The sequence below is a fragment of the Pseudomonas sp. B111 genome (genome assembly GCF_026428275.1).
GTDB lineage: Bacteria > Pseudomonadota > Gammaproteobacteria > Pseudomonadales > Pseudomonadaceae > Pseudomonas > Pseudomonas aeruginosa.
On the sequence record NZ_CP097857.1, the window covers coordinates 2,417,582 to 2,532,613 of the forward strand.

The 115,032-nt window shown below is 58.3% G+C and carries 102 protein-coding genes and 4 pseudogenes (2 of these 106 only partly in view); 57 read left to right on the forward strand and 49 right to left on the reverse strand.

The features are described 5' to 3' along the window. From M6E97_RS11225 to M6E97_RS11270, 10 genes are all read right to left on the reverse strand, one after another. Window positions 1–573: the beginning of a glycosyltransferase family 4 protein gene (locus tag M6E97_RS11225; RefSeq protein WP_003111163.1), read on the reverse strand. Its footprint begins 636 nt before the window's first position; the window shows 573 of its 1,209 coding nt (coding positions 1–573); its start codon is at window positions 571–573; its stop codon lies beyond the left edge, outside the window. Between the two features lie 8 nt (window positions 574–581). Then, the gene (locus tag M6E97_RS11230; RefSeq protein ID WP_003089230.1) at window positions 582–1,910 is read right to left on the reverse strand and encodes a cellulase family glycosylhydrolase; all 1,329 of its coding nucleotides are present in this window, start codon (window positions 1,908–1,910) and stop codon (window positions 582–584) included. Beyond that, window positions 1,900–3,087: a glycosyltransferase family 4 protein gene (locus tag M6E97_RS11235; RefSeq protein WP_003089229.1), complete on the reverse strand. Its 1,188-nt coding sequence runs from the start codon at window positions 3,085–3,087 to the stop codon at window positions 1,900–1,902. Before M6E97_RS11235 ends, M6E97_RS11230 begins: the two co-directional genes overlap by 11 nt. Beyond that, entirely contained in the window at window positions 3,087–5,075 is a 1,989-nt protein-coding gene (locus M6E97_RS11240) for a GumC family protein (RefSeq protein WP_003089228.1), read from the reverse strand. The genes M6E97_RS11235 and M6E97_RS11240 overlap by 1 nt, the downstream gene beginning before the upstream one ends. A 14-nt stretch (window positions 5,076–5,089) precedes the next feature. Continuing rightward, window positions 5,090–5,860 (reverse strand): polysaccharide biosynthesis/export family protein, encoded by a 771-nt coding sequence (locus M6E97_RS11245; RefSeq protein ID WP_003089227.1) that lies wholly within the window; start codon window positions 5,858–5,860, stop codon window positions 5,090–5,092. A 29-nt stretch (window positions 5,861–5,889) separates the two neighbouring features. Continuing rightward, on the reverse strand, window positions 5,890–6,801 hold the full coding sequence (locus M6E97_RS11250) for a glycosyltransferase family 2 protein (protein ID WP_003089226.1): 912 nt from the start codon (window positions 6,799–6,801) through the stop codon (window positions 5,890–5,892). Beyond that, window positions 6,801–8,267, reverse strand: coding sequence for a mannose-1-phosphate guanylyltransferase/mannose-6-phosphate isomerase (locus M6E97_RS11255; protein WP_003089225.1), 1,467 nt, complete (start codon window positions 8,265–8,267; stop codon window positions 6,801–6,803). The genes M6E97_RS11250 and M6E97_RS11255 overlap by 1 nt, the downstream gene beginning before the upstream one ends. After that, entirely contained in the window at window positions 8,267–9,703 is a 1,437-nt protein-coding gene (locus M6E97_RS11260; RefSeq protein ID WP_003111160.1) for an undecaprenyl-phosphate glucose phosphotransferase, read from the reverse strand. Before M6E97_RS11260 ends, M6E97_RS11255 begins: the two co-directional genes overlap by 1 nt. Window positions 9,704–10,235: 532 nt before the next feature. Next, entirely contained in the window at window positions 10,236–10,832 is a 597-nt protein-coding gene (locus M6E97_RS11265) for a hypothetical protein (protein WP_003158944.1), read from the reverse strand. A gap of 117 nt (window positions 10,833–10,949) precedes the next feature. Further along, a complete protein-coding gene (locus M6E97_RS11270) occupies window positions 10,950–11,669 on the reverse strand; it encodes an MOSC domain-containing protein (protein WP_004343550.1) in 720 nt (239 codons plus the stop codon). A 497-nt stretch (window positions 11,670–12,166) separates the two neighbouring features. Here M6E97_RS11270 and M6E97_RS11275 point away from each other — a divergent pair, with 497 nt between their 5' ends. From M6E97_RS11275 to M6E97_RS11310, 8 genes are all read left to right on the forward strand, one after another. Next, the gene (locus tag M6E97_RS11275; protein WP_123794462.1) at window positions 12,167–12,385 is read left to right on the forward strand and encodes a hypothetical protein; all 219 of its coding nucleotides are present in this window, start codon (window positions 12,167–12,169) and stop codon (window positions 12,383–12,385) included. Window positions 12,386–12,611: 226 nt separating this feature from the next. Continuing rightward, window positions 12,612–13,823: a serine hydrolase domain-containing protein gene (locus M6E97_RS11280; protein ID WP_003131848.1), complete on the forward strand. Its 1,212-nt coding sequence runs from the start codon at window positions 12,612–12,614 to the stop codon at window positions 13,821–13,823. A gap of 8 nt (window positions 13,824–13,831) precedes the next feature. Further along, the gene (gene vqsM, locus M6E97_RS11285) at window positions 13,832–14,809 is read left to right on the forward strand and encodes an HTH-type transcriptional regulator VqsM (protein ID WP_003131850.1); all 978 of its coding nucleotides are present in this window, start codon (window positions 13,832–13,834) and stop codon (window positions 14,807–14,809) included. 34 nt (window positions 14,810–14,843) lie between these two features. Continuing rightward, complete coding sequence (locus M6E97_RS11290) at window positions 14,844–15,344, forward strand: hypothetical protein (RefSeq protein ID WP_003131852.1); 501 nt, start codon at window positions 14,844–14,846, stop codon at window positions 15,342–15,344. A 43-nt stretch (window positions 15,345–15,387) separates the two neighbouring features. Next, window positions 15,388–15,804, forward strand: coding sequence for a hypothetical protein (locus M6E97_RS11295; RefSeq protein ID WP_003111054.1), 417 nt, complete (start codon window positions 15,388–15,390; stop codon window positions 15,802–15,804). Between the two features lie 248 nt (window positions 15,805–16,052). Continuing rightward, on the forward strand, window positions 16,053–16,781 hold the full coding sequence (locus tag M6E97_RS11300; protein WP_003131854.1) for a hypothetical protein: 729 nt from the start codon (window positions 16,053–16,055) through the stop codon (window positions 16,779–16,781). A gap of 32 nt (window positions 16,782–16,813) precedes the next feature. After that, window positions 16,814–17,833, forward strand: coding sequence for a pesticin C-terminus-like muramidase (locus M6E97_RS11305; protein WP_003131856.1), 1,020 nt, complete (start codon window positions 16,814–16,816; stop codon window positions 17,831–17,833). An 11-nt stretch (window positions 17,834–17,844) separates the two neighbouring features. Continuing rightward, the gene (locus M6E97_RS11310; protein WP_003131858.1) at window positions 17,845–18,492 is read left to right on the forward strand and encodes a DUF3218 family protein; all 648 of its coding nucleotides are present in this window, start codon (window positions 17,845–17,847) and stop codon (window positions 18,490–18,492) included. Window positions 18,493–18,980: 488 nt separating this feature from the next. On the opposite strand, the pseudogene M6E97_RS11315 reads toward M6E97_RS11310, so the two are convergent. Then, window positions 18,981–20,374 (reverse strand): annotated as a pseudogene (locus tag M6E97_RS11315) (ISNCY family transposase). A 181-nt stretch (window positions 20,375–20,555) separates the two neighbouring features. On the opposite strand from M6E97_RS11315, the gene M6E97_RS11320 reads away from it, so the two are divergent. The 3 genes from M6E97_RS11320 to M6E97_RS11330 all read left to right on the forward strand — a co-directional run bounded on the left by M6E97_RS11320 (window position 20,556) and on the right by M6E97_RS11330 (window position 21,973). After that, window positions 20,556–20,792 carry a hypothetical protein gene (locus M6E97_RS11320; RefSeq protein WP_073651068.1) on the forward strand — a complete coding sequence of 79 codons (237 nt, stop codon included), beginning with the start codon at window positions 20,556–20,558 and terminating at the stop codon, window positions 20,790–20,792. 407 nt (window positions 20,793–21,199) lie between these two features. Continuing rightward, window positions 21,200–21,562, forward strand: coding sequence for a ribbon-helix-helix protein, CopG family (locus tag M6E97_RS11325; RefSeq protein ID WP_016852910.1), 363 nt, complete (start codon window positions 21,200–21,202; stop codon window positions 21,560–21,562). 66 nt (window positions 21,563–21,628) lie between these two features. Continuing rightward, window positions 21,629–21,973, forward strand: coding sequence for a hypothetical protein (locus M6E97_RS11330; RefSeq protein ID WP_011666650.1), 345 nt, complete (start codon window positions 21,629–21,631; stop codon window positions 21,971–21,973). A 368-nt stretch (window positions 21,974–22,341) separates the two neighbouring features. Here M6E97_RS11330 and M6E97_RS11335 read toward each other — a convergent pair whose 3' ends face one another. The 4 genes from M6E97_RS11335 to M6E97_RS11345 form a co-directional block, all read right to left on the reverse strand. Continuing rightward, window positions 22,342–23,322: an IS5-like element ISPst5 family transposase gene (locus M6E97_RS11335; protein WP_058164386.1), complete on the reverse strand. Its 981-nt coding sequence runs from the start codon at window positions 23,320–23,322 to the stop codon at window positions 22,342–22,344. A gap of 31 nt (window positions 23,323–23,353) precedes the next feature. After that, complete coding sequence (locus M6E97_RS31125) at window positions 23,354–23,680, reverse strand: BPSL0761 family protein (protein WP_283222622.1); 327 nt, start codon at window positions 23,678–23,680, stop codon at window positions 23,354–23,356. Window positions 23,681–23,951: 271 nt separating this feature from the next. Next, window positions 23,952–24,500 (reverse strand): hypothetical protein, encoded by a 549-nt coding sequence (locus M6E97_RS11340; protein WP_134281587.1) that lies wholly within the window; start codon window positions 24,498–24,500, stop codon window positions 23,952–23,954. Beyond that, window positions 24,497–29,623, reverse strand: coding sequence for a RecQ family ATP-dependent DNA helicase (locus M6E97_RS11345; protein ID WP_267262549.1), 5,127 nt, complete (start codon window positions 29,621–29,623; stop codon window positions 24,497–24,499). Before M6E97_RS11345 ends, M6E97_RS11340 begins: the two co-directional genes overlap by 4 nt. 760 nt (window positions 29,624–30,383) lie before the next feature. On the opposite strand from M6E97_RS11345, the gene M6E97_RS11350 reads away from it, so the two are divergent. The 8 genes from M6E97_RS11350 to M6E97_RS11385 all read left to right on the forward strand — a co-directional run bounded on the left by M6E97_RS11350 (window position 30,384) and on the right by M6E97_RS11385 (window position 40,608). Next, window positions 30,384–31,070, forward strand: coding sequence for a hypothetical protein (locus tag M6E97_RS11350; protein ID WP_134281588.1), 687 nt, complete (start codon window positions 30,384–30,386; stop codon window positions 31,068–31,070). Window positions 31,071–31,283: 213 nt separating this feature from the next. Then, window positions 31,284–31,904, forward strand: coding sequence for a tyrosine-type recombinase/integrase (locus M6E97_RS11355; RefSeq protein ID WP_003118388.1), 621 nt, complete (start codon window positions 31,284–31,286; stop codon window positions 31,902–31,904). 394 nt (window positions 31,905–32,298) lie between these two features. Next, entirely contained in the window at window positions 32,299–35,778 is a 3,480-nt protein-coding gene (locus M6E97_RS11360) for a PIN domain-containing protein (protein ID WP_134281591.1), read from the forward strand. 439 nt (window positions 35,779–36,217) lie between these two features. Then, entirely contained in the window at window positions 36,218–37,045 is an 828-nt protein-coding gene (gene phnC / locus M6E97_RS11365) for a phosphonate ABC transporter ATP-binding protein (protein ID WP_003117867.1), read from the forward strand. Continuing rightward, entirely contained in the window at window positions 37,042–37,905 is an 864-nt protein-coding gene (gene phnD, locus M6E97_RS11370; protein WP_003117866.1) for a phosphate/phosphite/phosphonate ABC transporter substrate-binding protein, read from the forward strand. The genes phnC and phnD overlap by 4 nt, the downstream gene beginning before the upstream one ends. An 8-nt stretch (window positions 37,906–37,913) precedes the next feature. Then, window positions 37,914–38,741, forward strand: coding sequence for a phosphonate ABC transporter, permease protein PhnE (gene phnE / locus M6E97_RS11375; protein WP_003298907.1), 828 nt, complete (start codon window positions 37,914–37,916; stop codon window positions 38,739–38,741). Between the two features lie 8 nt (window positions 38,742–38,749). Next, complete coding sequence (ptxD, locus tag M6E97_RS11380) at window positions 38,750–39,760, forward strand: phosphonate dehydrogenase PtxD (protein ID WP_003152798.1); 1,011 nt, start codon at window positions 38,750–38,752, stop codon at window positions 39,758–39,760. Next, window positions 39,754–40,608: a LysR family transcriptional regulator gene (locus tag M6E97_RS11385; RefSeq protein ID WP_003118389.1), complete on the forward strand. Its 855-nt coding sequence runs from the start codon at window positions 39,754–39,756 to the stop codon at window positions 40,606–40,608. Before ptxD ends, M6E97_RS11385 begins: the two co-directional genes overlap by 7 nt. A gap of 33 nt (window positions 40,609–40,641) precedes the next feature. On the opposite strand, the gene M6E97_RS11390 is transcribed toward M6E97_RS11385, so the two are convergent. Continuing rightward, window positions 40,642–41,262 carry a tyrosine-type recombinase/integrase gene (locus M6E97_RS11390; RefSeq protein ID WP_003118388.1) on the reverse strand — a complete coding sequence of 207 codons (621 nt, stop codon included), beginning with the start codon at window positions 41,260–41,262 and terminating at the stop codon, window positions 40,642–40,644. A gap of 439 nt (window positions 41,263–41,701) precedes the next feature. On the opposite strand from M6E97_RS11390, the gene M6E97_RS11395 reads away from it, so the two are divergent. Continuing rightward, complete coding sequence (locus M6E97_RS11395) at window positions 41,702–41,959, forward strand: hypothetical protein (RefSeq protein ID WP_017678258.1); 258 nt, start codon at window positions 41,702–41,704, stop codon at window positions 41,957–41,959. Window positions 41,960–42,033: 74 nt separating this feature from the next. Then, window positions 42,034–42,324 (forward strand): AMP-binding enzyme, encoded by a 291-nt coding sequence (locus M6E97_RS11405; protein ID WP_017678257.1) that lies wholly within the window; start codon window positions 42,034–42,036, stop codon window positions 42,322–42,324. 109 nt (window positions 42,325–42,433) lie between these two features. Here the strand turns inward: M6E97_RS11405 and M6E97_RS11410 are convergent, their stop codons facing one another. The 3 genes from M6E97_RS11410 to M6E97_RS11420 form a co-directional block, all read right to left on the reverse strand. After that, on the reverse strand, window positions 42,434–43,519 hold the full coding sequence (locus tag M6E97_RS11410) for a BMP family ABC transporter substrate-binding protein (RefSeq protein ID WP_079456520.1): 1,086 nt from the start codon (window positions 43,517–43,519) through the stop codon (window positions 42,434–42,436). Window positions 43,520–43,608: 89 nt separating this feature from the next. Further along, complete coding sequence (locus M6E97_RS11415; protein ID WP_017678255.1) at window positions 43,609–44,604, reverse strand: isopenicillin N synthase family dioxygenase; 996 nt, start codon at window positions 44,602–44,604, stop codon at window positions 43,609–43,611. Between the two features lie 97 nt (window positions 44,605–44,701). Further along, window positions 44,702–45,649: a LysR family transcriptional regulator gene (locus tag M6E97_RS11420; protein WP_026088706.1), complete on the reverse strand. Its 948-nt coding sequence runs from the start codon at window positions 45,647–45,649 to the stop codon at window positions 44,702–44,704. Between the two features lie 292 nt (window positions 45,650–45,941). On the opposite strand from M6E97_RS11420, the gene M6E97_RS11425 reads away from it, so the two are divergent. The 6 genes from M6E97_RS11425 to M6E97_RS11450 all read left to right on the forward strand — a co-directional run bounded on the left by M6E97_RS11425 (window position 45,942) and on the right by M6E97_RS11450 (window position 52,606). Beyond that, on the forward strand, window positions 45,942–47,009 hold the full coding sequence (locus M6E97_RS11425; protein WP_048328550.1) for an aromatic ring-hydroxylating oxygenase subunit alpha: 1,068 nt from the start codon (window positions 45,942–45,944) through the stop codon (window positions 47,007–47,009). Between the two features lie 57 nt (window positions 47,010–47,066). Next, window positions 47,067–48,149, forward strand: a complete 1,083-nt coding sequence (locus tag M6E97_RS11430; protein WP_017678252.1) for a TIM barrel protein — start codon at window positions 47,067–47,069, stop codon at window positions 48,147–48,149. 58 nt (window positions 48,150–48,207) lie between these two features. Continuing rightward, entirely contained in the window at window positions 48,208–49,053 is an 846-nt protein-coding gene (locus M6E97_RS11435) for an aromatic ring-hydroxylating oxygenase subunit alpha (RefSeq protein ID WP_049310852.1), read from the forward strand. Between the two features lie 23 nt (window positions 49,054–49,076). Continuing rightward, window positions 49,077–50,834 (forward strand): Rieske 2Fe-2S domain-containing protein, encoded by a 1,758-nt coding sequence (locus M6E97_RS11440; protein ID WP_048328549.1) that lies wholly within the window; start codon window positions 49,077–49,079, stop codon window positions 50,832–50,834. Between the two features lie 10 nt (window positions 50,835–50,844). After that, window positions 50,845–51,483 (forward strand): glutathione S-transferase family protein, encoded by a 639-nt coding sequence (locus tag M6E97_RS11445; protein WP_049310853.1) that lies wholly within the window; start codon window positions 50,845–50,847, stop codon window positions 51,481–51,483. Between the two features lie 133 nt (window positions 51,484–51,616). Further along, window positions 51,617–52,606 (forward strand): isopenicillin N synthase family dioxygenase, encoded by a 990-nt coding sequence (locus M6E97_RS11450; protein WP_048328548.1) that lies wholly within the window; start codon window positions 51,617–51,619, stop codon window positions 52,604–52,606. A 94-nt stretch (window positions 52,607–52,700) separates the two neighbouring features. Here M6E97_RS11450 and M6E97_RS11455 read toward each other — a convergent pair whose 3' ends face one another. Both M6E97_RS11455 and M6E97_RS11460 read right to left on the reverse strand, forming a co-directional pair. Further along, window positions 52,701–53,498, reverse strand: coding sequence for an outer membrane protein OmpK (locus tag M6E97_RS11455; protein ID WP_048330399.1), 798 nt, complete (start codon window positions 53,496–53,498; stop codon window positions 52,701–52,703). A gap of 318 nt (window positions 53,499–53,816) precedes the next feature. Further along, the gene (locus M6E97_RS11460) at window positions 53,817–55,163 is read right to left on the reverse strand and encodes a nucleobase:cation symporter-2 family protein (protein WP_049310856.1); all 1,347 of its coding nucleotides are present in this window, start codon (window positions 55,161–55,163) and stop codon (window positions 53,817–53,819) included. Between the two features lie 387 nt (window positions 55,164–55,550). On the opposite strand from M6E97_RS11460, the gene M6E97_RS11465 reads away from it, so the two are divergent. After that, window positions 55,551–56,213, forward strand: coding sequence for a GntR family transcriptional regulator (locus tag M6E97_RS11465; RefSeq protein ID WP_049310854.1), 663 nt, complete (start codon window positions 55,551–55,553; stop codon window positions 56,211–56,213). 44 nt (window positions 56,214–56,257) lie between these two features. On the opposite strand, the pseudogene M6E97_RS11470 reads toward M6E97_RS11465, so the two are convergent. Then, window positions 56,258–58,018: pseudogene (locus tag M6E97_RS11470) on the reverse strand (methyl-accepting chemotaxis protein); the annotation flags it as partial. Window positions 58,019–58,081: 63 nt separating this feature from the next. Next, on the reverse strand, window positions 58,082–59,167 hold the full coding sequence (locus tag M6E97_RS11475) for a DUF4113 domain-containing protein (protein WP_049310855.1): 1,086 nt from the start codon (window positions 59,165–59,167) through the stop codon (window positions 58,082–58,084). A 449-nt stretch (window positions 59,168–59,616) separates the two neighbouring features. Between M6E97_RS11475 and M6E97_RS11480 the strand changes: the two genes are divergently transcribed. The 3 genes from M6E97_RS11480 (at window position 59,617) to M6E97_RS11490 (ending at window position 61,810) form a co-directional block, all read left to right on the forward strand. Continuing rightward, window positions 59,617–59,979, forward strand: coding sequence for a cupin domain-containing protein (locus tag M6E97_RS11480; protein ID WP_071534424.1), 363 nt, complete (start codon window positions 59,617–59,619; stop codon window positions 59,977–59,979). A gap of 83 nt (window positions 59,980–60,062) precedes the next feature. Further along, window positions 60,063–60,566: a chlorite dismutase family protein gene (locus M6E97_RS11485; RefSeq protein ID WP_011914408.1), complete on the forward strand. Its 504-nt coding sequence runs from the start codon at window positions 60,063–60,065 to the stop codon at window positions 60,564–60,566. Window positions 60,567–60,829: 263 nt separating this feature from the next. Beyond that, the gene (locus M6E97_RS11490; RefSeq protein ID WP_014595514.1) at window positions 60,830–61,810 is read left to right on the forward strand and encodes an IS5-like element ISPst7 family transposase; all 981 of its coding nucleotides are present in this window, start codon (window positions 60,830–60,832) and stop codon (window positions 61,808–61,810) included. A 135-nt stretch (window positions 61,811–61,945) separates the two neighbouring features. On the opposite strand, the gene M6E97_RS11495 is transcribed toward M6E97_RS11490, so the two are convergent. From M6E97_RS11495 to M6E97_RS11510, 4 genes and pseudogenes are all read right to left on the reverse strand, one after another. Next, the gene (locus tag M6E97_RS11495; protein ID WP_049310652.1) at window positions 61,946–64,072 is read right to left on the reverse strand and encodes a tyrosine-type recombinase/integrase; all 2,127 of its coding nucleotides are present in this window, start codon (window positions 64,070–64,072) and stop codon (window positions 61,946–61,948) included. Continuing rightward, a complete protein-coding gene (locus tag M6E97_RS11500) occupies window positions 64,069–65,088 on the reverse strand; it encodes a tyrosine-type recombinase/integrase (protein WP_011914410.1) in 1,020 nt (339 codons plus the stop codon). The genes M6E97_RS11495 and M6E97_RS11500 overlap by 4 nt, the downstream gene beginning before the upstream one ends. Window positions 65,089–65,146: 58 nt before the next feature. Continuing rightward, window positions 65,147–65,377 (reverse strand): annotated as a pseudogene (locus tag M6E97_RS11505) (DNA polymerase V subunit UmuC); the annotation flags it as partial. Next, entirely contained in the window at window positions 65,365–65,790 is a 426-nt protein-coding gene (locus M6E97_RS11510; RefSeq protein ID WP_023100467.1) for a LexA family protein, read from the reverse strand. The pseudogene M6E97_RS11505 and the gene M6E97_RS11510, both read right to left, overlap by 13 nt. An 89-nt stretch (window positions 65,791–65,879) precedes the next feature. Between M6E97_RS11510 and M6E97_RS11515 the strand changes: the two genes are divergently transcribed. After that, the gene (locus M6E97_RS11515; RefSeq protein WP_023100468.1) at window positions 65,880–66,587 is read left to right on the forward strand and encodes an SOS response-associated peptidase family protein; all 708 of its coding nucleotides are present in this window, start codon (window positions 65,880–65,882) and stop codon (window positions 66,585–66,587) included. A 104-nt stretch (window positions 66,588–66,691) separates the two neighbouring features. Next, window positions 66,692–67,645 carry an endonuclease gene (locus M6E97_RS11520; protein WP_041015724.1) on the forward strand — a complete coding sequence of 318 codons (954 nt, stop codon included), beginning with the start codon at window positions 66,692–66,694 and terminating at the stop codon, window positions 67,643–67,645. Between the two features lie 12 nt (window positions 67,646–67,657). On the opposite strand, the gene M6E97_RS11525 is transcribed toward M6E97_RS11520, so the two are convergent. The 5 genes from M6E97_RS11525 to M6E97_RS11545 all read right to left on the reverse strand — a co-directional run bounded on the left by M6E97_RS11525 (window position 67,658) and on the right by M6E97_RS11545 (window position 70,956). After that, on the reverse strand, window positions 67,658–68,128 hold the full coding sequence (locus tag M6E97_RS11525) for an antitoxin Xre/MbcA/ParS toxin-binding domain-containing protein (protein ID WP_041015723.1): 471 nt from the start codon (window positions 68,126–68,128) through the stop codon (window positions 67,658–67,660). Window positions 68,129–68,145: 17 nt separating this feature from the next. After that, the gene (locus tag M6E97_RS11530) at window positions 68,146–68,637 is read right to left on the reverse strand and encodes a DUF4158 domain-containing protein (RefSeq protein WP_049310657.1); all 492 of its coding nucleotides are present in this window, start codon (window positions 68,635–68,637) and stop codon (window positions 68,146–68,148) included. Between the two features lie 481 nt (window positions 68,638–69,118). Continuing rightward, window positions 69,119–69,799: a hypothetical protein gene (locus tag M6E97_RS11535; protein WP_049310660.1), complete on the reverse strand. Its 681-nt coding sequence runs from the start codon at window positions 69,797–69,799 to the stop codon at window positions 69,119–69,121. Between the two features lie 12 nt (window positions 69,800–69,811). Then, window positions 69,812–70,540 (reverse strand): HupE/UreJ family protein, encoded by a 729-nt coding sequence (locus M6E97_RS11540; RefSeq protein WP_049310662.1) that lies wholly within the window; start codon window positions 70,538–70,540, stop codon window positions 69,812–69,814. A 47-nt stretch (window positions 70,541–70,587) separates the two neighbouring features. Then, on the reverse strand, window positions 70,588–70,956 hold the full coding sequence (locus tag M6E97_RS11545; RefSeq protein WP_171408032.1) for a hypothetical protein: 369 nt from the start codon (window positions 70,954–70,956) through the stop codon (window positions 70,588–70,590). A gap of 89 nt (window positions 70,957–71,045) precedes the next feature. Between M6E97_RS11545 and M6E97_RS11550 the strand changes: the two genes are divergently transcribed. The 5 genes from M6E97_RS11550 to M6E97_RS11570 all read left to right on the forward strand — a co-directional run bounded on the left by M6E97_RS11550 (window position 71,046) and on the right by M6E97_RS11570 (window position 73,866). Further along, window positions 71,046–71,333, forward strand: coding sequence for a metal-sensing transcriptional repressor (locus M6E97_RS11550; protein ID WP_049310664.1), 288 nt, complete (start codon window positions 71,046–71,048; stop codon window positions 71,331–71,333). Window positions 71,334–71,341: 8 nt separating this feature from the next. Then, on the forward strand, window positions 71,342–72,469 hold the full coding sequence (locus M6E97_RS11555) for a nickel/cobalt efflux protein RcnA (protein WP_049310665.1): 1,128 nt from the start codon (window positions 71,342–71,344) through the stop codon (window positions 72,467–72,469). 9 nt (window positions 72,470–72,478) lie between these two features. After that, window positions 72,479–72,919 (forward strand): YqaA family protein, encoded by a 441-nt coding sequence (locus M6E97_RS11560; RefSeq protein WP_049310666.1) that lies wholly within the window; start codon window positions 72,479–72,481, stop codon window positions 72,917–72,919. Further along, entirely contained in the window at window positions 72,916–73,623 is a 708-nt protein-coding gene (locus M6E97_RS11565) for a TraX family protein (protein ID WP_071534423.1), read from the forward strand. Before M6E97_RS11560 ends, M6E97_RS11565 begins: the two co-directional genes overlap by 4 nt. 108 nt (window positions 73,624–73,731) lie before the next feature. After that, the gene (locus M6E97_RS11570; RefSeq protein ID WP_134281593.1) at window positions 73,732–73,866 is read left to right on the forward strand and encodes a YHYH domain-containing protein; all 135 of its coding nucleotides are present in this window, start codon (window positions 73,732–73,734) and stop codon (window positions 73,864–73,866) included. Between the two features lie 22 nt (window positions 73,867–73,888). Here the strand turns inward: M6E97_RS11570 and M6E97_RS11575 are convergent, their stop codons facing one another. The 4 genes from M6E97_RS11575 to M6E97_RS11590 form a co-directional block, all read right to left on the reverse strand. Further along, complete coding sequence (locus tag M6E97_RS11575; RefSeq protein ID WP_049310668.1) at window positions 73,889–74,341, reverse strand: chromate resistance protein ChrB domain-containing protein; 453 nt, start codon at window positions 74,339–74,341, stop codon at window positions 73,889–73,891. A 64-nt stretch (window positions 74,342–74,405) separates the two neighbouring features. Further along, on the reverse strand, window positions 74,406–75,767 hold the full coding sequence (gene chrA / locus M6E97_RS11580) for a chromate efflux transporter (protein ID WP_049310670.1): 1,362 nt from the start codon (window positions 75,765–75,767) through the stop codon (window positions 74,406–74,408). Then, on the reverse strand, window positions 75,760–76,704 hold the full coding sequence (locus tag M6E97_RS11585) for a chromate resistance protein ChrB domain-containing protein (protein WP_049310672.1): 945 nt from the start codon (window positions 76,702–76,704) through the stop codon (window positions 75,760–75,762). Before M6E97_RS11585 ends, chrA begins: the two co-directional genes overlap by 8 nt. Before the next feature lie 216 nt (window positions 76,705–76,920). Beyond that, window positions 76,921–77,886 carry a site-specific integrase gene (locus M6E97_RS11590; protein WP_049310674.1) on the reverse strand — a complete coding sequence of 322 codons (966 nt, stop codon included), beginning with the start codon at window positions 77,884–77,886 and terminating at the stop codon, window positions 76,921–76,923. A 180-nt stretch (window positions 77,887–78,066) separates the two neighbouring features. Here M6E97_RS11590 and M6E97_RS11595 point away from each other — a divergent pair, with 180 nt between their 5' ends. The 5 genes and pseudogenes from M6E97_RS11595 to M6E97_RS11615 all read left to right on the forward strand — a co-directional run bounded on the left by M6E97_RS11595 (window position 78,067) and on the right by M6E97_RS11615 (window position 81,490). Continuing rightward, window positions 78,067–79,029 carry a DNA-binding protein gene (locus tag M6E97_RS11595; protein WP_049310675.1) on the forward strand — a complete coding sequence of 321 codons (963 nt, stop codon included), beginning with the start codon at window positions 78,067–78,069 and terminating at the stop codon, window positions 79,027–79,029. A 45-nt stretch (window positions 79,030–79,074) separates the two neighbouring features. Next, window positions 79,075–79,233 (forward strand): annotated as a pseudogene (locus M6E97_RS11600) (transposase); the annotation flags it as partial. A gap of 449 nt (window positions 79,234–79,682) precedes the next feature. Beyond that, entirely contained in the window at window positions 79,683–79,934 is a 252-nt protein-coding gene (locus M6E97_RS11605) for a DUF6088 family protein (protein WP_267262550.1), read from the forward strand. Between the two features lie 40 nt (window positions 79,935–79,974). Next, window positions 79,975–80,955, forward strand: a complete 981-nt coding sequence (locus M6E97_RS11610; protein WP_014595514.1) for an IS5-like element ISPst7 family transposase — start codon at window positions 79,975–79,977, stop codon at window positions 80,953–80,955. Between the two features lie 106 nt (window positions 80,956–81,061). Then, window positions 81,062–81,490, forward strand: coding sequence for a DUF6088 family protein (locus M6E97_RS11615; protein WP_267262740.1), 429 nt, complete (start codon window positions 81,062–81,064; stop codon window positions 81,488–81,490). A gap of 152 nt (window positions 81,491–81,642) precedes the next feature. Here M6E97_RS11615 and M6E97_RS11620 read toward each other — a convergent pair whose 3' ends face one another. Beyond that, window positions 81,643–81,933 carry a helix-turn-helix domain-containing protein gene (locus M6E97_RS11620; protein WP_023100471.1) on the reverse strand — a complete coding sequence of 97 codons (291 nt, stop codon included), beginning with the start codon at window positions 81,931–81,933 and terminating at the stop codon, window positions 81,643–81,645. Window positions 81,934–82,019: 86 nt separating this feature from the next. On the opposite strand from M6E97_RS11620, the gene M6E97_RS11625 reads away from it, so the two are divergent. After that, window positions 82,020–82,478: a hypothetical protein gene (locus tag M6E97_RS11625; protein ID WP_023100472.1), complete on the forward strand. Its 459-nt coding sequence runs from the start codon at window positions 82,020–82,022 to the stop codon at window positions 82,476–82,478. Between the two features lie 71 nt (window positions 82,479–82,549). After that, window positions 82,550–82,768, forward strand: a complete 219-nt coding sequence (locus tag M6E97_RS11630) for a hypothetical protein (protein ID WP_023100473.1) — start codon at window positions 82,550–82,552, stop codon at window positions 82,766–82,768. 43 nt (window positions 82,769–82,811) lie between these two features. Here the strand turns inward: M6E97_RS11630 and M6E97_RS11635 are convergent, their stop codons facing one another. Next, a complete protein-coding gene (locus M6E97_RS11635) occupies window positions 82,812–83,702 on the reverse strand; it encodes a DNA-binding protein (protein WP_023100474.1) in 891 nt (296 codons plus the stop codon). Window positions 83,703–83,780: 78 nt separating this feature from the next. Here M6E97_RS11635 and M6E97_RS11640 point away from each other — a divergent pair, with 78 nt between their 5' ends. Then, window positions 83,781–84,878, forward strand: a complete 1,098-nt coding sequence (locus tag M6E97_RS11640; protein ID WP_370691832.1) for a site-specific integrase — start codon at window positions 83,781–83,783, stop codon at window positions 84,876–84,878. Between the two features lie 252 nt (window positions 84,879–85,130). On the opposite strand, the gene M6E97_RS11645 is transcribed toward M6E97_RS11640, so the two are convergent. Genes M6E97_RS11645 through M6E97_RS11655 form a run of 3 tightly spaced genes read right to left on the reverse strand, consistent with a single transcriptional unit; the run spans window position 85,131 to window position 89,317 of the window. Then, a complete protein-coding gene (locus M6E97_RS11645; protein ID WP_023100477.1) occupies window positions 85,131–86,462 on the reverse strand; it encodes a hypothetical protein in 1,332 nt (443 codons plus the stop codon). After that, window positions 86,459–87,400 carry an ATP-binding protein gene (locus M6E97_RS11650; protein ID WP_049310677.1) on the reverse strand — a complete coding sequence of 314 codons (942 nt, stop codon included), beginning with the start codon at window positions 87,398–87,400 and terminating at the stop codon, window positions 86,459–86,461. Before M6E97_RS11650 ends, M6E97_RS11645 begins: the two co-directional genes overlap by 4 nt. Window positions 87,401–87,409: 9 nt before the next feature. Beyond that, window positions 87,410–89,317 carry a Mu transposase C-terminal domain-containing protein gene (locus tag M6E97_RS11655; protein WP_049310678.1) on the reverse strand — a complete coding sequence of 636 codons (1,908 nt, stop codon included), beginning with the start codon at window positions 89,315–89,317 and terminating at the stop codon, window positions 87,410–87,412. A 1,179-nt stretch (window positions 89,318–90,496) separates the two neighbouring features. Between M6E97_RS11655 and M6E97_RS11660 the strand changes: the two genes are divergently transcribed. From M6E97_RS11660 to M6E97_RS11670, 3 genes are all read left to right on the forward strand, one after another. After that, window positions 90,497–91,576, forward strand: coding sequence for a hypothetical protein (locus tag M6E97_RS11660; protein WP_124123651.1), 1,080 nt, complete (start codon window positions 90,497–90,499; stop codon window positions 91,574–91,576). An 807-nt stretch (window positions 91,577–92,383) separates the two neighbouring features. Then, window positions 92,384–93,546 (forward strand): IS3-like element IS222 family transposase gene (locus M6E97_RS11665; RefSeq protein ID WP_087920907.1). Its coding sequence is split into 2 segments (ribosomal slippage): window positions 92,384–92,639 and window positions 92,639–93,546, totalling 1,164 coding nucleotides; the frame shifts between segments, so codons are not numbered across the junction. A 34-nt stretch (window positions 93,547–93,580) separates the two neighbouring features. Further along, the gene (locus tag M6E97_RS11670) at window positions 93,581–94,123 is read left to right on the forward strand and encodes a hypothetical protein (protein ID WP_003122765.1); all 543 of its coding nucleotides are present in this window, start codon (window positions 93,581–93,583) and stop codon (window positions 94,121–94,123) included. A 22-nt stretch (window positions 94,124–94,145) separates the two neighbouring features. Here the strand turns inward: M6E97_RS11670 and M6E97_RS11675 are convergent, their stop codons facing one another. Beyond that, window positions 94,146–95,345 carry a PucR family transcriptional regulator gene (locus M6E97_RS11675; RefSeq protein WP_003160255.1) on the reverse strand — a complete coding sequence of 400 codons (1,200 nt, stop codon included), beginning with the start codon at window positions 95,343–95,345 and terminating at the stop codon, window positions 94,146–94,148. 293 nt (window positions 95,346–95,638) lie between these two features. Here M6E97_RS11675 and M6E97_RS11680 point away from each other — a divergent pair, with 293 nt between their 5' ends. Beyond that, entirely contained in the window at window positions 95,639–96,505 is an 867-nt protein-coding gene (locus M6E97_RS11680; protein WP_033939864.1) for a phytanoyl-CoA dioxygenase family protein, read from the forward strand. 84 nt (window positions 96,506–96,589) lie between these two features. Here the strand turns inward: M6E97_RS11680 and M6E97_RS11685 are convergent, their stop codons facing one another. From M6E97_RS11685 to M6E97_RS11715, 7 genes are all read right to left on the reverse strand, one after another. After that, window positions 96,590–97,552 carry a WD40/YVTN/BNR-like repeat-containing protein gene (locus tag M6E97_RS11685; RefSeq protein WP_019485414.1) on the reverse strand — a complete coding sequence of 321 codons (963 nt, stop codon included), beginning with the start codon at window positions 97,550–97,552 and terminating at the stop codon, window positions 96,590–96,592. Window positions 97,553–97,562: 10 nt separating this feature from the next. Then, window positions 97,563–99,965: an efflux RND transporter permease subunit gene (locus M6E97_RS11690; RefSeq protein WP_049310588.1), complete on the reverse strand. Its 2,403-nt coding sequence runs from the start codon at window positions 99,963–99,965 to the stop codon at window positions 97,563–97,565. Between the two features lie 8 nt (window positions 99,966–99,973). Further along, the gene (locus M6E97_RS11695; protein ID WP_003089183.1) at window positions 99,974–101,620 is read right to left on the reverse strand and encodes a DUF1302 domain-containing protein; all 1,647 of its coding nucleotides are present in this window, start codon (window positions 101,618–101,620) and stop codon (window positions 99,974–99,976) included. A gap of 23 nt (window positions 101,621–101,643) precedes the next feature. Continuing rightward, window positions 101,644–103,068, reverse strand: coding sequence for a DUF1329 domain-containing protein (locus M6E97_RS11700; protein WP_003089182.1), 1,425 nt, complete (start codon window positions 103,066–103,068; stop codon window positions 101,644–101,646). A gap of 554 nt (window positions 103,069–103,622) precedes the next feature. Next, window positions 103,623–104,270, reverse strand: a complete 648-nt coding sequence (locus tag M6E97_RS11705) for a hypothetical protein (protein ID WP_015648784.1) — start codon at window positions 104,268–104,270, stop codon at window positions 103,623–103,625. Between the two features lie 110 nt (window positions 104,271–104,380). Continuing rightward, window positions 104,381–105,748: an NAD(P)/FAD-dependent oxidoreductase gene (locus M6E97_RS11710; protein WP_003089178.1), complete on the reverse strand. Its 1,368-nt coding sequence runs from the start codon at window positions 105,746–105,748 to the stop codon at window positions 104,381–104,383. Between the two features lie 61 nt (window positions 105,749–105,809). Beyond that, window positions 105,810–106,697, reverse strand: coding sequence for a phytanoyl-CoA dioxygenase family protein (locus M6E97_RS11715; protein WP_023091818.1), 888 nt, complete (start codon window positions 106,695–106,697; stop codon window positions 105,810–105,812). A 448-nt stretch (window positions 106,698–107,145) separates the two neighbouring features. Between M6E97_RS11715 and M6E97_RS11720 the strand changes: the two genes are divergently transcribed. From M6E97_RS11720 to M6E97_RS11750, 7 genes are all read left to right on the forward strand, one after another. Continuing rightward, a complete protein-coding gene (locus tag M6E97_RS11720) occupies window positions 107,146–107,727 on the forward strand; it encodes a TetR/AcrR family transcriptional regulator (RefSeq protein ID WP_033939870.1) in 582 nt (193 codons plus the stop codon). A 367-nt stretch (window positions 107,728–108,094) separates the two neighbouring features. Continuing rightward, window positions 108,095–109,621: a flavin-containing monooxygenase gene (locus M6E97_RS11725; protein WP_016253449.1), complete on the forward strand. Its 1,527-nt coding sequence runs from the start codon at window positions 108,095–108,097 to the stop codon at window positions 109,619–109,621. Continuing rightward, window positions 109,618–110,493, forward strand: a complete 876-nt coding sequence (locus M6E97_RS11730; RefSeq protein ID WP_003089172.1) for an alpha/beta fold hydrolase — start codon at window positions 109,618–109,620, stop codon at window positions 110,491–110,493. The genes M6E97_RS11725 and M6E97_RS11730 overlap by 4 nt, the downstream gene beginning before the upstream one ends. Before the next feature lie 234 nt (window positions 110,494–110,727). Then, window positions 110,728–111,885 carry an iron-containing alcohol dehydrogenase gene (locus M6E97_RS11735; protein WP_023094040.1) on the forward strand — a complete coding sequence of 386 codons (1,158 nt, stop codon included), beginning with the start codon at window positions 110,728–110,730 and terminating at the stop codon, window positions 111,883–111,885. A gap of 12 nt (window positions 111,886–111,897) precedes the next feature. Then, window positions 111,898–113,229, forward strand: coding sequence for an APC family permease (locus tag M6E97_RS11740; RefSeq protein ID WP_033938845.1), 1,332 nt, complete (start codon window positions 111,898–111,900; stop codon window positions 113,227–113,229). A 78-nt stretch (window positions 113,230–113,307) separates the two neighbouring features. Further along, the gene (locus M6E97_RS11745) at window positions 113,308–114,732 is read left to right on the forward strand and encodes a gamma-aminobutyraldehyde dehydrogenase (RefSeq protein WP_009876410.1); all 1,425 of its coding nucleotides are present in this window, start codon (window positions 113,308–113,310) and stop codon (window positions 114,730–114,732) included. 45 nt (window positions 114,733–114,777) lie between these two features. Further along, window positions 114,778–115,032, forward strand: the 5' portion of a protein-coding gene (locus tag M6E97_RS11750) for an aspartate aminotransferase family protein (RefSeq protein ID WP_003089166.1). It continues 999 nt past the right edge of the window; the window shows 255 of its 1,254 coding nt (coding positions 1–255); the start codon lies at window positions 114,778–114,780; its stop codon lies off the right edge, out of view.

A 115,032-nucleotide genomic window follows, 5' to 3' on the forward strand; every position in this document is an offset into this window, starting at 1 on the left:
CTGCCGCGCATCTTTCTCGGTCACGGCGACGACCGCTGCCGCCTGGCTCATCACCCGGCGTTCCCAGCGGCGGTAACGCCACTGGTCGTAGCGCACGAAGGGCAGCGCCCAGCCCGGCAGGCGGTCGTAGGTGGCGGCACCGAGGGACGACTCGACGTTGTGCTCGGTGAGCACGAACGGCTGGCCGGCGTCGCGCAGCGGTCGCTCGTAGGGCTGGAAGCTATAGCTGTGCTCGACCTGGACCACGTCCCAGGGCTCGCGCAGCAACTCCGTGGCGGTGCGTTGCAGCTCCGCCGACAGGCCGTTGACGCTGGCCAGCAGCGGGTAGGGCGCGAACAGCGCGGCGAGCAGCGTGGAGAGGCTGCGCAGCGGTCGGCGCGGCAGCACGACCAGGCGTTCGAGGAAGGGCTCCAGGGCCTGGCGATCCTCGGCGCTCACCGGCTGCTTGCTGTGCAGCAGCACGGTGATCCGGTGGCCGCGTGCCGCGAGGCTGCGCAGCAGGTGGTACTGGCGGGTCTTGCCGCCGCTGGTGGTGGGCCAGGGCGAGTAGGGCAGGATCCAGAGAATACGCATGGGTGGCTTCACTCCCAGACCAGCATCTGCAGGCTGGACTTCACCGGGACTTCCAGGCCGTCGCTGCCGCTCAAGGGCGTGACCTTGCCGCTGAGCGGATCGTGCAGGGTGGCCTCCTTGAGCTTCGGCAGGCGCACGTTGCCGCCGCGGGCCGACCAGAACAGCCAGACGTTGCGACCGTCCTCGCGGGTCCAGCCGATGCTGAAGGAACCGTCGGGCAGGTCCTCGGTGACCGGCGGGTCGGCCGGGCGCAGCTTCGGCCCGGTGACCTTGAGAAAGCGTTGCAGGGCCAGGTAGACCGGCTTGGGGTTGGCGTCCAGGTCGAGCAGGCCGTAGTCGCGGTCGCGCACGCTGGCGCGCTGGTCGAGATCGCTGAGGGTGAAGAGGAAGATCCGGTCGTAGTCCAGCGCACTCATCAGCGCCAGGCGACGCAGCACGTAGTCGGCCTGGCCTTCGACGCCAATGATGTCCTGCAACTCCTTCGGCCCCTTGTAGGCCGACCAGCCCCACTCGGTGCTCCAGATCGCCGGCACGCCGGCGTTGCGCAGGGCGCGGTTGATCTGGTTGGCGTGGGAGACGAAGTCCAGGTTCCACGGGTAGTTGCCTTCCGGCAACTGGGTATAGGGGTGGTAGGTGGCGATGGTGCCGAGGCTCTCCACGCCCAGGTGGCCGAGGGCATCGAACATGGTACGGCCGTCGGGCATCTCGCTGAAGAAGGCCATGCCGGCGGAAACCACCGGCTTCTCCGGGTCGACCATGCGCAGGGCGATGGTGCTGGCCTGGAGCAGCTTGGCGTAGCCTTCCGGGTCGGCCTTGGGCCGCCAGAAGCCGATCAGGTTGGGCTCGTTCCATACCTGCCAGGCGGCCACGCTCGGGTAGCGCTGCGAGAGCATCGCCATGCGCCGGGCGAAGACTTCCGGGTCGCGCGGCGGATACTGGTCCTGGAAGGGCGAGTAGAACGGCGCGGTGGTGATGAAGCGGGCCGAACCGACCAGGTAGAACACCGACTTCAGCTGGCGCGCCTCGAGATCCTTGACCAACTGGTCGAGGGAGGCCAACTGGTACTGGTCCTCGGCGGTTTCCAGGCGGTCCCAGTGCAGGTCCAGGCGCACCCACTCCAGCCCCAGGTCCTGCAGGCGGTCGATCTGCTTGTTGTAGCGCTCCGGGCTGAACCAGAGGAACTGCGCGTTGACCCCGAGGAAGTCTTTCCAGACCACCGCGCGAGGCGCCTTCAGTACCTGGATCTCGGCGTCCGCGGGACGCCCCCAGAACACCAGCAGCAGTACCACGGCGAGCAGCAGCGCGCTGCCGCCCAGATAGAGTCCCTTACGTGCCATGAACGGTTCCCACCATGTCGTTGAACAGTGCCTGGAAGCGCAGCGCGGTGCGCGGCCAGGTCCGCGCATGGCCGATCGCTCCGGCGCGCTCGGCCCAGGCCTGTGCCAGGCGGGGTTCGCGAGCGAGGTTCAACAACTGTTCGGAGAGGGCTGCCACGTCTCCCTGAGGGTAGATGGCGCCGTTGCCGCTGGCGACTTCCTCGGCGAAGGCGCGAGCGTCCGAGGTGATCGCGCCGCGCCCGCAGGCTGCCGCCCAGGACAGGGCGCCGCTGGTGCCGCGCTGCTGGCCGAGCAGACCGAGTTTCTTCGACTCGCGGTACGGCAGGACCATCACGTGGTGGGCCTGGATGGTACGTGGGATGTCCGCGGCGGCCAGGTTCAGGTTCCAGTCGATGGCATCGGCCAGGCCAAGCTCGGCGATCTGTGCCTTCAACTGGTCGAGGTAGTTGCCGCCGGCGCCGAAGGCCATTTCCGCGGCGGTGCCGCCGGCCAGGGTCAGGCGCACGCGCTGGCGCATCTCCGGCGCGCTGGCGAACAGGTCGGCGAGGGCCTCGAGCAGGTCCTCGATGCCTTTGCCGCGATAGATGAATCCGAAGTACAGCAGGCGCAGGGTGTCCAGCGACGGCAGCGGCACCGTGGCGATCTCCAGGTTGCCGTGGTTGATCACCTCGACCCGCCCGGGCGGCAGGCGCATCCGCCGGGCCAGGCACTCGCCGCCCAGGCCGGTGAGGGTCACCAGGCGCGTCAGGCCCTGGGCCACGGCACGCTCTTCGCGCAGGGTCAGCGGGTCGGCGAGCACCACGGCGGCCTGGGGCAGGGGAGAGGGCAGGCGTTCCAGCAGGTTCAGCGGCCAGGGCAGGCGCTCGCGGCGCCAGACCATGCGCTCCGGATCGTGCACGGTGGCGCTCAGCGGCAGGCGCGGGAAGCGCTTGCGCAGCTCGCGCAGGGCGATGAACTCACCCAGGCGGCCGCCGCCGAGTTCGGCATGGACCAGGTCGAAGGCGTTCCAGTCGACGCTGTCCAGCCGGCTGGCGATATTCGCGCTGTCGGCCGCCACGCCGGCGAGCGGCGTGGCTACTTCGATGCCGAGACCCTGCAGGGCGTTGCGGAAATGACTGGCGTAGTCGGCGATGCCATTCTTTTCCGGCGGCAGGGGCGCGAGGAGGGCGATCCGCATCAGAACGCGCTCCGGTAGCGGGCGATGGTCTGCAGGACCTTGCTCGGCACCTCGAAGCGGCGCCGGTTGATGATGATCCCGTCGACCTTGCCGAACGCCGTGGTGAGGATGGTCAGCGCATGCTCGACCACCGGCACGGTGCTCTTCTGCGCCTCCACCACCAGGGCGATCAGGTCGGCGCGGCGCAGGGCGATGAAGGCCTCGCGACTGTCCAGCAGGGCCGGCGCGTCGAGCAATACCACTTCGCCCGGCTGGGCCGGCTCGCCGCCGACCCGCACGCGCACGCCGTTTTCCTCCAGCAGGCGGCGCAGTTGCTCGATGATGAAGGTCACGCCTTCACCGTGGCGCGCCGAGGTCAGGCCCAGGGTCAGGCCCTTTTCCTCGATGCGCGCGTAGGGCAGCAGCCCGTACAGCCGGTAGATGCTGGCGGTGAAGGCGTTGCTGCTCTCCGCAGTGCTGTTGCTCAGCTCCGGCAGGGTGGTCCACAGCGGCAGGCCGAATTTCTCCTCGACCAGGCCGCCGTCGTGGATGCGCTGGTCGAGCAGGTAGCAGAGATAGACCACCAGCAGTCCGACGGCGAGGCCGAAGGGCACGGCGAGGAACAGCATCAGCAGGGTTTTCGGGAAGATCCGCCCGGGGTTGTAGGTGGCCTCCTCGATCACCGAGATGTTGCTGATCTGGCTCTTGTCCAGTTCACGGTCGATCCGCGATTTCTCCAGGCTGTCGACGTACAGCGCGTAGTTGCGCTCGGTGGCGTTCAGCTCGCGCTGCAGGCGCGCCAGGGTCGGCTCGATGTCCAGCGCTTCGCGCCGTTGCGCCTCGAGTTCGGCGAGCTGCTTTTCCTGCTCCGCGAGCTGGGTGCGCAGGGCCGCGTTGTTGCTGGTCTCGTCCAGCAGGACCCGTTCCAGGTGAGTGGTCAGGGTGTTCGGCGCGCGGTCCTCGGAACTCTGCACGGTGGCGCCTTCGTCCTGGACTTCCTTCTCCAGGGCACGGATCGAGGCGTCCAGGGCCTTCACCGGCGGGGCGTCGTCGGTGTAGGTGCGCATCATGTCGGCGCGTTCCAGGCGCTTCTGGTTGAGCAGCCGGCGCAGGTCCTGCTGCGCCGGGTTCAGCGCGATCTGCCGCACCGTGACGATCTCCCTGGGCAGCCCCTTGAGTTGCTGGCGGGTGGATTCCAGGGCGCTGTCGGAGGAGGCGATCAGGCGGATCGAGTTGAAACGCTCGCCGCGCAGCACGTTGATCCGCTCGGACAGGTCCTGCAGGCGGTCCTCGATGCTGGATGCGCCGATCTCGTTGAGGTGCTTGAGGATCTGCGCCTTGTAGCTCTTGATCTGCGCCGCGCTGTCGGCAGTCTGCGCCTCGTAGAAGGCGTACAGGCTCTTGCGGCCGAGCGCCTGGGTGCGCTCTTCCATGTAGATCTCGATCCAGGCCTTGACCACTTCCTGGGCGACTTCCGGCTCGCTCCAGGTGAAGCTGATCTCCATCACCGTCGAGCCGGCCGCATGGGTGACCTCGAATTTCTTCTCGAGGTCCTTGGCCAGGCGCTCGACCGCGGTGGTTTCCTCGATCACGCCGAAGGTTTCCAGGGTCACGCGAATCCCGTCGAACACCGCGCCGATGGCCTTCTTCACATAGAACTTGGTGCGCTTCCACAGGCCCTCCGGCGGCGGCCGGTTGGCCAGCACCTCGAGGTAGCGCTCGGCCACCTGGCGGACGATCGGCCGGCCGGTGAGCAGGCGTTCTTCGTCGACGATAGGGTCGCGCTGGGTGCTCGGCATCACCAGTGCCTGGCGGTTGCTGATCTCGATCGGCAGGGTCGAGTCACGACCCGGCTTGACCAGCAGGCGTGCGTTGGACTCGTACTTGGCCGGCAGCAGGAAGGCGCCGAGGACGATGATCACCACCGCGCTGAGGGCCGCCAGCTTGAACTCGCGCTGGTAGATGAACAGCAGGCGCAACAGATCACGCAAGGAACGAATTTCTATCATGGCGATGTCGCTCCTCAGCGATCGTTGTTGACGGTGTAGCTGACGCCGACGCCGATGGACTTGGCGAAGGGCAGCAACTGGTTCAGGTAGACGTCGACGCCCTCGATACGGTCGCCGACCATCGACTTGGGCACGAAGACGATGTCGCCACGCTGCATGGCCAGGGGCTTGCGGCCTTCCGGCCCGATCTTCATCAACTGGCTGAAGTCGAGGAAGTAGGCGTGATAGCGGCCTTCCGAGTCCTCGCGCATGAGCGCCACGCGGCGGGCGTCGCCCACCGGCAGGATGCCGCCGGCGCCGAGGATCGCCTGCTCCATGTTGTTGGCGGCGGGGATCGGCACGGCCGACGGGTTGCGCACCGCGCCGCCGACGAACACCGTGTTGCCCGGCGCCTGGTTGATGTTCACCGTGACCCGTGGCTCGCGGTAGATCGGCGCGAGCTTGGTGGTCAGCTCGTTGGCGATTTCCTGCGGCGTACGGTGCGCGGCCTGGATGCGACCGATGAACGGATAGTAGATGCTGCCGTCGTTGAGCACGGTGTACAGCGTCAGTTCGTAAATGGTGGCGACGTTGAACGCCGAGAGGGTCGGCATCTCACCGGCATCGCGGACGATCCGCAGGGTGTCCCCGACGCGCACCCGCTCCATCGCCGGCGGTAGCCTGGCGAGTTCTTCCAGGGCACGCTTGCCGCTGTCCACGGTGTCGCTGTCCGGTGCGGGAATCCGTGCGGGGGTGTTGCATGCGGCCAGGGCGAGCATGGCGAGCATGAGGAGGGTGCGTTTCATGAGGGAGCACTTCCTGTAGGTCATGATGTTCACTTCCAGTAGCCTGGAAACATGCTGATGCGGCGCTTGAGGGCGACCGGCAGGTGGCGTTCCAACTGGCCAAGGCGGTAGCCGAGCAGCTTGAACGCGCTACGCAGCGCTATTTCAGGTACGCGATACAGGGCACCGGCGGCACGCAAGGCCTGTATCTCGGCGAGGACATAGCGCTTGCCCTCGCCACCCGCGCCGCCGAAGGCGGCACGTATCCAACGCTCGCGGCCGTAGAACACGCCGATGTCGAAATAGCGGCGGAACTCTTCCAGCAAGCGGTAATCGTGGGAATGGTAGACCTCGGCGCTGGCCGCGTAGCGCACCGCGTAGCCGGCCTGCAGCAGGCGCGCGGCGACGTAGGCGTCCTCGCTGCCGATGACGTCTTCGGGGAAGCCGCCGACGGCCGCCAGGGCGTCGCTGCGGTAGGCGGAGAACGAGTCGGAACTGAAGCAGGTCTTGATCCCCAGTTCCGAGGCGTCGGCCAGGCGCTTGCTGCGGCTTTCCGGCGGGTAGTTGAAGCGCCGCGCCTGGGCGCCGAGCAGGCCGGCGCCGGGGTGCGGCAACTGGCGGCCGTAGGCCACGCCGATGTCGGCCTCGGCATAGAGTTCGTCGAGCAGGTTGGCGAAACTGTCGGGCGAGGCGGGAATGGCGTCCTGGGTCAGGTAGATCAGCGCGTCGGCCTCGACCTGCTGGCTGGCCCAGCGCCGCGTCCCGCCGTGGTTGAAGCTGGCCGGCTCGATGACCTCGACCCGCGCGCCGAAGGCGCGGAAGCGCTCCACCGTGTCGTCGCTGGAGCGGCTGTCCACCACCAGGATGCTGTCCGGCTGCCGCCGTTGCGCGGCCAGGGCCGGCAGCAGCCGGTCCAGGTGCGCGCCGGCGTTGCGCGTGGGAATGACCAGGGCGCAGCGCATCAGGCTTTCTTCTCGTCGCTGGCGGGGGCGCGACCGTAGATGTCGTTGAAGCGGACGATGTCGTCCTCGCCGAGGTACTCGCCGCTCTGTACCTCGATCATCACCAGGTCGATGATCCCCGGGTTGCTCAGGCGGTGGCTATGCCCGGCGGGGATGAAGGTGGATTCGTTGGTGTTGAGGAGAAACTCGCGCTCGCCGTTCTCCACCAGCGCCATGCCGCTGACCACGATCCAGTGCTCGCTGCGATGGTGGTGCATCTGCAACGACAGCGAAGCCTTGGGGCGCACCACGATGCGCTTGATCTTGAAGCGGCGGCCTTCCTCGAGCACGGTGTAGGTGCCCCAGGGCCGGCTGACCGTGCGGTGCAGGCGGAAGGCGTCGTGGCCGCGACGCTTGAGTTCCTGGGCGACGAACTTGACGTCCTGGCTGCGCGCCGCGTCGGCCACCAGCAGGGCGTCGGGGGTGTCGACGATGATCAGGTCGTGCACGCCGACGGCGCCGACCAGGCGCTTCGGCGAATCGATGTAGCAGTTGCTGACGTCGTGCAGCACGCTTTCGCCGCGTACCTGGTTGCCGTTCTCGTCCGCCGCGCTGAGTTCGCGCAGCGCCTGCCAGGAGCCGATGTCGCTCCAGCCGATGGAGCAGGGCACCACGGCGACCTTGTCCGAGCGCTCCATCAGCGCGTAGTCGACGGAGATGTCCGGCGCCTCGGCGAAGGCCCCGGCGGCCAGCTCGCGCTGGCGGCACTGGCCGTTCTCCAGGCTGCTGCCGTCGGCCAGGGCGGCGCGGGCGGCGATCAGCACCTCCGGCGCGTGGCGCTCCAGTTCCTGCAACACGGTGGCGGCCTGGAAGCAGAACATGCCGGCATTCCACAGGTACTTGCCGCTGTCCAGGTAGGACTGGGCGGTGGCCTGGTCGGGTTTCTCGACGAAGCGCGCGACTCGGAAACCGTTGCCCAGCGGGGCGCCCTGTTCGATATAGCCGAAGCCGGTCTCGGCGCGTTCCGGAGTGATGCCGAAGGTCACCAGGTAGCCCTGCGCCGCGAGTTCGCGAGCCTCGGCCACCGCCGCGGCGAAGGCCTGCTCGTCGCGGATCAGGTGGTCGGCGGGAAGGATCAGCAACTGCGCCTGGTCGCCGAAGTGCTCCTGCACATGCAGCGCGGCGGCGGCGATGGCCGGCGCGGTATTGCGTCCCACCGGCTCCAGCAGCAGGTCCTGGGCCAGGCCGCTGCGGTTGACCGCGCGGTAGTCGTCCAGGGTGCGGAACAGCAGGTCGCGGTTGGTCACCGTAAGCAGGCGGGCGACGTCCGGCAGCCCGGCGATACGCAGGAAGGTCTTCTGCAACAGGCTCTGGTCATCGGCCAGGCGCATGAAGGGTTTCGGCATGCTCTCCCGGGAAACCGGCCACAGGCGGGTCCCGGAACCGCCGGAAACGATGCAGGGGATCAGCGGGGCGACGGCGTTCATCAGTAGACTTCCTTGGTCAGGAGTACGGCTGGCACCGTACGGAACAGGATGTAGAGGTCGAACCACACCGACCACTTGGCGATGTATTCGAGGTCGTATTCCACGCGTTTCTTGATCTTGTGCAGGGTGTCGGTCTCACCGCGGTAGCCGTTGATCTGCGCCCAGCCGGTGATGCCGGGCTTGACCCGGTGGCGCGAGCTGTATTCGCTGACCGCTTCCTCGAAGGGAATGCCGGCGGCCTTGGTCGCCGTGGCGTGGGGGCGCGGGCCGACCATCGACATGCTGCCGGCGAGCACGTTGAACAGCTGCGGCAGCTCGTCGATGCTGGTCTTGCGGATGAAGCGGCCGACCCGGGTGATGCGGTCGTCGTCGCGGGTGGTCTGGCGTTCGGCGTTGGCGTCGGTCCTTTCCGTGTACATCGAGCGGAACTTGAAGACCCAGATCAGCCGGTTGTTGTAGCCGTAGCGTTTCTGCCGGAACAGCACCGGCCCCTTGGAGTCGAGCCTGATCGCCAGGGCCACCAGGGCCATCAGCGGGGCGAAGAGGACCAGCGCGATGCTCGCCAGGACCAGGTCCTCGCAGCGCTTGATCAGCGGCGACCAGCCGCGCAGCGGCAGCTCGGACGCGTTGAACATGGGGATCCCGGAAACGTCGACGATGCGGTTGTGGGCATGCCGGAAGGCAGCCATGTCCGGCACCAGCAGGACGTTCACCGGCAATTGCCGCAGGCGGTGGACGATGGCGCCGATGCGCCCCTCGGCGAACCAGGGCAGGGCGACCAGCACCTGGTCGACCTGTTCCTGGCGGATCAGCTTCTCCAGGTCCTTGGTGTTGCCCAGCAGCGGCAGCGAGTTGTAGTTCTCCGGGACCCGCTCGGAGCGGTCGTCGATGAAGCCGATGATGCCGGAGCGGATGTCGTGGTTGCGTACCAGGTATTCGGCCAGGTGCATGCCGCTCTCGGTGAAGCCGAGGATCACCGTGCGTTGCAGGTACATGCCGCGTTTCATCCAGGCCCGGTACAGGCGCAGCACCAGCAGGCGCTGCACGCCGAACAGCAGCAGGCTGCCGGTGAACCAGAAGATCACCAGCTTGCTGCTGAGGTAGGGAAACAGGCCCAGGCCCTGGTACATGAACAACAGCAGGCAGAACGCCGAGGCCCAGGCGAAGAACATGATGCGGAAGCGCAGGCGGTTGCTGAAGATATCGTCGGAGTAGACGTCCAGTGCCTGGAACATGATCACCGTGAGCGCGCCGAAGAACAGCAGCAGCCCGAGCATGTTGCTGCGCAGCTCCACGGGAACCAGGCCGGGGTAGTACAGCAGGAACAGCGCCGGGGCGATGGCGGTGAGCGCGTGTACCAGCTTGGTCGCGACCAGGAAGTACTCGATGAATCCAGCCCGTGTCAGCGACAGGCTATCTACCGACTTCGAATGCATGTTGTTTGCTCTGCCGATCACGGGCAGTCCATTGAGTGGATAGGGAAGAGCAAGGCGGTGAAGCGTCAATTTAGTGACTATTTTTCATTTGCCACGCGGTTTAGTCATTTTCCCGTCGAATAGGTTCATTCGTCGATAGTGGCTTTGTGATAGCTATCTTAGCATTCCCAGGGAAATATCCGTAGTCTGGGTAAGTTTTTTTAGTCAATTTATTGACGTATTTCTGGCGCCAAACTTTTATCCAAACAGTAGACGAGGAAATCTGACGCTGCCAATCCGCGAGCGCTCTGGCCTGGGAAGCGAAACGGGGTGAAAGGTGAGGGCAGGCCGCTCGGCCAAGTGGCCAGCCGCCGGTTCGACGACCCGCCTGTTCACTGGCGCTGCGGGCTGCCTGGGCAGGATGCGCCTGCGGTTCCATGACGCAGGTTGGCCGTTCGAGCGTGCCGGTCCGACCTGGGGGGCTTGGCGGACGTTGTCCGTTGCCCTCGTCGAAGGCGGAATAGGTTCGGGCCCGCGGCGTGCGCGGACGGCTCTACCAGAACCAGCCGCCGCGCGACAGCTCCTGCTGGCAACTGCGGTACTGGGCGCCGAACAGCGAGGCGCGGGACTGGACCTTCTGCGAGACGTTCTTCAGCCATGGCTTGGCGTCGTAGCTGCGGTTGCGGTAGCCGCCCCAGCCCTCGTGGTAGTTCAGGTACTGGCCGTAGGCGTCCCACTTGGAGACGCCGTTGACCCGTTGGCTCTTCTGGATGTACCAGCCCATGAAGTCCAGGGCGTCGGCGAAGTCGTCGCGGCTGACGCCCCAGCCGCCGGCCTCGCGCTTGTAGTCGGCCCAGGTCTCGTCCTTGGCCTGGGCGTAGCCGTAGGCGGAGCTGACCCGGCCCCAGGGGATGAAACCGAGGAAGTAGTAGCGCGGCGGCAGGGCGTCGTGCTTGAAGGACGATTCCTGGTACATCATCGCCATCGGCACCTGGACCGGCGCGCCCCAGCGCTGCTGCATCTTCAGCGCCGCCTCGTGCCATTTCGGTTTTTCGCGGAAGATCTCGCAGAGGTTATCGGGATTGGCGGGGGGCTTGGTGGCGCAGCCGGCAAGAGCCAGGAGCAGGGCCGGCATCGAGAGCCGCAGCATGAAAGGGGTCCTTTGGCAGACGTCTGGGTCGCTTAACGCTGGCGCTTTATACCCGCTTTCCGGCACTCCATGCATCCCCAGGCCGATTCCCTGCCTGCGGGGGGCGTCGGCGCTTCCTCAGGTCGGCCTGGGCGTCTCGGCCTGGCTGGGGGCTCCCTCCAGGCGCGGCCCCCAGTCCTCGACCTGGCCTTTTTCCAGGCGCCGCTCCAGGGTGCGCCGCCAGGATGGCGTCAGCGGCAGCGCCAGGCACTGGCGCAGCAACTCGGCGTCGGCCCGCCTGTCGAACAGCACCTCGGACAGGCGCAACAACGACCAGTCCGGATGGCGCCGTTCGACCAGTTGCAGGATATCGCCAGCCGCCACCACGCCTTCCTCCAGCACCCGGTAGTACCAGCCGGTGCGCCCGGACTCCTGCACCCTCAGGGACATCCCGGCGACCTCGAAGCGGTCGTTGAGTTTCCAGCAGGGCATGCGCCCCTGGGACACCTCCAGCAGCGCGGTGCCGGCCCGCACGCGGTCGCCGAGGCAGACGTCGGCTTCGCTCCAGCCGCTGGTGCTGAAGTTCTCGCCGAAGGCGCCCGCCTGCATCAGTAGGGGGTGTTCGCCCAGTTCGGCGATCCAGGCGGCGTAGTGTTCGCGTGGGTAATGGTGGATCGCTTTCTCGACGCCGCCATGGACGCGCAGGTCGCCCTGTTCGTCGCCCTCCAGGCCGACGGGGGTGACCCTGAGCGCACCGTCGCGCGGAGACTTGGCGATGCCGCTGCGCGAGCCGGGGCGGGTGAAGGGCCGGGCGCGGCCGGTGAGAAGGGCATCCAGGGGTAGGGCAGGCAGGGGCATTGGAGGGTTCTCTAAGATGCGAGATGGTATCGACTAAATACAATATAGAGTCCGCCAAGCCTTCGCCCGCTGTCAAGCCGCCAGACCCTCCGGATGTGTCGATAGCCTCGGTGGGCGGGGGTTCGTCCCCAGGACCTAGCTGAGCTGGCCGTGGGATTCTGAAGCTCGTCAAGAGTTTTGCCGTAATGGTCACGCTGGCTTGCACGCTACGGTGCTTACGACATTACTTTGCGTACGGAACCTAGCGCAGAAGTAACACAAGCAAGTGTTCACTCGATATCTCCAAGCATGAAATGGATTTTCGAATCTATAAATTGTAGCGAATACTTCTAGTCGACTCATCTACGATAGTTACAATCTGGGTGACATGTCATTAGTATTCTCCATGGGGTGTTTAATGAAGTAAAAACGCAGATAAGACATGGTGCCGCTAAGGACCTGCCGAAGAGGGTGTCCGAAAATATCCGGCATTTGTCCGAAGATACTCTAGAAAAAAGATGCTTCATGCTGGTTTTATCAGCTTCCGGGCTAGTAGTACGCATGAGGCGGCGGATGGAAACAATGAAAAAGACCGAATCTATCCTGTTGCTGATCCTCCGGGATATGCGGTGATGTTGGGTTTTTTATTGCGGGCGTCTATTGATGAGTCTGCCGCTTCATCCAAGGGCGATATCGATCATACTGCAGTGTTTCGTGTTGCTAAATTGAAAACATAGTCCAAGAGAGGCGGATACCTTCGCGACTCAGATAATAGTAGTGCATGGCATGCGTGCGGAGTAGTGTTAAGCGAGTTAAAAGTAAATATCAGTAGATGGTGAAGTGCTCTTGATCTTCACCGTTAAGAGAAAAGTCCTTAAGGACTTAACCTTGCTCCGCTACCGGATAGTCACTGGCTGTTAGCAGGGTCTAGACGAGCTAGCACAAACTGAGAGATCGACAAGAATGATAAATAAGAGAAATGCTATTTTCCTCTCAATGATTCTCATCTTTTTTATCATCGCCTGCATTGGTAGTGCAGGTGTGAGAGTGTGGAATTTTTACACTTTGTTTGACTCGGGGAAAATTGCTGAAAATTTTCGAGCAATGCCGAGACTGTTTAACTCGGTCCCAATAAAGAAGAGCGGAGCGGCTCATTTTTTTGAAAAAAACCTCAGGGATATGCCTGGCTCATTTAGCTTTCAAGGTCACGAGGTTGGCTTTAAAGACTGGTTGGCGAGCAGCAATACCACCGGCCTTATAGTTCTCAGTGACGATCGCATTGCCTTTGAGGAATACTACCTGGGCAATAGTGCGAAAAGCCTTGCTATTGGCTGGTCGCTAAGCAAATCATTAATGTCCCTCTTGATTGGAATGGCAGTTGATGAAGGATCAATACACAGTCTGCTAGATCCTGTGAACCTGTACGCCCCACAGCTTTCTGCTGGCGGATATGCGGGTGTTTCTTTGAGAGATGTGCTTGAGATGTCATCAGGAATAGCTTTCAGTGAGGACTACGGGAATTCGGACTCCGATATCAACCAGCTAGGTAGGACTATAGCGCTTGGCGGATCAGTAAATGAAAAAGTGAGTTCATTGAGAAGAGAAGATGCCCCGGGGAGAGTGCACCACTACGTTAGCGTAGATACCCAGGTGCTTGGTATGGTTTTATTGGGCGCGACTGGTATGGGCCCCTCACAGTTTATGAATCAAAGACTTTGGCCCCAACTGGGTGCCGAATGTGAAGGTGCATGGTTAACAGACGATCGGGGCACAGAGCTAGCATTCGGTGGGGTGAATCTTTGCCTAAGAGACTTTGCACGCATTGGTCTATTATTTCTTCATGGCGGTCGCAGCCTGACTGGAAGTCAAATTGTAAGTGCTGAGTGGGTCAAGGCATCAACCAAACCTCGGAGTGCTCACTTGCGTCCTGGACGTTACATAGAGGATGGTGAGCCAAATCTTGGGTATGGTTACCAGTGGTGGATTCCAGAAGGCAAAGAAGGGGAGTTCTTGGCTATCGGAGTGTACGGGCAGTTTATTTATGTAAACCCACTTAGGCGTGTGGTGATTGCAAAGACCTCCGCGTATATCGACTACAACGTTGACGGCATCCGTATGGAGCATGAGGCACTTGCAGCGTTCAGGGCTATATCAAGAACAGTAGGGGTGAGGTGAATATAGACATGGTGACCGAACACATATTTGATTTTGAATGGCGCCCTCTGCAGAACTATCTTCGTGATCGAGATATCGCAATACCACCCTTTGCGGCAGATCAAGAGTCAAGAAGTGACGCACTTTACAACTGGATAGTTAGCAAGGGGTATTCAGGAAAAGAAGGACTGAATCTTGGTACTTATTACCATATATCTGATTATGGCGTGATAGGATTGGCGTTGCTATGCGCTGAGAACGTAGGTGATATTTTGAAAGTCATAAAGGCCTATGTCAAGTTGTTCAATCGTGATATAGCTAATGTTGACGTCAAGCCTAGGGAGAATTACGAAGTAGAAATCCATATTTCAGTTAACTTTAAGCCGGAGTGGAATGACGCATCCCGTCAGTTTCATGTAAATGTTATAGCCTCTGCAACCTACAAGCTCATTATGGACCTGTTAGGTAATGACTTTCCCATCTCTGCATTGACAGTACCTGTGCACGGCGCAGATAAAACAATCTATGAAGGTTTCTTTTCTTTGCCTGTGAAGCATGAAGGAAGTGACATAATATTTAGCTTTCCAGCTCATCAGTTGAATAGAACACTGGCGACTGCCAATCCGGCGGTATTTCAGTCAGCCCTGAATATGGCAGGTGAGAGTTTCAATGCTCTGTTGGAAGTAGAGATGGGAGGGCTCCGTCAGCGAATCGAGTTATTCCTTGAGTCCATACCAGATCAATACCCTAGCTTGGTGACTACCGCAAAGTATTTATGCATGAATGAGCGGACGGTAAGACGTCGCCTGGCGGACGAGGGATGCACTTATCGCCAGATTGTAGATAAGGCCCGCAAAGAACGAGCAATTGCACTGCTACTGAACTCATCTATACCAGTTGATCGTATTAGCGATATTCTGGGGTACTCGGAAACAGCGAGTTTTAGACATGCATTCAGACGTTGGACCGGGCAGTCTACTACAGAATTCAGAAACAGTTTCCACTGATCTATCTAGTTTGAGATTGGGCAAGGAGCATCTTATGAATTTCAATAATCGTAATAATCAGATTCTGTCTATGATTGCCGAGACTCAGTTCGATGCTTACGTTTTGGGCTATATTGCGAAGGCGCGGACAATCTCGATTGCTGATGATTCCCTTCGCATTGAGGCCGAAGGATCAGCAATGCTTGCTGGACTAATTAGCGACTCATGCAGGAAACGTCGAACTCAAAAGAATCCATTTCCATATTTGCTACTTCAGATCGCGCACGAAGCCTTGGATCGAACCAGGCTTAATCTCGCAAATGTTCGTAATATATCTAGCGCTGATGCATTGTATAAAGAGCTGCTTAGTCAGGCTGCGTGGGACGCCTCAGTTGCTATGGATAATATATCGGAATTTGTCGAGCCAGATCAGGGTAGCGTCGGAGTAATCGAGCGACTTGTCGAGTTTGCACATAATTCGGGTATTGCAGAAGGTCAAAACCTGGCGCTGGAAGCTCTTGCAGTTCTTGGCTTAGACGTCAAGAGCCATTTCTAGATACTAAAATAAAAGATTGCCTCTTTTTCAAGGAGGAAGAGCGTTGAGGATAGTTTGCCTATTGGTATTGCTGAGTCTGATCGGCGGCTGCTCCCATTCAGTCACTTTGCAGGAGCGAGCAGAGCAAGAGGCCATTTTTATCCAGGAATTCCGCCAGGAATTCGCCAAGAGGCTTCGTTACCCGCTGTTCGCACCGGGAGATGAGATCCCCGAGGCCGATGTTGTGGTGTTTTTCCGCTTCGCAAGCTCGTCGGGGCGCATAAGCAGTTGCCGGGTACAGTACGGCGAGGGGAATGTTAAGAGCCGCAGTACGCTCGATGAAGTCTTCGCCAGGCGCGTGATAGCCACCTGCCGCGAGCCCGATCTACCGGTTGCTCCGCCCGCTCTGCTGGATGGTGGTGGAGGTTTCGGCTTCAAGCAGAGAGTGATGTTTCGCAAGGAAGTGGAACGTCCCAGGTGAGCAGCGTTCAGCGTCTAGGGTCGTTGCCGCAACTTTTTCCAGCTCATGCTCAATGACGTCTAAACTTTAGTGATGTTGAGAATGAAGTGCTGGTAAAACAGAATGACTCTTACAAGTCTGCTTGTGTTTTTTGGGAGGACTAGCCTGCTCGACGGAACTTATAGATCAGTCGATCTGACCAGCAAAAAAACAATCCTATATGGGATCACCCAGCGCCCCACCTAGCCGCTTTCATGCAGGGCATAAACATGAAGCTCAAAAGCATTAGCATTTTTGCCATACTCGCCCTTTGCTACAATATCACTCTTTGTGTCGCTGAAGAACCAAAGAGCTACTTCCCACCCGGGGATTACTATAGGACTGGAAATAGTGGGCTGCTGACGATATCTCCGTTATTCGAAGGACTTCAAAAGTTTCGGATACGAAGCACTGGACACAATGCCCATGCTTGCGGATTGAATGGAACTATAGAGTCAGATCATGTGCAGGTCGACGTCCGTGGCATCGGCGATATGTCGTGCGATGTCGTTTTCAAACTGAATGATGACAGAATTACCATAGAGAAAGGAGTCGCAAGTAGGGACTGTCAGGGCTTCTGCGGGGCGGCAGCAGGTTTTACTGGCACGTATTGGAAGCCTTCCCCAATCTGCGAGCCCGCCTCTATAAAATTCAACGACAAGCAAGTGAAGAAAGCACTGAAGAATAACGAGACAGAGAAGGCCTACTGGATTTCTCGAAAACTGATAACAGAGTGTAGGGACATGTTTGAAGGTTTTGGTTATCTCTCTCGTGTTTTTCATACGGCACATCTCTCCTTGTCTGCCAAAAACCACCAATGCAAGAAGATACTAGAGAAGGGCAGCTTCTTCAGAGACCTGAAGCGAGAGTATTTGCCGGAAAAAATGCAAAATGAATATGACAAGTATTCTACTGAGTTCAATCGTCTAGAAAGCGAGTGCGAACAATCAATGAAATAACAAATTGGCTTCACTAAGCAGAGGAGACTAAGGTGGATAGAGAATTGGATCAGCCCCTTCAGCGCAATCTGGAGCGGCTATACAATTACCTAGAAAATCCAGAACGAGAGGAGGCACAGCGTGTTCTGCTCGCAGCGGAACCAGAGCCGATCCGAATTACTCACGGAATTCCTGACCTCTATACCGACTGGCTGTCATCCCCCAGCTACTCAGCACAAGGTGGATTGACGGGGCAACTGACGCAGGTCATAAGCCAGACTGCCGGGCGGCCCGTTCTAGTGTTCGACGACTACTTCAAGGTTCATGAGGTCACTATTCGTACGGTCGCCGAAACCGGAGGAGCCAACAGTATTTCGGTGAGCGACCTCCAGGTGCAATTGAACCAGCAGATCAATACCTTTATCCAAGACCGCATCGATGGTGACAAAGCCGATAAGGTCAGCCGCCTCCAGTCCAATATTTCCTATCTGATTGAAATGGGTATTAATATCGATTTCACCGCCCGTCATGAGCTTCCACCTGGTGGGCGAGGCAACAGAGCTACTATTCCGACCTCTGACCCCAACGGTGAATCAGGTGTAACGATTGGCTATGGCTTCGATGTCGGCCAGCACGATGAATCCGGCATTCAGGCTCTGAACATCGCTGAATCCACGCGCAAAAAAATTCGCCCCGCCCTCGGCTTGAAAGGAGCGAACACCGCGACCTTCCAGGCATTAGCTCAACTCATCCCGGTACTCACAGATGAAGACGGGCTGTCCCTCTTTACCGCCAAGATGATCAAGGTCACTGATCGGATGAAGGTGAAGTTCCAGCAGTGGAGCACCTTACCTCCGGCGGTCAAAACCATAGTGACAGACCTGTATTACCACTATGGTGAGTATTCCTCGTTCCCAAACTTTGAGACTGCTATTTCTCAGAGCGACTGGCCAGCCGCCATTAGGGAGTTGAGGAACTGGAATGGTACTCCCAACAGTACCGATCCGAGCGATGGCATAGCCAGGCGATTGAACAATCGCGCGGACTATCTCCAACGATCCCTGGGACTCTAGAGGAGGCAACCATGGCCGAGATCAATATCTACCAGAACCCTGGTCAATCCCTGGCTAATATCTATAAGGGTTTTGCCCGTCAATGCAATCCTGGCTTTGTCTTCCCCGAAGCACAGACTATAGAGGCATGGGACATTCCGCTGAAGCTACACCCGGAATTCGTCCCGGGCGGAGACATCAGCAAAGCGGACCAGCAGTATTCGACGTTGCTTGCCCAAGAACTAGCCAACGGCGTAACCATTGGTTTCAGGATGGTCAATGAAAAGGAACGTGTTTGCAACGGTGAGATACTTCCTTTGCTCACCTCCATGGCGCAGAATCTTGATAGAATAAAGGCTCGCTTCGGCAGCGGATATCTTGACCGCTTCAAGGGCAGCCTGAACGTCTATCCAACCGACGTTGGTCTATCTCCGGACGCCTCCGGAGGCATTTCGCAGGAGTCCGGGCTGCTGGTTTCCTACGGTGTGAACCTGCGGACACTGGCTCCAGGCACTTGGCAGGCAATGACGCTCCCCGAGGATATTAAGACGTTGGTAGGGCCTGGTGTTGGCCTACGTCTGGACGCGCCAAATTTCAGCGACGTATTCAATACGATCAAATCGGGCCTCCGCTATACGACCGCAGTAGCCTTGCTGCTGGCCTATTTTGCAGCGATCTAATGTTATCTGGCCCTCTCCTTCGATAAAGAGGGCTAGATAAAAATTATCACACCCGCTAAATAATATGTAGATACCATAGCCCTTGATTCCGGAACTCGGAGAAGCGTTATTCCACACTGTCAGGTGTTGGAAAAACTCAGCTGGTTGGCCCGCAGCGCTATTTGTAGCGGTTTGCAAACGAAAGTCGCTACACTTATCGAACTATTTTTCTAGAAGCCTGTCGACTCCCCACATGGGGAAATTCGTGTCACAGTTATAACTCCACGCTATACGTGTGGATGCCCAAACGATTTGCGTACCGATTAAGCGAGTCCAGTGATCCAAATACGCGCACAAGTTCACCTCGAGAACGTAGCGGGTAATATTGACCGTCGGGACTGTAGCGCACTTGGAGCTGCCAACCGTGGCCGGAAGGCGCCGGAATAGCACGTAAGTACCGCGCAGCTCCGGCAACCACTAGTATCTTCAGTGCCTCGGCGCTGATTGACTCACGCATGGCGACTTCGCCTCGATGGTGGCGTGTTATCCAGGGCGGCGGCGATATCTTCCGGCATCAGTTCTCGCTGCGCCTTCTTCGACAGCATCTTGCCTTGCGTTGACTGCCGCGGATTTCCCGGTACCGATTGCGAGCGCCGACTGTCGCGCTGCGCTTGGACGAGCTGGGCGACTTGCAGCACATGACCCAAGCGCTTGTTCTCGACGATGGCACCCTGGTCTATCTCGCAGAGTTTGTCGTAGGTGGTAAAGGGGAGGGCGGTGCCGTCCACCCTGGGCTCGATGCGGCCATCCGGGTAGTGGTAGATCTCGACATGATCACCCGCCAGGCGGCGGGACTGCGGAGTGTCCGCTAGCAGATACAGCACCTTGTCGTACTGCACGGTCAACCGCTGCGAAACTCGCCGCGCTTCTCGCCAGGCGAAGATCAGATCCAAATCTTCATCACTGTGCAGCGGGCGATGGCAGTCATGCTCAGAGCGCGGCGGCTTGGCAAAACGCGCGTTGTAGCTGGCCATAAAGTGGGCTGCAAAGGCATTGGCGTCGGGCATGTTGCTGATTCCGCGAAGCCGCAGCTCCTTGACCAGGCGATCCTGCAGAGTGAGGTTCGCACGCTCCACACGACCTTTGGCCTGGCTGCTGTTGGCGCAAATGCTCTCGATGTTCAACTCGTACATCGCTCGGCCGAACTGGGTATAGCCGTCGCCGCCCTGAGGCGCCTTATGGTTACTGCGGAACACGCTGGCTTTGTCGCTGTAGAAGGCCAGCGGCTTTCCATGCCGCTCCAGGTAGGCGCGGGTGGCGGTGAAGTAGCTGAAGGTCGATTCGGCCTCGGTGAAATGCAGGTGCATCAGCTGGCTGGTTGCATCATCAATGAAGACCAGCAGCGTGCAGGCCGGTCCACGATCCTCGAACCAGCGATGATCGCTGCCATCGATCTGGATCAGTTCGCCGCAACAGGCGGCCGGTTGCGTGGCTGATAGACCTTGGGCGGCCGTTGCTTGCGCGGTACCCACATGCCGGCATCAACCATGATCCGTCGTACCGTTTCTTTGGCCAGCTTAAGGCCGTGGCACTCGACCAGTTTTTCCTGGGCCAGAGTTGGACCAAAGTCGCTATAGTTCCGTCGAATCAAGCTAATGGCGCGATTCTCCAGACCTGGCGACAGCTGCCGGTTACTCGGCTGACCACGTCGACGAGATGTTAGGCCGGCTGGGCCGTCCTCGCGATAACGCAGAACCAGCCGGTGCACCTGACGTGTCGTCAGGCGCAGACGCTGCGCCGCAGCGGCAGGTTTCAACCGACCCTCGATGATTGCCTCGATGACCTTGAGGCGATCCAGCTCCCGCATGCTCATTGTGACCCATCCGCAAGTTGCCGCAGTCATGGCGTGCCTCCGGTGATGCAGGAGGGAAACCCTAGACGCCGATTTGGGACATTTCTATTTGGCTAGATCGAGACATTACTATTTGGCCTTAACATTCTTGCTTCGCATAATGCTCGGCCTTATGTTGAGCGCCGCCCGGACAATACGGCGGCTCCGGGCGGCGCGTAACATAGGGCCGATTATGCGCAAGCCTGACCCTCTCCCTGTACCGCAGCATCTGATCGATCAAGCGACGCTGTACGCGCCGTCTCGCGATCCTCTCGATGCCGTGTGTTATGTCCTGAATGACTATCCCAAGCTCGTTGCCGATATCCGCCATCTGCGTCGCCGCCTTGCTGATCTGGATCAGGAGGGCGCGGATATGGATGTTCGGATCGAGGCCTTGCAGTCAGCCTGCAGGGCGATCCTGGAGCTTTGATCGGCCCGGCTGTCACCAGAGTGACTTGTCGCTCTGGTGATGGCTGGGGGACAAGCGAAGCGCGTCAGCGTCGGCGCGCGCCGCCGGCCGGGAGCGGAAGGCATGAGCGATAGGCCGAAGGCGCGGCCGACGCCCCTGTAACACGTCAGATAAACCCCCCTCAAAAAGCTCATTATTGGGCGTTTGGTCTGGAGGCCGCGCGCCACTAGGCTTCCAGAAACGGCATTTTTGCCGATAATTCTGTATGTCGAATGCATGTAGTATGTGCCACATACATATGTTTACATGAGTGGAAGGCTCGAAAACCTCTTCCGAGCTTGGTGCGACGACTTGACACGACAGGCTCTTCTTTTATGTAGAACATATGTATGTCATATTGCTCTCGAAGCAACATACATAGGTTCACCATGAAGATTACCGCTGACCAAACCCGCGAGCTTCTCCAGCTTCTTGTTGAGGTAGATGGGCAATCAAAGGCTGCTGCTAAACAGGTCTTCAATGGAATCACTCCAGATGGTCGTTTAGCGCTGCTGCACGACTTACGTCGAAGGAAGTTGCTGGCGAAGCCTGCGCCGGCTCAGCAATTGGCAAAGGGCGAGGAGGAGGGTGAGAAAGTGCGCGCTGGCAAGGCCAAAAAGGTGCCTTACACGCTTCTGATGCCGCCAGATCAATTGGAAGCTCTACGAAATCTCGCGGAAAAGGACGACACGTCCGTTTCGCACCATATCCGGCAAGCGGTCAGGGCTTACCTGCGCACGCGGCTGGTGTAATCGCTGGCTAAGGGAGCGGCAACTCCCCAAGCCAGCTAACCAAAAATGATCGAAGGGAGATCATGAATGGCTACTGTAAATTCTACTGAAACCCCCGTTTTCTCTGGCTGGCATATGTTCGCGACAGGTGCCTGCCATGGGGCTGAACATGAAAAAATATCAAGTTCAGCCAGCGTTCTAAATGCGATTTCACTCATTGGGAAGACGGTTCTGGTCGAGCTGGTGTGGGAGGATGACTCGGAGACGCTATGGCGCTGTGTGCGAATTGCCGGGGTAGTTCTTGCTTTGGAGGGTGTCTATGAACATCCGCACTTCATGGTGTTTAGCCTGTTCGGAAGCGAGACTTATCCAAGTGAGATGTTCTGGTCGGACATTCGTACGTTGCGGGTGTTGAAGCATCGGGTGGACTAACCGATAAGGCTTCACTGGCTAGAAAGCAAGGAAACCCCGGTAGAGCGATCTCCGGGGTTTTTCGTGGATCCTGGCCGCCTGGAAATGCTTAAGGCTTCGCATAATGTATATTATGTTAAACGATAGGCCATGTTGAGAATGTTCATGAGAAGCCTCCGCTCCGGAGTACCTGGAAGTGAAGATCCGAATTCTAAGCACCTAAACATCCAAACCTAGGTATTTTGCCCCGGTTTAGATCTTGTCTTCCTCAGCCGGTAGTGAGTCTAAAACCCCGGCTCAGCTGGCCATGCGACTGCTAAAATTCGAGACTTTTCCTGCGAAACGGATTTATAGCCGGCGCGAGCACCTCGCGCCGGCCATTTCCCGCTTTACAGACGCACCTCTCCTGCATTCGTCAGCAAATGTCGGCGCGCCATCCACAGGTTCGACAGCGCGAACAGTGTCACCAACTGCGCGGTGTTCTTCGCCAGGCCACGGAAGCGTGTCTTCACGTAGCCGAATTGGCGCTTGATCACCCGGAACGGGTGCTCGACTTTGGCGCGCACCTGGGCCTTGGATTTCTCGATCTTGCGCTTGGCTTTGTACAGCGCACTGCGCTTACTCAGCTTCTTGTACATACTGCGGCGGGCCGCAATCTGCCAGATCACCTCCCGGCCTTCATGTTCCGGGCGTTTCTCTACGCCGGTGTAACCCGCGTCGGCGCCGACCATGTTTTCCTTTCCATGCAGCAGTTTGTCGACCTGGGTAACGTCAGCAACGTTGGCTGCCGTCCCCACCACGCTGTACACCAGGCCAGACTCGGCATCCGCGCCGATGTGGGCCTTCATGCCGAAGTAATACTGATTGCCCTTCTTGGTCTGGTGCATTTGCGGGTCACGCTTACCGTCCTTGTTCTTGGTCGAACTCGGCGCATGGATCAGCGTGGCATCGACGATGGTGCCCTGGCGCAGCGACAGGCCCCGATCGCCCAGGTAACCATTGATCACCGCCAGAATCCCGGCCGCCAACTCGTGCTTCTCCAGCAGGCGACGGAAATTGAGGATGGTGGTTTCGTCGGGAATACGCTCTAGGTTCAGCCCGGCAAACTGGCGCAAGATTGTGGTCTCGTACAGCGCCTCCTCCATCGCTGGATCGCTGTAGCCGAACCAGTTCTGCATCAAATGTACGCGCAGCATCGCCATCAGCTGATACGCCGGACGACCACCTTCACCCTTGGGGTAGTGCGGCTCGATCAGGGCAATCAAACCCTTCCACGGCACCACCTGATCCATCTCGATCAGGAACAACTCTTTGCGGGTCTGCTTGCGCTTGCCGGCGTACTCGGCGTCGGCGAAGGTCATTTGCTTCATCGGGAAACTCGGGCAACGGGATCGGCGTATTTCACCAGATTCGGGAAGTCTTTTTCAGACCATCCCTTGTGTTACTACTTGGGTCGACCTCGCGGCCACAGAAAATAGGATCACTCAGCAGCCAGCTAACTAGCACTGGATGCATGGGACCATGCTTGTCTGCTAACAGCGAGAGTTCTTCCTTTGATCGCTCTTCCACCCGACCAGCCAACCAGATGGATTCGGCTGTTGGGTAGTGCCTAAGCAGTGTTTCTGCCTGACGTCGTATGCTCTCAGGAAGGCTCTTATCCTTGGACAGAACCTGCAAAAACTCACGCGTCTGCACAACGCTACGGGTGCGTTCGTATACCGTCGTCATTGTTCTGCTCCCGTGTTTTCTACAGGATTCCCGCCTACTTCTAACATTCTCTACTGCTTGCTACAGGACGTGCCCATTTCTTAAGGCGTTGATTCGGCTCGGGAGCTTGAGCTGTCGCCTGGACATAAGGCTTACATTGCGCGACCGCCACTGTCAGCGATCCGACGCAACTACCCTCTGAAAGACTTACAGTCATGATGATGCGCATATGTGCTTGTAGCTGCGGCTCCGAGCCTGGCAACACCGGGAGCATGCTCACAGTAGCAAGCTGCTAAACAAACACAACCGGGTCCGGACTTTTGATCACGTTAAGAGGTGGCAGAGTGTTGTCGTGCTTCTGAAAATAGGCGTTTATAGCCAACGCTTCATACCAAAACAAACGCCCAGTTAGCATGTGGTCCGGCTCGGGCTGGATCGGAAAGAATGCAATCTGCATTTGAGCAGTCTCTCCTTGCGGCCAGCGCCAGGCTGCCGAATGGCCGGCATAACGGTCATCCCAAAAGATTCCTGCCGATGAGGCAAACTGAGCCATGCGTGCTTTAAAATTTTTCGTTTGCCCGACGTATTGCAAATTCGCTTCATCTGGAGCGGGAATCGTGGATATAGGTGCCCAAGCTATACAATAGATACCCGCCGCGTTCTTAATGCTGGCCAAGCTCGGGTTAATCGTCTGTGACCGTCGTCCTCTGCCGGGCCAGAAGCACTCTGCGATTTCTACCCAAGGGAACCAGCGGTTATCGTGTGGTGCGAGGTCAAATAACTCTGAAGGCATGATCTTTCCAGTGAGTACGAGGTGCGGGTCAGGGCGACCCACGTTCATTTTATTCGCCAGGCGGTAAGCAGCGGCACCACCAACTCCCACTGCTCGCACTTGTGCCAGGCCCGGTACTGCTCATCACACCGATCGGTGTGGCGTACCAGAATCGCTGCCACTTCGCAGTGCTCGACATCGAGGTCGAGCTCGAAGGACTTGGCGGTGCGGCCAACGATTCGATCGTGGGCGTCCAGGATCAGGAAGCGGTCGTCCTGCGGCTGGATTGTGAGGAGATCGCCCGGCTCGAGGCTTGCAAGTGCTCTGTGGACGGTCGAGCTTGATGGCTGGCGTCCAGCAAAATCCAGGTCGATGTCCTTGAGCGAGAGCTGCAGGTAGCGCTTCTCGAGTTCTGGGATGGGCTCGCCGACGAAGCGCTTACCTATCACCTCTTGGGTTAGGTTGCGTACGAAGGGATTGCCTCCCGGAAATTCACATAGGGTTAGGGTCTGCTCGGCGCGGGTCATGCCCACGTAATAGAGTCGGCGCTCGTCGCTCAGGGTGTCGGGCTGCGATGACCAGCCACCGTCCAAGACTACCACGTGCCGAAACTCCAGCCCCTTGGCCGAGTGCACCGTGCCCAGGTACAGCCCCTGCTTTGGTTGTTGGCGCAGCTCGCGTGCGTAGTCGTATAGCCAGTCGATCAGCGTGTGGGCGGCGAGCGGGCATTGCCCGAACTCAGCAGTAAGCTGTTCGAATGCGGTCATGAAGAAGCCGTACCAATCCGGCACCAAGGCCGTCTCGCTCAGAGGCACCCATGCTTCGGCGGCCGTGACCGGTTCGGTGATCGCGCGGAGCCCTTCGACCGCGCGCACAAAGCCCCGTTGGGCCGTAAGTGGCAATGCACTGTCCTTGTCCGCGGCCAGGCAGTACTGCACGCCGTGCGCCTCGCACCACGCCTGAACCGGGAGCAGGTACTGGTGGGTGCGCGCCAGTACGGCGCAGCCCTGCCAATCCTCGGGGTCCAGTGTGAGCAGCCGTTGCAGCTCGGCCATCGCTGCTTGGGCCTGAACGTTTGCGCGTGTGTCGTCTTCGGCGTCGACCCTCAAACGCAGCACCCACCCTGCCCGCTCCGGATCCAGGCTCTCCCAGTCGCCACCTTTGGGTCGCTCACGACGGGCCGTGTCGATCTGAATGGGGTGATCCTGTTTCAGGCGATCGGGGTTACGCCCGATGACACTGTTGGCGGCTTCGATGATGCAGGCACTGGAGCGGTAGTTATCGACCAGATAGCTGGTCGACGCCGAGTAGTCTTCGCGAAAGCGCTCGATGTAGCGGTTGTTGGTGTCGCGCCAGGCATAGATGTTCTGGTCGTCGTCGCCCACCGCCAAGATGCACAGGCGCCCTTCTTCCTCGGCCTTGCGCCCGGCCAGCGCACTGACCAGGCGGTATTGCAGGTCGTCGATGTCCTGGTATTCGTCGACTAGGATGTAGCGGTACCCGCGCATCAACTGTTCGCGCAGGTCATCCTCGCCCTCGACCTGACGCTTGCCTTCGAGCAGCTCGACGGCCTCGCTCATCACCTGGGCGAGCCGCCCCTCCTCGACCGTCTCGCCGCGTTCGAAGCGGGTTCCCGTTAGGCGCATGGCCATGCGGTGGTAGGTCATGACGTTGACCCCGAACGCATCGGGCCCAACCAGCCTCAGCAGGCGCTGCTTGATCTCGTTGGCCGCATGCCGGTTGAAGGTCAGCGCCACGATGCAGCGTGCCGGAACCCGGCGTACGCGTAGCAGATAGGCAATGCGGTGAACGATGACCCGTGTCTTGCCCGAGCCGGGGCCTGCCAGCACCAGGCGGTTGACGTCATCGTCATCGGAGACGATGACCCGCTGCGCGGCGCTCAGCTTCTCGACGATGCTGCGCCAGGACTCTTCGCTGGTGGCAAGCTTGAGCACCTCCTCGCGCCCGGCGAAGTAGCGTCGGATAAACTCCTGTTTGGCCAGGGTGAAGTAGTGCTTCACCAGGTCGCGGGCTTCGCGCATCGAGCCCAGTGCAACCTCGGCATACTCGCGCATCACGTGCACCTGAATGCGCTTCTCGCGGTAGTGCTCGTCCAGGCGCTGATAGTCGTCTTTGAGGTACCCGGTGCGCTTGTCCGGCTCGACTTCGATGGTCATGGCGCGACGCATCACCGTCATGCCGTGGTTGAGGGTCAGTACGTCTTGTTTGTGCAGATAGAGCAGCACGTGCTCAATGGCTTTGCGGCGCTGGGATTCCGGGATGCGGCTGCGCAGGTCCAGGTCCTGGTCGATCAGGTCCATGAGTTCACCAAACGTGGTGTCGACCAACAGATCCTTGCTGCGCGAGCCTGGCGGCAGCTTGCCGATCAGAAACGGCAGCACCACCGCGGCGAGGGCGCGACGGCGCTCCCCCAACCCTTGAATGCCCCGCCAGTTATACCCACCGCGGATGCGCAGCTTGAGAAAGTCCTGGCTGATCTGGCGCAGCTCGAAGCTGCTGCGCAGTTGCGTTTCGCTGTCGTGATCCTGAGCCAGGCTCCGGAGCAGACGCAGTACGTGCAGCGGTATGAGTTCCTGATTGCCCGTGGCGGTTTTGAGCGCTGCGGTCAGCAACGGCAGGTTCAGATCCTGCCAGTCGCCGCTCTCGGCCTCGGGTGCCTGCTCCTGCAAGAGATCGAACAGCGCCGACTCGAGCTCAAGCGTGGCTTGCAGGCGCTGTGTGGACGGTCCGACCACGCCGTGGCGCACGTAGAGGGTGAGCTTGGAGTCGTTGACCAGCAGGCCTAAATCTTCCATCTGCCGCAGGGTCGCGGTGACCTCTTCGGAGGTCAGGCTGGTCAGGGCCATCAGCGCGTCGGTGTTGATGCGCTCATCCGCACTCGCGTCATAGAGAAAACTCAGAATGGCCTTGAACTCTTCCAGCCTGCGGGCGGGTAACTTGGCATTGGCCAGGCGCTTGTCGGCCTCTTCTTTCGAGAGCTTCAGGCTCGCGGGGAAGATCTGGGTCTGGTTTTCCTCACGCCTTAGAAACTGCCCACGCTCGAGCCACGCCACGGCGGTGACGACCTTCGTTTCGGCGTCGCGCTCACCGGCTTCGAAGCTCGTCTCGACCTGCTCGTCCATCAGCACTTCGCCGGCGGTGATGACGACTTTGCCGCCCTTGCGCCGCTCGCTCTCCTTACGCAGTTTGCGCAGGATCTGCTGAATGTCGCGCAGGGTCAGTTTCGAGCCCTCGCACATGCCGAACTGGTTTTCGATGTCCTGGGCGTCGTACAGCAGCACGCAGCGCGCCTCGCCTTGGTCGCGCCCCGCCCGGCCGGCTTCCTGCAGGTAGTTTTCCAGCGAACCTGGAATGTCGGCATGCACGACCAGGCGAATGTCGGACTTGTCCACGCCCATGCCGAAGGCATTGGTGGCCACGATGATCTTGAGCTCGCCGCTCTTGAATGCGTCCTGAATGTCCTTTTTCTCGTGGGGCTCGAGCCCGGCATGAAAGTACTTGCAGGCCCAGCCATGGCCAATCAGGAAGTCCGCCAGTTCCTCGGCACCCTTGCGGCTGGAGACGAAGACCACTGCCCCGCCCTCGTTCCGACCCAGTTCGTCCTCGAGCAGCGCCTGGGTGTGGTGGCGCTTCTCGGCTCGGGCGCAAGGCAGTACCTCGAAGTGCAGATTGGTGCGCTCGTGGGTCCCGATGAAGCGCTCGAAGGTGATGTCGAGCTGGTCCTTGAAGTGCAGCACGATGTCTTCCAGCACATCGGGCTTGGCCGTGGCGGTGAAGCAACCGATGGCGGCCAGCTCACCGTCACCTGTGAACTGCTTGATGAAGCGCGAGACGTAGAGGTAGTCCGGGCGAAAGTCCGCGCCCCATTTGGACAGGCAGTGGGCCTCGTCGAAGATCCAGGCACCGACCTGGCGCTGGGCAATGGCCCGGCGGAAGGCCTTGTTGCGAAATTGCTCGGGCGAGACCAGCAAGATGCCCACGTCCCCCAGCTGAATCTTCTCCAGCACCTCGGCCCGCTCGGGCATGGTTAGCAGGCCATTGAGGGTGGCGGCGCATTGGACGTTGCGGGCCAGCAGGCCATCGACCTGGTCCTTCATAAGTGACTGCAGCGGCGAGATGATCACCGTGAGACTGCCGTTGCGATGAAAACGGTTCAGCGCCGGGAGCTGGTAGCACAGCGATTTGCCCCCTCCCGTCGCGAGAATGGCCAACACGTGCTTGCCCTGCATGCCCGCCAACACCACGTCGTGCTGCAGGGTGCGGCCGTCAGGTTCGGTACGAAAGTCGTCGAAGCCGAAGTAACGCTTGAGCTCGTGGCGTGGGTCGTGGGTGGTGCTGCAGTAACCGCAGTTCGCTTGCCCGCAGGGCGTGTCGCGCAGCTCGGCGATCAGGCGGCCCACTTCTGGAAACTGGTGACGTACCCAGGGGGCCAGCACCGAGTTGCCGCCCGAGACCCGTAGCCAGGCCAGGGCATAGGCCAGGGGCCAATGCAGGGACTCGTCCAGCAGGTCGGTTTCGAGCAGCTGCTCCAGGCGGGTGCTGCAGACCTTGAAGGCACGGGTCAGGGTCGGGTCGGTTTCTCTGAGAAGCTCGGGGATGAGGCTGCGTAGTTCGGTGACCGGTTTGGGGCTTTTGCCGCTGAGCGAGGCAAAGAACGAGCCCAAGTCACTTTTGAGTGTTGGAGCCAGTAGCGTCTGGTAGCACAGGAGCTCGGCCTGGTGGCTCGTGTTGAGCTCGGCGAAGGCCATGCGCTGGTCGTTGAACAGGGTGAGCGTGGAACGGCAGTCGGTCAGTGGTGAGTTGAGGCTGTCACGAATGAGTTTGTAGTCCTTGACCAGGCGGTGATACGGGCTTTGCGGAAAGGCCAGGGGCGATAGGCGCAGGGTATCGATCACCGGGAGCCCGTGCAGGGCAAGGTCTGGGGCCTGCTGTTTGAGGATCGGCAGGTCATGGTCGATGACGTTGTGGCCGAGCACGAAGCTTGCGCCCTGCCCCAGGCTGTCCAGTGCATCGAGGACGCTGGGCAGGTCCTTGTCGACCTTGCGTTCGAGTTCCTCGCCCGTGTCGGGGCGTAGGGCACCGACCATGAAGATGCGGTCAGGTTGGTCGGCATTGCCGGGGGCGACTTCCAGATCGAAGATCAGGCTTTTGGGTTGAGACGGTGAAGCCATCCGGACGGCGATCCTTGCAACAGACTACGGGGCTGCCTGCACTGTAGCGGCAAACGCCCGGTGTGAGTAGGTGCGTGAGGTCGCGGTGGGGGGCGGGGGTCTCCGACGGGTGTGAGTTAGAGCAACAGCGAAAGAGCAAAAGAGCAAGATTAGACGTCACCCGGCTGGGCCGGGTCGCGCTGGCATGCTGCGCATCGAGCCGGCCGGTGCCGTCTTGGCCCCAGGGGCGCGTTCATCGCTGACGGGGGGCGATGGCTGGTTTCGGCCGATTCTGTTGAAAAAGTCTCGTCGCGGTTTTTGCCCATGAAAAAGCGTTAGCGGTGTTGAAATCTGGTTCGCTCAGAAGACGGAACTGTCTTGGTTTTTACGTAGCAACGCCAAAGTCGAGCGATTTTTGAGCTCCCGAACAACAGCTCTTTCAGAATCCGACTTTTTCAACAGAATCGGCCAGAAGCGGCCAGTCGGCCCAGTAAATAAATCCCCTTATCTTTCCTTTTCTTTGTCCCCTTTTCTTGTATAGGGCAGATAGAAGTGGTGGGTAAGGGGTTTCAGTTGCGGTAGGCTGGCTCCGTTTCCTATCAGCTCAGCTATGCTCATTTCGCTAATCGGGAGGGCGTTATGCCAGTGGAAATCGACTCAAAAAGGCGGCCAATCGATCAGCCATGCAAGCACTGTGGCGGGCTGTTCACCGCAAAGGCATTGCGGAAGCACATCGACAAATGCCTCGGACCAGAGGGCGTCAGGGTCTGCGATCTGAGTGGTGCGGCGCGCGCAAGGCGTTTGCGGCTTTTGGTTGATGGACCGAAGAAGAAAAAGGGTCGAAGTGTCTTTACGGTTTCGGGCGGTGCTTACGGTTTGGGTAAAAGCAGAAAGCACTAGACTTCATTTAGATGCAAATCAGGCTGTTAAGAGAGTTTATGTGAGAAAGTGGTTTGTATCTCCAGCGGTGGTCGCATGGGTTGCTGTTGCAATTAGCTTCCTGCAGCTGCTGCTCAGTGCTCCTTTGCTATCAAATTTTTATATGTCGGGGAATCTATCTGTTTCGAAAATGAAATGGGATCTATCGGGGCCTTCTGCTGGACGATTCTTTCTGTCCAATATCGGTCGTGGTAATTCTCGTAATGTGGAGGTTGGATTACTGATTCATCCAAACGGCTACATACAGCTAACACCTGATCTCAAGCATGTCGTTGAATGCCAAGAAAAAGTAATTGCCATTAGAAACTGTCGGATATCTATAAAGCAAATACCGCCCGGCGAGCGAGTCATGGTGAGTATTTTTCGGGGGGCAAAAGCCGAGATTGATACCGAGAAAAGACTTGAAATGCTTATCTCGATCGGAATGACTGTACCGCGGCTTGAGTACGTGTACTCGGATGATGGCGTAACCAAAGCATCATGGGATATTCAGAATAATACTGAGTATTCCGGCCAGGTAATCCGCTAAGAAAATCCTGAAGAAGACTTCCTGATTTTGGCGAAATGCCCAGATTCCACTCGCCGAGTTTTCCGATGAAGCAGATGACCTTCGCCGACGCTGAGTACACCGGCAAGAAGCGGTAAAGGGATCTATTTATCGGGCAGACTTGCTGCTTCTGGCCGCTTAGCGACCACCGTTCAGGCTAGCCATTCTTGTCCTCCCACACGTGGAGGACTTGCTATGAACATCATCGCTACCTGCAGTCGCCAGCCCTGGAACAAAGGAAAACTGGTCGGACAGAAAACCCCACTCCGACTGAGAGATATCTGGGCCATCCGAGTAAGGCTTCAAATTGCAGAAAGAACTCGGGATCTGGCTCTCTTCGACCTGGCCATCGACAGCAAGCTTCGAGCCTGCGACTTAACCAAGCTCCGTGTGCGGGACGTTGCCCATGGTGAGCAGGTGTCATCACGAGCAATAGTGATGCAGCAGAAAACACAGCGGCCAGTGCAGTTCGAGATCACTGAGCAAACTCGGGCGGCGCTCGCGGCTTGGATACATCAAGTACAGCTCCGCGGCGAGGACTACCTGTTCCCGAGTCGACTGCATAACTCAGACCATCTATCCACTCGTCAGTACGCCCGTATCGTCAAAGGCTGGGTGAAAGCCATTGGCCTTGACCCAGCCATGTATGGCACTCACACAATGAGACGCACGAAGGCATCACTGATCTATCGCAGGACGAAGAACCTGCGGGCCGTTCAACTGCTGCTCGGCCATACGAAGCTGGAGAGCACCGTTCGATATCTGGGAATTGAGGTCGATGACGCCTTGGAAATGGCGGAACAGACCGAAGTGTGACCATGTGTAGCGACGGCCAAAGTCAGGCCGTCGCTAACCGGCCAGAAGCGGCCGGTGAGAACTGACAAAAATATCTTCAACCATCGCGCTGCCTGAAGAACCGCAGCCTGATATATTTGTGCGAGGCTACGTCAGCACTTCGCGAAGGTAAAAATGGACGCTAATTTTTCGCTACTCGAAAACTGGAAGGTACTCACGGGCATTGGGATCTTCTTCGTGGTTTGTGTCTTTTTTACTGTGAACTTTGTTCGGAACAGCGTGAAAAAGACGAAGCGCATTGAGGTTACGGCCAATGACGGATCGGCAGCCTCTGGTGGTGACATGAACGGAACGATCAACATCAACAACACCACAAACACTAAGAACTAATTCTCATTGACGAACGGACGCGCAAATGAAAGAGAAAGCGGCGCCAGACGCTGAGGTCACTCATGTGCATGCTGAGGGCGGAAGCGTAGCGGTCGGAGGGGGGTTGTATGGCACCGTCAACATTAATACCCCTGACGCAATAGAAGCTGCCCTTCTCTCCGCGCTACAAAAGCACCAAGCCCAGGGCGTTAGCGCGGCCCAGATCGATATAGCGAGGGAGTGGCAAAACGAACTCGACAAGCTGATTGATAGCTTTAAAGAAAAAGTCGAGTCTGGGCAAGCAAACACTGCATTAGGCTTACTTAAAGACCTTCTAGATCGCCAAGCGTCTAAGCTTTCATCGCTACAGGTCTTCCGTATAAAAGCAAATATTGCTGTTTGCCTATATCAGCTTGGAAGATCAAGCGAAGCGGCCGTCACGTTGCACGAGGCTTGCAGCTTTGCACCAGACGAGCCTAAAGCCAAGGCTAACAAAGTCTTAGCCTATATGTTTGACGGTAAAATTGATGAAGCCTACCAGTATTCCGTAGAGCAACTAAAGCTAGACCCGTCCAACGAATGGCTCGCGGCAAATGGACTCCAAGCCGCTCGAATGTGCTCAGATGATGAGGGTATTTACGATCTTATTGGTGAGGGGGTAAAGCAAACAGAGTCTGTCCAGGCCGCCTATCTTGACGGGCTAGCGGTCAAAAGGATAGGGAACTGGTTGGAGCTTGCGAAAGAGGCTCACTTAAAATTCCCTGACAACAAGACCATCAGCGGAATTGTTGCTGCTGCCGAGCTAGAAGCTGTTGTCGCTGAGCACAATCTTAATGGGAAGTGCAAATTCCCAGTATCAAACCCTGATAGCGTCAATAGAGCAAAAGAGCACCTTGAAAAGAACTGGGCCGAGTTTAGAGAAAGCGAGCATTCTCTAGGGGTTATGCAAGAGGCAGACGCGTGCAATCTCTTGTTGTGCTACGCGCTAGTTGCAGATACAGAGCATCTAAAGCAGTTTAGTATAGAGTTACTTGCTAACTATCCTGAGAACCCTAGATTTGCTGAGCTGGCGGTTCAGATTTCTCTGGACTTCAAACTGTCAGACCTGTTCGATAAAGCAATCAGCCTGCTTGAAAACGAGCAAGAGCGCCGCAGGTATACCTTTGTAAAAAATATTCATGATAGAAACTGGTCTGAGTTAGCAAAAATGCAAAGCTACTCGATAGATCGGTTTGATCCAGAGGTAAGATCTGCCGCAAAAGTTGCAGCTTTCATTGCTCAAGCAAAGCAGGGGCAGGCCCATGGAAAGGAGCGGCTTGAAAAGCTTATCTCAGAAGAGCAGCTTTCGGGTCGCGGAAGGTATACACTATTCGAGCTGGCGCTTGGCTCTAATGTAAGCGCAATAATGCAAATCGCATATGAGTACGGCGTTTCTCAGATAACACCCGAGAATGATTTGTCTGAGATCATATCATTCTGCCGAATTGCAAGAAGCTTCTCTGACTGGAAAATTATAGTTCGACTGCTAAAGGGCATAGCCAATCCTTTAGAGAACTCAGAAGAAACTAGGCTTCTGTGCTTAGGGTATATCAACGATTATCCTGTAAGAAAGGATGCAGTACATTTTTTTGATCGCATCATTGCTGGCGGTCTAGCAAGTATCTTTTTAACATTAATGGTCGGCCTCTTTGGCTATAAACACCATGATTTTGCGCTTGCTAAAGCACAGCTTAATTCCTACCTGAGCAAAGGCGGTCGCGATGCGACAGCGTATCTAATTCTTTCCGACATTTGCCGCTTAGAGAATGACGATAATTCGTTGCAGGAACTCTTAAATGGTTATGAGGCAGAAGAGTTAGAGGGTAGTCCTGAGCAAATAATGCACGTAGCAAAACTACTTACTTTGCATGGCGATGCACAAAAAGGCTTAGCGCTTGGGTATAAAATTTTCGTTGAAAATCCCAAGTCTGCCGAGATATGGTTAGGCTACTCGCATATATTTCTTTTTTCAGGGAAGAGAATAGACATACAAGCGATTGATGATATTTCAGCAGGAGTTTATTTTACACTTACATCCTCCGAAGGAGTTAAAATCGAAAGGCTTGTCGAAGATGACATCGATAGCCAGTTTCTACTAGCGCCGGACAATGTGGATCAATATGTAAAGAAAGTGTACGGCCTAAAGACCGGCGACTCCTTCACGCAACAAAAAATGCAAGGCGATGTAACGTGGACTGTTACGGAAATCAAGCATAAATTTCTTAGGGCCTTTCATTACGTACTTGAAAGGTATGAAACAGAGTTTCCAGATTCTGGCGGGCTTTGGGCTGTAAAGATAGAAAAAGATAATGTCCAGCCAATGCTAGATATTATCAAAAAGAACTCCGAGCATGATGAAAATGTCATTTCCGAGTTCTGCGAGAAACATATTCCAATAAGTGCGATGGCGGCAATTTGGGAGAAAAACCCAATTAAGATTGCCGATATGATTCGGACGTACAAAGGCGAGATTGCCACATGCTCGGGCACGCTAGAGGAGCGTTCGCAAGCTTACGCAATTATTAATGATCACGCTAAAAACGGAATCGTTCTAGATACTTATACCGCTTGGGTTGCATCGTCTCCCAATATCTTTATCGCTCTTAAGAAATCGTACCAAAAAATAATGGTGTCTCGCACCACAATCATTGAGTTGATGCACTTGTGCGACGAGATAAGGGCGTCATTTGGCTCTGAATTGTCTATTAGCTGGCTGAATGGACAGTTTCAGAAAACCATCTCGTCTCAATCAGAAAAAGAGCAGCTTGTAAATGAAATCAGCGAGCGCATCCGTTCACTAGAAGAAAATTTTGAAGTAGTGCAGTATGACTATCCGTCCACCCAGGACGAGATAACGGAGCAAATTCTAGAAAATTTCGGCCCAAATCTGTTGGCGCCATATTTTATTGCATTAAATGGAAACGCGATTTTCGTTTCAGATGACGGCTACTCGCGCGAGTTCGCCAAAGGCCTACTTAACTTGAACTCAGCAGTTTGGCTACAGACACTGCTTGATGTCGCTCTATCCAAATCGAACATAAACCTGGTTGAATATAGCGAGTGCCTGTTTGACTTGGCTAGATATCGTCACAGCCACATAGCTCTAACTGTGGCTGCCCTGAATACAGTCTATGAGCAAGATAACCCAGATCTGCTGAAATTCTCCATAATCTCGAGGTATATTGGCGTACATAATGCCGATATCAAAAGTCATTTTGGATTGGTTAAGAATTTCATAGGGCTAAGATGGATATTAGAAGTGTCTAATCCGGATAACTCCTTGGCCTTAGAATACCTCTTGCGGTCTCATAGCAGAGAGCATCCAGATCACAAGGCAATGAAGGCGACTAGCATCCTAATTCAGAACTTAATTCGGGTTCCCGGTGGTGTTTCGCTACTCAATGCGATTGCACAGATACCAGCATTAAGGCTGTCCACTTATATCGAAGACTGGGCTAGAGGTCACTTCCTGCCTGTTAGCGATTAGCTTTCCGCTACCTCATGAGGTCAATCTAAAGCGAAGGAGAAATTGGCATATAGCCATTTTGCTCAGGCGTTTTTGAAATGAATAGGGCCTGCCTCACTAGAGACCTCAAAGCCTTATAGTGAGTACCACTTAGCTTGGTACGGATCAGTCCGCTTTTGGCCGCTAGTGTGCGCTCTCTTGCTTGGATGGCATTACGTTCTGGCCCAACGTTACTGTAGCGAATCCGCAGCAGTATCAATCAAAGCCTCCTGTATCCCGCGTGAAGAAAGACGCTACGTTGCGCCCGTTCTTCCACGGCTTCGCTTGCCGCCCCGCTACGGCAGATTCGAAGCATTCATCGAAATGTCATCATTTAGAAGCAGTGCGTTAACAAGGAATTTCTACCCTTTGCATCGCGAACCGCAATTGTGCGGCCAGCAATATTGCGAAAGGTGATCAAATGACGCCCCATCCGATACAGGACGCCGTGCTGCGGGTCGACCGGTTGAGCGTCGTCTACCCAGGCGGCGTGACAGCCCTACGCGATACCTCGATTGCATTTCGGCGTGGTGAGTTCACCGTGCTGCTTGGTCTCTCGGGCGCAGGCAAGTCGACCTTGCTCCGTAGCCTCAATCGACTCGTCACGCCCACTCGCGGCAGTGTCACCAGCGAGCTCGGTGAGCTCGGCAGCGGCTCGGCCTTGCGTCAGCATCGTCGGCGTACCGCCATGATCTTTCAGCACCACCAGCTAATCGAACGTCAAAGCGCACTGGCTAATGTGCTTACCGGTCGGCTGGCCTTTCACAACACGCTCCGCTCGCTGTTTCCTCTGCCGCGTGCCGATCAGGAGATTGCGCTCAGTTGCCTCGCTCGGGTCGGTCTGGCAGACAAGGCGCTAAGCCGGGTGGACAAACTGTCCGGTGGCCAGCAGCAGCGGGTAGGCATCGCGCGTGCGCTAGCGCAACAGCCCGCGATCATTCTTGCCGATGAGCCGGTAGCCAGTCTCGACCCGGCCACTTCGGTCCGTGTTCTCGGACTGCTGCGCGACATCTGCAAGGAAGACGGCATCACCGCCATCGTTTCGCTGCATCAACTCGAATATGCCCGCCGCTTCGCCGATCGCGTCGTCGGGCTGGCCGATTCTCAGATCGTTTTCGATGCCGCGCCCTCGGAACTCACCGATGCGCAGCTTGAGCGCATCTATGCAGGCCGCTCTACGACTCAGCCAGCAACTGCTCCGGCTGAAACCCCTGTCATGCTCGCACCTTCACTGGAGATGTCCCGATGAAACGCTTATCCGCTCTCTTATTGACCTGTTTGCTGTCCGCTGTTTCAAGTCTGTCCGCCGTAGCGGCCGATGCCGATCCGGATGTGCTAAAGGTTGCGCTGCTGCCGGACGAAAACGCCTCGGAGTTGATCAAGCGAAACCAGCCGCTGAAGGATTATCTGGAAGAGCATCTGGACAAGAAGGTGCAGCTGATCGTAACCACCGACTATTCCTCGATGATTGAGGCGATGCGCTTTGGCCGTATCGACCTGGCGTATTTCGGTCCGCTGTCCTACGTCATGGCCAAAAGCAAAAGCGACATCGAGCCCTTCGCTGCCATGGTCATCGACGGCAAGCCGACCTATCGCTCAGTGATTATCGCCAATGTGGCGTCAGGCGTGAATGAGTATGCCGACCTTAAGGGCAAGAAGATGGCCTATGGTGACCGGGCATCGACGTCCAGCCATCTGATTCCCAAAACCGTGCTTCTTGAGACGGCCGAGCTGACGGGTGGGCAGGACTACGAACAACATTTTGTGGGCACGCATGACGCCGTTGCCGTCAACGTGGCGAACGGAAACGCCGATGCGGGTGGGCTGTCGGAGGTAATTTTCAATCAAGTAGCCGAACGTGGCCTAATCGATCCGAGCAAGGTGAAAGTACTTGGTTACAGCGGCGAATATCCCCAATACCCCTGGGCGATGCGCTCGAACCTGAGCCCCGAGCTGAAAACCAAGGTGCGGGATGTATTCGTCGGTATCGACGATCCCGAAGTGCTGCGCAACTTCAAAGCCGAGGCCTTCGCGCCAATCACCGACGCCGACTACGATGTGATTCGCAACATGGGATCGCTGCTCGGCCTCGACTTCGCCACGATGTGAGCACCGATATGTCTACTCATCATGACGTGCAGGCGCTGCCTGCAGAGCAACGCGAGCACATCCTTCGAGGCTTCGGCCTCGGTTGGTGGCGCCAGCTGGGGCAGGTGGCAATTGTACTCGGAGTGGTGCTGTTGGCCTGCTGGTACGTGGGGCTGCTCGATGCCACCACGCTGCTGAACGGGCTGCCCTCCATCGCGACCCTGGCAGGCGAGGCCATGCCGCCAGACTTTTCGGGCTATCGAAGCTGGATTCGCCCGTTGATCGACACGCTGGCGATGAGCATCGCCGGCACGGCCATCGCAGTGGTGTTCTCGCTGGTGGTGGCCTTCGTTGCAGCGCGCAATACGGCGCCGCACCCCCTTGTGTTCGGTGTTGCCCGGGTGCTGCTCAATGCCCTGCGGTCGGTGCCGGAGCTGATCATGGGCATCATCTTCGTTGCAGCCGTAGGGTTCGGCGCCTTGCCGGGCGTGCTTGCCCTGGGTCTGCATTCGATCGGCATGGTCGGCAAGTTCTTCGCCGAGGCCATCGAGCACGTCGACGAAGCGCCGGTGGAAGCCGCTCGGGCGGCGGGGGCTACGCCGATGCAAGTGCTGCTGCACGCGGTTTTGCCACAGGTGACTCCGCAGTTCGCCGACGTGGCGATCTACCGCTGGGAATACAACTTTCGCGCCTCCACCGTGATGGGCATGGTTGGCGCCGGCGGTATCGGCTTCGAACTCATGGGCTCGCTGCGCATCATGCAGTACCAGGAGGTTGCAGCAATCCTGCTGGTCATCCTGGCCATGGTCACGCTAGTAGACGCCTTCAGTGGCGTGCTGCGCAAACGTTTCAAATAGGACAAACCATGCTGCCGAAACTCGTTATAACTCACCGAGTACACGATGAGATCCTGCAACTGCTGGCGCCACATTGCGAGCTGATGACCAACCAGAGCGACAGCACGCTGACGCGCGAGGAAATTCTGCGCCGCTGCCGCGATGCTCAGGCGATGATGGCGTTCATGCCCGATCGGGTCGATGCAGAATTTCTCCAAGCCTGCCCCGAGCTGCGTGTGGTCGGCTGCGCGCTCAAGGGCTTCGACAATTTCGATGTGGACGCCTGTACTGCCCGCGGGGTCTGGTTGACCTTCGTGCCTGATCTGTTGACGGTCCCGACTGCCGAGCTGGCGATCGGACTGGCGGTGGGGCTGGGGCGGCATCTGCGCGCAGCAGATGCGTTCGTCCGCTCTGGCGAGTTCCAGGGCTGGCAACCACAGTTCTACGGCACGGGGCTGGATAACGCGACGGTCGGCATCCTTGGCATGGGCGCCATCGGACAGGCCATGGCTGAGCGCTTGCAGGGATGGGGCGCGACCCTGCAGTACCACGAGGCGAAGGCTCTGGATACACAAACCGAGCAACGGCTCGGCCTGCGCCAGGTGGCGTGCAGCGAACTCTTCGCCAGCTCGGACTTCATCCTGCTGGCGCTTCCCTTGAATGCCGATACTGAGCATCTGGTCAACGCCGAGCTGCTTGCCCTCGTACGGCCGGGCGCTCTGCTTGTAAACCCCTGTCGTGGTTCGGTAGTGGATGAAGCCGCCGTGCTCGCGGCGCTTGAGCGAGGCCAGCTCGGCGGGTATGCGGCGGATGTATTCGAAATGGAAGACTGGGCTCGCGCGGACCGGCCGCGGCTGATCGATCCTGCGCTGCTCGCGCATCCGAATACGCTCTTCACTCCGCACATAGGGTCGGCAGTGCGCGCGGTGCGCCTGGAGATTGAACGTTGTGCAGCGCAGAGCATCATCCAGGCGTTGGCAGGTGCGCGCCCAATCAACGCTGCGAACCGTCTGCCCCAGGCCGAGCCTGCCGCATGTTGAATCCGGTCTGGCTGAAGAGCCTGGTAGCGATCGTTCAAACAGGCAGTTTTCAGAGCGCGGCGAGGGCGTTGGGGCTGGCCCAGCCGACGGTGTCGCAGCACTTGCAGAAGCTTGAAGAGCAGGTCGGCGTAACGCTGGTGCAGCGCAGTCGTAGCGGCTGCCAGCCTACCACACGTGCGCTGGCCTTCATGCCGCATGCGACCGCCTTGCTCGACATGCACGCCCGGGCGCTAGAAGCCCTGCATGGAAATAGTGAGCGCGTCGGGGCCAGCTCCAACATCGGCACCTACCTTCTCCAGCCATTCGTGCGCAGCTATCTGACGACCGCAAATGAGAGGGGCGAGGTGGATCTGCGCATCGCCGCCAACCCGGATGTGGCCGACCAGCTACTGGCGGGCCAGCTCGACGCCGCGATCATGGAATGGTGGCTACCTCACCCCGACTTCGAACACCGCCTCTGGCGGGTCGAGCCGCTGGTACTTATCGTCAGCCCCGACCATCCGCTGGCTGAAGCAGGGTGCATAGAACGCGATCGTCTGGTGGACCTGCCGATGCTGGGAGGTGAACCGGGTAGCGGTACCGGACGGCTTCTGACCGAATACTTTGGCGAGCTGGGCGTGCCTCGCAGCGGTATGCAGCTAGGCAGCACCGAGGCAGTCAAACAAGCAGTCAGGGCGGGACTCGGCGTGTCGTTGGTGATGGCTTCCGCAGTACAAGACGAAGTTCGCAGTGGCGCGCTGGTAGCTCTTCCCATCCCGGGGCTTGAAAAGCGTCTCCAACTGATCTGGCGCAAACCGCCCGGAAATCTGCACCCGCCGGGATTTGTGCGGCACTTATTGGCCGGTTAGCGACGGCCTGACTTTGGCCGTCGCTAAACATGGTCACACTTCGGTCTGTTCCGCCATTTCCAAGGCGTCATCGACCTCAATTCCCAGATATCGAACGGTGCTCTCCAGCTTCGTATGGCCGAGCAGCAGTTGAACGGCCCGCAGGTTCTTCGTCCTGCGATAGATCAGTGATGCCTTCGTGCGTCTCATTGTGTGAGTGCCATACATGGCTGGGTCAAGGCCAATGGCTTTCACCCAGCCTTTGACGATACGGGCGTACTGACGAGTGGATAGATGGTCTGAGTTATGCAGTCGACTCGGGAACAGGTAGTCCTCGCCGCGGAGCTGTACTTGATGTATCCAAGCCGCGAGCGCCGCCCGAGTTTGCTCAGTGATCTCGAACTGCACTGGCCGCTGTGTTTTCTGCTGCATCACTATTGCTCGTGATGACACCTGCTCACCATGGGCAACGTCCCGCACACGGAGCTTGGTTAAGTCGCAGGCTCGAAGCTTGCTGTCGATGGCCAGGTCGAAGAGAGCCAGATCCCGAGTTCTTTCTGCAATTTGAAGCCTTACTCGGATGGCCCAGATATCTCTCAGTCGGAGTGGGGTTTTCTGTCCGACCAGTTTTCCTTTGTTCCAGGGCTGGCGGCTGCAGGTAGCGATGATGTTCATAGCAAGTCCTCCACGTGTGGGAGGACAAGAATGGCTAGCCTGAACGGTGGTCGCTAACCGGCCAATAGCGGACTGTTAGGGCCGATTCAGTCCTAGTGAATGACGGCCTATTTGATGACCTGCTCGGCTGGCTCTATGAGGGCTTTGTTACTGCCTCGCCAACGCACCGATTCGATGTTCTCTGCGTCGGCGCTCATACCGGCTCTGTCAGCCTTACCAGGAAGGTCGCAAACGCAAATCGCAAGTGGATCAGGCGACTACCAGATCAAGCAACCTGACTGCTTGCCGTCGTCGCGAGCGGAACCTTATTTTTTAGTAGCGAATCTTTGATGTAAGCATGCTACGACCGCCCACCAGCATGCGGAAACTATGTTGTTCGGTCATTGATGGCAAAGTAGTATCAATCTGCACACCAAACCGATCTAAATGGACTTGATGCATGGAAAACACCACCGATAGGGACGCGCGCGCCCGCCATCGTCATGCGAACATTTCGCCCTTCCTGGCAAGTGCCAGCACACTTCGTACAGGCGAAGACCAACTACCTGGGTATTACTGCGAGCAGCAGCAGATGTGGGTAGTCGACACCGAGCAAGGCGTTCTACCCATCATCAATGAGCAGGCGCTCTCGCAGCTGAAAACGAAGACTCGTGCAGATGGCGAAGAGGATGACGAGCACACCGGTGGAAAACACTGACGTGGTACAGAACCGGCGACATTGGCCGTCTGGACGAACAGGGCTTCCTCTACGTGGTGGATCGCTTAAAGGACATGATCATCAGCGGTGGCGAAAACATCTATCCCGCAGAACTGGAGGCGGTGATCGCGTCGCTGCCCGGCGTGGCCGAGGTTGCCGTGGTGGGCAAGGCCGACGAGCGCTGGGGCGAGGTGCCGATCGCATTTGTGGTCGCGACCCAACCAGGCGCTACCGACGAGGCCTCGATTGTCGAGGCATGCCGCCAGCGATTGGCGGGCTTCAAATGCGTGAAGTCTGTGCACATGCTTGAGGCCCTGCCCCGCAGCTCTGTGGGCAAGGTGTTGAAAAGACAGTTGCTTGCCTGAGCTTCTTAGGTGTTGTTGCACAGGAGCGGCACAGGCGGATCGAGGATGTCGATCCGTTTCAGGTATTCAGCCACCCCGCTCGCCCGGTTAGCGAGCGGGACCCGCAACGTTACTGCTTCGGAAACTCCGCAGCGATGCCCTGGACGTAGTAGTCCATACCTGCCAGATCCGCATTGCTGGCCGTGGCTCCTGGCGCAATTCTGACCTTGCCGGATTGGTCGGCAACCGGGCCATCGAAGGGGTGGAACGTGCCGCTCTTGATCGAGGCAATGATCTGCTGCGCCTCGGCCTTAAATTCAGCGGGAACGATATCGCTGATCGGCATGGTCAGGGCGTCATCGGCCAGCCCACCCCAGTAGTCAGCCGATTTCCAAGTGCCGTTCAGTACAGACTCAGTAGTGCGGATGTAGAACGGCGCCCAGTTGTATTCGATGGAGGTAATTACCGACTTGGGGCCGAAGCTGGCCATGTTGGAGGCATAGCCCACCGAGTACACCCCGCGGCGCTCGGCTGCCTGAATCGGTGCTGGGCTGGCGGTGTGCTGGAAGATCACATCGGCGCCCTGGTCGATAAGCGTGTTGGTGGCGTCGGATTCCTTGCCGGGATCGAACCAGGTGTTCAGCCACACCACTTTAACCACCGCCCCTGGGTTGTACTTGTTCAACGCGACCTGAATAGCATTGATGTCGCGGATAACCTCAGGAATCGGAAAGGACGCGACATAACCGACGGTCTTGCTCTTGGTCATTTTCGCGGCCAGGTAGCCGGCCACGTAGCGCCCTTCGTACGAGGTCGACAGGTAGGTGCCGAGGTTCGTGCTGCGCTTGTAGCCAGTGGCGTGTTCGAACGCGGTCTTGGGGAATTGCTTGGCCACGTTGGCCATCGGGTTCATGTAGCCAAACGAGGTGCCGAAGATCAGGTCGTAGCCGCTTTTTGCCATGTTGCGGATCACCCGTTCGGAGTCCGCGCCATCGGCAACGTTTTCGACGTAGGTGGTCTGGACTTTCTCGCCCAGCGCCTGCTCCAACGCCTTACGGCCCTGCTCGTGTTGATATGTCCAACCGTGGTCGCCAATCGGACCGGTGTAGACGAAGCCGACCTTGAGCGGCTCGTCGGCGTATGCGGTGATGGCTGCTGCCAGACCGATACCACTCAATAACCCTGCCAGTACTTTCCTGAATCCAGGCATGTTCATGCGCGTATTGCTCCCCATACGTTATTGGTTAGGCGGTTAGCCCGGGATAAAGGCAGGCATTGAAACAGGCTCCGTCTGCGCGGCTGTGATCACATCGAATAGGTTTTGCGGAACATGTTTTTGTAGTGGTCTTCGACGCTGATGACCGGGTACTTGGGTGACTCGCCGGGTGCCAGGCAGGCCTGGATGCAGGCGATTTCGTGGGCGATGTTGCCGGAGTAGAAATAAGGCACCGAATAGCGCTCGTTACCCGAGACATTGACCACGCGGTGCAGGGTCGATTTGTACAAATCGTTGGTCCAGCGCGCGATCAGATCGCCGAGGTTGACCACGTAGGCCTCGGGAACCGGTGTGGCCCAGATCCAGCCATTGCGCTCCTGATCCCACACCTGCAACCCGGCGTTTTCATCCTGCAACAGCAGAGTCAGGCCACCCCAGTCGGTATGCGCACCACAGCCCTTCTCGCCCGGTGCCGCAGTGGTCGGCTGCGGTGGGTAATGCAGCAGGCGCAGCGTGGTCATGGCGTCCTCGCAGAACGCGGCAAAGTGCTGCTCCGGCAGGCCCAGCGACAGAGCCACGCCCTGCATCAGCAGGCGAGCCACTGACTCCAGTTCCCGCTGGTAGGCCTCCATGGTTTGGCGAAACTCGGGGAGGTCTGCCGGCCACAGGTTCGGCCCCTGATTGAATTTGCCAGCCAGCACATCGGGATGATCCAGCGGCTTGTCCTGGCCGATGTAAAAGCCTTCTTTGACGTCCGGTGGCGCGCCGGCTTCGAGCACCTGATTACGCAACGGTTCGTAGCCCCGATTGGCCATGGAGAGTGACTTGTCGACCTTGCGCTTTTCTTCGGGCGGCAGAGCAAACAGCGTGGCCGCCTGGTCGATCACCTGCTGCTGCAAAGCTGCCGGTACACCATGACCGATGACGTAGAAAAAACCTTTGTCACGACAGGCCTGGCCGATTTGCTGACTGACCCGGGTGCGTTCGATCAGTGATGCCGAGCGCAGGCCCGAGATGTCGATAACTGGAAGCGTGGTGGCCTGCGAGGCCTCCAGAGGTGACGGTGCGAGTTGGGCGTGTGCCATGTGAGCGACTCCTACTTGAATGGGCCGGAGTGTTATCTGCTCAGGCAGAGCGCGGAAAGCATCGAATATCGCCAGGCCTGATGCCTTTTTGGCAGCGCTAGCCAAGAGCCCCGAACTGACTGGCCTCGTGCCGCTCGCGACGCAAAATCTCGTCGGTGAGAATTCTGGCGAAGGCATCCACGGCAGCCGGAATGTAGCGGCCGCTGCTCATGTACAAGCCCAGGTCGCAGAAAATACCGCCGCTGTCGGTGAGCGGAAGCATCTTCAGTTCACCGGCGGCCACCTGCGCCTCGATGCCGAACGCGGTTTGAAACGCCACGCCCCTGCCGCGCACTACCATCTGCTTGGCCAGTTCAAGCGATGCGGTTTCCAGGCGGGTCCTGCCGGAAAAATGGGCGGATTTGAGCAGTGGCGCGAGTCGTTGCCGCGTCGAGATTTCCGGCTTGCTGAGGATCAGGTCGTAGTCGGCGCAGGCGCCAAAACTGACCTGGCTTTTATCGGCCAACGGGTGATTGGGCGGCACGATCGCCGCCAGCCGGAAATGCCCCAGGGCCAATTGCTGGAGCTGCTCGTGTTTAGGCAACGCGAAAGCCAGACCCAGGTCCGCCGCCCCGGAGATGATCGCCTGCGGAATGCCTTGCGAGCCGGAAACGGTGACACCGACAGACACCCGTGGATAACGCGCGTGCATGTGTTCGAGCACGGTGGGTAACAGGTCCACAGCCAGGGTCTCGGCAACGATCAATTCGACATGCCCTGCCCGGATTCCTTCCATGGCTTCGAGTTCCGAGCGCAGCCGTTCTACGTCGTGGAGCACCACACCGATATGGCGTGCGAACAACTCGCCGGCGGGGGTGAGTTTCAGTCCGGAGCTCAGCCGGTCGAATAGCGGCGCACCGATGTCGTCCTCCAGTTTGAGGATCTGCCGATTGACCGCCGACGAAGCCACGTTCAGGCGCCGGGCCGCTTCGCGGATCGAGCCGCAGTGCTGAACCATGTCGAAGTAGCTGACCGACACCGAATGAAACCGTAACCGCCGAACCATGGTTTTACCTGACTTCCTCACTTCGAAATGTTGCCCAACGCGGATTCTTTTCGCGCCAGGAAAGTGCATCGAGCTGCCGCTGCGCACCATGCCAGAGCGAAAAACACGCCCGCCAACTGCTGAAAAAATTCGTCTAAAAACTGTCCAGGCAGTCAACTACGAGGCATTGCGAGCATTTTTCTGATCGCCTCTTCGCGTTGGCACAAGACGTGCTTTAGCGATGCCGAGACTGGTATACCAGATTGTATTTCTGAAAAGCCAGCAATGTGATCAACCGTAATGAGGATCGGCGATGTCCGCTCAATGGAAGCCCCTGATAGAACACAAAGGTTACCTCCGCCATTTCTGGCACCCGGTGTGTACCTTGAGCGAGTTCGAGAAAGCCAACGCATCCGGGCATGGCCCGATGTCGGTGAAGCTGCTGGGAGAGAACCTGGTGTTGGCCCGTCTGGACGGGCAGATGATGGCCGCCGATGACCGCTGCGTGCACCGCTCGGCGCGCCTGTCGCTGGGGAGCGTGTGCAAGCACCAGGGCAAAGACACCCTGCAGTGCCCCTACCACGGCTGGCGCTATAACGACGCCGGCGAATGCACGCTGGTGCCGGCCTGCCCCGACCGCCCTATTCCGCCGCGCGCAAAAATCGCCAAATACGACTGCGCCATTCGCTACGGCATCGTCTGGGTGCGCCTGGACAATTCGTTCGACTGCACCGAAATCCCTTACCTGGGCGATTGGGACAGCGAAGGCATGAAAGTCGTGGTGGCGGAGTCGTATGTGTGGGAAACCTCGGCCGAGCGCCGCTGGGAAAACTTCACCGACTTCTCCCATTTCGCCTTCGTTCACCCCGGCACTCTGTACGACCCCTTCTTCGCCAGTCACCCCACGGTAAACGTCGATCGCAGCCACGGTGAACTGCGCTTTCAGCTGGCGCCGCCCAAAGAGATGTACGAAACGCTGCCGGAAGAAGCGCCCATGGGCGACTTCACCTACCGCTGCTCGATGCCGTACTCGGTGAACCTGGAAATCAAACTGTGGAAGGACGATTCCAAATTCATCCTCTGGACCACCGCCAGCCCGGTGGACGACAGAACTTGCCGCAACTTCATGGTCATCGTGCGTACCGAAGACCAGCAGCCCGACCACGTGCACCTGGCTTTCCAGAAACGCGTGCTGGAAGAAGACCGCCCGGTGATCCAGTCCCAATGGCCTATCGAGCTCGATAGCGCCGAACTGTCGGTAGTCACCGACAAGATCTCCATCCAGTACCGCAAATGGCACCGCGAACTGTCGCAAGCGGCGCTGGTCGGCAAGGACGAATTCAAAGCGGCCCTCCTCAGCGAAGTGCTCGAGGAGCGTTAAGGCCTACACCCATGGGCCAAGCGCCCTTTCGAAGCTACGTTTTTGCAGGAGCAGTACATGAAAAAGATGTTCAAGTTGGGCTGTGCCGGGTTGGGTATCCAGGCGTCGTCGCGTGAGAACCCGGTGTCACTGACCGAGTTGCCGATTCTCGAGCAATTCAAACTGGTCAAGGAAGCCGAGGTCTGGGACTTCATCGATCGCATTCCCAACAACCGCCAGGAGCTGGACGAGTACATCAAGGGCAGCCAACTTTACGACCTGCCGGTGCTGTCGGGGAGCGGCCTGTACACCCTGGGCCTGGATGATCACCTGATCAAAGAGAACATCGACCTGACCGTCGAGGTCGGCGGCAAGTACCACAATTTCATGATCTGGGCTAAGCACAAGGACCGCCACTACGTGACCAACGAAGAGGTCGCCGAGTGTTACCTGGAGTCGTACGAGTACGCGGAAAAAGCCGGGGTGATCATCACCTTCGAAAACCATGTGGACATGTGGTCCGAAGACTATCGCCGGGTCTCGCAAGTAGCCGATCTGGTGGAAGCCCGCGGCGCGAAGTTCAACGTGGCCATTGACTACAGCCACTGCATTTTCAAGATTGAAAACGAAGTGGAGCACGCCGTCTCGCAGATGCGTGGCGACAACGATGCCATCGCCAAACTTGACCCGTTCAACGACGACAGTTACGCGGACGAATGGCTGAACCGCAACCTGGTGCACTGGGCCCAGATGCGCCCGGCCGCGCCTAACGGCCCGCTGAACTGGTGGGGCTTTGAAACCGGCCCTTGGGATGCCAAAGGTATCGACCGTCCAGGGCGCTCCATTCAGTACCCGTTCCGGCGTCCTGCCGAAGGCGAATGGCATACCGACATGTGGCATGCGCACAAGCTGGCGTGCACCAAGGAAGTCACCCGCAAAGTCATCGATGCCTACCTGCAAAACCCCGCTACCAACCTGTCGCTGATGACCATCGACAACATCAACCTAAACGCCTACGGCCTGGGCTGGATGTACAACATGTTTGCCGACAGCTGTGCCTACGCGCAGTTCGTCCGCGAGTTGTACGCCGAGCGCGCGGCTGTGCACGAGGCGCGCAGCGCCAAGTCGGCGGCTGAATTCGTTGCTCAGTACCGGGCGTAATACCTCCTCTGCGCTTGGCGTCGTCACGGCGCCGCCAAGCCTTGTACGGGCCACCGTTATGTTAAAAGAAAACAGCTTTGTCTACGACGACTGGCATCCGGTTGGTGCGCTGGCCGAGGCCGTCGTTGGCAAGCCATGCCATACCCGGATTCTGGGTCAGGCCATCTGCTACACCCGCACCCCCGACGGGCTGATCGCGCACCTTGCCGACAGTTCTCAGCCGCTGAAAACCTTGATCGTCTACGGCTTGCTCTGGGTGTCGTTGTCCGCGCAACCACGCCGAATTCTGGCCATTCCCGAGTTCGAAGAAACGGACCGCCGCGTCGTCAGCGCCGGCTCGATCCGCGTTGCCACCTCTGGGCTGCGGGTGGTGGAAAACTTCCTCGACATGGCTCACTTCCCGTTCGTGCACACCGATATTCTCGGCGCCGAACCGCTCACCGAAGTGGCCGCCTATGACGTCGAGATCGACGAACAGGCTGATGAGGTGCTGGCAGTCAATTGCCGCTTTCCGCAGCCCAAGGGTTCGGCGGCGGCCAGCGAACCGGTGGAGATGCAGTACGTGTACCGCATCGCCCGCCCCTTTATCGCCATCCTCTACAAGACTTGCGTCATCGACGCCAATCGCCTGGATGTGCTCGGCCTGTACGTGCAGCCCGTGGATGAGGAGAGCTGCATCGCCCACACGATCATGTGCTACCTCGACGACATCAACACCGACAAGCAGCTGCGCGACTTCCAGCAACGCATCTTTGGCCAGGACATCATGATTTTGCTCAATCAGGTGCCCAAGGGCCTGCCGCTGGATCCCCGGCACGAAACGCCCGTGCGCGCGGATGCACTGTCCAGTGCCTACCGCCGCTGGATCAAAGCACGCAACGTCACGTTCGGCACCGCTCGCTGAGCCGTATTAGCAGGTAATCAGATATGGGTTCGTTACATCAGGAATGGCATGTGATCGCCAGCTCCGAAGACCTTCCGTTTCGCCACGTGTACCAAACGCGCTTGCTCGGTCAGGAGCTGGCGGTCTGGCGTGACGACAACGGTGTTGTAAATGTGTGGGAAAACCGCTGCCCGCACCGCGGTGTACGCCTGAGCCTTGGGGTGAACATCGGCAACCAGCTGAAGTGCCAATACCATGGCTGGAAATATGAAAGCGGCTCGGGCCATTGTGCCTTTGTGCCCGCTCACCGCACGGCAAAACCCAGCGCCGCCTGTGTGCGCACCTTCCCCTGCGCCGAGGTGGACGGCCTGGTGTTCGCCCAGCTCGAAGCCCCGGTTGGCAACGCCAAACCCGGGAGACAGCGTCCGCTCGGTGCCGCGCTGTCCACCAATTTGCGCAGCCATCCAGTGGCAATGAACGCCAAGGCCGTCGTCGAGGCCATCCAGCAGGCCGCCCCCTCGTTCGCGCCGCTGCTGGGAGAACAGGCCGACCGCGTGCAAACGCTGGTAAGCGGCCTGAGCATTGACCTGAGCTGCGCCGGGCTGCTCGACAGCGTGCGGATTTTTGTCCAGCCGGAATCGGACTCCAAGGCCGTGGTGCATGCCCGCCTTTACGCCGCTGCTGCCCTGCCCCTGCAACGCAAAATCGTCTTTACCCAACTGCTCGACGAGCTGTTTGCCCGCGTACTGCAAAGCCCCACGCCAGCGCCGACCGCGCGGCTTATCGCCTCGGACGCGGTGCCTCTGAAGACTCCCAACCCACCCGCCGCCGATAAGCCGGGCGAGCCGTTCTCGTGCACCGTCATCGCGCGCCAAAACGAAACCCCGGACATCGCTTCGTTCTGGCTGAAACCGGATGACGGGCGGCTGTTGGCGCTGGAACCGGGTATGCACGTGAGCCTGACCACGCCCTCTGGCCACCTACGCCAGTACTCGATCGTCAACACGCCTGACGAGCAGGATGTACTGGTGATCGGCGTCAAACACGAGCCGCAATCACGCGGTGGCTCGCGCAGCATGCACGTGGATGTTCAGGTAGGCACCCAGGTGCAGCTGACGCTGCCACGCAATCAGTTCCAGCTGCAGCCGCCGGGCCGTCACGCCCTGCTGATCGCCGGTGGCATCGGGGTCACCCCGATTCTGGCCATGGGCCTGCATCTGCAACGCGCCAAGCGCCCGTACAGTTTTCATTACCTGGCGCGCAGTGAGGAACATGTGGCCTTTACCCAGCGGCTTGCCGCGCTCGGTAAACAAGCGACGATCTACCTGGGCCTCGATATCGAAGGCACGCAGCAGACATTGCGTGAATTGCTCCAGGACCGGGAACCGGCACGGCATGACGTCTATGTCTGCGGGCCGCAGCCGATGATTGATCTGGTCGTCGAGCTGGCACGCGAAGCTGGCTTTGCCAGCGAGCAGATTCACTTCGAGTACTTTGCGCTGGCCCCCAGCAGCAAGCCGCCGGCTGCCGAGTCGGGCAGTTACCAAGTGACCATCAAGTCCAGCGGCAAAGCCTTCACCGTCAGCCCCGGGCAGACCCTGCTGCAAGCCTGCCTCGATCACGGGGTAGCCATCGATTACTCCTGCGAGCAAGGGGTATGCGGCGCCTGCATGACCAAGGTGGTCAGCGGCGAACTGCAGCACGGCGATGTTTATCTTTCGGCCAAAGAAAAAGACAGCGGCACGTTGATCATGCCGTGTGTATCGGGTTGCCGCTCTGAAACGCTGATTCTGGATATCTAATGGGTGTCTGATGTTGAAACTTTACGATTACGAGTTATCCGGAAACTGCTTCAAGGTGCGTTTGCTGCTATCGATTCTGGGCGTGCAATACGAAACCGAAGTGGTCGAGTTCCACCCGGGGCGTGAACATAAGCGCCCTGCATTTCTGCGCATCAATCCTATGGGTCAATTACCAGTTTTGCAGAATGGCGAAAAGATCATTCGCGACTCCCAGGCCATTCTGGTTTATCTGGCATCAATATTTGATCCGAGTCGCAAATGGTATCCGCTGGATCAACCGGAGTTGTTGGGTGATATCCAGGTGTGGCTGGCATTTGCCGATAGTCTGACCGGATCACTTTCTGCCGCACGTTTACATGAGTTGTTCATGTATGACTTCGACGCCGACGCCTGTCGCGCGCGTGCTCAAACATTATTGGAGGTGATGGATAAACATCTGTGGATCAATCGCCAACAGGATTTCAAGTTTCTCTGTCCACTGGCGCACGCGACTATTGCCGATATTGCCTGCTTTCCCTATGTGGCCATGGCCGATGAAGCCGGGCTTTCGTTGCAGGATTATCCCTCGGTGCGTCTCTGGCTGGATGAAGTCAGACGTATTCCAGGCTTTACCGTAATGGCCGGCATATTCCCGGCCGGCAAACCCTGATTACTCTTATCGTCAGAACATCAAAAGACGTGGCTACTTGCCCCGCACTATAACCATAACAGCGGTTCTGACAGCACGTTGCCCTACCACTCTGCCTTGTTACACCACTTAGTAATCAACAGGAGTTTTGCAGATGGTCATATATACCCCGCCTTCAGTGGCCAAAAACATTCCGGTTATCGATCTGGCGGACAGCTTTTCCCACGATATCGAGAAGCGCAAGGCAGTAGCCTGGGAAATTCATAAGGCGGCACGGCAGACCGGTTTCTTTTATATTAAAAACCATGGCGTACCGGTAGAACTGCAGAAAGCGCAGTTTGATGTAGCCAAGGAATATTTCAAAACGCCGCTGCACGAAAAAATGTTGGTCAACTCGAAAAACTCCAGTTGCCTGCGAGGGTATGAACCGATTGCGGCGCAAATTCTCGATGAAGGTTCGCCGCCCGATCTGAAAGAAGGGTTTCTGCTGGGTCGCGAGTTGGACGACGCACATCCGCACGTTATTCGCAAAACACCCTATCACGGCCCGAACCAATGGCCAGCGGGCAACCCCCGTTTCCGCCAGCAGACCGAAGACTATATGCGCTACATGGAACTGCTCGGTCGCAAGATCGTCCGCTTGCTTGCCCTGTCGCTGCAGTTGCCCGAAGACTTTTTCGACCAGGGCCTCAAAGAGCCGATGATCATTACCCGCATGCTGCACTACCCCAGCCAGCCGGCCGATGCCCGTGAAAACCAGATTGGCGCCGGTGCCCATACCGACTGGGGCCTGATTACCTTGCTGCTGCAGGATGAAGTCGGCGGTCTCGAGGTGCGCAATGCCGACGGTGAGTGGCTGAAAGCGCCGTTTATCGAGAACACCTTTGTGGTGAACCTCGGCGATATGGTGCCGGTGCTCACCAATGGCCTCTATCACTCGACCATGCACCGCGTGTTCAACTCCAAAAAAGACACCCCGCGCTACTCGGTGCCAACTTTTTTCGACCTGGATTACTACTACGAAGCCTCGGTGGTGCCCACGCTGCGCAAGGCCGATGAGGTCTATCCGGCGCCCATCACTGTCGGCGGTCATATCGCGGCTATGTTCGACAAGACCTTCGGGGTCAAGAAAGCCACGGCATAACGCGCCGACAGCGGAAAAGGCCACTAGCGAGTGGCCTTTTTCATGCCTCGCTTTTGGCAAGGCTGAACCGGGCGGATAACCGCCCGGTGTTGTTTTAGAAATACACCTTCACAATCAGACTGGTCACATTCTGATCGGTGTCGAATGCGCGGGTGTCTTTGATCGCGTATTTGTTTGTCCAGTTGTTGTACTCGACCCCGGCGTAGAAGCGCTTGGGCTCATAACCAAAGTGCTTGCCCAGGTCATATTTGATCTGCGGGTTGAACAGCAGATTACTGTGATACGTGCCTTTATTATTGACCACCCAGTCCATATAACCATCGATCACCACGTCGGAGCGGCCGATCGGAATGGTATACGACCAGACCGGCGTGATTTGCCATTGCCCACTAGGTGCTACACCGCCGTCTGGTTTGCGGTAGTAGAAGTTAAGCTGGAAATAATCGAAACCCGGTAGATCGAGATCAAAGCCCGGGCCGAGCAAATAGTTAACCTGATCGTGCGTTCCATGCTTTTCGTTTTTATCCCATTCAAAACTCGACGCAATCAATACGTCCTTGACGGGACCGAACGACAGTTTGCTATCAAACACTTTGCCCAACGAAAGTCGCGGCGCCAATTCACTGTAAATGGAATGGTGTCCATCATTGTAAGTACCACCGCCTGGGTACCAATTGTTGTCCATAAATAAATACACATCGCCCCACGACCAGTCGCTGGCATGTTCGAAGGTAATGGTTTGTACGGTGCGTGCATCCACCTTGAACTCTTTGCCGTATTGATAAGTGAGACTTTCGCTGTGCCAATTCATATCGGCATGCGATACCGATGGCAAACACGAAAACCCCAAAAAGCTTGCTGCAAAAACAGTGGACTTATTGTTAACTTTCATCTTATCCCCCATATATAAAGCTGATCGAATAGTCAGCATTTACATATAGCAAGTAATGGGCCAATAAATGCACGAATTGCGCAGACTTTGCAGGAGTTTACAAGCTCTTGAAATGCATTTTTGCTGCTATTGGGGGCGGTTTTTGGTGTGGTGAAGTAATTTAGTGCGTGTTTTTTTGTATTATTAAATGCACTTACCAAGGTAACTATCAGCGCAAAAAAAAGCGACCTATAAGGTCGCTCTAGTGTATTACCTGCCCCCTGGTAGCTATCAAGACAGGTAGCGTTTCACTTAATTATCACCAAACAATCAGAGATATCAGTTGGAGTGTTGACCAATACCCTCGCCAGTCGCGGCGTCGTTCTGCGGTTTTCTCAAACCGATACCGTTGAAAAAGATATTCAAGGTGATCGCGACAATTGCCGTGAGCAGAATCGGGCTTTCCAGGATCGGCCCCAACGAGGAAGGCAACTTGCTGAAAAAGTGCGGCGAGACCACGGGCAACATGCCCACCGCCAGGCTTATGGCGACGATATAAAGATTGCCGACATTCTTGAAATCCACCCGGCCGAGCACCTTCATGCCACTGGCCGTAACCATGCCGAACATTACGATGCCGGCACCGCCCAGCACATAGGGCGGAATCGACGCCACGAAGTAGGCCACCTTGGGAAACAGACCCAGCACAATCAGAATCGCCCCGGCCAACGCGCACACCCAGGGGCTGCGCACGCCCGTGATGCTGACCAGACCGATATTTTGCGCATACGAGGTGTACGGGAAGGTATTGAAGATGCCACCCACCGCCGTGCCGAGGGCATCGGCACGAAAGCCACGAACCAGGGTGCGTTCATCCATGGGCTTGTCGACGATCTCGCCCAAGGCAATGAACATGCCTGTCGACTCGATAAAGGTCACCAGCATCACGATGCACATGGCCGCCATGGGCCACAAATGGAACGTCGGCATACCGAAATGGAACGGCAGGATCACACCGAACACCGTGGCGTCCTCGATGCCGTCCAGGCTGACCAAACCTGCGCCAGCCGACAGGGCAAAACCGAATATCAGGCCCAGCAACACCGAGATGTTGTTGAGGAAACCCTTGGTGAAACGAACGATCAGCAAGATGCACAGCAGTACCGCACAGGCGATTGCCAGGTACAGCGGGCGGCCGAATTCGGCGTTGCCAAAACCACCGGCGGACCATGCCGCGGCAACTGACATCAGCGACAGCCCCACCGCGACAATCTCGGTACCTGTGACCACCGGCGGAAAGAATCGCAGCAGCTTGCCCACTAGAGGTGCCATGGCCAGGCCGAACAAGCCGGCAGCGATGGTGGCCCCAAAAATAGCCGACAAACCAGCGCTGGGATCGGAGCCGATGGCGATCATTGGGCCGATGGCCGTGAAGGTCACGCCCATCATCACCGGCATGCGGATACCGACCGGCCCGATACCGATGGCCTGGATGATGGTCACGATCCCGCAGGCGAAAAGGTCGGCATTGATCAGAAAGGCGATGTCGGTCTTGGACAGACCCAGCGCCGCGCCAAGCACCAGGGGAATGGCCACTGCCCCGGCATACATCACCATCACATGCTGGCACGCCAGCAGAAGCATGCGCAGGTATTGCGCCTTGTTTGGAGCCGAGATTGTCTTCATAAAACCCTGCACTGGTGGCTGGGACGGAGCAGTCCGCGCTTCCTGCGAACGTCGGCGGGGTGCCCCCGCCTCGCGGCCTGATCCGTCATCACAAAGGTCGTTGGTCGAATCCTGAAATATGACCAGTTTTCATTACTGGAGTACCAATATTGAGCAACTGGTATACCAGAGCGATGACAAAAAGCATTCTCCATGCCAGATCGACAATTTGTCTTATTGGTCAGGTTACTCGCGGTGAATTTTCTGAAAAGGCGTGACCCACCACGGGGAATATGCCCCACATACGATCGCCAGACCGCTACCCATCCCCAAGATGGTGCTCAGTGAAGGCGGATAAAGGCCTGTGGTAGGCTTCGCGGCTGCGAACGTCTATTGATAGCTGGTGCCATGCTCACCCAGAAAATTGTCTCTGCCATATCGGATGCGATCTACCACCGGCGCTTGCCGCCAGGCACAAAGCTAAATGAGCGGGATATTGCGGAGTTGTTCGATGTAAGCCGGACGGTGGTCCGGCAGGCGCTGATCCGGCTTTCGCAGGATCGCCTGGTGGAGGTGTCACCCAAACGCTCGTCATCCGTGGCCTGCCCGACCTTCGACGATGCGTACCAGCTCTACCAGATGCTCCTGGTACTGGAGAGCGGTGTGATTGACCAATTGACCAAGTCGATCACCCAGAACGAGCTGGAGATATTGCGTGCCCACACCCTCAAGGAGCAGGCCGCGTACCAAGCCCACGACCATGATCTGGGCGACAAACTGGGCCGTGAGTTTCACTCGCTGCTGATCTCGTTCCTGAAGAACGACATTCTCAACAACATCCACAACCAGCTGCGCCGGCAGGAAGCGCTGATCAACGCGCTATACCGCTCGGGCTTCGATTACTGCCAGCTGCGTGACGAGCACACCCGCCTGGTGGATTGCTTCGAGCGCCGCGACGCGGCGTCTGCCAAGAACCTGCTGGCCTCGCACTACAACCTGGTGATCAAGGGTTACAAGTTCAACACGACGGTGCCGCCGGATATCGACCTTAAAGCGGTGCTGGGTCTGTAACCCGACGCGGGAGAAGCCTTAACTGCCTCTCCCGCCCGCGCTGCCTACAGCTTGAACCCGCCCATCTGCCGCGCCAGGTCGTCGGCCAGGCCGCTCAAGGTGCGGCACTCCTGACGACAATCATTCACCTCCCCCGCGGTAGCACGCGCCAGATCGGAAATGCCTTGTACGTTGCGGTTGATCTCCTCGGTCACCGCCGACTGTTCCTCGGTAGCGGCCGCCACCTGATGGTTCATGTCGCTGATGCGGTTCACCTGCTCGGTGATCGCCTCAAGTGAACGTCCCGTGCGCTGGCTGGAGGCAACCCCTGTCCCGGTAGCCGCCTGCCCCTTGTGCATCGAAGCCACAGCGTTTTCCGCGCCCTGCTTAAGGCCGGCGATCATGCTCTGAATCTCGTCGGTGGACAGCTGCGTACGACGCGCCAATGTGCGTACTTCATCCGCCACCACTGCAAAGCCGCGGCCCATTTCGCCGGCCCGCGCCGCTTCAATCGCTGCGTTCAGGGCGAGCAGATTAGTCTGTTCGGAGACGCCACGGATCACTGCCAGCACTTGGTCGATGGAGGCCACTTGCCGGGCCAGCTCGCCCACCGCGCCCGAAGCCGTGCCGATATCGTCAGACATGCTTTCAATATGGGAAATGGAGCCGCGCACCACCTCTCGGGCCTGCAACGCCTCCTCCCGAGCGCCATGCGACGCAGAAGCCGCACTGCCGGCGTTGCGCGCAATCTCCTGCACCGTCAGCCCCATTTCATGAACTGCAGTGGCCACCATCTCAGTCATTTCCTGTTGGCGGTCGGCACGCGTGGCGGTGTTGTCCACCACCTTCGCCACTTGGCCAACCGTGGAGCGCAGCCGCTCGCTGGTATTCAGCACGTCCGCGATCATCTCGCGCTGGCTGAGCAAAAAGCGGTTGAAGCCACGGGCCAGATCCCCCAACTCATCAGCACGGCTGTCATCCAGGCGATGGGTAAGGTCACCGCCGCCGCTGCCAATTGCCACCAAGGCACGGGTAACCTGCTGGATAGGCTTGACCAGGCTCTGCGCCAACCAAACCACCAATGCCAGACACACCAGCGCCACACCCGCACCGATCAGGCTGGTCAACCACAGCGCCTGGTGCGCTTGCGCATAGATTTGTGCTTCCGGCACCTCAGCGACTAACGTCCAATTCAAATCGCGCAATGGCAAGCTGATCGCCAGATAGGGCTCGCCCTCGCGCTCGAAAGCCGCCGATGACAGCGCAGACTTGCCCAGTACGGCCCGTGCTGCCGGTGCGCCAATCTGCTCGGCGAGTTGGCGATCACCGTTCAAATCGGTTTGCGGATGGATCTGAATCAGGCCGTCGTTGCGCACCAGGTACACCTTGCCGCGCTCGCCGAAACTGAAGTTTTTGATCAGAGTTGAGAGCTCGTCCATGCGCAAACCGAGGCCGGCAACGCCCAGCAACTGACCAGCTTTTTCCACGCGCAGATCGATAAACAGCGTGAGGGCGCCGGTATTGCCGTCGGTACCAATTTCGACGACGCGGCGCTGCGCACTGTCGAGGAAACGGTAATACCAGGCGTCTTGGGCGTTAGCGCGGCTCAGCGTGCGCTCCAGCCCCTTTTCACTGTAATGGCGACTGGTTGCCGAAGAAATCACGAAAGCCGTGGCGGCCTTGTGCTGCTCCAACACTCCACTCAGGTAGCTGACAAAGCGTGGTAGATCGGCACCATTTTCGCTCTCCGCCAACCAGTCGCGCACCATTGTGTTGCTGGCAATATCGTCCGCTGCCGTCAGCGGTTGCATCAGAATTCGCTCGATTTTCGATAATTCCAAGCGTCCGCTTCTGGCCGATCGCTGTCGCTCAGCAATTCCAAGCAGCACTCATCTCACTACCATTAACTCATCCCACCTCGTCGTGTACCGCTGCGACATCATTTCGCGCCGCATTGCCCACTCAGGGGCGGCGGGGATGCGGCCGAGTCGTACTGTCCCCCTGCCCTCGCGGGCGTTGATACGGTCGATCACGGCCATCAGCCGATCAGCGCCCGGGCTAGGTGAGGCCGCGAATAGGTCGCCTGTAAATTCCCCGCGCTGGCGCAGGTCCATCAGCAACACCTCAGCTTTGCTGTAGGCGTAGCCGGGGCGGTAGATGGCATCCAAGCCGCGAATTGCCGCTGCGGCGAGCACACGAGTATCGTCGGTGGGGTACGGCAGTGGGCAGTTGATTGCGTTGGCGTAGCGCGGCTGGTCGGGGTTATGCATGCCGGTGCGGATGGCCACCTGCAGGGCACCGGCAAGGCTACCCTGCGCGCGCATCTTTTCTGCCGCCTTGGACACGTAGGCGGCAACCGCCTCGCGGATCGGCGGTAACTCGCGCACCCGAGCACCAAACATCTTGCTACTGCAGATTATCTGCCGCGGCGGCACGGCCTCCTCAAGCTGCAGGCACGAGATCCCGCGAAGTTCGCGGGCTGTTTTTTCCAGCACTACACTGAACTGCCGGCGAAGTGACACCGGGTCATACTGCGCCAGGTCCCAGGCCGTCTTGATGCCCAGCGGCTGCAGCCGGGCGGTTAGCCGGCGGCCGACGCCCCACACTTCGCTCACATCAGTCATCTGCAGCAGGCGATCGCACCTGGATGGATCGCGCAGGTCAATTACCCCTTCCGATTTGCGCCAGGTCTTGGCCGCCCAGTTAGCCAGCTTGGCTAGCGTCTTAGTGGGTCCGATGCCAACGCCCACTGGTATGCCAGTCCACAGCAGTACCCGAGCCCTTGCCTCGCGCCCCAGCTCGACCAAGTCACTCTGCAGACCAGTCAGATCCGCGAATGCCTCGTCGATGCTGTACACCTCCAGCCGCGGGAACATCTCCTCAAGCGTGGTCATCACGCGCGCGCTCATCTGACCGTTTATGTGTAATAGAAAGTCAATAAGAACCGGGCCATGCTCGCCCTTGGAGCTTCTCATACCCAACCGGTATGGCTGTAGCTTCTGAGGAGATCGCCGTCGCTCACCGGATCATCCGGTCATCCTGTTAGTAACCGGTCAAAGCTGATCTGTTACATCGAAGGCGGACACCTGTCCATCGACAACACCCCTGCCGAGCGGTGAACCGCCCTCCCATGTACATATGACCAAAACGTCGCCGTTATCCTACCGTTCTGTCATGCCTACCCACGACGGAGTATTGACGGTCTCCGTCCTATAACATAGCTTTTCCGAAAGGCGCTCAAGTACATATCGTCATGTGCATACGAGCCTCGTGTCGTTAAAAGAAATGGTTGGTGCCGCATGAAAGTGCTCTTCATGATGCCGTTCGGCGTGTCGAGCTTCTCCGCCCCCATCAAGATCAAGGCTTCGTCTTGGTGTTAGTGCCAGATGCACGTCACCTTGCGGTGCAGGAATGGAGTGTGAACATGAAAGCAGAAACGGAATCGCGGATTTTTTCGGTGGACGAATATGTCCGTCCGTCTAACGGCGAACCGATCCGTTCAGTTGTTCTGGAGACCAACGATTCTGTCGTTGTAGTTTGGCACGCCTACCCTAGGCAGGAAATAGCTGCCCATGTCCATCCTCACGGCCAAGATACTTGGACGGTTATCTCAGGTGAGGCCAAGTATTATCAAGGCAACGGCGTAGAAATTCATCTTAAAGCTGGAGATATTGCCATTGCAAAACCTGGGCAAGTACATGGTGCCGTGAACTCTGGTCCAGGACCTTTCATATTTGTCTCCGTGGTTGCGCCGGGCAGTGCAGGTTTTGCGTTATCTGAGAAATAGGCGAAAGGCCTGAGAGGAACCTGATGAATACACGAGTATTTACGTTCGCTGGTGGAGAAACGGGGGTTTGGCGCGTTGTTGCGATGAATGCCGTGGCAGGAGCCCCTCTCCCTGGAATCCCACGGCTCAACGTAGCCGCTGGCTCTGTTTCGCCGCAGCCTCCGGGCACCAAATGGCTCCTTCGCGGGATAACGAGTAACGAGCGCTATGTCGTGCGTGAAGAGAAGGATCGTCTCGTGGCGAAGCAGCCAAGCTTGGGTCGAGCAGAGGCTACCTGCGCCGCCCTGATCCCTATCCGGAAAAACCCCTCATGGTGGGGACTGTCTCAAGACGAACGCCGGAAGATTTTTGAGGAACAGTCCCGTCACATTCACATCGGGCTCCAATATCTCCCTGCTGTGGCCCGCCGCCTCCACCATTGTCGGGACCTGGGCGAGAACGAACCCTTCGACTTCTTGACTTGGTTCGAATATTCCCCGTCTGATGAGACGGCCTTTAACAGGCTTCTGGCCGAACTCCGAGCCTCGGTGGAGTGGCAGTATGTCGACAGAGAAATCGACATCCGGCTAGTGCATGAGCCGGCCTAGCATCAGGTTTAACTTCGATCTACGTGCGGCACACTCCTGCGACACCCGCAGCCCAGCAAAACCCCGAAAAATCTAGTGTGTCGCATAACTTAGGAGTAACGCGACAGGTATGTCTAGCGAGCCACTAGTCGCTTAAGAACTTTTCTACTTATAGCCTCCTCTTTCTCTCATCGATCTCCTCGGCATCCTGCCGTCTAGGGACAGTCTGAAAAAGACTTTCTGATTTTGGCAAAATAGCCGAACGCCACCCACCGAGTTTTCTGATGAAGCAGATGACCTTCGCCGATGCCGAGTACGCCGGCAAGCGCAAGCAGACCCGCAAAGAGCTGTTCCTGATCGAGATGGATCGGGTGGTGCCGTGGAAGGGGTTGATTGCCCTGATCGAGCCGCATTACCCCAAGGGTGAAGGTGGCCGTCCGGCGTACCCGTTGATGGCAATGCTGCGGGTTCATCTAATGCAAAACTGGTTCGGTTATAGCGATCCAGCGATGGAGGAGGCACTGTACGAGACCACCATCCTGCGGCAGTTCGCGGGGCTGAGCCTGGAGCGTATCCCCGACGAAACCACCATCCTCAACTTCCGTCGCCTGCTGGAGAAACACGAACTGGCTGCTGGCATCCTGGCCGTGATCAATGGCTACCTGGGTGACCGTGGCCTGTCGCTGCGCCAAGGCACCATCGTCGATGCCACGCTGATCAATGCGCCGAGTTCGACCAAGAACAAAGACGGCAAGCGCGACCCAGAGATGCACCAGACCAAGAAGGGCAACCAGTATTACTTTGGCATGAAGGCCCACATCGGCGTCGATGACGAATCGGGCCTGGTGCATAGCGTGGTAGGTACGGCGGCTAACGTGGCGGACGTCACCCAGGTCGACAAGTTGCTGCATGGCGAGGAAAACGTGGTCTGCGCCGATGCGGGTTATACCGGCGTCGAGAAGCGTGCCGAGCATGATGGCCGCGAAGTGATTTGGCAGGTGGCAGCACGGCGCAGCACTTACAAAAAGCTGGGCAAGAGCAGCGCGCTGTACAAAGCCAGACGCAAGATCGAGAAAGCCAAGGCTCAGGTACGGGCCAAGGTTGAGCACCCGTTTAGGGTGATCAAGCGGCAGTTCGGTTATGTGAAGACGCGCTTCCGTGGCTTGGCCAAGAATACTGCGCAACTGGTGACGCTGTTCGCGTTGTCGAACCTGTGGATGGCACGCCGACATTTGCTGACCAATGCAGGAGAGGTGCGCCTGTAATGCAGGAAATGGCCGCCGCGAGGTGTTCTCGGCGGCTAGAAACACCGAAATGAGCTGGTTATCTGATCGTTTTTGATCGGTTTGCCGCTTTCAAAATCGGCGGAGGCTGAAGTCAGCCGGAAATGCATGGCTACTTCAGACCATCCCTAGAGCCGGCACATTGTCCAGCTTTCGAATGAGGCTCTCCAGCTTTTCCAAGTCGCCCTCGGCAATGGCTCGCTCGTCGGGAGTTAAAGGCACGGCCTCCAAGTACCGTCCGATAGACGATTTGCTTTCCAATGCTTGGGCCCTTGCGCTGGCTTTCGGCAAGTTGAAGTCACACCCCGCACAGGCCATGCGATGTGGGCAGCTGCTCCAGAAGGGATTTGAACAATACGAGTCGCCCAAGTCATAGAAGGTGTAGGGGGCATCTGAATGGCGAACAATTACGTCATGATCGATCAAAACGGAGACCATATGGGCCATTTGATCGGCTTTAACGAAGGATGCTGCCAGCTTGGTAGGCCGAATTCGAATGTAATGCAAAGTCGAATTCGGCGAGCTATGTCCCGACCACTGCATTAGCTCGATCAGCGACATGCCCTGAGGGACGCTGGCGAGCGCCGTCACTGCGGAGGCACGTCCCCGGTGGCTGGTGATTCGCCCGCGACTGTCCTCCAGTGGCACACCCGCCTTGGCGCATAGCATTGGAATGATGGTGCCATTAATGACACTGGAGCCTATGCGCTTGCCTCGAAACTGAAATAGGTAGCTAACTTTTTCCCCGGTTCGCTCATCCAGCAAAGCGGCCTGGTTAGCAGGCCTGTCCTCCAGCCAGGCGTCAATGCGCTCCTTCACGACCACCGCTACAGGTTTGACGAAAGCTTTGAACGTCTTGCTGGCAGGAATATCGAGATAGCATAAAGTTTTTGCTGGAACGATGGTCCCATCCTCGTGTACCACATCATTGGTCTGAGGATGCGCGCATCTTTTATCCAAGCGCATGATTTCATTGCTGCGCAAACCAGCGTGCGTCCACACTACAGCAATGGCTTGAACCATCGACAGCGGATAGTGAATCTCCGAAAGCAGATCACTACGCTCAAGATTTAGACTCGCCCAAATCAGCTTGAGCCAGGTCGAGTCATCAATTACCCGCGGGTTGATACCCGAGTTGAATGTCACGGATCGCGGGGTGGCGAGGTGATGCCGGGGGCTGAACTTCAAACGACCCCATCCCCAGAGTTCAAAGTCTGTAAAAAATCGTCGCAAGGCATGTAGAAAGCCGCGCTTCGAGTTGGCAGCGATAGGCTGACCAAGCCCCTTTAGCTGTGTTCCCTTCGCTGACTCCAAAGCCCACTCACCGACCGTCATCCGGTCGACGGCAGCAATAAATGCAGCGCAAGTGGACATGCTCCAATCGGTAGGCGCCGCCATTCCTGATTGCTCGCGCGCTAGCCAGACACCGGTCCTCAAGATAAAACTGTAATTGCTTTCACGTGTGCGTGGACGCAAGGTGGAAGTGTCTCGCCATCGACGGCACCACATTGCCCAAGTCGGATCGATGCCTTCGATGCTTTTCGCCCGCCAACAGGTATAGCCTCGCATGCGTAAAGGTTTCGCCAAAATCCCCATGGCAGCGAGGCCGTGAGATACCTTTCCGACCGATCTCGCGACACCTTCGCTTCGATGCTGTTGGCCCTTCAGTAGCAGTTCCTCGGTGAATGTCTCCAACCGCGGATCGCCGTTTTCCAGCATCAAGGCACCCAGCACGTTGGAAAGGAACTGCTCAAGATGGCGAGCAGCGTAGCCCAGCGATCTCAACGCTTGGCTCAAGCGAACGTGCTCATGTCTGAACACGGCATGGCCGAAGATAAAAGAAGCATATATCGCCGGCTGCCGGAATTTGGCGATACGCTGCGGGGTTCGAAAATCGCCGAGATGGTAAGCAACGGAAGCGAGATATGGTCGTGATCCTGCTCGATTACTGAGCAAGGTCAACCACTGCGACTCAGACCAACACCAGTAGGGTTTACCGGTTTTGCTGACATTCCAGAGAATGACTGCCACTGATGAAATGGCTAATCGCTGAGAAACGCCGCTGTGCGCCGCTATATCAGCTAGCGGCCTCATGAGCTCAGGTATCTCTGATTGGAGGTAGCCCCAGTCTGAACGGTGAGAGCGATTCGAAAGTATGCTCAGCTCGATTTTCGATAGATCGCTCTGACGTACGTACTTGCTCGCGTCGAACGGAACATAAGGGGTGACTGAGGGGGTGCTCATAGCAATGCCTCAGACCCAAAGAGTTCACAGAACATCCGAGCATCGAGACTGCCGACGGAGTGCGCCATCTTTGCGGTTAAATCCGCGCCAGATAGGTGCAGGTAAATCAAAGTGGTTTTGGGGTCTCGATGTCCAGCATACGTGGTCAGTTCATGGAGCTTCCAGCCCGCACGGGCCAGATGGGTAAGCCGAAGGTGGCGAAAGGTATGAGTGCTCAGGTGCGATAGTTTCGCTTCCTTGGCCCACCCTTCAACCGTTTTACTCCACGCCCAACGGGACAGTGGCGAGCCTCGATTACGATCTGATGCTGATCGAAACAACGAACCTCGCATCCAGCCAGCGCCGCGAAGAGCATGTAGATGCTCTATCAAGACAGGTGCAATGTCTGGGCTGTAGCACACGACGCGGCTGCGTTTGCCTTTGGTCGTTTCCGCTCGCACCGAGATCAGTCGGTGTGCAACGTCTAAATCCTCAATACGCAAGGCCACCAACTCGGCACGGCGAAGAGCCCCGAAATACGCCAACGACAGCATTAGTCGATCACGGATAGACGACCTGGCCGCAATACTGAGAAAGTGTCGCCACTGCTCATCGGTGGGAATGTCTGGCAACTTAATCAGCCGTGGGAGCAAGCCCCTGACAAACCCTCCATGTCCAGGCACTTGGGCCAGCCGACCATGCTGTCCGCGGGGCACGGGGTTGTGCTCGCAAAGACCCTGAAAAACGAGGTGGTCGTACCACAACCGGATAGCAGTAAGCCGCTGGTGCAAGGTTGAATTCGCCACCGCGCTCTTTGCGCCAGGTAGCAGCTCACGGATGTAGAGCGTGACTTGTTCGAATGTCGCGGATTCGGGTTTCAGCCCACTCCCTTCGCAATGCAATAAGTAATGCGCAAGGGCACGGCCATAGGCGTCAAGGGTGGCCGGCGCACGCCCCAGATTACCCAAGAGCTCCAGCCAAGCTTGTACACTGGAATAACGACTTAACACTTGCTTGTGCAATGGGGTGGTGGTCATGGGCGCCCCCTGAGCGTCAACGGATTCAGCCTAGCTCAAAAGCATTCCACCTAACTTAATAGAGCTCGTAGTTACTTGAGAAGCAGACTACGCCCCACTCCCGCATCTGGTCTCGCCACTGGAAGTACGGTGCGCCCATAGGGATGCCTAAGCGCTTAGCCTCGCGGGTGCGAGCAATAACGCAGCCGTCGTTGTTGCTCAGCACCACGACTGGCACGGCGTCGAGCCAAGGTCGGTAGACGCGTTCACAGCTGGCGTAGAAACTGTTGCAGTCAATCAGCGCGAACATAGGCTGTGCAGGTTGTGTGTGGCCACGCCCCACACGTGCAGCGATTCGGTGACGGCCAACGCCTTGTAATCGGTGTTCTCAGGCTGCAGCCACACGCCCGCAGCGGAGATCTGCAGGCGCTTGACCGTCATCCCTCCGTCCACGTACGCGACAACTATGTTGCCTGACCGCGCCTCGAGGGCGCGGTTGACCACCAGCACATCCCCGTCATAGATCCCAGCGCCAATCATACTTGGCCCGCTCACTCGCACGAGATAGACGTTGGGTGCCCGCAAATCGACCAAGTCGTCGATCGATAGGGTGAGCTCCTCGTAGTCAGCGGCAGGTGATGGGAAACCCGCCGGCACCCGGCTGTCCACGTACTGAGAGAATATTTTTGCGGGGCTGAGGCGCCCCAGAATAGTGACCCGCATTGTTGTACTGCTCTGCGATTACTGTATATATATACAGATACCAAAGACGCGCCACGCGGGTCAATTTAACTGCGATGACCGGAGGGTTCATGTGCGGACGATTCAGCCAGTGCCGAACAGCGATCGAGTACCTCGAGGCGCTGCGCTACGACAAGCCCATCGATAGCGGCATCGACCCAGAGCCCATCGGCCGCTACAACGTACCGCCCCGCTCCAGAGTATTAGTGTTCTTCGAGACCGCTTCCGGCCTGCGCATGGCCAAGCTCCCGTGGGGTTACCAGCCCTGGTGGGCCAAGGGCAAACGCCCGCCGGCAATTAACGCTCGCGTGGAGACGGCCTCCACCAGCAAGTTCTTTCGGGATGTCTGGCGCACCGGCCGCATGTTGGTCGGCGCTGACGGCTGGTACGAGTGGGTGACGGACCCGGCCGATCCGAAAAAGAAGCAGCCTTACTACATACGATTGAGATCAGGCGAGCCGATGTGGTTCGCGGCGCTGGGGCAGTTCAGGCGAGAGGACAGGATGGAAGAGCAGGAAGGCGACGGGTTCGTGATCATCACGGCGGACAGCGACCAAGGGATGCTCGACATCCACGACCGGCGGCCAGTCGTGCTGCCTCCGGATCTAGCGCGGGAATGGATAGAGCCCGGCATATCGCCTGAGCGCGCCGAGGAAATCGTGAGTAATTTGGCGCTGCCGGTGCAAGCATTCGAATGGCACGCAGTGGACCGGGCGGTCGGGAATGTGAGGAACGAAGGTGCGCACTTGATCGAGCAAATCGACAACCCTTCTTTATAGGCACAGCGGGGGTTACATAGGCCGTTTTACTACCAAAGCCTTTAGGCGCTGGGCGCCTCCAGCCTAATCCGTACAATGTCGTTTCGTTTTACCCGAGTAGCCCCATGAAGCGCTTGATAGTGGCGAGCCTTGCCACGCTAGTCATCACCTCCCTCGCCCTCGCCGAACCACCGTCGACCTTCACCGCCGCAAAAGCGATCGCCAAGAACAAGGTGTTCTATGACCAGGCGTCTACCGGGCTCGGAGACCTTTACTGCGGCTGCGCATGGAAGTGGGTGGGCAAATCAGGCGGGCGAATCGACGCCGCCTCGTGCGGTTACGATACGCGGGCTCAGCAGACGCGCGCGGAGCGGATTGAATGGGAACACATCGTGCCAGCCTGGATCTTCGGCCACCAACGGCAGTGCTGGCAGAACGGTGGGAGGAAGCACTGCGTGGCGGACGACCCAGTCTTCAGGGCGATGGAGGCCGACCTTTTCAATCTTTACCCGTCCGTGGGTGAAGTGAACGGCGACCGCAGCAATTACCAGTATGGGTTGGTGGCTGGCGGCGCTGCCCTCTACGGCGCATGCACCACCAGAGTGGACTTCAAGGCACGCTCCGCCGAGCCGCGTGATGAGGTGAAGGGCCTGGTTGCCAGATCGACATTCTACATGTACGACCGCTATGGTTTAACGATGTCGCGCCAACAACAACAGCTGCTGATCGCCTGGGATCGCCAGCATCCGGTTTCGACGTGGGAACGGGAGTGGGACAGCCGCACGGCAAAAGTCATGGGGCACCACAATCCCTTCATTACTGGCGAGCGCGCTTGGACACTGGGGCACAAACCATTGCGAGAGGGGCTTGTTAGCCAACCTCCTACCAGGATCGCTGCACCCCCTTCCGCTAAAGTCGTGGCCCGTGACGTGATCATTGGTAACCGGAACAGCCGGGTGTATCACCTGCCGCAGGACTGCCCGAGCTACGCCAAGGTGGCGCCTAAGAACCAGGAGATTTTCACCAATGAGTCCGCAGCCATCGCCGCGGGCTACAGGAAGGCCGGGAACTGTCGCTAGTTCTTTTTGGATTCATTGGTAGACTCCGAACTCGATGCGCTCAAGATACTCCTCGAGTACCAGAAACCCTACCGGGTTATCAATAACGTCCAGCGGCACATCGCCGTCCAAATACCTGCAGGGCCGCCCTAGCCATTCTTCAGCCAGCTTCTGAGTGCCGAACACGTGGGTCGCGTATTCCAATACTTTCGCGTACTGAAAAGCTATGGCGCTCTGCTGCGAATTTAGGTGTGCTGGTTGCTTATTGCCCTGGCGCTGAATGCTTCTGATGGACTTACCAACAATGCGACTCATGATCTTCTTCGTTGAATACAGATCAGAAATCGCAAGCATGTCTTTCACGTCATTCAGGTCGAAGCCTTTGACCGTGAGCCTGTAGACCATGGCCGGGCTGAGCTGGTCAGTATTTTTTCGGAGAAGGTATTCCGTTGGCTTACGGGGGGCGGACGCTGGCCAGCGAGCGCAAGCGTGCGAGGAATCCATGGCGTGACCTCCAGTTGCTACATATGACATGATTTTAGAGCCAATTGGCGCACCATATGGCAGGTAGGTGCTTGGATCTGGTAGGTCGAGCGCATGGCCATGCGTCGTGCCCGCTCTTCTAGAAGCTGCAGGGCCGAGGCATCCCAAGGGCGGTAGCCCAGCAGCGCCAGTACGGTTTGCCGAATGAGCACCCGGGTGGGGCGGGACGGCAGACTTCGAACGCCAGCCTCGGTTTTACCGGGGAAGTACCGGGCCAACAGATAGCGCACGTCGTCGGCGACACCCTGGAGCTCGAAGACGAAGAACTGGCGCTTGGCTTTGAAGTAGCCCAGTTCAAGCGCGAGGAAAACGCCAGTGGACGTGGCGCGCGCCTCTATCGCCGCCCGTTCGGGCGGGCTCAGGTCGAAATAGGTGTGCCGGTCTTCATCGGTGAACTGTGGTAGACCGTAGAGCTCGTCGATTTCTTCGCAGGAGAGGATGGCAAGGCGGTGATTACGGACCGACGACATTCAAGCTTCCTTGTGTACGGCACGGTGGATGCGTGATCTCGCATGCGCATGGATGGATTGTGCCGTAGCGCGCACTCCGAGCGGAGCTTCGACCGATGTTGTAGCGGGGATCGTCGTGGGTACGCAATACCCTAGGGCTAGGGGTGATTAGCCTCACGCATGTGCATGGCCTAGCCTTCAGTCTGGACAGTCCCCAGAGGGCACTGGATCAAGGCCGCCGGATCAGAACACGACAGTGGCCATCCAGGCCAACCAAGAGCAACGGTGACGGCCGAACCCAGCAGCAACTAGGTTTGTAAGGTTAGCAGTTTCGTCAAAGTGCCAGCGTTCAGATCAAGGACGGGGTTGGCCACCAGGCCGCCAAAGAAGATGGCGGGATCGATGTAGCGCATCGCCGACTTGATGTCCTTCCACCCGACATAGCTCAATGGCCATCTGTTCGTAGCACCTGCCTTGCCAGAGACAAGGCAGGTGCAATGCCTCAGATGACTCGCTTGATTGCGATGTAATCGCCTTCAGTACGCAGGGTGACAGTCACAGGTTTGTTGGTGCGATTACGCCAGAACCAACCATGTTTGCCGTCGAATGCGGCTTCCAGCACGCCCTTCTCCTCCGGGGTCGCCCGGCCCTTGCCATAACCGTGATAGAAATCGCGCGGGGCGTTGTAGGGGTCGCCATGGGTATCGAAGTTGACCTGCCCACCATTCGCCGTCCAGTGGTAGCTGACCTTGGCGCCTTTCACCATTTCCAGCTTGACCTCGGCCCCTTGGTTGGGAGCCAGGGTGATGCTCATTTCATGCTGTTGGCCAGACGGTTCGGGAACAGGTTTCTGCGTCACGGCTGTTTCTGCCACTGGTGCAGGCGGGGACACTGACTCGACCTGAGCAGGCTGGGCGGCAACAGCAGTTGGCACAATGGCAACGCTTACAGGGTTGCCGGCCGCGGCATCTGCAGCCGCCTCTTCTGCCAGTTGCAGCTTGACCTCACCCATTTGGGTCAGGCCAAGCGCGCGCCCCATCCCTGTGGGATCGATCGCATACTCGGACGGCATGACCACGGTAACCAGCAGCACCATGGCTGCGATCAGCGCGATGATGGTGGAGCGCAGCAGTTGCCGGCTGCTGGGCAGTTCATTGAGGGTTGGAAGCTTGGTATTGAACATGGTGGGAATTCCTTACTGAGAAACGATCAGGCCGGTGAGCTGGTAACCCATCAACAGGAAACCGGCGCTCATCATGGCGACGTTGGCGGTGTAGGCATGGCGCCAGAAGCTGGCGGTGCGCCGCCAGTAGCCCATCAGGATGAGGATGGCGCCGAGGGCCAGCAGTTGGCCGATCTCGACGCCGACATTGAAGGCGATCAGGTTGGCGATCAGGCCGTCGGCGGAGATCTCGTACTCCTGGATCTTGGTTGCCAGGCCGAAACCGTGCAGCAGGCCGAAGATCAGGGTCGCCGCGCGGGTATCCGGCTGGTAGCCGAACCAGCGCTGGAAGGCGCCCAGGTTGTCGAGCGCCTTGTACACCACCGAAAACCCGATGATCGCGTCGATCACGTAGGAGCTGATGCTGATGTCGGCCAGCACCCCAAGTAGCAGCGTGACCGAATGGCCAACCGCGAACAGGGTGACGTAAAGCCCCACATCCTTCAGGCGGTAGAGGAAGAAGATCACGCCGAAGAGGAACAGCAGGTGGTCATAGCCGGTGATCATGTGCTTGGCGCCCATGTACACGAACGGCATCAACATGACCCCGGTGCTTTCCTGGATGAAACCCTTGTCGCCTTCGGCGACACCATGGGCCAGGGCATCGGCCATGCCCATTAACAACAGGGAGATGGCGAGCAACAGGAGAACGTGCGGCCGGCGCAGAGACACGCCGATACCGCGAGAGGATAGCGATTGCATAGGTCGATCCTGGATTTCTGTGGTCTTGGGCCGCAAAGCGGCTGTCGTCAGAGCACGAATCGGGCGCGAGGTGGCCGCTCGATCAGGTAGATCGGCCTGTCCGGCAGTTGATGCCGAGAAGATGAGAAGGACAGCTCACCCGGGGACAGCACCTGCAGGTCGAGCAATGTCCCGAGGTAGGGTGTTTCGTGGACATGATCCGCTGTCATCGGCGGATGCTGGTGATCGACGCAAAGTACGCAGGCTGTCGCAGGCCCGACGTCATGCGAGTGGCCATGGCTTGTCTCGCCATACCCCGTAGAACGATCTGGCGCCGCCCCGACAAGCAAGGCAAAGGTATGCCCAACCCAGGCCAGCAGCATGGCCAGGGTCAGTGCGTATATCACCTTGGTAGAAACGGCGCGGTTGAACATCATGCTCAGGTTCAGGCGTTTGATGGCTGTTTGACCATATCCCCCCCGGGGGGATAGGATGCGGCAGCGCTATCCTGCATGAGAGGTCTCCAATGGGCAAGCACGAACAGGGTCATACGCACCAAAGTCATGGTGACATCGTCAAAAGGTTGAAGCGGGCCGAGGGGCATTTGCGCAGTATCGTCACCATGATCGAGGACGGCCGCGCCTGCGTGGATATCGCCCAGCAGTTGCACGCGGTGGAGAAAGCGGTCTGCCAAGCCAAGCGCACCCTGATCCAGGATCACATCGATCACTGCCTGGAGCACACCGTCGTTGCCCTGACCAGCGGCGAGCGTGCTCCGCTGGATGAGTTCAAGCAGATCACCAAGTACCTATAAGGCCTACCATGTCGAGCTTCGCTGAACTGTTGCAGCAAGGCGCTTCGCACGCCTGGCTGTATTTCCCCAGCGCCATCCTGCTCGGGGCCTTGCATGGCCTGGAGCCGGGGCATTCCAAGACGATGATGGCGGCCTTCATCATCGCCATCCGTGGCACCGTAAAGCAGGCGGTACTGCTGGGCCTGGCGGCCACCGCTTCGCACACGGCTGTCGTCTGGATGGTGGCGATGGGGGGGATGTACCTTGGCCAGAACCTGGATGCGCAGACCACCGAACCCTACTTCCAGTTGGCATCGGCCGTCATCATCATTGCCATCGCGCTGTGGATGCTCTGGCGCACTTGGCGTGGCGAGCAGATGTGGCGTTTCGAGGAGGATTCTGGGCAGTCACACGAGCATCACCAGCATGATGAAACACACCGTATCGATACCGGCCATGGGCGTGTCGAGCTATCTATCTTCGAGGGCGGAGTTCCACCTCATTGGCGGCTAAGTGTATTTAGCGGCCGTGCCTGGCCAGCTAACGAGGTCTGCGTGCTCACGACCCGAGCCGACGGTCAGGTTCGGCAGTTTCGCTTCGTGGATCGAGGCGATTACCTGGAGTCGCTAGATGCGATCCCCGAGCCCCACCAGTTCACCGCACGCCTGAGCCTGGGGCATGCGGGGCATTCCCATGACTATGACCTGGACTTTCACGAGCATGGCCACAGCCACGACCATGCCGAGCTGGAGAAGCTGGAACTGTCCCTGGAGGGCTACCAGGACGCCCATGAGCGCGCTCATGCCAACGACATCCGCAGGCGCTTCAGCAACCGCAATGTCACCACGGGCCAGGTGATGTTGTTCGGCCTCACCGGCGGGCTGATCCCATGCCCGGCGGCCATCACCGTGTTGCTGCTGTGCCTGCAGGTGAAGGAGGTCGCACTGGGCGCCGTGCTGGTGTTGTGCTTCAGCATCGGCCTCGCCCTGACCCTGGTCGCAGTCGGCGTCGCAGCGGCCATCGGCACCCGCCAGGCATCTAATCGCTGGCCCTGGCTGGGCAAGCTCGCTCGCCGCGCGCCCTACCTCTCCAGTGCGCTGATCATTGCCGTGGGCATCTATGTCGGCCTGCATGGTTGGGCTGGCCTGACCGCCTAGGGAGTCGACGTGTGGGATCTGTCCGCCTATGCCGGCCTGTTCATCGCGGCCCTCGGCGCTGCCACCCTGCTTCCCATGCAATCGGAGGCGGTGCTAGTCGGCCTGCTGCTGACCGGCAATCACTCCGTTACCGCACTGTTGCTGATGGCCACGACCGGCAACGTGTTGGGCTCCGTGGTCAACTGGCTGCTCGGGCGCTCCATCGAGCATTACCGGAACAAGCGTTGGTTTCCGGTCAGTGACGACAAGCTGGATCGTGCGCAGCAGGCCTATCATCGTTACGGGCGCTGGTCGCTATTGCTGAGTTGGGTGCCGGTCATCGGTGATCCGCTGACCATGATCGCCGGCGTCATGCGTGAGCCGCTCTGGAGTTTCCTGCTGATCGTTCTGCTGGCCAAGGCCACTCGCTACTTGGTGTTGGCAGCCCTGACCGTGGGAGTGTCCTGGTGAAACGCGATGCCAACCTGGATCTGGTCAAATGGTTGGCCATGCTGACCATGGTGCTGGACCACCTGCGCTACCTCTGGCCGCAGGCGGCGGACTGGCTGTTCGTGATTGGCCGGCTGGCCTTTCCACTGTTCTGCCTGGGCATCGCGGCCAACGTCTTCCGCTCACGTCCGGGCCAGTTGTACACCGACGGCAACGCTCGCTACCTGGCCTGGCTCCTGGCCTTCTCCATCCTCTCCGAACTGCCGTACCGCCTGTTGTCCACCGAGAGCAGCACGCTGAACATCATGCCCACCCTGATGCTGGGGCTGCTGATCGCCTGGGGTGTGCATCACCGTGGCCGCGATGGCTTGCTCCTCGGGGTGATGACCTTAGCCGTGGTGATCGTGTTGCATGAACGTCTGATGTACGGCGTCTTTGGCGCACTGTTGCCTGCGGCCTTGCTACTGGCCATACAGCGCCCCGGTCCAGGGTGGCTATTGCCGGCAGCGCTCTGCGTCCTGGCCAACAGCCGTAATCGCTGGGCCGTAGGCTGGGAACTCCACGATTTGGGAGGCAGCATAACGGTGGAGTTCATGGCTCCTCTGCTGGGCCTATGGCTGTTGCGCATGAAGATCGACTGGAGGGTCTGGCCAGTCAGACGTTGGGGCTATCTCTTTTACCCCGGTCACATGGCCGTGCTGTCCCTGTTCCGCCCGGTGCTGTAGAACCCTGGCCGTTCGGACAAGGCCTCCTTGCTCATTGCAGGCCTTTTGCCATAACTTGATTGCGTGACCCCATGTCATGAACAAGAAGAAGCCGAAAAAGGAGCCCACATGAAGAAGCTTTCTGCCGCACTGATCGCCGCCATAATTGCCCTGACTTCCGTGTCTGCGCTCGCCCACAGCGGCGGTACCGACTCGAAAGGCTGCCACCGCAACCACAAGACTGGCGACTACCACTGCCACTGAGTGGTACATGAACCTGGCCGCCTCACATCTGTGGCGGCCAGTTGTGCGATTCGCCCTGGCAGTTCTTGCACCAGGCGTAAAGCGCGTCGTACATCACCAGGCCATGGCTGAGCATCTCGTGGTCATCGGCGAAGTGGTGCGACAGCCCCAAGGAAATGGCGTACAACCCGGCCGACTGCGGCGCCAGGTCGAGGCGGGAGGTATCGGCACCGCGCACTATCGCGGCCAACTGCTGAAGCGCCGGTTCGTCCAGCCGGTACTTCTTCAGGAACGCGTCGAAGCTGCACAGCTCCCCCACGTGAGATAGCTCGACGCCTGGAATGTCGTAGGGCGTGGCGTCCAGCTCCTGAGCCCGGCCCAGCACCTCGTTGCTGGGCACGTAGAGAAACTCCGCCTCGTGATCGATGAACCGGGCGATCAACCAGGGGCAGGCGATACGGTCGATCTTCGGTCGTTCCCGGGTTATCCACTTCATGTAGCACCTCCCGCCTGTTCGGCCAGGTTGTGGGTGGGCTGGCCGGCGTCACGACGGCCGCCTCTCAGTTCTGTAGCCAATACGCTGCCAGCCCAGCCAGCGCGCAGCCGAGCAAGACCTGGATAACGCTCCGCTTGTAGCGGAACAGGGCAATGGCCGCCGCCAGGGCGATCAATGCCGAAGGCCAGTCGAAGCGTCCGACGAAACCTTCCGGCCAGAGCACGTGGTAACCGAAGAACAGCGCCAGATTGAAGATCACCCCCACCACAGCAGCGGTGATGCCGGTCAGTGGCGCGGTGAACTTCAGCTCGTTGTGGGTGGACTCCACCAGCGGCCCGCCGGCGAGGATGAACAGGAACGACGGCAGGAAGGTGAACCAGGTGACCAGGGTGGCCGCCACAGCACCGGCGAGAAAGGCCTGCTCGGCACCGAACACCTGCTGCACATAGGCACCCACGAAGGCGACGAAGGCCACCACCATGATCAACGGACCCGGCGTGCTTTCCCCCAGGGCCAGGCCGTCGATCATCTGCGTCGGGGTCAGCCAGCCGTAATGGCCGATGGCCCCCTGGTAGACGTAGGGCAGCACCGCATAAGCGCCGCCGAAGGTGAGCAGTGCGGCTTTGGTAAAGAACCAGCTCATCTGGGTCAGGGTGCCGTCCCAGCCGAAGGCGACGGTCAACAGGCCCATGGGCAGTAGCCATAGCAGCGCACCGACCACCAGCAGCAATGCCAGGCGCGACCAGCGAAAGCGCGCATGCTCCGGCGTAGGCGTGTCATCGTCGATCAGCGCCGGGCCGAACGACTTCCCGGCGGCGGCATGGCCGCCGCCGACACGGAATTTATCGGGCGCCAAGCGGCCACCGACGAAGCCGAGCAGCGCAGCGCCGAGCACGATCAGCGGGAAAGGCATATTGAGGGCGAAGATGGCGACGAAGGAGGCTGCGGCGATGGCCCATAACCAATTGTTCTGCAGCGCCCGTGAGCCGATGCGATGGGCCGCCTGCACGACGATGGCCGTGACCGCCGGCTTGATGCCGTAGAAGATCCCTGCCACCAGCGGGACGTCGCCGAAGGCAATGTACACCCAGGACAACGCGATCAGGATAAACAGCGAGGGCAGCACGAACAGCACCCCGGCGATCACGCCACCCCAGGTGCGATGCAGCAGCCAGCCGATATAGGTGGCCAACTGCTGGGCCTCCGGGCCAGGCAAAAGCATGCAGTAGTTGAGGGCATGGAGGAAACGCCGTTCGGATATCCAGCGCCGGCGCTCGACCAGCTCCTGGTGCAGGATCGAAATCTGCCCGGCTGGGCCGCCAAAGCTGATGAATCCCATCTTGAGCCAGAACAGCAAGGCCTGGAACAAACTGACGGACTCGGTACGCGGCAGATCCTGCGCGGCGGTAGTGGTGGTCTCACTCATCGGCTTTCTCTTCTTTCTCGAAAGCTGCCAGTAGTCCATCGAAGATGGCGCAGGCCGCAGTCAGCAGGTGGTCGTCATTGGTAATGGTTTCGCGCAGCCCCGCCAGAACCCGCTCGATGCCAGAGGCCTCGGGAGGCTGAACGCCGCCGACATCCAGGTAGTGCACCAGGGCCGCGACGCGATTCAGGCCAGGCTCGTCCAGAGCGAAGCTGGCTTGCAGGGTCTCGAAGGTGACGCGGTTACCGACATGGCTGAAGGTTGCGCCGTCGAAGTCGAAACCCAGCGCATCGGCGGGGCAGTCTCCTGGCGCTGCCAGCCAGAGGATGGTGGCGTCCGGATCGATGCAGCGTCGGATCAGCCAGGCACTGGCCAGACGATCGACCCAAGGGCGCTTGCGGGTGGCCCAGAGGCGGCCTTGGTAGTCGCTCCGGTCGAGCTGCTCGATGGGCTGATCCTGACTTCTCGGCTCATCCTGCGACAGCGCCCGGCTGATGGCCGTTTCCAGCACTTTCAGCGCCGTGTCGGTCTGTTGCCGAACCGCAGTAGGGAAGAAGTCGATGGACGCCACCTGGGTAAACGCCTTGCGCAGCTTGCGTACCTGCTTGGTGCTGGCGAGGGCATTGTCCGGGGTCAACTGGGCTTGGCATGCCTCGATCTCGACGCGCAGCTTGGCGTAGTCCTCGCTACGGTCGAACAGCTCGATGAAACGGGCACCTTGCGGATCATCGATGGGGAGCAGAAAGGCCGTGCCATTGATCGAGAGAATATCGCGCTCGACGGCTGACAGTGCTTCAAGGCACGACTCGTTGTTGGGCAACAGGTACACGCCGTCGCGCAGCACGGCGGCACCGCTGGCTTTCAGGGCCCGCCACGCCCGCATGCGCGTGGTGGCGTTGGCAGTGGGAAGGCCGATGACAAGGGTTAACCAGCTATTCATGTAGTCCAAAGAACAAAATTAGTCTTAATCTCTACACTAATCTTAACCAGCTCATTTGAGAAGCCCCAAAATCTGGAACTGAGCAGGCACTGCTGCATGCTGGGCTTATGGCTCTGCTCTTGAGGTTTCACAGCAGCTATGGAGGGTACTGACCGATACGACACCTTTGGACTGGAGATGTCGGACCTGTAGGAGCCCGTCGCGCTTGCGTTAGCGCTACGGGATAAGCAGTTGCCCCGCATCCTCCTTGACGCCAGGGGCGGGCTTTGCTGCCAATCCGCCAAAGGAAATGGCGGGGTCGATGTAGCGCATGGCCGACTTGATGTCCTTCCAGCCCACATAGGTCATCAGGGCCTTGAGATCCCAGCCGTTGGCCGTGGCCCAGGTGGCGAAGCCACGGCGCAGCGAATGGCTGGTGTACAGCTCGGCCGGAACTCCGGTGCGCTGCAGGATGTGCCGCAACAAGCTGATCAGGCTGCCAGGATGCAGGGCGTCATCGCTCAAGTGTCCCCAACGATCCAGGCGGCGGAACACGGCCCCGCGTGCCATGCCGGCGACACTGATCCAGTCGAGGTAGGCCTGTACCGGGCAGAGGCGCTTCAGGGCCGGCGCGTAATGGGTCGTGCCCAGGTTTTCCCGATCCCCCTTGCTCTGCGGCAAGAACAGACTCATACCGGCACCGGCCTCGGCCTGGATATGCTCGACCTGCAGGCGACAGAGTTCGTCGCTGCGAAAACCCCGCCAGAAGCCGATCAGCAACAACGCTGCGTCACGCCGGCTGCGTAGCAGGCTTGCCAAGTCGCCCGATTGCCGAGCGCGTTCGGCTTCCTGATTCAGCCACTGAACCGCCTGCTCCAGATGTTGTAGCTGTAGCGGGGCTGCCTGCTTGGTTTGCGCCGGATGCAGGGTGCGGATGCCCTTGAGCACCTGGCGCACCGTGGGCGTCTTGGTCGGATCAGGAAAACCCTGGGTGATATGCCACTGGGCCAGGGCGGCCAGGCGCTGTTTGAGCGTGCTGAAGCTCAAGGTATCGGCGTAGTCCACCAGGTAGCGCACGATGCTATCGCCGGTAGCGGGCAGGAAGCCACCCCAGGTCACCTCGAAATGTTCGACGGCTGACTGGTAGCTGCGGCGGGTGTTTTCCCGTGTGCCGGCTTGCAGATAGCGCTCGACGTCCTTCATCGCCCGAGTGTGCCCTTTGTGTACTGGGAAACGACCACGAAGCAGCCGTTTTTGCCCATCTCATTAAATAACACTCTATTATTCTATCTGAAATAATCCTTCAATTCTTGCTTTACTTCATGATGATTTAGAATGTAAATACATGGTATGTAATACATTACGAAATCGTAGGAGCAGACCATGGCCCGCGGCGGCATCAACAAGGCGCTGGTTCAGAAAGCCCGCCAGACCATTCTGGCGCGTGGTGAAAATCCCAGCATCGACGCAATACGGGTCGAGCTGGGCAATACCGGCTCGAAAACCACCATTCACCGCTACCTGAAAGAGCTCGAGGACGCTGACTCCGGCCGGAGTACCGTCGTACTGCCGCTCAGCGAGCAGTTGGCCAACCTGGTGGGCCAGTTAGCGGATCAGCTAAAAGAGGAAGCACAGGCCGCCGTGGCCCAGGAGCGCGAGCAACTGGCACGTGAACGACTCGACTACCAAAACCAGGTTCGGCAAGCCGAAAGCCGCATCCAGCAGTTGGAGGGTCAGTGCTCTGGTCTCACGGAACAGCTCCAGAATGCCCAGCAAGCACTGCAGCAGGAGCAACAGCTACGCCAACAGGCCGAGGTCGAGAATGCCCGCCTGCAGCAAGCCAACCACGACCAGGAAGCGCGCCTGCAAGACCGCGACGGGCAGATCCGTTCGCTGGAGGACAAGCATCAGCACGCCCGTGATGCTCTGGAGCACTATCGCCAGGCCAGCAAGGAACAGCGTGAGCATGAGCAGCGCCGGCACGAGTCGCAGCTGCAACAACTGCAACTGGAGCTGCGGCAGCTACAGCAGACCCTGATCGTCAAGCAGGATGAGCTGACCCAACTGAACCGCGACAACGCGCGCCTGCTCGCCGAGGCGCGGCAGCTGCAGAAGGATCAGCATGCACAGCAACAGCTTCTCGCTCAGAGGACTCAGGCCCTGGAGATCGCCCAAAGTACATTGGCCGGCATTGAACGTACGAATGAAGCCCTGGAGCAACGCTGTCACGCCTTGCAGGAGGAAGTGATCCGACTTGGTGAAGCCTCCTCAATTCAGGCGCAGCAAGCGCAGAGCCTGCAGGAGCGCCTGGCTGAAGCCAGCGCGCAACGGGTTCTACCCCGTTAGCACGGACACTTTCGAGTAAGCTCATACCGAGCTGAAGGAGTGTTCATGAAGCGCAAGAAATACAGTCCTGAATTCAAGCGGGAAGCCATCGAGTTGGTTCGTCGTTCAGGGGCGAGCTGTCGACAAGTTGCCCTGGAGATTGGTGTGGCTCCGAACCTGCTCACACGCTGGGTTCGAGAAGCACAGCCAGGCACAGTAACCGCTTAGGGTCCATTACAGACGGTACAACTACCAAGGTACGGATCACCCGCGGCGACGCGTTCTGGCCGAATACTTCAAGAGTCATGGAAATTGCTCTGAGCCGTGCCTTGGGGGACGTAATCTCGCTGCCCAGTGCCAAGCTTAGACCCATGATGGTGCCACCTTCAAGCTGAGCGCGGATCCGCCCGGATTGATCTGCGGGCCGCAGCCAATGGCCATGTCCACGCTCAGCACGCGCACTGCCCCTTTGTCGTCAACGGCCACCTCGAGCACAGCTATCGCAAATGGTGAGCTGGTGGTCGAGATTGTCGCTATCCACCCTCTTTCACCTTTTACCCTGGCTTGCTTCGCAAATATTGCGATAGGCTGAAAAATGGACGAATCGCTATTCGGCCTCAACCGCTGGAGGTTGCAGTTGCAATAGAGGTCACACGCTACACGTGGAAACCGCAATGCCGAGTAATAAATCTCAATCGACATCTATCCGAATTGCTCAGCGGGTCAAGCGTCTACCGAAAGGACATCCGTTCTCAATCAGGCGCTTTGCGCAAATTGGAACACGCAATGCCGTTTACAAGGCAATAGCGCTGCTGATCAACAGAGGCGAACTAGAGAGGCTACATCGAGGCATCTACATGCGCCCCAAACCTAGTCTGTATGTGACGCGGTACCGGCCTAGGGACAGTCTGAAAAAGACTTTCTGATTTTGGCAAAATAGCCGAACGCCACCCACCGAGTTTTCTGATGAAGCAGATGACCTTCGCCGATGCCGAGTACGCCGGCAAGCGCAAGCAGACCCGCAAAGAGCTGTTCCTGATCGAGATGGATCGGGTGGTGCCGTGGAAGGGGTTGATTGCCCTGATCGAGCCGCATTACCCCAAGGGTGAAGGTGGCCGTCCGGCGTACCCGTTGATGGCAATGCTGCGGGTTCATCTAATGCAAAACTGGTTCGGTTATAGCGATCCAGCGATGGAGGAGGCACTGTACGAGACCACCATCCTGCGGCAGTTCGCGGGGCTGAGCCTGGAGCGTATCCCCGACGAAACCACCATCCTCAACTTCCGTCGCCTGCTGGAGAAACACGAACTGGCTGCTGGCATCCTGGCCGTGATCAATGGCTACCTGGGTGACCGTGGCCTGTCGCTGCGCCAAGGCACCATCGTCGATGCCACGCTGATCAATGCGCCGAGTTCGACCAAGAACAAAGACGGCAAGCGCGACCCAGAGATGCACCAGACCAAGAAGGGCAACCAGTATTACTTTGGCATGAAGGCCCACATCGGCGTCGATGACGAATCGGGCCTGGTGCATAGCGTGGTAGGTACGGCGGCTAACGTGGCGGACGTCACCCAGGTCGACAAGTTGCTGCATGGCGAGGAAAACGTGGTCTGCGCCGATGCGGGTTATACCGGCGTCGAGAAGCGTGCCGAGCATGATGGCCGCGAAGTGATTTGGCAGGTGGCAGCACGGCGCAGCACTTACAAAAAGCTGGGCAAGAGCAGCGCGCTGTACAAAGCCAGACGCAAGATCGAGAAAGCCAAGGCTCAGGTACGGGCCAAGGTTGAGCACCCGTTTAGGGTGATCAAGCGGCAGTTCGGTTATGTGAAGACGCGCTTCCGTGGCTTGGCCAAGAATACTGCGCAACTGGTGACGCTGTTCGCGTTGTCGAACCTGTGGATGGCACGCCGACATTTGCTGACCAATGCAGGAGAGGTGCGCCTGTAATGCAGGAAATGGCCGCCGCGAGGTGTTCTCGGCGGCTAGAAACACCGAAATGAGCTGGTTATCTGATCGTTTTTGATCGGTTTGCCGCTTTCAAAATCGGCGGAGGCTGAAGTCAGCCGGAAATGCATGGCTACTTCAGACCATCCCTAGTGCTTGGGAAATTGTGAAGTTGATTGCTAGGCAGAACCGTCAAACCCTCCAAATTCACGGCGCCAATGCTGTACGAATGTTTGGTCTCAGCACCCAGATGCCATTGGTCCCGATTTACTACACCAGTGGGCCAAGTCGATCATACCAGTTCGGGAAAGGTGAGGTCCGCCTGATACATGCCCCGCCATTCGTTATGCAGCATGCCGGAACCGAAGTTGGGACAGCAATCAGTGCCCTGTTTTATCTAGGCAAAGAGGGGGCAACTGCAGGATGCATTACAGCCATCCAAAACGCACTCAAACCTGCAGACCAAATCACCCTGATGACCTGCAAAATGCCTCGATGGATGCGAAGAGCGTTGGAGCTTAATGACCGCCAGGGCTAGCGCCCTAGGAACACCGTGCTGCGGACAAAACCTTCCACCCGAGCACTTTGCCGGCAGATCTCACAAGTAATATTCGAAAGGGTTTTATCGTGTTCAGGGATTGCGCTCAATTTCAAATCCTATCGAATGCCTCATCGGCTACAGTCGCATTATTAATGATTCATATTCTCAAAGCGCTTCAGCTCTGTCTCAATCCGCTGAACAAGGTCACGTCGCGCTACTCCGCTTTCTTTGATCAGATAGGCGGCGGCTAGGATGGTTGCCGGGTGGACATCCAGCACACTGGCGAGTTGATCGACCTTCTCGATGGTCGGCCCCTTGATGCCGCGCTCCAGACTGCTCAGGTAGGTTCGGCTACTGACGCTAGAAAAGTCTTCCTGGGTAAGGCCCTGCTGCTTGCGCAACCTTTTAAGTACCAGTCCGAATGCTGTGCTCAGCTCCATTTTGCCGATCCTGAAAAAGGATCGATGAAGCCTTTACGAACACTATAGGGCTACAATCTATAGGATTCATTTTCAGGTGAAGGGCTATGTTCACGACCTATCGGAGTGCGGAGATCCACTTGGATACCGCAGAGGGCACCACCACCCAGCTGTGGAGCTATGTTGAGCAGGAAATCAGCTGGCCTTGGTTCTACCTGCAAATCGTTCGGCGCCACGGCCGTCAGGCCTACCGAAGCATGCTGATGGTTAATCACGCCCATGATCTAAAAAAGATCATTGACGACCAGTCGAACCTGGCCTGGGCGGAAGAAGTGCAGCTGGTCACACCGGCACACGTCAACGGCCACTCAAGGTGGCTGATGGAACCACTGAAAGAAGTGTGCGTCGTTCGAGATGGGCCCTCCGGAGATCCGGGCTACCTCTATAAAGTCGCCAATGGCGTCAGCTACTCAATGCATCACCGGAGGAACCTGGACGCACTGATCGTCACCGACGTTATTTTTTCGGCCGAGATGCATCTTCGGCGGAGTGACATCAATGCTTAGAGGGAATTTCGCAACGACAGAGGTGGCCCGTCAATGTAGGGGCGTCTGCTCTACCTCAGAGGTATCGTAAGATGAATGCAACTCAGGTAGTGATTCAAGACTGGGACGGCGATGGCGCCATCCGGATTCCGGACGATATCCTCCAAGTAATGGGAGTTGAGGTCGGCGATAGCCTCTATCTCATCGAAGAGTATGTCGGCACTACCCGCTGTATTGTGTTGAGCAAGACTCCCCGCGTTCCAGACCGAATTGACGAATTGGTTGAGCACATGGACTCCGGGACAAGGTGAAAGCATAGCCACCAGACGAATCAGGGTCCTAGAGGAGCCAGTACTAATGCCCGGAGCCGCGAGTCTCGGCTTGAGCAGCCGTGTTGGACTTCGACTTGGTCGGCTTAGCCTTTGCGCGCCTGGCTCGGGGAGGTTTCACCAGCTGTTGCTCTAGTGTGCTGGCCCGTGCCTTCTCAGCGGCAGCGACCTGTTGCGCCTCGAGAAGTTGAGACAACACTGTGTCTAGGCGCTGGCGCAACTGGCCGTGTTGCCTTGTCACGGTCTTGAGTTGAGCGGCGGTTACCCTACTTTCCTCACGAGCTCGATCGACCTCGCGGTGGGCACGATCTTCGGTACCGCGCAGGTAAGTCGTTGCGGCATCACGCTCTTGGATCAGCTGCTGCTGCGCGACCTGCAACTCCTGGCGCAGCACGGTCACCTCCTGCAACGCTACTCTGCGCTCCTCGGCAAGCTCAGTGCAGCGGCTTTTTTGGTCCGCCAGTTGTGTCTGCTGCTGTACCAGCAGCAGCTCCAAGTCGGCTAGACGGGTCTCGGCAGTATGCTGAGCTGCTTGCGCGGCAGCTACCTGCTGCCTGGCCTTAGCTATCAATTGTCGTGCCTCATCCTCGACTGTGGCCGCTTGGAGCCGCTCGGCTTCTATCACGGCGCGGTGTTCGGCCAGCGCCTGCTCGGCAACGCCCTCCGCCAAGAGCATGGCCTGTTGCCAGACTGCGACAAAGGCCTGCGAGATCTCCGTCGGCAGCGCTGGCAAGCGTGTTTCGCCACGCAGGCGCTGAGCCAGGCGTTCCCACCACTGGTCTAGCAAGGCGCCGACCCGCGCCGGGCTGCCGCGCCCCAGTTCCTGGCGCACCCGCTCCACCGTCGGCCGCTCGCCACGCTCCAGCACCGCATCCGCCGCGGCGAATACTTCGGTTTCCGGTACGCCTACCGCCATCGCCAGCTCCTCGCTATATTAGGTCTGATAAAAGAACGTTATCCGACCTAATTTAATTTAAATCGAATATTTAATACGTTGAACGTAATGAATAATACGTCAATATCAACATCTAGTGACTGCGGTCTGCTAGCCGTCCATCACCTCAATGCAGAGGCCCGTTCCGCCGCGGCAGCGTTCGTTGCCGCCGGCACCGCCGCCAATACCGTGCGCAGTTACCGCAGCGCCCTCGCCTATTGGGCTGGCTGGCTGCAACTGCGCTATGGCTATACGTTGGAAGCGGGGCCGCTAGCCGACACGGTGGCAGTGCAGTTCATCCTTGATCATCTGGCGCGTCCGACAGACGGAAACTGGACTCACCTACTGCCGCCGGCGTTGGATGCCGCGCTGGTCGACGCAGGCGTCAAAGGCAAGCTCGGCGCCCTGAGTTACAGCACGGTGCGCCATCGTCTGGCGGTGCTCGCCAAGTGGCATGACCTGAACAACTGGCCTAGCCCGACCGAGATGGCGTCGGTGAAAACGCTGCTGCGCGACGCGGGCAAGGCCCAGGTCAGGCAGGGAGTGTCTGTGCGCAAGAAAACTGCGGTAATGCGCGAACCTCTGGAAGCCATGCTTGCTACCTGCACCGATGGCGTGCGTGGCCAGCGTGACCGCGCGCTCCTCCTCCTAGCCTGGAGTGGCGGTGGCCGTCGGCGCTCCGAAGTGGTCGGCTTGCAGGTCGGTGATGTACGCCGATTGGATGCTGATACCTGGCTCTACGCACTGGGCACGACAAAAACCGACACTGGCGGGCTGCGCCGCGACAAACCTCTACGCGGGCCGGCTGCACGAGCCCTGGCCGCCTGGCTGGAAGTTGCGCCAGCCGAATCCGGACCGCTGTTCCGTCGAATGTATAGGGGCGGCAAGGTAGGCACCCAAGGCCTGTCAGCCGATCAGGTGGCACGGATTGTCCAGCGCCGCGCCCAGCTGGCGGGTCTGGACGGCGATTGGGCCGCGCACAGCCTGCGCTCAGGTTTCGTCACCGAGGCAGGGCGTCAGGGCGTACCGCTGGGCGAGGTGATGGCAATGACCGAGCACCGCGGCGTCGCCACAGTGATGGGCTATTTTCAGACCGGACTGCTCCTCAATAGCAGCGCAACCCAGCTGCTGAAAGCTGAAAGTAGTAACGGAAAATAGTGAGAGCGCAAGACAAATCTAAAGGTGACCTACACCGTGGCAACCGGGCAAGCTTCCACACTTGCTAGTACGCCTTTCCCAGTAAACCCACGCTGGGCGAGCTTACGCTGTACGAGCTTGAATATGAATTAATTGCCCTCACCGAGCAGACATTGTAACGCACACGCTGCACGACTGCTTGAGCATCAACCGTTTGATTGACCCCTCACGCTAAATGCCTTGATCGGCGAGACTCTATATTCACCGCCACGATCAGATAACAAGTCTCTCAATCACCGTTGTAGTTTCGCTCTCACTGCTATCGCTATCAGGTCTTATCAGTAGAGGGCCACCAAAACCATCGCGATAAATTTCTAAGGTACAGGTTGGAGTTCGGCACAACGTTCTGAAGCCATATGAAGATTTGCGAATGAAATCTAGCGAACGGTAGCGCCACGGTAAAGAAATTCCAAACCGGCACAAGATTAAAAACTCCTTACCTTCGGACACTTGGAGCTGCAATCTTCCTAAGATCGATAGATATGCCACACGTAGTTCACGATAATTCCATTCTGGGCTTAGTAATGGAATTACATCCTCAGCGTATGCGAACCCTGAGGAAAGAGCTGATATACTTCCAGGCACAGGCCAATTTAGGTAGGCAAGCTTTAGACGCAACAGTATGTAGGCCAAGGCAACTGGGCACAATTTAGCTTTTTTCTCTGTCCCGTCCGAATAACCAGTTACGGTATTAATACTAGCTACGCATGAACGATGACCTGATAAGTATGAAGACTCCAAGCGTTCGCATGCCTCTTGTATATTATCGATACGACATTCATATTTTCCCCAAGATCCTGCCTCAGAGAAGCTTGGAAGTTTCACCCAAGCTATCGGCTGGTCATCGCGGCGTATTTTGGCAATTCTCTCTGGGCTCTGCATTCTAAAAGCGCGTTCGAAAGGAGCTGTGAAACCCTGTCGACAACCCGAAAATTTATAATAATACGCGCCATGGATAGACCCTTCCTTATGAGTTTTTTTAACTTGGGTATACCACGAGGCCTGGGCTTCACCAAAGTGCTGCAAAGCACTATCCAACCCTTTACTTCGGCGCATCTTAATCTCTCTCACCAAACCTATATCGTAGAATCCGCACTCTCGACAACGACTTGTGATCTGAGGAATCGGTTTACTAGCTTGAAAGCCTCGCAGATAATTATCACTGCAAAGCGAACATGCTACTAGTAAGTGGCACTTATGCAAAACACACACCTTATGCCATTCTACCAAATTAAATACAGAGTGATAACCGAAACGAATGCAATAGGGGCAGAAGACGATGCCTCTGCCCAGATCAGCTAGACCCTCAAAGGGCGCATAGTTCCAGGGTAAGTGTTTTTCCAATTCTGGGAACTTTAACTTTATAGTATCAATAGAGTCCGGCTGAAACCATTGCCAAATGCGGCGCATATTCAAGCATTCATTCCCTAGAACCCGGCCAAGAGAAGGTAGCCCCATGAAATTCGCATGCGACAACTTCAAATAAATGGATAATATTGATTCATAGGGCATCGGCTCAGGAACAGGGTAGAAAAGATCGTTCATTGGCCTCCCCCATTAATGCTTCGGCAGAATTCCTGAAAATTACTTTCCCTGACTGCCTCCTCTATTAAGTCTACCGCCACGACTAGCGTCGAGCAGTCCTCATGACTAAGAATCAAGAATAAATATGCAATGGTTTGCGTCAAATGCTGCATTGGCAAGTTATTGACGTATTTACCACTTGCGACGCGAGACATTTCTCGCCAAATGTCTTCTGATAAATCAGCTAGCCTAAAGTTACTAGCATAAGCCTTAGGCAGTAAATCTTTGGTAAAGCTATCGCGAGGATTGTCGGGAAATGGACTGTCCGTGTCGTAGAGGGATAGTATAGTGCATAGTTGTTTTTGATTAGTGACACCATATAGCGGTCTTATGTCGCTTAAGAAGCGTCCGATTATATGTCTGTCATCATTCGAAAGAAACTCCACCACTCTCTTTTCAATTGAAGGCATGGCAAAGGAGACTACCGTCAAGGTGATATTGCAAGCTCGCAATTTGTTATACAAATCAGCAAGCTGGTTAAAATCACCAGCAGATAGTCTTTGCAGCTCGTCTATAAGCATTACTATTTGTTTTGCGTTGTTAGCTGCAGCTCTTATTTTCAGTCTTTCGATCAACATAGCTTGACGTTGAATGAATGTAGTGCGGGTGCTGGGTCTAATTTCCTCCATCTCTATCAATTGATGGACTATTGATGAATACTGTGGGTGTATATCTTTATTTGTCGCCGCAATCATGAAGGCGTAAACGTTGTGAAATTTTTTTGGTATTTCGTGAACAAGGGCTTCGCAGCATCGAGTCTTCCCTATCCGAGGCTCACCAGTGAACACAACACCGGTTTTACGCATCAGCACTTTGAAACAGGCATTCTGCACAACTGACATTAAGGTAGGGGTATTTAACTGATATTCAGTGCTGAGAAGAGGGTGCAGGAAATCCATAGGCTTCTCTCAATTGAAGATATCTAGAAATCTCCAACGTTCGGAGACAGAATTACTTGGTTGCTCAGGTACTATTTCTACCTGCCCCTTAGGTATTAGCTGACTGGTATCACAACGCTCTTCTTGCAGCCGCTTTAATTCGCGAGCGTTCGCTGGACTCGCGTTGGCAATCAGGTGTTTTTGCCACGCAAGCACCGGGTGTTGGCCTTCCGCGATTTGAAATTCTTTTTTTGCTAAGGCCCGGTTTACTAGTTTTCTAGTGGTGACGCTATGAGCGATATGGCGCCAAGAGGCCTCTACAGTTAGCATGCCTAAGTATATTCCGTCATCTATATAAGCTTCTACGTAACGGTAATCGTGCGGCTTTATCCGAATGGTTAATTTTTTCCCTATTAGATGCGGAGAATTTGCCAGTTCCGTACTTGTATATATGGCCTGGTCTAGTTTTATTCGCGGTCGGATACCGTGCTTTATACTTCCGGTAACCTTAACTTCTCGAGTAGAGCTCCCCAATGATACGCTATTTATATAACTCTCTGGTGTGGCTGGGATCAGGAGATCATCATTAGCACAATAGTCCCTGAGTATATCAAGGGGACTATTCGCTTTATTCATCCCGCCTTGAGGTGTTCCATTATAATTTGCGGTATAAACGTCCATGACTTCAAGTGCATCGTCAACATCTATCTGGTAGCGGATCGCAGCCTTCTCAGGGGCATCAGCCCGTCCGTCGGCTGGGGAGCTTCCTGTGGTAGATGGAAGTTGGTGCATTACCTTGGTAGCTATGCGTTTGAAAAGTCTTTCAATATGGGGTCTGCGAGCCGGTTGCCCTAAAGGCCCAAAGTTGATGGAGAAACCAAGGCTGTGCAGGGCTAATTCATAAACTTTATTTGCATGGTGCTGCATAGCATTGTCTAAGCAAATTCCGCCCCAGATATGATGGCGTAGCTTCGGCACGGAGTAGCAGGGCATGCCTGATAACTCGCTATACCGAAGATCCTTAACATTGAGGATTTCGCGGGGCGCCCAGCCACCGACGTAGGCCTCACATATTAAATCCACCAGATCCTGCGATCTTACTTCGCTAGCGAATACAAACTTGGTCGCCAGAATAGCATTGCTTCTCCTACAGATTGCCGCCATTAACCAGATACGGCTTATGACGTCTTTAGTCTTGGTACGCTTATCGCCACTAATATTAAGTACAAAGAAAGCATCTACATGATAGGAGTCAATTTCAATAAGGTCATACACATCGCAACTCTCAAGAAACGGACTGTATCCAGTTCCGACCTTGCTATGAATTAGGGCTATTGAGCCTCCGGTTGCAAGCGCGGCTCTTTGAAAGTCATCGTTTAGAAGCTTATCTATATATCTCGTAATCGTCCGGCGAGCTCCCCGAGCTTGGTTAAAAGGCCAATCTTCGGCAGTAAGACCAGCTGCAGCGCAGATATCATAAAAAATGTTACACAATTGCCTTTTGTCGTAACGGCTGCCGCAAGCATATTCAAGGTCTGTTCGAAAAACCGCCGCCTTAAATTTTTCTGAAATAGTTGGAAACTTCGCCAAGGTATAGCTTAGCGCGCCAGACATCCCGCCTTTTTGTTCGCTTCCTTTTTTTTCAAGAGGCTTCCTTCGTTGATACGATACGATACGGCTCTGGGGAATTAAGGCAGACTCGCCCCAAAAAATCCCCTCTTCCGTGAGTGCTGTATATCTTTTGAAGAATCTCGTGATTTCGCTCTCAGGAAGCCCCGTTATTCGGTGTATTTCTGCGCCTGTCAGGCCATCAAGTTTTAACTCGATTGCGTGCTGGCGCCGCACGAAGCTTTCTCTAATTGCAGGCTCTAATAACGATGGGTCGACCTTCTCGAATCCAACACTGCTCAATCGCTCTCTGGATATTTTATTCTTCATTCAACCACCACCATGTGTTCAATGAGAAAAAATTATCTTCAAAGCTAACATCTATTAATCTTGCGGAATACATCCGACAGAAAACTAGCAAGCACAAGTTTCTATCGTAAACATAAACTGCTGAAAGAAATGCCCGTAAATTTCCTTTTTTTGCGAGATGAATATATCGCTTGGATTCCTCAATGAGACCTGTGGGCACATACAAATGTCGTCCAGCGCTAAGAAAGCTCGCAGCCCTCAGTAGGGTAAAAATCTTAGACTTGTCTGCTATCCAATGCTCATCATTATACTCAACGTACTTGTATTTCATACTTTCGGCAGCACTCGACTTCTCCGCATAATTATCAGAGAATCCGCTGACTCGTAGAAAATGCAGTTCAATCGGCCCGTTCACCGGCTGAACTTCGACATGATAGTCTATGAAGCCAAGTGTGCTAGAAGCACCAAGCGACTTGGATCCTGGTTCGAAGTTGAAGTTTTTTATGAGAGGAGAGAATTCTAGCTTCAAAAGCCAGTGAGCTAATTGGCGGTCGCTACCTAGCAATAGTACGCACCCTGCCTTGGTACTATAGGTTGCCCATAGGTTTCCGAAATAGTTGCCGCGCTTTGTAAAATATGAGGTTTTACTTTTTTTAGGCATAACCACCCCCGTGATGGGTTGTGGATATGCTGATCCTTATCTCAATTCCTTATGTTCGGGGCATTCCAAATAGTCCATTTCTTTAGCATAGCTACCATCTTGACTTGATTCAACTCAGCAGACGTGCGCTTGCTGAAGCAGGAAGCAGCCCCAGCGACGCCTATCATCAGCAGGAGCGATATCTGCCTCATAAATGCCTTAAACCTGCGATGGAAAACCTCCTTCTCTTTAGTCAATGAAGCGTGGAGCGCCGTGGTCAGCTTGGCCTGCAGGAGTTATTAGATGATATAGAGAAGATATTATTTATAACCAAACTGCATTAGCAACTTTCTGCCATGTACGCTCTGTCATAGCTTCAAAGTTCTCAGTCAATGACAGATAATATTCTTGTGAAAATCTAGATATCATCGGCAACCTACTGATAATCAATCACTTTACATTTTTCTAGCTTTTTAAATATTTACTTCGCATTACTTCCGGGCTGCTCAGAATGTTTTTTCAGCTACGCTTCGTTTCTGTGTCATGGACAGAGCGTAATCATGCCAAAGCTGATAGTTGCCATCTGGTCGGTCAATACGAAAAATCATGCGGCTACGCCAGACGCAAGGTTTGCAAGCCTGACTGTTGCAATACAGAGTGCCTGGACTACGATGATGACCCTTGCGGATGGGGAAACGGTATCTTATCTAGGGGCTCAGCCACCCGCGATAACACCACAAAGCGTCAGCGTTCATACAGCAAGAAATAAAAGCGTCAATTACCTGTTCATTGCCCCTGAATACCTGTTTACAGCAAACAAGGACATTCCTAGCCATTTCATGACGGAAACGCAATTTGAACTAATCAGGGCGCAGCTTGTATTCCTCAGTCTTCGCTTTCCAAACCTGATGATAATTCCAGGTAGTGCTGGATGGTTCAAAACGAGGATGCGCTCAGCCGTGAAGATATTCCGTAAGTCACTTGCACAGCCGCAACGTGAGCGCGGCCCGGAAGCGTCCCGCGACATGAATAAATACCTGGAGCGATACCAGCGCTCGATCGATACGCCGCTCGACTACCGCGGGGTCGTACCCGACCTGCATTTATCTTCCTACAAAAATCAATATAAGGATCTTAAATATGGACAGACATACGATCTCGAGCAGGCTTCACCAAAGAGCGGCCAGCATGCGGCAGGATTGAAAATAGCCAAGAACACATGTTTGGTGCTCAAGAGCGCGACGATCATTCATCGTTACGACAAAATCTTCGAGGCTCAGGATAGTACCGATACCGATATGTCGAAAGCCGATAGGCAGGAGCCTTTTCTATTCATGCCAGGCGAAGCCAGCCCGATTTTCGAGTCCGCTGGAATAAAATACGGCGTCGAATTGTGTGTAGATCATAATTTTGCTGCCTTGCAGGTGTGGTGCAAGAAAATATGCCACCCTCCTTCGCCGGTAGATATTCAAATCCTCATGTCTGCAAGCACAGGGCTCGAGAGTTCAAATATCGCGGCCACGCAATTCGTTCTCCATGCAGATTGCCATGGTGCCAGCGTCATAAAGGCAAATGGGGAAGACGTCTCGCCTGCACGATCTGCCGCAGAGGATCTCCCCGTCTATGTCCTGGAGTGGTAGTTTGCAAGCGAGGTTTCAGGCTGCTCAATTAAGGATCAGGTTCTGCCAGTCTCACTGACATTGATGTGAGTCAGCCGGCTCTGGTGATCGAACAACAGCCAGTTAGACCCTCGCCGCGGAGATGAGCTGATGCGCGAGTTTCATGACTTGATCCTTTAAGAGGTTCATGAACGAAATACATCGCCTATAAGTTAAATTGAATGCATCGTTTATCAAGCCCTCGATCTTTTGCGCGCCGTTCTCCTCCATGCATGGTTTGAAGCCTTTAACTCGAATCCCATCCCTCGACGGCTCGCTGTGCAGGTCAAATCCCGGACAGATCCGGCAGCACCCGCACAAGATGCCTGCTGCCGATCTTCGGTACCGCCTCTGCACGGAGCCCACTGCATGAAATGCTGTATCGCCGATACGAGCCCGTCATGAGCAAATACTCATCCTCACGCTGAATGTCCCGCAGCCATGACGGTCCATCTATGCTGCATATTCGCAGCCTGCCGGCTGCTCTGGCACTCCGTCTGGACAATGGATTGGCAATCAACAGTCGAATGGATAGATCGACGTTGAATGCATTGGGACGACGTCCGCTGTCTTGGGTCGAAACCGGAACATGACATGAAGATGAAATTGTAGGTATGTTCCATTGACGATGACGGCGCTGCTGCAGCAAGCACCGTCCTGCATTGAATATTCAAAAAGTGCTCTGGCGGGACTCATCTTTCTATTCGAAGATGAAACGAGCAGGTGTAGTGGTCTACTGATCCCGGACACCGATTTAGGCGAGAATCCTCGCCGTGAGAGAGGTGTCTGATGAGCAAGCAACGACGTACGTTTTCCGCCGAGTTCAAACGAGAGGCCGCGGCCCTGGTGTTGGACCAAGGCTACAGCCATATCGACGCCTGCCGTTCGCTGGGGGTGGTGGATTCGGCCTTGCGCCGTTGGGTGAAGCAGCTCGAGGCGGAGCGCCAGGGTGTGACCCCGAAGAGCAAGGCGTTGACGCCTGAGCAGCAAAAGATCCAGGAGCTGGAAGCCCGGATCAACCGATTGGAGCGGGAGAAAGCGATATTAAAAAAGGCTACCGCTCTCTTGATGTCGGACGAACTCGATCGTACGCGCTGATAGACCAGTTGAGTGAGCAGGAGTCGGTGGAAGTGGTCTGTTCAGCTTTCGATGTGGCGCGGTCTTGCTACTACGTCCACCGTCTTCGACGGCGGCGTGTCGATGCTCGCCGCGTGGCGCTACGCAGCCAAGTCAACCAGTTGTTCAGCCAGAGTCGGGGCTCGGCCGGCAGCCGCAGCATTCTGGGCATGCTGCGCGAAGAGGGCGTGACCATCGGCCGTTTCCGAGTGCGTCGGTTGATGCGTGAGCTGGGCCTGGTCAGCAAGCAACCGGGCTCGCACGCCTACAAACAGGCCACGGTTGAGCGGCCGGATATCCCGAATCGGCTGAACCGCAAATTCGCGACCGAGCATCCCAATCAGGTGTGGTGTGGCGACATCACCTACGTCTGGGCGCAAGGCCGTTGGCACTACCTGGCCGCGGTGCTGGATCTGCATACCCGGCGGGTGATCGGCTGGGCGTTCTCGGCCAAGCCGGATGCCGAACTGGTGATCAAGGCCCTGGACATGGCCTACGAACAGCGCGGCAGGCCACAGCAGGTGCTGTTCCATTCAGACCAGGGCAGCCAGTACGCCAGCCGCCTGTTTCGGCAACGGCTCTGGCGCTATCGGATGCAGCAGAGCATGAGCCGTCGTGGGAATTGCTGGGATAACTCGCCGATGGAGCGCCTGTTCCGCAGTCTGAAGTCGGAGTGGGTCCCGTCAACGGGTTACCTGACGGCGCAGGAGGCCCAACGGGACATCAGTCATTACTTGATGCACCGCTACAACTGGATCAGGCCGCATCAATTCAACGACGGGTTACCACCTGCGGTGGCCGAAGAAAAACTCAACCCACTGTCCGGGATGGGTTGACCACTACAAGGCAACCATAGCAGAAGGACGACGGATGTCACCTAGCCCCTCCCCCGACGAGCGTCGGCTTGTATTCGAAGCGCGCCGACTGACCATTGAAGCACTGGTGAAAATCTATCTTGAGCAGGTTTCTTCCTCAAGGAACCTGGTGACGGTCTACCTTCGCCTCATGTTCACGTTGTCACTCGGTGCCCTCGCCGGCGTGATAACTCTATATGGGACCATGCTTCGCTTTGGCACTTCGGCCAGTATCAGCATGATCACTCCCCTGGAGGTGGTTCTTGCTATCGCAGCGCTTGCGGCCCTGGTCACTTCGGCTCTGCTTTCCGCGCGGGCGCTCCAGAAAAGTGCATTCGATGTCGCTCCGCTCTTGCATAACCCATTTCCAAGCGCGGACTCGGTGATCGATTCAATATTCGATGCAGACGATATCGATGAGCGGCAAATACTCAGAAAGCTTTATTTCGCCCTGGACAAGACTGTCGAGCATCAGCCTCCTCTCAGGCTCAGCACTCGTCTGATCACCCTCTTCCTTATTGGCGGTCTTTTCCTGACCGGGGCATCCTTTTTACTGTGAAGAGCGCGTTCGGTCTTTATGGTTATTTATCATCATCGATCAGGGGAGTACTCCAGATCACCAGTTCAAGGGCCGCGGCGATCTGAATGCGATGATCGGCAAGCCGGACGGGCAACAGGTCCTGGGCACGCTCCAGCCGGCGCAGCAATGTGTTGCGATGCGTGCCCAGCGCTTCTGCGGTCTGGGTGACATTGCAGCCATTGGCCAGGAAGGCGTGCAGCGAGCGCTGAAGCACCGAAGGCTCCGTCGCCAGCCGCCCCAGGGTGCTCAAGACGAACTGCCTGGCCGCGCGGTCGTCCTGGGTCATCAGCGACACCATCCTCACCTGGTCGATGGTGGCAACGGCGGGTGCGCCCGCCAGGCGGCCCATCAGCCTTTGCGTCGTCAGGGCCTCCAGATGCGAGCGACGGAAGCCATTGACTCCCGTGCCCGGCGAGCCGATTGCCGCGCGAATCCCTGAAAACCGCAGTGCGATGCCTTGCAGCAGGTTCAGGTCCAGCGGTTTCGCCGCATGGCTCCAGACCCACAGGGTCGCGGGGCCGGCGAATACGATCAACGGCGCCGCCGTGCCCGTGAGTTGCGCCAGGGTACGCGCCACATCCTCCAGAAGGCGGATCTCGGCGTCCGGGCTTTCGCACCAGACCAGGCCGGCGTAGTGCTTCTGGAAAAGGCTGTAGCCCAGCCGCCTGCCGAATTGCTCCGTATCCACATCCCTGCCCTCGAGCAGCCGACTGACCAGGCTTCGTTTGTCGATCGGGTCGTCATGGGCCTGGGCGCTCTTTTCTTCGAGGATGATCTGGGTCACCACACGCATGTTGCTGTCGATGAACTCCGAGATGGACCGCGACGAGACCTCCAGGAATTCCTCGAGCACCCTGGGATCCTGCGTCAGGTTGAAGGCCATCTTCATCCATAGCTCCCAGGCGGTGTTCTGTGTCGACCTCGCGACATTCATCAGCAGCTCGGACAGCCCTCTGCGGGCGAGTTCCCTGGCCGTGTCCACCATGTCGGCCGAGACGTAGGGTTGCACCGGTTCTCCGGGGCGCTGCAGATTGGCGTTCGCCCAATGCAGCAACTCTGCGCGGTTGGCGCGCCGGCACGCCGCGAGGATGACCGGGTCCTCCAGCAGCTTGGCATCTTCCGGTGAAGAGAACAGCGCCTGATTGAGGCGCTCGACCCACTCCGGCGGCAGCGTCTGAGCGAGCTCGGCGCCTTTGCGCATGAGTTCACGAACGGCTTCCGATGGGCGTGGCCAGGAGGATGGCGTACTGGTCATGGGCGGTGCAAATCACTCAGAAATCACAGAGGAAATGGTGCAATTCGTACCTTGGTGCAAGGTTGGGGGAAACCTAGCATGAACTCACTGCCTGAACAAAAAATACAAGGAGGCGCCGTGACGCTCCATGTTCTTTTTTTGGGGTTTAGGGCAGTGGCAAGCGGGCTTGTTCGCCGGTGCCCGTTGCCCGGGCAGCGACCCGCCTGCGCCAACCGTTCCTTCAATCCGGAGTTCTTTCAATGTCAGCCTCTCGCGATACCTTCAGCCTGCCCGTCGTAACCCGCTCGACTCCAGCGCAAGAGATTGCACTGCTGAGCGACCAGGCAGGTGCGGTGATCATCCGCAACTTCATGACCCCCGAACAAGTCGCACGGATCAACAACGAACTGGACGCTCCCCTGGCCGCGCTCGAGGCCGGCTCCAAGCACCAGCACGAGCTGATCGCCGAGTTCCATGGCCGCCAGACCAAACGGCTCACCAACCTCGTCACCCACAGCAAGACCTTTCGCGAGAAGATCCTCGATGACGACCTCTTTCACGACCTGGGGAACGTGCTCTACGCCGCGGAGTGCGGTGACTGGTGGCTGACCACGGCCCAGTTGATCGAGATCGGCCCAGGCAACAAAGCGCAAATGCTGCACCGCGACATGGCGCAGTACCAACCGTTCGTGGCCATGAATAAACATGCGCCGCGCACCATCACCAACCTGATGCTGGCGCTGACCGATTTCACCGAGGAAAACGGTGCCACGCGCTTGATCCCCGGGAGCCAGGACTGGGATGACTTCGACGATGTAGGAACCCCAGAAATGACGATCCCTGCCCTGTTGAAAGCAGGAGATGCCGTGCTGTTCGGCGGGAAAGTCGTTCATGGCGGCGGGGCCAACGTGACCACTGACTTCTACCGTCGCGGGCTGACCATCCCGATGCAGGCTTCGATCATCACGCCTGAAGAGGCCTACCCGTTGATCGTGCCGCTCGAACTGGTCAGAACGCTTGCTCCGCGCGTTCAGAAGATCCTCGGCTTCCGCTCCCAGTACCCCAATGGCAGCCCAGGCCTGTGGCAACATAACTACGCAGACCTGGCCGACTATCTCCAGCTCTAGAAGTCTTCCACGCTGGCCGGCCTGGCCCCGAAGGCGCCAGGCCCAACCGAGTCCCCGGACAAGCAAAGAGGCCGGTGAACACTTTCATTCCTGGCGGGGCATTACTCCGCGACGTGAAAACAGCAGCGGCGTGCCGTCGGCGTTGAACAGCGCCGCCGTCAGCGAAAGGCCGTCAGCCGACGGTGCTTCCTGGAAACTGTTTCCACCATCCCTGCTCCGTACCTTCAGTCCGTCAAGCCCGACCGCCAATACCCGAGCGCCAGCCACTGCTATGGATGTGACCGAGCCCTTGCCTTGCGTTGGCACTCTGCGAAAAGCCTTGCCATCGGCAGAGCCCTGCAACAGGGTGCCACGCTGACCACCCAGCAGCAGACGCCCATCGGCCAGCACCGCGCCAGACCACAGGGTACCCTCATAGCCGGTATCCAGGTAACGCCAGTTCTTCCCCTGGTCGTCGGAGCGCAGCACCTGCCCATGCTCGGCCGTGGCGTACAGGCTGCCGTGGTTGTCGGCAAACAGCCCCATCAGGTTGAGGTCGGCCCGCTTGGCTCCTGGAGGCGCTTGCAACGGCTGCTCCGTCCATGTCTTGCCGCCATCTTCGGTGGTCAGCACCAACGACCAGAGCCCTACCGCAACGCCCTGCCGGGCATCGAAAAAGTGCACGGCGAACAGCGGCCGGTCTTCTTCGCTCGACAGGCGCTGGACCTGCCAGGATTCCCCGCCGTCGGCGGTGGACAGGATCGCGCCCCAGTGACCCACCGCCCAGCCGTGCCTGGCATCCACGAAGGACACACCCGTCAATGGCGTGGATAGTGGGACCGAGCGTGCCTGGCGCCACTGCCTGCCCTGGTCGTCGGACAACAACACGACACCGTGGTCGCCCACGGCAACCACCCGCTCTCCGGCCCAGCCGGCGGCCAGCATGGTGGCCTGCGTGGCATTGCCCGCCTGCACGGCCGGCACGGCCTGCAACGGCGCGGCCTGGAGAGACATCAGCGGCAATCCTGCTGCGAGCAAGGCCGCGGTGAATGAAACCCTGAACTTCATGCTTCTCTCCTCAGTGCACCAGCGCGCCGATCATGCGCACGGGACGTTTGCGCGGGAACGCCCGCTCCAGCCATACGGCGAAGGCCGACAGCACGGTCATGGCCATGACCATGTTGACGATGAACATGAAGGCCAGCAGCTTGCCCATGTCGGCCTGGAACTTGAGCTCCGAGAAGGCCCAGGTGGCCACGCCAACGGCCAGGGTGATGGCGGTGAAAATGGTGGCGACGCCCACCTCGAGCAGCGCGTACTCCACCGCCTTGGTGATCGTCTGGCCATGGGCCAGGTGCAGTTGCAGGCGGTTGTAGATGTAGAAGGCGTAATCGACGCCAATGCCCACTGCCAGCACCATCACCGGCAAGGTGGCGATGGTCAGGCCGATCTGCAGCTCCTTCATGAACCAGTAGCCAATGAAGGTGCCGATGGTCAGCGGCAGGCAACACACCAGGACCGCCCGCAAGTCGCGATAGACCACGAACACCAGCAAGGCGATGGCGGCATAGACGTAAAGCAGCATGGGGGTCTCGCTCTTCTCCACCTCTTCGTTGATCGCTGCCAGGACGCCGGCGTTGCCGGAGGTGAGGCGGATCGAAATGCCTGACATCGGATACTCGCTGCGGAACGCCTTGGCGGCGTCCACCACTCGGTTGATGGTCGTGGCCTTGTGATCGGCCAGGTACAGGTGCACGGCCGACATGCTGCAATCGATGCGCATCAGCCCGGGGGTTCGCGCAACCTCGGTGGCCAGCGCGGCGTAGTTCATCGGGTCGATGGGCACCGCCGCCATCTTCGGGTTGCCTTCGTTGTAGCCCTCGTTGAACTGACGCATGGTGGTGGAGAAGGACGCGACCGAGAGGACGCCGGGCACCCCCTGCATGGCCCACACGAAACGATCCTGGTACTGGCCCAGGGCGACATCCTCGCAGGCCACCTCGGAAGGAGCCTTGTCGACTTCGAACACCACGCTGAGCCAGTCCAGGCCAATGTCGTAGTTGCTGGCGATGGAGACCGCGTCGCGATTGAAGCGCGAGTCCTCGCGCAGCTCCGGCGCACCCGCCTGCAGCGTGCCGACGACGCGGTCATGGCTTTGCCAGATCGCCGCCAGGAACACCGCCAAGGCCGCGCCGAGCACCCACTGCGCCTTGCGTGGCTCGGCGAGCCGGGCCAGGCCCCGCAGCCAACGGCTGCGACGCTGCCGGGAAACCTCCTGGGCGGCCGCGTACTTGCCGTCGACGCGCAGCAACGACGCCATCAACGGCAACATCACCAGGTTGGTGACGATCTTGTAGGCCACGCCAAGCGAAGCCGTGATCGCCAGTTCCCGCACCATCGGGATCGGGATCAACAGCAGCGTCACGAAGGAAACCAGCGCGGTCACCAGCGCCAGCGTCCCGGGAACCAGCAACCCGGTGAAGCTCGAGCGTGCCGCCTCTTCGGCGCTCTTGCCGATGGCGATCTCGCGCACGATGAAGTTGATTTGCTGCACGCCATGGGAAACCCCGATGGCGAACACCAGGAAGGGCACCAGCACTGCCAGCGGATCGAGCCCGTAGCCCAACAGGCGCAGGCTGCCGAACTGCCAGACCAGCGAGGCCAGCGAACAGACCAACGCCAGCAAGGTGAAACGCAGCGAGTGGCAATACCAGTAGACCGCCCCCGCCGTCAGCAGCAACGCCAGCAAACAGAACTCCAGCACGGCTGAAGCTCCGTCGGCGATGTCGCCGATCTGCTTGGCGAAACCGATGATCTGGATTTCGAAATCGCCGTCTTCGAAGCGCTGGCGGATCTCTTTCTCCAGCCGATGGTTGAAGGCCACGTAGTCCAGATGGGCGCCCTGGCTATCGTACTCGTTGAGTTCCACCGTGATCATCGCGCTGCTCTGGTCCCGGGAAACCAGCGTACCGATGAAGCCGCCCTGGGCAGTGGAATTGGCGATCTTCGCGATGATCCGGTCATCCAGGTGCTCGGGAGAAACCGTCCCGGGTACCAGCGGATCAGCACGAAAACCTTCCTCGGTGATTTCGTTGACGAAGGCGTTGGGCGTCCACAGGGAGCGCACGCTGCTGCGCGATACTCCGGGGAGGAAGGTCACCGCCTGGGTGACGTCATACAGCCGCTTCAGGCCCGGGGCGCTCCAGATATCGCCCTCTCGGGCCTTGACCACGATGGTCAGTCGGTTCGCCCCCAGCAGGTCATTGCGGTAGGCCTCGAATGTCTCGATGTATTCGTGGCCTACCGGCAATTGCTTTTCGAAGCCGGCATCCATGCGCAGCTGTACGGCGAACCAGCCCATGATCAGCGTGAATACCGCCAGGCTCGCCAGCACCAGCCGGCGATGCCTGAACAACACACCTTCGACATATGACAACAGGCCACGTGTCGGGGCCTCAGGTAGCTTTACAGAACCGTTCACGGCAAGCCTCACAAGGTGCGGGAGATCGCGATGCCGACATAATCGCGGTCACGATAAAGCTGGTCGTAGGGCGTCTCACCGCCCATGAACTTCGCGTAGTTGAGGGAAATCTGCCAACTGGCCGGGTTCCGCACGAAGTTCAGGTACAGGTTCATGCTGCTCGCGTCCTCGGTGAAGGTTGCGCTGAGGTTCGGTGTCCGTCCTCCCAGCGACCGTGCATAGAAGACGCCCGGCGTGACCTGCCAGCCCGGCAACAAGGTGCCGTCATAGGTCAGGCTGAAGTCCAGGTTGATCCCTGAAGAGGTCTTGTCGCCACGGGACTTCGGCGCTCTGGCAGGATCCAGCTGCCAGGCATTGAGTCCCGCGGCGAGCGGTTCGCCATTGACCTCGTCATGCAGCCCCGGGTACTTGATGACCACCAGTTCGGTCAGCAAGCTGCCCGTGCTGGCCCCGCTGAAATCCAGAAGCGTCGGGGAATTGGACGGCGTGAAGCTGTACAGGCCGGTCAGGTGCCACTGGAATTTCTTCTCGTCCTTCCAGCATTTGCCGCCGTTGCCAGTACACAGGTCGATGACCGGGTTGAGCATGACCGAGTCCTTCGGCCGGTACGACAGCTCCGTACCGACGGCCCAGTCACCGATCGGCATGTTGGCACTGATGCCGTACATCATCCGGTCTTCCTGGTACTCCCAGGTCGGTGCCGCCGCGAAGGTGTTCGGGTCGAGAATGGCGACACGCAACGATGGCAACTTGTCGTGATAACGCATTACGTAGAAGCCATAGGCGACGTCGCTGTCCTCCGGCTGCCAGCGCAGCGAAAGGCCCCACTGGCCGCTGTCGCGGGCGTCCTTTTCGGAGAATCCGTAGTCCCCCCTGCCCTCACCCAGCGCGTTGGTGGTGGACCAGTAGCTGCCCACCGGCGGCAATTCGCTCTTGTTCCAGCGGAATTGATAGTAGGCCTCGACGTTGACACCCGAACCCAGGCCCGACGCGACACTGAGCATCGGCGCCGGCAGCACGGCCTCCTTGAGCTGCACGCCGGGGCGCGCCAAGGCCTGGTAATCGTAGGCGTTGGTATTGTTGATGCCACCGGCCACGAACAGGCTTTCGCCCCAGTTGATCACCTGGTTGCCCAGGCGGGCGCGGACCCGCTGCCCGCCCACGTCGAAGCCTTTGCTCACCCACAGGTCCAGCAGGCGGGCCTTGAACGCGAGGTCGTCGCGGGCGTCGTCGCTCAGCCCGTTGCTGCCGACGCTCTCCGGGGTGTTGAACGACAGCGTGCCGGTGGTATCGGTGGCAGCGAAGTCGCGGATCCAGGTGCCGCGCGCCATGAAGGTGATGTCCTCGGGCATCTTCAGCAACAGCTCATGGGTGCCCTTGAGGTAGTTGGTGAACATGTCGCCGCGGTCGTAGTTCAGGTCGCCCTGGTCGGCCACGCCGGAGCTCTGCGCCAGGCAGCCGGAGGGCGCGTTGTGCCCGGTCGGTCCCTGGTTGATCAGGTTGCAGCCCCGTGACTCGGTACGCAGCCCCATGCCTGCGGTGATCGTGGAGTCGAAGGAGCCATTGAGGGTTTCGGTTTCGAACGTGAATCCCATTGCCAGTGGGGTTGTGCACGCGATGACAAGGCCTGAGGCTTTCGTAATTATTTTTTTCATGCTGGCTCTCGATCTGACGTCGGTTAGCGCTCGCTGATGGCTCGCAGATTGTCGGAGGTGAAGAAGTCACGCTTCAGGCGGGGGGAGCCGTTGTCTTCGGTGAGCCAGCGAATATCGTTCTTGCCCGCACCGATCGAGGTCATGTCGAAGAGGTAGCGGCCATCCGCCAGGTTGTACTGGACCTGGGCCTGGACGTCGCAGGCGCCTGTCTCGTACACGGGAATCGAGAACCCTTCGCGCACTTTCCAGATCTGCCCTTGCTTGTCGTAGTCCACCGCCAGCAACGGGTTCCAGCTGTCCTCGTCGATGTAGAACATGCGCTTCGGCGCCTGATGGCGCATGCCTTGACGGACATTGGCCTCGACGACCCAGACCCGATGCAGCTCATAGCGACGCGACTGCGGCGCGATCGAGTCGTTGCCGGCAAACGTCTCCACCTTGGCGCCAGTGTCGTAGGCACCGAAATCGTTGTAAGGCACCAGCAACTCCTGCTTGCCGATCAGCTTCCAGTCGAAACGGTCCATGGTGCCGAAGAAGACGTTCGCCTCGTCGACGGTGTACTGGTTATCCAGGCCGATCTGTGGCGCATCGTAGGAGTACGACGGCATTCGCCGCACGCGGCGCTGGCCGGGGAAGTAGTAGAAGGTCGTGGCCTGTTCGCCGGCCACGGCAGTCTGTACCGCGGACTGGCCGGCCAGAGCAGCCGGCTCGAGGTAGTTGAAGAAGGTCGCATTCTCCAGGCGGCCAACTGACGAGAAGAGCGCACTCCCCTTTTTCCCCCAGGGCGTGAAGAAGAAGGTATCTGTCGACTGACGTAACCATTCCCCCCCTTTGCGTGGAGAAATTCCGGAAATGGTCCGGGGAATTTCGACGCCAACGCCGCGGTAGCGCATCTTCATGTTCCACATCACCTCGGCACCGGTACTCGGCATGGGGAACGGGATGCCCGGAACGTGAGCCTCGTCCAGAGCGAGGCCGGCAGCATCGAGCTTGGCGAAACCAACGTTCTGCCGGGTGTTCTCGACCACGAAGTCCGGAGCGCTACAGGTCCGACGGGTCGGATACACATCCATGCGATAGCCGGGAATCCTCTTGAACAGCTCGACCTGTCCGGGGGACAGCTTGCTCGAGTGTTGCGCGAGATTGTTCGCGTCGATGCTGTAGAGCGGCTTGTCGCCCTTGAACTTCCAGTGCTCTCCTCGCACCTGGCCGTAGCTCCATCCCTCGTCCTGCTGTCCAGGCTGCGTCCAGGCAGGAATATCCCCGCTTGCACTCGCTGCGATCTCCCCGCCCAAGGGGGTCAGTTTCGACCCCAGCGCCTCGGGGCCCTGGGGCGCAGCCTGGACCGAACAGAGCACGGTCGATACCGCGAGGGTCATGAACAACTGCTGCTGGAAAACACGACGGGTGGGCGCTTCACCTTCCAGCCGTTCAGTTACATCTTTCATTGGATGGCTCCTCACACAGGGCATGGACCGGTTGCTCGACCTCCCAAGGGGAAGAAGTCGGCTCCTGTCGATAATGATCATTTGACCTGATCAATTGACCATTTCGGACGATCATGAGGCAAACCATATGCCAGTTCTCTTTCATGTTTTTTTAATTGTTATAAATCAGGCGGTTATGGAAAAAGTTCTGTTCCAGGCCCAGTGCCCTGTGCACCACCTTGGGAAGTAAAGAAACATGTGTTACCTGGAGATGCTTGGTAACAGGGCACAAGAGAGCTTGAGGGGAACTTTCGTAGATGTCGGCTCGGGCATTTTTAATTGTCGTTTCGCCTCGAGTCAGAGGGAGCGATCGGCTATGACCGGTCATGAATCGAGCAACTTTATCCGACAATGCACGCTCCGCGGCGGAGCGGGACTATAGCGGATGTAATGCCTGCAAAAAAAACCGCCCCGAAGGGCGGTAAAAGGCAGGGCCAGGGCCTGCCATGGAGTTACAGCAGAACAGTTCTGCCAGGTTATCGGGTCAGAAAGAAAAACTTGTCGCGCCGTATTGTTTAGCGTGGACGAGGAAACGCTTGGCCGTATACCTTGTTCGAACGCTCCAGCGCACCATAGGCATAGTACAACTGCACCATGGAATAGGACCAAGCCAGGAAGGCCATGGTCATGAAGACCATCTTCGTGTCGTCTCCCGGAATCGGGAAGAAGTCATACCTGAGCGCTACTACCAGGCCCGCCAGCCCGCCAACGATGGTGGCCAGAGTATGGAGGGCTTCGCCTGCACGAGCCAGTTGCAAGGTGAAGTAGCAAAGATACAAGGTATAGGCTGACCACATGAATACATAGAAATAAGGGAGGAATCCCTCGATGATTCCAGACAGGAAGTAGACGCCGGTAGCGGCAAAGCCAGCTACAAAAATGAGGATATCCTTGGCGGGCGACGGTTTGTAATCGTGGGTAACTGCCATTAGCCCGAGCGTAGCGATAACTGGCACTCCCACCCCTCGCGAAAAGGCGTCGAGAAAGATCGCGATGTTGTAGTTGGCTTGCCAGCCGGTGGCTATGAATGTAGTGAAGTTCGATGCCGAGATACCTACGATCAAGAACTCCAGACCAAGCAAATAGTTTTTCCGCCTGATGAATGCAGCGCCATAAAACAATCCGGAAATCACCAGGAGAATACATGAGAGCAGAGCGAACAGGTCTCTCGGTTCCACGTTAGCTGCCCCTTCAGATAGAGTTGTATCGATGTCTTGTGTCTAATCGGTGCAAGGGAGTACGGGCATATCCCCATTAACTCCCCGCATCGTTATCAGCCGTTCAAGGCTTTGTCTTTGCGCACTTTCTTGTCGGTCCATGCATCCAGTAGCCTGGCGGCCGCAAAGGCCGTCTTTATGGCGCACCATTGAAGTGGCTCGGGTAGCATGGATGGCGTCTTGTGTTCCAGCGCCGCTAGCAGCGGAGGCTCTCCACCGCCGATTCGCTCGGCGAAAAGCGCGCCCATGAGCGATTGAGTGGCAAGGCCATGCCCTGAACATCCCGCCGTATAGAAGATGTTCTGCCTGGCCCCTGTCACCCCGACCACGGGGAGGAAGTCGTAGGCCCCGCTGATATACCCGCTCCAGCAATGCCGAATGGCAAGGCCCTGCAAGGAAGGAAAACGCTCGCGCAATACTCGCGACAACGCGGCGTAGGCGGCGTGGTCCGGAACATTGGGTGTCTTCGAGCCGTAGGCATAACCCAATTGCTTCACGGTCAGTAGCAGGGTGTCATGGGCCGTCAGGCGATGACTTTCCATGGTGTAGTGCGGCGTAATGAGGCCTTCACGCTCTTGCCAACCCAGGGACGCCAGTTGCTCCGCCGATAGTGGCTGGGTTTCGATTGCCGAAACCCGGATCGGTGCAACCTTGTTGCGTAGCACTCCCAGCTGAGGCGTGTAGGCGTTGGTCGCCAGAACCATTACAGGGGCGGTGGCGATACCCTGGGCCGTATTGCAGGTAATCACCTGTCCTTCACAGTAGGAAAGCACCGGCGTGCGTTCGTACAATTTCACGCCAGCCTTGATTGCCGCACGACGCAGGCCGTTGACGTACTTTCCCGGATTCAAGGTGCCGCCACGCTGCTCGCTGCCAAACAGGAATGCGGGCGGTATGCCTCGCGCGCGCATCTCGGCGCTATCCACGAAGCGAGTGACAGAGCCCAGCGCGTGGCCAAGCTCCATGTTCGCTCGCAGTCGCTTTTCCTGGCTGGGATGGACGGCGGCCCGGATGATTCCCGAGGGCGTGTAATCGCAATCGATGTCCAGCGCAGCCAAACGCTCTTCCACATAAGTGACGGCCTCGTCATAGAAACCGACGAACTTACGTGCCTGCTCAAGCCCCACTCGCTTGACGAAAACCTCGCATTCTATGCCCATGCTGCCGAGCAGATAGCCGGCATTGCGCCCGCTGGCCCCGAAGCCTGCGAACTGCTGTTCCAGAACGATGACGTTCGCTCCACGCGCCCTTAGTTCCAGCGCCGTTGACAGGCCGGCGAACCCGGCGCCGACCACGACTACGTCTGCGTGCTCGTGGCCTGTCAGCGCCGGCTGCAGGTCGTCTGGCTGCTCCACCCATCCGCCAAGGCTGCGGAATCTCATGGGTTCGGCATTGTTGCGTGCCGCTCCGTTGAAGGCATTCATTCACATCACTCCCGGGTTGCCGGACGTTGTTCCTCTCATGGGCCGATCCATGGCAGTGCCGCTAGAACCCCTTCCCTGCCTCGGAAAAGGAGGGCATGCCCAGCAGCTCTTGCGGGTCACGCATCTGACCATCGATCTCCACCCATCCCAGTAGCGTGGAACTGGCACTCCACCCCAGCAGACGCTGCATTTGCGCGGGGAGTTGCCGAACGCGCTCGACGGGTATGGAAAGGAAGTGGTTTTCTTCCAGGCGCAGGAAGGCCAGGTCGTAGGCCATGGTCAGGCCTGTGCGAGGAGCGTCGGATCTGTTGGCGCCACCGCCGTGATATACCGATCCCAACCAGAGAAGCGCAGTGCCTGCCTTCATTTCTGCGCCGATGGTTTCTTCCTGGGTGGGCATCCGTTCGTCATCCCATTGATGACTGCCAGGAATGACCCGCGTCGCGCCGTTCTCTTCGGTGAAGTCGGTAATCGCCAGCATGAGCTGCAAGCGAGCCTCGCGACCATACTGCGGATGCCGCCAGAGCGAAGTGGCATCGTCGCGATGCAGGGGTTGAAGACCTTGTCCAGGCCCGATCTGTATGGCCTGGGTCATGCTCAGTTGGATATCGGGCGTGATCTCGACCCGATCGTTCCCTACCCAGACATGGGTGGGAGTCTGCAATACCTGCTTTGCCGTCTCGAGGAACAGGGGGTTCAGTGCCACTTCCACGGCGGAGTCGCTTTTCGCCAGGATCCGCGCGGTACGTCGAGTCTGGGTGCCGGCGAAGTAAGGGTCCATGCCGCAGGGGGTAACGCCCAGATAGCTGTCCAGGTCCTCGGTAAGAGACTTCAAGGTTTCTTCCGAGACGAAGTTGGAAATAGCGACAGCGCCATCACGCCTGATGATTTCTACTACCTGCTCGATCGGGCTGTCGCAGCTGACTGTCGTCAATCTTCGCGTACTCATCTGATGCCTACCTGTGTGGTGTTGTCATTGTTCTGCAGGGCCTCCGCAATCAGCCTCAGCCCATGAGCGTTCACTCTCATGCGGTCAGACCGCCCTCTCCTTGCGCCTGGCGCGGAAAGGAGGTTTGATCATACGACATGATCATGTGATCAAGTCAAATGATTAATAATTCTGCGTGGCATCTCGGCGCTCAGGAAAGGCCTGCCGAATCAAGATGCGGCTCTACGCGGGTTCGCGCTGGCGATAGCGGATTGCCCAGGCTCGATCCTGTTCCGCTTCGGCTACGCATCGCCGGCGGTCGGAGCGAAACATCTGAAGAGACAAAGGGTCGCTGCCTTGGTCTTCAGGCGTGTCGACTCATGGATTGGAGAACGGCCATGCGTTAGCATTCGTTCCGGTCGACAGCGGACCAGTCGCCTGGCGGCAACACCGAAGAAGGAGAAGCTGAATGGCTCGAGTGGGCGCCGAAGTGCGCAGGCAAGACTTTATTGAGGCCGCCGTGAAGGTGATCGCGGAATATGGTGTGGCGAATGCCACTACCCGTCGCATCGCGGCCGCGGCGAATTCTCCATTGGCCTCCCTGCACTATGTCTTCCACACCAAGGACGAATTGTTCGACGCGGTCTATGAATCCCTGATAGACAAGCCACAGCAGTCCTTGCTGCACGTTACGGCGGGAGCCACGGCGGCAGACTCGGTAGCAGAGATATTGCGCCAGTTGGTCGGGTGGTTCACCACGCATCCGCAACTGGCGACTACGCAGTTCGAGCTGTTTTTCTGGAATCTGCGTAACAACCCCGCGATGGCGAGCAAGATCTACACCGACTCCATCGAAGCGACGAAGCAGGCCATCGAACAGGTCGCTGGCTCGGTGCTGGACCAGGAAGCGCTGGGCACTGTCAGTCGCTTGCTCATCAACCTGTTCGATGGCCTGCTTCTCGCCTGGTCCGCCCATGGTGACCATGAGCGGCTGAATGCCGAGACCGAAGCCGCCTGCCAGGCTGTGAAGCTGTTGGTGGCCAGCTTCTGATCTTTTCGAAGGCGCATCTCTAGAGAGGGGCATGGTGACACGGTTCGCCGTGCCCCTGCTCTTCGGGCCTCTTGCCAGTGCAGGTGCGACGCCTCTTCTAGCTCTCCTCTCCCCGCCTCCAGCGGGGCTACCTCGCCCGGTCTCCTCCTCGTAGTCCTGCAAGCGGACTGTGCGCTTCTCGTCCATGGATCAGGCCTTCCGCCATGGCCTGGCGGGGAACAGGGTGCGGCACCTAGGTGCAAATAAACCCAAACCGATGGAAACCTGGTGCATTTCGCACCTTGTACCAGCAACTCGCTCGCGTCTATTCTGGTCAAACGATCAAGTCAAAAGATCAAGTCTCTATAACACAACAATAGGAGGCGACATGTCCTCTCACACTGCTCTTCCAATTGAGCCGCTCGATGTTCTGATCATAGGAGCCGGTGTGTCTGGCATCGGCGCTGCGGCTTACCTTCGACGTCACCAACCGAACAAGGTGTTTGCGATTCTCGAGTCCCGGGAGCGAATGGGCGGCACCTGGGACCTGTTCCGCTATCCCGGCATACGCTCCGACTCGGACCTGTACACCTTCGGCTTCGACTTCAAGCCTTGGACCAAGGCGAAATCTCTGGCGGATGCCGCCGACATTCTCGAATACCTGCGAGAAGCCGTCGCTGAATACCAGTTGGACCCTTTCATCCAGTACCGGCAGAAAGTGGTCTCGGCGAATTGGCAGAGCGACAAAGGGCTGTGGGCAGTATGCGTCGAGGACGGCCACACGGCAGAAACCCGCACCATCGAATGCCGCTGGCTGTTCAGCGCAGGCGGTTACTACCGTTATGACCAAGGCTTCAGCCCACGCTTCGAGGGCGCGGAGCAGTTCAAGGGGCAAATCATCCACCCGCAACACTGGCCCGAGCGCTTGGACTATCGGGGCAAGCATGTGGTGGTCATCGGCAGCGGCGCAACGGCGGTGACGCTGATTCCCGCCATGGCCGACGAGGTCGCCAGCATCACCATGTTGCAGCGGACGCCCTCCTATATCGTCAACCAGCCCGCCAACGATTCCGTTGCCGCTTTTCTTCGCAAGATTCTGCCGGCGCAAACCGCCTACTCACTGACGCGCTACAAGAATGCCAAGATCACCCTGGTCTTCTGGCGATTCTGCCAGCGCTTCCCCGGGCTCGCCCGCAAGCTGCTCATATGGCTGACCCGTAGAGAATTACCGAAGGGCTATCCGGTCGACGTTCATTTCAACCCGCCCTACAAGCCCTGGGACCAACGCTTGTGCTCGGTTCCCGAAGGCGATCTTTTCAAGGCCATCAGTGCAGGTAAAGCCTCGGTCGTTACCGACCATATCGAGCGCTTTACCGAGTCCGGTGTCTTGCTCAAGTCCGGCACGGAACTGAAGGCCGATATCATCATCACGGCCACCGGTCTGAACGTGCAGTTGTTCGGCGGTATCGCCCTGCACAAGGATGGCGAGCCGGTAGTGTTGAGCCAGACGCTGGCGTACAAGGGCACGATGCTTTCCGGCGTACCCAACTTTGCCTTTGCGGTGGGCTATACCAACTCATCCTGGACGCTGAAAGTGTGCCTGCTGTGCGACCACTTCTGTCGCTTGCTGGGCTTCATGGACAGCCAGGGCCATAACGTCTGCGAGCCGAAGGCGCCGGATGGTGTCGAAACCCGTCCCCTGCTGGATTTCGGGGCCGGATATGTCCAGCGGGCATTGGATAGCATGCCGCGCCAGGGGCCTCGCGAGCCCTGGGTGATGTCGATGGATTACTTCCGTGACATCAAGCTTTTGCGCCGAGGGAAGGTCGCCGACGAATGCCTCCGGTTCAGCACGGTGCCTGACGCCTACCTGCACAGAAGCGTGGCGCTTCAGACTCAGGGCGGCGGGCGATGACTGCGGATCGGTTCTGCGAGCTACCGGGCAAGCGTAGCCTCTGCTATCGCAGCCACGGTCCGGAAACCGCGCCTGCGGTCATCCTCATCGTCGGCCTGGGGCTGCAATTGATCTATTGGCCTGAAGCGCTCATCGCCGGTCTGGTCGAGCGGGGCCTGCGCGTGATAACGCTGGACAACCGTGACTCGGGCAGGTCTTTCTTCACCGAGGTTACCCCGCCCACGACCCTGCAACAGTTCTTCCGTAAACCGACTGCGGGGTATGACCTGGGCGACATGGCCGACGATGTGATCGGCCTCATGGATGGCCTGCGCCTGGGTGCGGCGCACGTCGTAGGGATGTCGATGGGCGGCATGATCGCCCAGACACTTGCCGCTCGTTATCCGCAGCGAGTCATGAGCCTGGCGTCCATCTTCTCGACGACAGGATCGCTGCGAGTAGGCCAGCCAGCGTTCAAGACCATCTTGCAGCTTCTCCGGCGCCCTCCTCGGAACCAGCAGGAGAGCGTTCGCGACTATGTGGAGATCATGCGTTCCGTCGGTACGACGCTGGAATGGGACGAGCAGGCCCATCGCGACTACGCCATGCAAGCCTGGGAACGAGGCGGCGGGGAAGCGAGCAACCTCGGGATGGCGAGGCAGATCGGCGCCATCATCAACTCGGGCGACCGAACGCAGGAACTCCAGCGAATTCGTTGCAACACGCTGGTCATCCATGCTGAGAAAGACCTCATGGTCGCCACCAGCGGAGGCTTCGCCACGGCGGCGGCCATTCCCAGGGCACGCTTGGTGCTGTTGCCGGGAATGGGGCATGACTTCCCCGCCTGCCTGACAGGAACGCTGCTTTCCCTGCTCGCAGGCCAAATGCATTAGTACGGAACATCCCTTCAGGGGCGGGTGGGTGGGTGCCGCCCCTCTTTTTACACCTCGGGACTTGCATGGGGCTTTTCGAAGTTCGTGCTTATCCAGGCCCACATAAGACAAAAAGGTTCCCGGTTGATTCTCGACCGCAGAGCCATGCATCACACGCCGGAGCCGTTGGTTCGCCCTGCGCGTGAATTCCTCCACTGCCGTTCAACAACGACAAAAATCGAGCAAGAGGTACGTATGGAATTCAAGTTCTTACTCCCCGCCAAAGTCGTGATGGGACCCGACCTGCGTGAGCGCACCGGCGAATACCTGCGGGAACTCGGCATGGCGCATGTGCTGATCGTGACGGACGCCGGGGTAAAGGCCGCAGGCCTGTTGAATGGCGTGTATGCCAGCCTGAATGAGTGGGAGATCGCGTTCGACGAGATATCGGACGTCAAGGCAAACCCTCGCAGCGAAGACATCAACCAGGCGGCGCAGCTGTATCGCGGCAAAGGTATCCAAGGCCTGCTGGCCATCGGCGGCGGCAGCGCGATGGACGCGGCCAAGGCGATCAGCCTGCTGCTAACCCACGAGGGTCGGATCGAAGACTACGAGGGCTCTTTCACCCTCAGGCACGCCATCCCGCCTATCGTCGCCATCCCGACCACCGCCGGAACCGGCAGCGAAGTGACCTGTTTCTCGGTGATCACCGATACCGCCCGGCATTTCAAGATGAGCGTCCAGGATTACCGGGTGGGCCCCGTTCTGGCATTGCTCGACTCCCGCATTCTCGACACGCTGCCTGCATCGATTGCCGCCGCAACCGGCATGGATGCCCTCACCCACGCCATCGAAGCCTACACCTGCCGCGTGTCGAACCCGATCAGCGACGGGCTGGCGCTGCATGCCATCCGCCTGATCAGCCAATACCTCAGGCCCGCCGTACTGGAGCCGGACAACCTGCATGCACGCGAGCAAATGCTGGTGGCCAGCCTGATCGCCGGCATGGCCTTCGGTAACGCGGACGTCGGCAGCGTGCACTGCATTTCCGAAGCCATCGGTGGCATGTACGACACGCCACACGGCGTGGGCAACGCGATCTTCCTGCCCTTCGTGTTCGGCCATAACCGCGACGCCGACATCACCCGCCACGCGCAGGTCGCCTATGCACTGGGTATCGACCCCAACCTCTCGCCGGCCGAGGCCGCCGAGGCCGCCGTTGGCTACCTGTTCCAGATGAGCAAGGACCTGGGCATCCCCCGCTTCGCCGAGGTGAAAGGCGTGCGCGAGGAAGACTTCCTGAGCATCGCCGAAAAGTCGAAGAAGAATTTCTCCGACGGCAGCAATGCCAAGCAAATGACGGTGGAAACCTACCGTGAAATCGTCGCCGCCGCTTACCACTACGTAGCGTGAAGGAGGCCCGTCATGAGCGAATCAATCGCCGGCGCTTCATTGAAGCGCACGCTGGGTCCGTTTTCCGTTCTGCTGTTCGGTCTGGCGTTCCTCGCTCCGTTGATCGTGTTCGGCACCTATGGCGTGATCACGCAGGCCAGCGGCAACACCACGGCGATGGCCTACCTGATCGCGGCAATCGGCGTGGTGTTCACGGCCTTGAGCTATGGCCGGCTGGTCAGGGTGTTCCCGGTCGCCGGTTCGGCTTACACCTATACCCGCAAGATGCTGAGCGCGAACCTCGGCTTCATGGTGGGCTGGGCCGCCCTGCTCGATTACTTCTTCATCCCGATGCTGATCTGGCTGCTCGGCGCCAGCTACCTCAACATGGCCTTTCCAGAGGTGCCGCAATGGGTGTGGATCATCGGCTTCATCGTCTCCACCTCGCTGCTTAATATCCTGGGCATCCAGGTCGCCAACCGCTTCAACGTGCTGTTGATGGTCGCGCAACTGGCCATCATCGTCGTGTTCATCAGCCTGTGCGTGCACTACATCGTCGCGGCCAACGGCCCTGGCGGGCTGCTGTCGGCCAAGCCGTTCTTCAACCCGGACGTGTCCTTCGCCACCAGCATGGCCGGCGCCGCCATTGCCGCGTACTCGTTCCTGGGCTTCGACGCGCTGTCCACGCTCAGCGAGGAGACCCGCGACCCGGGCCGGACACTGCCGCGCGCGATCCTGCTGGTCGCATTGATCGGCGGCTCGGTCTACGTCGGCTCGTCGTACTTCATGTACCTGGCGCATCCCTCCCCCGCCTTCGAGCATGTGGACGGCGCCGCCTTCGAGATCGCCCGCATGATCGGCGGCGACCTGTTCTTCGGCGTGGTCCTGGCGGGGATCATCATCGCCCACTTCGCCGCAGGCATGTCGTTCCAGGCCAGCATGGGCCGGCTGCTGTACGCCCTGGGGCGGGACAACCAACTGCCGCGCAAGCTGTTCGGTGCCCTGCATCCTCGCTACAAGACCCCGGCCTTCAACATTCTGCTCTGCGGCATTTTCGGCTGCGCGGGTTTTGCCCTGACGATCGCCACCGCGACGTCCCTGGTCAATTTCGGCGCGTTTCTCGCCTTCAGCGCAGTCAACCTTTGCGCGTTGCGGCTCTCCTTCGATACCCGCCTCGGAGACGGGGCGGGCTTGCTGCACGGGGTGCTCTGCCCGCTCGTTGGCCTGGTCACGGCCGGGTGGATGCTGGTCAGCCTGGATAACGACGCGCTGATCATGGGCTGTAGCTGGCTGGGCCTGGGGGCGGTCTATCTCGCTTGCCGGACCAGCTTCTTCCGCAACCCGGTGCCCGACGCGCTGGCGTAGCGACCGCCCTTCTATCGAACGCTCTGACAACAACCACAAGGCCGGCTTCGAGCCTGCCCTTCAATGGCGAGAATCGATATGCAAACCAAACTTCTGATCAATGGTGCCCTGGTGGCCGGCGAAGGCGAGAGCCACGCGGTGTACAACCCGTCCCAGGGCAACGTCCTGGTGCGAATTACCGAGGCCAGCGGCGCCCAGGTCCATGCCGCGGTGCAGAGCGCGGATGCGGCCTTCGACGCCTGGTCGCAAACGCCACCCAAGGATCGCGCGGCCCTGCTGCTCAAGCTTGCCGAGCGCATCGATGCCCAGGCGCACGTGTTCGCTCGCCTGGAGGCGGACAACTGCGGCAAGCCTTTCAACGCCGTGCTGCTGGACGAACTGCCCGCCGTGTCGGACGTGTTCCGTTTCTTTGCCGGCGCCGTGCGCTGCCTGCAGGGCTCGGCGGCGGGAGAGTACGTCGCGGGGCATACTTCGATGATCCGCCGCGACGCGGTAGGCGTGGTCGCCTCCATCGCGCCGTGGAACTATCCGTTGTTGATGGCAGCGTGGAAACTCGGCCCGGCATTGGCCGGCGGCAACACCGTGGTGCTGAAACCGTCGGAGCACACGCCGCTGAGTACCTTGAAACTGGGCGAGCTGCTTGCCGAGATCTTCCCCGCCGGCGTGGTCAACATCGTCCACGGTCGAGGTGCCTCGGTGGGTGAGCCGCTGACCAGCCATGCCCAGGTGCGCATGGTGTCGCTGACCGGCTCCGTGCGCACCGGCAGCCGGATCATCGAAGGTACGGCCGAGAGCGTGAAACGCATGCACATGGAGTTGGGGGGCAAGGCTCCTGTACTGATCTTCGACGATGCCGACATCGACGCCGCCGTCGAAGGCATCCGCGCCTTCGGCTTCTACAACGCCGGCCAGGACTGTACCGCCGCGTGCCGCCTCTATGTGCAGAAAGGGGTCTACCAGGAGTTCGTTCGCAAGCTCGGCGAGGCCGTATCCAGCATCCGGTGCGGGCTGCCGGACGATCCGGCGACCGAGATGGGACCGCTGATCACCAAGGAGCATCTGGAGCGTGTCGAGGGGTTCGTGAACCGGGCCAGGGAGTTGCCGCACATCGAAGTGGTCACCGGCGGCAAGCGCGCTGAGGGTGCCGGCTTCTTCTTCGAGCCGACGGTCCTGGCCGGCGCTACGCAGGAGGATGAGGTGGTGCGCCGCGAGATCTTCGGCCCGGTGGTGACCGTCTCGTCGTTCGAGGATGAAGCCCAGGCGCTGGCTTGGGCGAACGACTCCGACTACGGCCTGGCGTCTTCGGTATGGACCGCCGATGTGGGGCGCGCTCATCGCCTGGCCGCCCGCCTGCAATACGGCTGCACCTGGGTCAACACCCACTTCATGCTGGTCAGCGAAATGCCCCACGGCGGGGTCAAGCTGTCCGGCTACGGCAAGGACCTGTCGATGTACGGCCTGGAAGACTACACCGTGGTGCGCCACGTGATGTTCAAGCACTGACCGCCCACACCCCGGACTACCCAGATCATTTTTCAAGAGGTTTGCATGAACAACATCGAGACGTTCGAAAGGCTCGAGTCCAACGTGCGGATGTACTGCCGCGACTTGCCCCTGGTGTTCGATACCGCCCAAGGCAGCAGGATCCGCGGCGAAGATGGCCGCGAATACCTGGACTTCTTCGCCGGCGCCGGCGCCCTGAACTATGGCCACAACGACCCGCGCATGCGCGATGCGCTGATCGCGTATCTGTCGGCCAACGGCGTGACCCACGCCCTCGACCTGCACACCACCACCAAGCGC

Bases quoted from the DNA above. Each gene is read 5' to 3' on its own strand.
- M6E97_RS11230 (WP_003089230.1), bottom strand. From the start codon at position 1,910: ATGGCACGTAAGGGACTCTATCTGGGCGGCAGCGCGCTGCTGCTCGCC.
- M6E97_RS11235 (WP_003089229.1), bottom strand. From the start codon at position 3,087: ATGCGGATCGCCCTCCTCGCGCCCCTGCCGCCGGAAAAGAATGGCATC.
- M6E97_RS11240 (WP_003089228.1), bottom strand. From the start codon at position 5,075: ATGATAGAAATTCGTTCCTTGCGTGATCTGTTGCGCCTGCTGTTCATC.
- M6E97_RS11245 (WP_003089227.1), bottom strand. From the start codon at position 5,860: ATGAAACGCACCCTCCTCATGCTCGCCATGCTCGCCCTGGCCGCATGC.
- M6E97_RS11250 (WP_003089226.1), bottom strand. From the start codon at position 6,801: ATGCGCTGCGCCCTGGTCATTCCCACGCGCAACGCCGGCGCGCACCTG.
- M6E97_RS11255 (WP_003089225.1), bottom strand. From the start codon at position 8,267: ATGAACGCCGTCGCCCCGCTGATCCCCTGCATCGTTTCCGGCGGTTCC.
- M6E97_RS11260 (WP_003111160.1), bottom strand. From the start codon at position 9,703: ATGCATTCGAAGTCGGTAGATAGCCTGTCGCTGACACGGGCTGGATTC.
- M6E97_RS11265 (WP_003158944.1), bottom strand. From the start codon at position 10,832: ATGCTGCGGCTCTCGATGCCGGCCCTGCTCCTGGCTCTTGCCGGCTGC.
- M6E97_RS11270 (WP_004343550.1), bottom strand. From the start codon at position 11,669: ATGCCCCTGCCTGCCCTACCCCTGGATGCCCTTCTCACCGGCCGCGCC.
- M6E97_RS11275 (WP_123794462.1), top strand. From the start codon at position 12,167: ATGCTTCATGCTGGTTTTATCAGCTTCCGGGCTAGTAGTACGCATGAG.
- M6E97_RS11280 (WP_003131848.1), top strand. From the start codon at position 12,612: ATGATAAATAAGAGAAATGCTATTTTCCTCTCAATGATTCTCATCTTT.
- vqsM (WP_003131850.1), top strand. From the start codon at position 13,832: ATGGTGACCGAACACATATTTGATTTTGAATGGCGCCCTCTGCAGAAC.
- M6E97_RS11290 (WP_003131852.1), top strand. From the start codon at position 14,844: ATGAATTTCAATAATCGTAATAATCAGATTCTGTCTATGATTGCCGAG.
- M6E97_RS11300 (WP_003131854.1), top strand. From the start codon at position 16,053: ATGAAGCTCAAAAGCATTAGCATTTTTGCCATACTCGCCCTTTGCTAC.
- M6E97_RS11310 (WP_003131858.1), top strand. From the start codon at position 17,845: ATGGCCGAGATCAATATCTACCAGAACCCTGGTCAATCCCTGGCTAAT.
- M6E97_RS11320 (WP_073651068.1), top strand. From the start codon at position 20,556: ATGCGCAAGCCTGACCCTCTCCCTGTACCGCAGCATCTGATCGATCAA.
- M6E97_RS11325 (WP_016852910.1), top strand. From the start codon at position 21,200: ATGAAGATTACCGCTGACCAAACCCGCGAGCTTCTCCAGCTTCTTGTT.
- M6E97_RS11330 (WP_011666650.1), top strand. From the start codon at position 21,629: ATGGCTACTGTAAATTCTACTGAAACCCCCGTTTTCTCTGGCTGGCAT.
- M6E97_RS11335 (WP_058164386.1), bottom strand. From the start codon at position 23,322: ATGAAGCAAATGACCTTCGCCGACGCCGAGTACGCCGGCAAGCGCAAG.
- M6E97_RS31125 (WP_283222622.1), bottom strand. From the start codon at position 23,680: ATGACGACGGTATACGAACGCACCCGTAGCGTTGTGCAGACGCGTGAG.
- M6E97_RS11340 (WP_134281587.1), bottom strand. From the start codon at position 24,500: ATGAACGTGGGTCGCCCTGACCCGCACCTCGTACTCACTGGAAAGATC.
- M6E97_RS11345 (WP_267262549.1), bottom strand. From the start codon at position 29,623: ATGGCTTCACCGTCTCAACCCAAAAGCCTGATCTTCGATCTGGAAGTC.
- M6E97_RS11355 (WP_003118388.1), top strand. From the start codon at position 31,284: ATGAACATCATCGCTACCTGCAGTCGCCAGCCCTGGAACAAAGGAAAA.
- M6E97_RS11360 (WP_134281591.1), top strand. From the start codon at position 32,299: ATGAAAGAGAAAGCGGCGCCAGACGCTGAGGTCACTCATGTGCATGCT.
- phnC (WP_003117867.1), top strand. From the start codon at position 36,218: ATGACGCCCCATCCGATACAGGACGCCGTGCTGCGGGTCGACCGGTTG.
- phnD (WP_003117866.1), top strand. From the start codon at position 37,042: ATGAAACGCTTATCCGCTCTCTTATTGACCTGTTTGCTGTCCGCTGTT.
- phnE (WP_003298907.1), top strand. From the start codon at position 37,914: ATGTCTACTCATCATGACGTGCAGGCGCTGCCTGCAGAGCAACGCGAG.
- ptxD (WP_003152798.1), top strand. From the start codon at position 38,750: ATGCTGCCGAAACTCGTTATAACTCACCGAGTACACGATGAGATCCTG.
- M6E97_RS11385 (WP_003118389.1), top strand. From the start codon at position 39,754: ATGTTGAATCCGGTCTGGCTGAAGAGCCTGGTAGCGATCGTTCAAACA.
- M6E97_RS11390 (WP_003118388.1), bottom strand. From the start codon at position 41,262: ATGAACATCATCGCTACCTGCAGCCGCCAGCCCTGGAACAAAGGAAAA.
- M6E97_RS11395 (WP_017678258.1), top strand. From the start codon at position 41,702: ATGGAAAACACCACCGATAGGGACGCGCGCGCCCGCCATCGTCATGCG.
- M6E97_RS11405 (WP_017678257.1), top strand. From the start codon at position 42,034: ATGATCATCAGCGGTGGCGAAAACATCTATCCCGCAGAACTGGAGGCG.
- M6E97_RS11410 (WP_079456520.1), bottom strand. From the start codon at position 43,519: ATGAACATGCCTGGATTCAGGAAAGTACTGGCAGGGTTATTGAGTGGT.
- M6E97_RS11415 (WP_017678255.1), bottom strand. From the start codon at position 44,604: ATGGCACACGCCCAACTCGCACCGTCACCTCTGGAGGCCTCGCAGGCC.
- M6E97_RS11420 (WP_026088706.1), bottom strand. From the start codon at position 45,649: ATGGTTCGGCGGTTACGGTTTCATTCGGTGTCGGTCAGCTACTTCGAC.
- M6E97_RS11425 (WP_048328550.1), top strand. From the start codon at position 45,942: ATGTCCGCTCAATGGAAGCCCCTGATAGAACACAAAGGTTACCTCCGC.
- M6E97_RS11430 (WP_017678252.1), top strand. From the start codon at position 47,067: ATGAAAAAGATGTTCAAGTTGGGCTGTGCCGGGTTGGGTATCCAGGCG.
- M6E97_RS11435 (WP_049310852.1), top strand. From the start codon at position 48,208: ATGTTAAAAGAAAACAGCTTTGTCTACGACGACTGGCATCCGGTTGGT.
- M6E97_RS11440 (WP_048328549.1), top strand. From the start codon at position 49,077: ATGGGTTCGTTACATCAGGAATGGCATGTGATCGCCAGCTCCGAAGAC.
- M6E97_RS11445 (WP_049310853.1), top strand. From the start codon at position 50,845: ATGTTGAAACTTTACGATTACGAGTTATCCGGAAACTGCTTCAAGGTG.
- M6E97_RS11450 (WP_048328548.1), top strand. From the start codon at position 51,617: ATGGTCATATATACCCCGCCTTCAGTGGCCAAAAACATTCCGGTTATC.
- M6E97_RS11455 (WP_048330399.1), bottom strand. From the start codon at position 53,498: ATGAAAGTTAACAATAAGTCCACTGTTTTTGCAGCAAGCTTTTTGGGG.
- M6E97_RS11460 (WP_049310856.1), bottom strand. From the start codon at position 55,163: ATGAAGACAATCTCGGCTCCAAACAAGGCGCAATACCTGCGCATGCTT.
- M6E97_RS11465 (WP_049310854.1), top strand. From the start codon at position 55,551: ATGCTCACCCAGAAAATTGTCTCTGCCATATCGGATGCGATCTACCAC.
- M6E97_RS11475 (WP_049310855.1), bottom strand. From the start codon at position 59,167: ATGAGAAGCTCCAAGGGCGAGCATGGCCCGGTTCTTATTGACTTTCTA.
- M6E97_RS11480 (WP_071534424.1), top strand. From the start codon at position 59,617: ATGAAAGCAGAAACGGAATCGCGGATTTTTTCGGTGGACGAATATGTC.
- M6E97_RS11485 (WP_011914408.1), top strand. From the start codon at position 60,063: ATGAATGCCGTGGCAGGAGCCCCTCTCCCTGGAATCCCACGGCTCAAC.
- M6E97_RS11490 (WP_014595514.1), top strand. From the start codon at position 60,830: ATGAAGCAGATGACCTTCGCCGATGCCGAGTACGCCGGCAAGCGCAAG.
- M6E97_RS11495 (WP_049310652.1), bottom strand. From the start codon at position 64,072: ATGAGCACCCCCTCAGTCACCCCTTATGTTCCGTTCGACGCGAGCAAG.
- M6E97_RS11500 (WP_011914410.1), bottom strand. From the start codon at position 65,088: ATGACCACCACCCCATTGCACAAGCAAGTGTTAAGTCGTTATTCCAGT.
- M6E97_RS11510 (WP_023100467.1), bottom strand. From the start codon at position 65,790: ATGCGGGTCACTATTCTGGGGCGCCTCAGCCCCGCAAAAATATTCTCT.
- M6E97_RS11515 (WP_023100468.1), top strand. From the start codon at position 65,880: ATGTGCGGACGATTCAGCCAGTGCCGAACAGCGATCGAGTACCTCGAG.
- M6E97_RS11520 (WP_041015724.1), top strand. From the start codon at position 66,692: ATGAAGCGCTTGATAGTGGCGAGCCTTGCCACGCTAGTCATCACCTCC.
- M6E97_RS11525 (WP_041015723.1), bottom strand. From the start codon at position 68,128: ATGGATTCCTCGCACGCTTGCGCTCGCTGGCCAGCGTCCGCCCCCCGT.
- M6E97_RS11530 (WP_049310657.1), bottom strand. From the start codon at position 68,637: ATGTCGTCGGTCCGTAATCACCGCCTTGCCATCCTCTCCTGCGAAGAA.
- M6E97_RS11535 (WP_049310660.1), bottom strand. From the start codon at position 69,799: ATGTTCAATACCAAGCTTCCAACCCTCAATGAACTGCCCAGCAGCCGG.
- M6E97_RS11540 (WP_049310662.1), bottom strand. From the start codon at position 70,540: ATGCAATCGCTATCCTCTCGCGGTATCGGCGTGTCTCTGCGCCGGCCG.
- M6E97_RS11545 (WP_171408032.1), bottom strand. From the start codon at position 70,956: ATGATGTTCAACCGCGCCGTTTCTACCAAGGTGATATACGCACTGACC.
- M6E97_RS11550 (WP_049310664.1), top strand. From the start codon at position 71,046: ATGGGCAAGCACGAACAGGGTCATACGCACCAAAGTCATGGTGACATC.
- M6E97_RS11555 (WP_049310665.1), top strand. From the start codon at position 71,342: ATGTCGAGCTTCGCTGAACTGTTGCAGCAAGGCGCTTCGCACGCCTGG.
- M6E97_RS11570 (WP_134281593.1), top strand. From the start codon at position 73,732: ATGAAGAAGCTTTCTGCCGCACTGATCGCCGCCATAATTGCCCTGACT.
- M6E97_RS11575 (WP_049310668.1), bottom strand. From the start codon at position 74,341: ATGAAGTGGATAACCCGGGAACGACCGAAGATCGACCGTATCGCCTGC.
- chrA (WP_049310670.1), bottom strand. From the start codon at position 75,767: ATGAGTGAGACCACCACTACCGCCGCGCAGGATCTGCCGCGTACCGAG.
- M6E97_RS11585 (WP_049310672.1), bottom strand. From the start codon at position 76,704: ATGAATAGCTGGTTAACCCTTGTCATCGGCCTTCCCACTGCCAACGCC.
- M6E97_RS11590 (WP_049310674.1), bottom strand. From the start codon at position 77,886: ATGAAGGACGTCGAGCGCTATCTGCAAGCCGGCACACGGGAAAACACC.
- M6E97_RS11595 (WP_049310675.1), top strand. From the start codon at position 78,067: ATGGCCCGCGGCGGCATCAACAAGGCGCTGGTTCAGAAAGCCCGCCAG.
- M6E97_RS11605 (WP_267262550.1), top strand. From the start codon at position 79,683: ATGCCGAGTAATAAATCTCAATCGACATCTATCCGAATTGCTCAGCGG.
- M6E97_RS11610 (WP_014595514.1), top strand. From the start codon at position 79,975: ATGAAGCAGATGACCTTCGCCGATGCCGAGTACGCCGGCAAGCGCAAG.
- M6E97_RS11620 (WP_023100471.1), bottom strand. From the start codon at position 81,933: ATGGAGCTGAGCACAGCATTCGGACTGGTACTTAAAAGGTTGCGCAAG.
- M6E97_RS11625 (WP_023100472.1), top strand. From the start codon at position 82,020: ATGTTCACGACCTATCGGAGTGCGGAGATCCACTTGGATACCGCAGAG.
- M6E97_RS11630 (WP_023100473.1), top strand. From the start codon at position 82,550: ATGAATGCAACTCAGGTAGTGATTCAAGACTGGGACGGCGATGGCGCC.
- M6E97_RS11635 (WP_023100474.1), bottom strand. From the start codon at position 83,702: ATGGCGGTAGGCGTACCGGAAACCGAAGTATTCGCCGCGGCGGATGCG.
- M6E97_RS11645 (WP_023100477.1), bottom strand. From the start codon at position 86,462: ATGAACGATCTTTTCTACCCTGTTCCTGAGCCGATGCCCTATGAATCA.
- M6E97_RS11650 (WP_049310677.1), bottom strand. From the start codon at position 87,400: ATGGATTTCCTGCACCCTCTTCTCAGCACTGAATATCAGTTAAATACC.
- M6E97_RS11655 (WP_049310678.1), bottom strand. From the start codon at position 89,317: ATGAAGAATAAAATATCCAGAGAGCGATTGAGCAGTGTTGGATTCGAG.
- M6E97_RS11660 (WP_124123651.1), top strand. From the start codon at position 90,497: ATGCCAAAGCTGATAGTTGCCATCTGGTCGGTCAATACGAAAAATCAT.
- M6E97_RS11670 (WP_003122765.1), top strand. From the start codon at position 93,581: ATGTCACCTAGCCCCTCCCCCGACGAGCGTCGGCTTGTATTCGAAGCG.
- M6E97_RS11675 (WP_003160255.1), bottom strand. From the start codon at position 95,345: ATGCGCAAAGGCGCCGAGCTCGCTCAGACGCTGCCGCCGGAGTGGGTC.
- M6E97_RS11680 (WP_033939864.1), top strand. From the start codon at position 95,639: ATGTCAGCCTCTCGCGATACCTTCAGCCTGCCCGTCGTAACCCGCTCG.
- M6E97_RS11685 (WP_019485414.1), bottom strand. From the start codon at position 97,552: ATGAAGTTCAGGGTTTCATTCACCGCGGCCTTGCTCGCAGCAGGATTG.
- M6E97_RS11695 (WP_003089183.1), bottom strand. From the start codon at position 101,620: ATGAAAAAAATAATTACGAAAGCCTCAGGCCTTGTCATCGCGTGCACA.
- M6E97_RS11700 (WP_003089182.1), bottom strand. From the start codon at position 103,068: ATGAAAGATGTAACTGAACGGCTGGAAGGTGAAGCGCCCACCCGTCGT.
- M6E97_RS11710 (WP_003089178.1), bottom strand. From the start codon at position 105,748: ATGAATGCCTTCAACGGAGCGGCACGCAACAATGCCGAACCCATGAGA.
- M6E97_RS11715 (WP_023091818.1), bottom strand. From the start codon at position 106,697: ATGAGTACGCGAAGATTGACGACAGTCAGCTGCGACAGCCCGATCGAG.
- M6E97_RS11720 (WP_033939870.1), top strand. From the start codon at position 107,146: ATGGCTCGAGTGGGCGCCGAAGTGCGCAGGCAAGACTTTATTGAGGCC.
- M6E97_RS11725 (WP_016253449.1), top strand. From the start codon at position 108,095: ATGTCCTCTCACACTGCTCTTCCAATTGAGCCGCTCGATGTTCTGATC.
- M6E97_RS11730 (WP_003089172.1), top strand. From the start codon at position 109,618: ATGACTGCGGATCGGTTCTGCGAGCTACCGGGCAAGCGTAGCCTCTGC.
- M6E97_RS11735 (WP_023094040.1), top strand. From the start codon at position 110,728: ATGGAATTCAAGTTCTTACTCCCCGCCAAAGTCGTGATGGGACCCGAC.
- M6E97_RS11740 (WP_033938845.1), top strand. From the start codon at position 111,898: ATGAGCGAATCAATCGCCGGCGCTTCATTGAAGCGCACGCTGGGTCCG.
- M6E97_RS11745 (WP_009876410.1), top strand. From the start codon at position 113,308: ATGCAAACCAAACTTCTGATCAATGGTGCCCTGGTGGCCGGCGAAGGC.